Origin of the sequence: Microcoleus sp. B4-D4 (genome assembly GCF_036705185.1) — a bacterium.
Taxonomy (GTDB): Bacteria; Cyanobacteriota; Cyanobacteriia; order Cyanobacteriales; family Microcoleaceae; genus Microcoleus.
In genome coordinates this window covers 115344-230686 of the sequence record NZ_JAUBTX010000006.1, presented here as the reverse complement: position 1 = coordinate 230686, position 115343 = coordinate 115344, and the positions used below count along the sequence as shown (strand labels likewise).

Sequence of the window (115343 nt, the reverse complement as noted above, 5' to 3'; positions counted from 1 at the left end):
CATCATCAATAACAAGTATCCGAGGCATCATCATTTATCTCACCGCTAACCAGATGGCTGAGACTACAGCATTCTGGGGGTTCCAGCTAACTTTAACGAACAATGTTTTAATTTTAAGCTTCATTAAGAGCTTTGCGAATTCTGTAAATATTCTTGTACTAATTATAAGCCCTATGGAGCAACTATCAAAAAAATGTTCGCCAAAAATCTTTCTGAGGGCAGATTTTTAACTGGCCGAGAGGTTAAATTTTGGTCGGATGCGGGCGGGTTTTGCGGGGAGTTAGCTGCGATTTGATGTGAGATTTAAGATTTCAGAGGCGATTCTGGCTTGACTGGCCGATCGATGTAACTGTATTTACAACTACCTAAATGGGAAATGCCAATATTTTTGGTAGGAATTTGTCCTAAAGTTGAGCGGTTGAGGCTAGAAATTGATAGTGGCGGATATCTGGCGGTGCAATTCCTCAACCTTCTAATTGCTGCTGTGCGGCTTGAATGTGAGTTGAAGCGAGATGTATTGCGAATAAAACTTTGCTTTCCCACTTTTGGATGCGGGTAAAATCGATGTCGGTTTGCTGTCGCATTTGTCGATCGACCTGTTTCGCGATCGAGCTTATTTTGCCTCTATGATATCAAAAAATAGTCTGAGCCTTTGAGTTTAAGGTTTCCCACGATCGATCGCCCCAAAACTCTAAATTTTGTTAAATTGGTTAAATTGAGTTAAAAAAAATTTCTTTTTTTTTGATGCCTAGGGCTTGCTTTTGAGGACTATTGACGGTATAATCTAATAATGGAACTACGACTATTTGTACCCAAAAAACTCACTATTTCCATTATTAAATGGTATCATACAAAAGTCAAAAAATCAACCCCCAAACCTGAAAAAAATGGGCGTTTTTTTAATCTTCTGAATAAATAAAAATTTGTTGAAGCTGCGACACAACCGAGAAAAACTGCTAGCAAAGCTAGTGAGGCGGAGCGGGTTGAGTCTTGTTGGTGGGAAGAGTAGGCTTAGAGTCTAATTTTTGGAAGTAAAGACTGCCGATGGTGGCTAAAAATATTGTATAACCAACAGCTTGCAAAAGATAGATTCGATCTCTGTATCCAAAGAGTGCTTTGAGAATAACTCCGGGAAACTGCCGATCGGGCAAAACTCCTGCGGCATTCCACACCATCGGGCCTAAAATACAAGAGTGCAGTGCTGCGGTGCGATCGTAAAACACACAAATTGCTGCATACTTGCTATCCATCTGCGACAAAATAGCAGCAGCTTGGTCAAAATGCTTGAGTGCAGATACCGCCAAACCCGCGACAATTAACAGCAACAAAATCCCCATAAACTTGAAAAACAGGCGGATATCAATTTTGACTCCCCACTTGAACAACAGCGCCCCAAAGATTGTCGCCCCAGTCAAACCGCCCAAAGCGCCTAAAGCGGGACTCAAACCCTGTTGAAATTGAGCGCTGACAAACAAAACTGTTTCAAAACCTTCGCGCAGTACCGCAATAAAAATTAAACCAAATACGCCCCAGCCGGCCTGAGTATTTTCTCTTAAAGCTGCTGTAACTGCTCCTTCAACTTCAGTTTTGAGAAACCGCGCTTGCTGAGTCATCCAAATTAGCATCCAGCTTAGCATGGCGATCGCCACAACTCCCAAGACGCCTTCTAATAGCTGTTTGATTACCGGTGCGTAAGGCTGATTAGATGTTGATAGGGCCGCGAGTAACCCATTGAATAAAACACCGACAAAACCGCTAGCAGCAATGCCGGCTGCTACACCTGCATAAACCCAGGAATTGAGGTTACTTTGCTCGGCTTTTTTCAAACAAGCGAGAACAATTCCCACGACTAAGGCTGCTTCCACGCCTTCGCGCAGGGTAATTACAAAAGTCGGTACAGCTTCGCTAAAAATCAGTTCCATAAAGTTCGTAGTGAGGACTGAAGTCCTCCATAAAGTTTTTAGTGAGGACTTCATTCCTCTGTTGCGATACTTTTAGTTAATAAGGATTAAAGTCCTTACTACAAACTAATTAGATCCCTAACTAAGGACTGCGGGTTATTAATTGCCTTAACTAAAATCTCTAAGCATCTTTTTCAGTTCTACTTGATGCAGTTCTTCTTGACCGATCATGGTGCGGGCGTATTCTTCCAGATAAATGCTGCAATCTGTCACTACTTCAAGTAAAGATTTATACTTTTTGAGGGCTTTCTTTTCGTGATTTAAACTTTCTTCCAACAAATCTTTTACCGAATGTTTGTATGTTTCTTCGATATTCGCAATTTTTTGCGTTGGATGTCCTTCTAAACCAGTAAGAATTTCTCCGGCTTGTTGCGCGTGGAGCAGGGATTCAGTTGCTTGTGCTTGAAAAAATTGCACGATGGGGATGCGGTTTGGGCCTGTCACCATCAGTGCATAGTGGGTGTAGCGCACAACCCCTGCTAGTTCCCATTCCATGATGGTGGCTAGCAGTTCTTGGGTTTTTTTATCGTCAAGTTCTTTCATTTGTTGTGTTTGATTTAGAATGCAATGAATGACAATATTTAGGATATCATGTTTCTTGATTGAATGGATTTTTGGCAAAAAGTGTTTTTTTTAAAGGCCTAAAGCGGTAAGGTCCGATCGATCGCACCTTACCGGACAGTTTTTTGTCTGAGTTAGGGGTTGACTTCCAAGACTCCATTAGGAGCAAACACTACGGTAAATTTGGCGGCGGGTACTGCACCGCTGTTACTCTGAGTTTGGGAAGTCTGCTGCAAAGAAGGTAGGGGAGTTTCTTGGGTGAAATCTTTGGCTGGTTGATTGAGCGGCTCGAAATTTGCGATCGCCCCATCAAGACTCGCAGTCACCGAAAAACGAGACGGAAGCCCCTGGCTTTTAGACATGGGGAGGAACTCGGTAGCGGTTTCAACCGCCTTCAACATTTACGCAATTGATCCAAAGATTTGTTATAATTAGATTAGCAAGTAAAACAACCATCTACGTGTTGAAATACTCTAGTATCGGAGAAATCCCGGCGAGCGTGAGCCACCACACTCCTATGAGTAGTAAGCCTGTATAACTGACAAATAATGGCAGAGTGTGAAGCGTACCTATCTGGCGTTGTGATGGACTATGAAAGCAAACACAATTTAAAAGTAAGCGCAATTGCAATACCTTTTGTACTGGTAGTTGTTTTGAGCGTCTAGAGGTGACTTGATAACACCTTTGAGAGTTTTTGGATTCATTCAAGAATCCCCGTGGCTTCAGCCCTGGGGAGTATCAAGCGATACACTAGATTTTGCGTGAAGGTAGGCTTAGTTTGCCAATCTCGATCGATGCGATCGTACAGTTTCAGACTTAACTCCTGTAGCTGGGCGCGATCGGTAATTTCTACTGTCTGATTAGTCCCATTCACCGCCTGAGCTTCTGGCTGGCCTGCTGATACAGGTACAGCTTGCACAGTCTTATCTGTACCGCTCTGGTAATAGCTGTTTAAGTAGACTGATTAGTAAAAGGCACAACATCAGGAGACTTTTCAGGCAACTTTTTTTGGCTGTCAGCAACTACCGCCAGCAGCGCACCGCTACTGGTAATAGCTGGTTGGGCGGGCCGATCAAAACTCCGAACATCTGCCGCAGTACCATCAAGATTTTTCAACTCTGGTGTCCAAGATTTGACGTAAATACCGCGAAACTTTTCTTTTTGCGCTACGCGAAACATCGCTATGGGATAAGTCACACAAAAAAGAGTGAAAACTCCCACACAAGCCCAAACTATTTTGTGCATCTCCCTGGCTGGGAGCGGCTTATTTTTTGTTGGCGTTGCTGATTTACGGTATGAAAGGCTAAATATGCAAGTCATAGAAACCAGAATCCACAAAACTTCTGAATTTTCAACTTATTTTTTTCATACCCTGATTAAGCAACGCCTGTTGGGAAAATTACTTGACAATAATTGCATTAGTTTTTTGAATATCTTGAGAATGCCCGCAGTGTGGACTGAGCCGTGAAGCGTAGCTATCCCGTAGGGAATCGCACGTTGGCGCGATCGACTGCAGCCAAAATATTACTGACTATATTAAGTAGCAATAATTCGGGCTTTTTCATTTTTCCAACACCCACTAATTGCGATTTGACTAGCTTTCGGGCAATTTTACTGCGGCTTCGGTCAAAAAGTTAATGCAATTAATTCTCAAGAATTGAGAATAAAACCAATTGAGAATTTTCAGTTAATTCTTTATATTTTTTTAATCTTTTGCTTGACCAACCCAAAAACGGATGTTAAATCGGGCAAGAAATATTAATAATTTTTATCAAAAAGCTGGCAGGTGCGGGCTGTAGGTATAAAATTCGATTAATTGTTAAGAATTACTTAATCTCCGATCGCCCAGGAGTGAAAATTATGGCGGTTTGTTGCCTGCATCCTTGTAACAGAAGCCATCGCCCGCCACGAATTGCCCCCTAAAGAAGAGCATCACAGCCCCGCACCAATCCCCCCATAGGGCATAGTAAAGTTTTGTAAAAAATAGTTGACTAAAGGGTTGGGAGTTCTCTTGTTTGGGATACATCGATGCACATACCTGATGGTTTTCTTTCACCGCCCGTAGCCATTGTCACCGGCGTAGCAAGTGCAGCAGTAATTGCAGTTGCCCTAAGTCGAACCCGCACCAGTCTGGGATCGCGGCAAGCCCCAATCATGGGATTAACTACAGCTTTCGTGTTTGCAGCCCAGATGATCAACTTTCCCGTAGCCGGTGGCACCAGCGGGCACTTGTTGGGAGGGGCGCTGGCATCCGTGGTTTTGGGGAGTCCTTGGGCGGCAACTTTGGCGATGAGCACGGTTTTTATCATTCAAAGCGTCTTGTTTGCCGACGGGGGCATCACCGCCCTGGGTGCGAATATTTTTAACATGGGGCTAGTGGGCATTTGGGTTGGCTGGTGGCTGTTGCAGCCGTTGCAGCAACTCTTGGGAGGTTCCCGGAATCGTTTGCCCCTAGCCGCGGGCATCGCCGCCGCCCTCAGCGTCGTTGCTGCTTCTATTTGTGTGGCGATCGAACTAGCAATTTCTGGTACAGTACCGCTGAATATCGCATTACCCGCAATGGTAGGCGTACATATTTTAATTGGCATTGGCGAAGGGGTAATTACAGGCGGCGTTTTAACTTATCTCGTCAAAGTACGGCCGGATTTACTGCCGGGAGAACAGCCGCAATTGCAGAAATGGGTAGTGCCGGTAATCGGAGTGTTATTAATTTCGGGCGTGCTTTCGCTGTTCGCTTCAAGTTGGCCCGATGGGTTAGAGGCTGTAGCCGAAAAATATGGCTTTAAAGATAAAGAAGCTGTGGCGATCGAAAATCCTACTCCTTTAGCAGATTACACAGTTAAAGGATTAGAAGAACAGCCGATTGGTACCAGCATTGCTGGAGTTGTGGGATCTGCCATCTGCTTCGGTGCAGCCTTTGGTATTGCTCAATTAGTCAAACCGAAAGATGCTTAAACTCTCGATACCTTTTCGATTGCGGTTATCTCTGATAATTGTAGTCGGCATTGGTTTTATGAAGACTGGCGCTTGGCTGTGGCTGGGGATTTATGGGGCGATCGCACTTTTTTGGTCGTTGTGGCTGAGAGCACCGCTGCGAACCCTATTACAACTGTTAGGAGCAGAATTAATTTTTCTGTCATTGTTAGTATTGCCACAAGGTTGGGAACGTGCCAGTTTTCTGTTACTGCGTTCCCTAATTTGCCTGCTAATTATGAACAGTTTTCTGCTAACTTTGCCACCCCACAGTTTCGGAATCGCGCTCAAAGGATTGCCTCTACCAGCAGGTTTGCAAGAGATCGTTCTTTTAGCGGGACAATACTTAGAAATCTTGCTAGCCGAAGTCAACCGCATGAAAAGATCCGCGCAACTCCGAGGCTTATCCGGTACGGGAGGATGGTTGCGCTACGCCAGTGCTTCAATGATCGGAGCGCTTTATTTGCGAAGTCTCGATCGCGCTGAAAGAGTACACGCAGCCATGCTCATTCGCGGCTATCAAGGAAGTTTGCCCACCGACTCAAAATCAACACCAAAACAGAGACTGTGGCTGACAATCGCAATTTTAACCGCAGCGGGATTAACAATAGCTTCTTACGGTAATTGGGCATAGGGCATAGGGCATAGGGCATAGGAAATTGATTAATTCATGCCTCTATCTTTTTCCTTCTCCCCTCCCCTCTCTGCGTTCTCTGCGCCCTCTGCGGTTAAAAACTATTAATCCTAAAATCGAGGCAAATAGAAGTTGACTACTCTCAAATTACCGCCAACAATCGAAGTGCAAAACTTAGTATTCAGCTATCCCGAACAAAAGCCAGTATTGCGGGGAATCTCCTTTAGTTTGCAAGCCGGAGAAAGAGTTGGTTTAATGGGTCTGACAGGGGCGGGAAAAAGCACTTTGCTCGAAAATTTAATCGGCTTAAAAATGCCTCAATCCGGCGAAATTAGAGTGCAGGGAACAAAGCTCGAACAGGCGACTTTATCGCAAGCGCGGAAGCAAATAGGATTTTGTTTTCAAGATGCTAACGACCAGCTATTTATGCCGACTATTTTAGAGGATGTGATGTTCGGGCCGCGCAATTATGGAGTGTCGCTTGGGGAAGCGCGCGATCGAGCTTTAGATTTATTAGACGAATTCGGTTTAGTCGAATTTGCCAACCGTTCCGCCCACGAACTTTCCGGGGGTCAAAGAAGGTTAGCAGCCTTGGCAGCAATTTTAGCATTAAAGCCTGCAATTTTAATCTTAGACGAGCCGACTAACGGACTAGACCCCTCGTGGCGCAGGCGTTTAGCTAAAGTTTTGTCGCAATTGCCGGTCGAGGTAATTTTAATCGCGTCCCATGATTTGAATTGGATCGGAAAAACGACTCAAAGGGCGTTAATTTTGGCGGATGGTGAGATTAAAATTGACAGAAAAACTGAAGATTTGCTAAAAGACAAATCAACTCTTGAAAGTTATAATTTGCCGCCAGATTGGTAATCGGCCATTAGTTTGTAGGGTGCTACAACCTCAGACTGTAAATTGCGAGATCAAAGGAGGCATAGTCTCCGGCTTTGCATTACCAGGCTCTTCCTGGTAACGAGCAATTGCTTAAGTGATTAAATTTTCATTTTTAATGCCAAAAATTAGGTTGTTTTATAGAGGCTTTCGTTGGGAAACTACAAATTTCTCAGGGAAATTGTTTTTTGGGGCTAGGGAGTTTTGGTTAGGAAAGAGAGTTAATCTGGAAATAATTGCTAACTATTACTGAATTTGCAGGCAAAAATCATGAAGGTAGCTGTATTCAGCACGAAATCTTACGATCGCACTTTTTTGGAAGCAGCCAACAGCGGCCAACACGAGTTGGTGTTTTTTGAACCGCGCCTGAACCTAGAAACGAGCGTGTTAACTGCGGGATTTCCGGCCGTCTGCGCCTTCGTTAACGACTGTTTGGACGATCCAACGCTCCGGGCGATCGCCCAAAATGGTGTGCGCTTGCTGGCGCTGCGATCGGCCGGATTCAATCACGTCGATTTAGCAGCAGCCCGCGATTTAGACTTAACTCTGCTGCGAGTTCCCGCTTATTCTCCCTACGCCGTCGCCGAACACGCAGTCGCCATGATTTTGTCCCTCAACCGCAAAATCCACCGCGCCTACAACCGCGTCCGCGAAGGCAATTTCGCCCTAGACGGCTTGTTGGGTTTTGACCTCCACGGTAAAACGGTGGGAATTGTCGGTACTGGCAAAATTGGCGCGCTTACTGCCAAAATTCTGCACGGATTCGGCTGTCGCCTCCTGGGATACGATGTTTTTCACAACCCGGATTGTCTGGCCCTGGGGATGGAATATGTGGCGCTGGCCCAACTGTTCGCCAACTCGGATGTTGTCAGCCTCCACTGTCCGCTGATCCCGGAAACTTATCATTTGATCGATGCAGGGGCGATCGAGCAAATGAAGCCGGGGATAATGCTGATCAACACCAGCCGCGGTCAGTTGATTGACACTAAAGCTGTCACCAAAGGGCTGAAATCTGGTAAAATTGGCTACCTCGGCTTGGATGTGTACGAACAAGAGACGGATCTGTTTTTTGAGGATTTGTCCGATCGGGTGATTCAAGACGACGTATTTCAGCGCTTGCTGACTTTCCCCAACGTCCTAATTACCGGACATCAAGCTTTTTTCACTCAGGAGGCTTTGCAAAATATCGCCGAAACCACGATCGGCAATATCACCGATTTTGAACAAGGGCGTACTTCTCCCAATCAAATCGACCTCAGTGAATTAAAAAAATGAGTCAAAAGAGCGATTTTGCAGCGACGGCAATTGTTTAAAATCAATTGATATGTTTGTTTTGCTTGCAATTTGTGAAAGTCTGGCTTAATCTCATCAATTAGTCCCGGCTGCCAGAATGCTGTGCTAAATGCCGGATAATTACACTGGCGGCAACTCAAAGCCTGCAATTTTACTTGACACCGGAGGAAGTATCAAATGACACAAGCTAACTTTTCTGACGACACACAAACGATGACTGAAGTCGTCACAGTAGACCTGGTGGCTGACCAACCCGGGGTCATCACTACAGTGACAACTACAGAAACACCGACAAGCCAGTTCCAAGATATTAAAGACCAAGTTCTCACAATTTTGTCGGAACTTCCAGTTTATCTCTCCAATTTTTTTACTGAATACCAAAAGCCTCTGATCACAGTGGGTTTAATCCTGGCAGGCGGTGTTAGTCTTAAGGTAATGCTGGGAGTTTTAGCGGCTCTTAATGATGTCCCTTTGGTAGCTCCAGTTTTTGAGTTAATTGGCATGGGATATACGGGTTGGTTTGTTTACCGCTATCTCCTCAAGGCTTCTACTCGTCAAGAGTTATTAACGGAAGTTGATTCTTTTAAAGAACAAGTTGTAGGCAAAGATTCTTAATTGGTCAGTTGACAGTTGACAGTTGACAGTTGACAGTTATCAGTTATCAGTTGACAGTTGACAGAAGGAAGAGGGAATATTGGGAGCATCTCAGTTTTGCATTTTTTTAAAAGATGAGATGCTCTCGGCAATATTTGCCAAATCTCCCCCTCTCCCTCACTCTCCCGCTCTCAATTTCACTGGCAAATTTGTTGCAAAGTGGCGGTAAAATCGGGGTAGGAAATGGCAGCAGCTTCGGCCCGCTGAATGTTGGTAACACCTTTGGCATTCAGGGCTGCGATTGCCAAACTCATCGCTATTCTGTGGTCGGTGTAGCTGTCAACATCCGCGCCAGTTAAAGGAGTTTCGCCGGTAATTTCCAAGCCGTCGGGTAACTCGGTAATTTTGGCTCCCATGCGGTTGAGTTCCACAGCAGTCACGGCCAGCCGATCGCTCTCTTTGACTCGCAACTCTGCCGCATCTCGAATTATTGTAGTACCGGACGCAAAAGCTGCCGCAACTGCCAAAATGGGGATTTCGTCAATCAATCGGGGAATTAAGTCGCCAGCAATGGTGCATCCCCGTAACTTACTGGAATAGCGAACCAAAATATCCGCTACCGGTTCGCCAGCAGCCTCTCGCTGATTTTGCAGTTCAATGTCAGCGCCCATCATCTCCAAAGCTTCCAAAATACCCGTGCGAGTTGGGTTGACTCCGACATTTTCGACTACGAGTTCGGAACCAGGGACGATCGCCCCAGCCACCAGCCAAAATGCCGCCGAACTAATATCTCCCGGTACAATCACATTCTGCCCTTGTAGTTGCGCGGGCCCAGTGACTGTAACGCTGCAAGTTTCTGGATCGACGCTCAATTTTGCTCCGAAGGCCCGCAGCATCCGCTCGCTGTGATCCCGCGACAGAGCGGGTTCTGTGACTGTAGTTTCTCCCTCAGCCATCAAACCGGCCAGCAAAATGCAGGATTTAACTTGAGCTGAGGCGATCGGCGAATGGTAGTGAATCCCTTTTAACTGCTGTCCGAGTATCGCTAAGGGAGCTAAAGAACTGCTTTTTCTACCCCAAATTTGCGCTCCCATTTGTTGCAGCGGTTTAATGACGCGCGACATGGGGCGCGATCGCAAAGAACTGTCACCAGTTACCGCAAAAAAACGCCCTGGATGAGACGCTAAAATTCCCAACATCAACCGCATCGTCGTGCCGGAATTACCCGCGTCCAAGACTTCGAGAGGCTCCTTTAACTCGCCAATTCCGACACCACGGACGCTCACCCGTTTTGCGTTAAGTTCCGAAACCGAGGCTCCCAACAGCGAGAAACATTTAGCAGTGCTGCGGGGGTCTTCTCCTAGCAGCAGTCCCTCAATAGTCGTTTCACCGCTGGCGATCGCGCCCAACATCAAAGCTCTGTGAGAAATCGACTTATCGCCCGGAACTCGAATCCGACCTCGCAGCGACAAGCCCGAGGCAGGTTTTTGAATGCTTAAAGTTTGACTTTCGCCTAGAAGCGAAGTAGTTATAATATCAGCTTGCATTGAGATAAACTAGGATGGGACAGCGTTAGCTATCCTACCCTTTTCTCAGTCCTAAGTCATACCATTTTAGATTTTAGATTCTTCGACTTCGCGAAACAAGTTTTAGATTTTAGAATGGGGAATGATATACCGCATAGGGCTTTGGAACAGGGGCTACCCAATTTCATTATTTTGTGAAACTGGTATCAGTCACGGGGGACAGCAGATGCAACTGTACAGATTTTATCTTGATTTTACACAAACCATCCGTATATTTGCTCATATTTCACTTGTTGCACTCAGTTATTGAACAGATGATTGAATTTTGACTGAACAATTTTAGATTTTCGATTGCTAGTTGTAGATTTTTGATTGTTTTAAGCAAAATCTCCGGAATTTGGAATCCAACCAATCTAAACTCTAAAGTATAAAATTTCAAACTTGTACGCTCGCAACTTGTGAGCCAGCGTCTTAACCCCTCAAGTCGAAGGGAGCCGAAGCAAGCCGAAGTATCTCAAACCACCCGATCCACAATAACTCCTACACTTTTATTTATGCTGACGCATCACCGCAAGCCTGTAAGTTTATCGCTGGTATCCACAGATTTACCTTTGTGGTCATTCGTTGAAACCGCTGGTACGCTTTATCAAAAAGACAGCGATCGCTTTCACTTGTTGCTACACGAACCGGCAATAGTCGATCGCCAATTTTCCAACGAATCTGGCGAGGAAGTTGCTATCTTACCAACAAGCACAAAACCCCGGTTGCTGTGGCTAGAAGTTTCGCCCTATCGAGTCATTATGACCATGCAAGGAAACGGCAAATACAGTTACCGCCACTGCTGGGAACGGGGAATGTACGGGCTTAGCCGTTACTGGCTTCAGGGCGAATCGCTGGCGACTCCCGAACAGTTGCGCCTCCGCAACTTCACTCGCAACTTGACGCTGACAGGAAAGCCGGAACCGGGACACTTGCGGTTAGAATATGAGTTGTGGTCGGAAAAAGTACAACTCGGTCGCTATATTTTGAATCTAGAAATTCATCATTAAATTTGGTAATTAGTCATTAGTCATTAGTCATCAGTCATTAGTCATCAGTCATTAGTCATTAGTCATCAGTCATTAGTCATTAGTCATTAGTCATTAGTCATTAAGTAGGCGATCGCAAAAAACAATCACATCTTGCAGGGTATTATAATTGATGTTCTGATTTTTTTGCAATTACCTATTTAGCGATCGCTCTTACAATATTGAATCAGTTTGCCACTCAAAGCGTCTAGATTTTCCGCTGCTTGATTCGCCTGCTGTCCGTATCGGAGAATATTTGCGCTAGCTGTTTTGATTTGCTCTCGACCTTTTATACTGGTAGAAGCCTGATTTGCAGTCTCAAGAGCTTTGGCTATGTCGCCTAGTGCTTGACCCATTTCCCGGAAGGATTTAACCGATGGGCCTTGAATCTCTTTGAGGGTGGGATCTGTGACTTGCAAAGCCTCAAGTTGTTTCGCTGTCTGGTTCAAATCTTTAGCTAAGTTCTTGCTAGTTACAGCATCGTAGCTGCCTTTCTTAAGATCGATGAGAGTCTTGCCTTTGGTGACAATTTCTGTAAACTTAGTACACTGGACAGTTCGGTTCTCGCCGCAACTAATCGTCAGGGTACAGCAAGCAACAACTAGAGACAGGATGGCAATCTGTTTGCGAAAAAAGTACATGAATCCTCGGTTATAAAAAAAGTAGATTCTGGGATTTTATAGTATAGTGGAGAGTTTCGATTTTGGATACTTCGATTTTCTTCGACTTCGCCATAGGCTAAGTCGTCGTAGAAGTTTGAGATAGAAAAATTGACTCAGCTAGATTAATCAAAAAAGTTGGAAATTGGGTCTAAAATTAGGATTGTTCACTTAGAAGTGTGGGGGTTTTATCCGTTTTTAGGCAGATAGCGATTAGCGGATTTAGACAGCGATATATTTAGTGTCGAAAAACCAGACGGCTTTCAGACAAGCACGGCGTTAGCTAAAGTACATACCTGTTCAGGAACTATGGTCAAAAACAGCAATAACCTACAGAAGGGCAGCATTTGGGGATATCTTACCCTGCTTTTGCCTATTTGCTTGACGGCGGTTGCCAGTTTCGAGTCGGGAACGATGTTTTGGGCGATCGCCACCACAGCGGGCATTGCTTGGGCTTACAAGTTTTACCAGCAGCAGCAAAAACATAAACTTGCTCATTTAGACTCGATTTTCTACAAGTTGATCAAGGAAAATCAAGGGCGAGTTACGGCTTTGGATTTGGCGATGAATGCGAAACTCCCAGGATCAAAGGTTCAAGAATATCTTGACAAACGAGCCTATGAGTTTGCCGCCGATTTTGAAGTGACGGAACAAGGAGGAATTTTGTATTATTTTCAAATAGCTCCAACTGTCAATCAAAGCGCCACACCTAACGCGACAATAGCTGTTAAAGAGCATCCCACAAATGGGGAACAAGCACAAGAAAAAAAACCTAATTTATTTCCGATAGCTCAAACCAAGACTCCTCAAAAACCGAAAATCTCTTTTACCCAGACGGAACTTTCCCGTCGCTTCAAAGTTCACGCCACTACGATCGGCAAATGGAAAGTTAAACCGGAGTTTGCTGAGTGGAGCCGCGAAAAAGACCCGGAGAATCTCGCCTGGGAATATTCTACAGCCAACAAACGATTTTATCCCAAAGATTGAGAAGAAGTTGTTAGTTGTTAGTTATTGGTTATTGGTTATTGGTTATTGGTTATTGGTTATTGGTTATTGGTTGTTGGTTGTTAGTTGGTAGGGGCGGTGGATGGTGCGTGCCCGCCCTCAGTTGTTGGTTGTTGGTTGTTAGTTGTTAGTTGTTGGTTGTTAGTGCTGTCCCCCCCCCCGAACTTTCCGTCCAACGTCATCAGGAAGAAGGAAGAAGGAAGAATATACCAAGAAAGCTGGTTTATACGAGGTTCTGCGGTTGGTAACGAAGAATTTTGGAATCAACCGGGTTTCTGAGACTTGAGCGCGTCCTGGAAAGATTATGCTGGCTGTTGACCGATCGACCTCTTTGAGTTATTTTTAGTAAAATCGTGTTTTGTTGAGTTTGCCCGATCGACATCGGTAAATTCGATCGCCATAACAGCTTGTTTTTTTACCCTATGTCCAAACCAACCTTGCGAGTAGTCGCCCGTCTCACAGCCTTTCCCGACAAAGTAGCAGAACTTAAATCTCTGCTGCTGAGCATTATCGAGCCAACTCGCCAAGAACAAGGCTGCATCAAATACGAATTATTGCAAAATCAAGCCGATCCTACAGATTTCACCTTTGTTGAAGAGTGGGAAAGTGCAGCTTTGCTAGAACAACATCTCGCTTCAAATCACCTTCAAGCCGCCGTGCAGAAATTAGAAGGTTTGGCCGTTGCACCTCCCGATATTCGCCGCTATGAATTACTAGCTTAATCGGCTTTTTATAGCAATTTTATTAATGTTTTTGAATTAGCTTGTACCCCCTAGCACCCCTTAGTAATGGGGGGACAAGAATTCAGTTGAAATGGAAGCGCCGCTAAAAAAATATGACAGTAGCAACAATAAAACAGTTATTCATTTACCCCATTAAAGGGCTGACACCACAAGAAATGTCGGGGTTTGCTTTAACAGCAGGACATGGCATTAAGGGCGATCGCGCTTTTGCTCTAATGTTTGCCGACAATCCTGAATTGGCACAAATGCCCGCCGAAAACGCGCCTTGGAAGAGCAAAAAATCTTTTGCAGTTCAAAACGATTGGCCGTATTTAGCAGCTTTAGAATGCCATTATGAACCGGAAACGACCGTTTTAACAGTCAAAGGTCAAGGAGTTTCACTATTGTCAGCAGCGACGAACACAGCAGCGGGGCGCGATCGCATCAGCAGCTTTTTTAGCGAATATCTGGCGGAAATGCAGCCAACAAAAGAAGCGAGACACCCGCAGTTTGCACCTTTGCGCTTAGTCGGCGACAGCAGCGGCGAAACTCGCTATCCCGATCGAGAACCGGTACACATTTCTCTCCTCGCCCAAGCCACCCTAGACGAATTAACCGAAAAGGCCAACCAACAGATAGACGTGCGCCGATTTCGCCCGAACATTGTGCTAGAAGGTATGGAAGCGTGGTCGGAATTTGAGTTAATCGGAAAACAATTTCAATTAGGCACGGCGCGCATAGAAGTTACAGCACGAATCGGTCGCTGTGTCAACATAGAAGTAAATCCAGAAACGGGCGATCGGGATATTCCCCTACTGAGTTTACTAAAACAAGAATTCGGTCACGCACAAACCGGAGTTTTAGCCAAAATCATCAACAGCGGCACAGTTAAAATTGGCGATCGTTTAAATTTCTAATTCGTTCGTAGTGATGACTTTAGTCCTTCTTAAATGCGGACTAAAGTCCTCACTACAAACCTCATATTATCCTTCCTCCGAAATCCTCACCTTATTACCGATCAACTTGAGAAAACTCGCCCCAAAATGTTGAATTTCCAAAAAATTAGCATAAGTAGGAGTTGACTTATAAATCCTAAAAGTCCGCATAATTCCCAAAGTCGCCGCACTTTCCAGCGGGCCAATAAAGCTAGTATCCCTATCCAAAAAATGAGACTGCTTAGCCCAGTAAGCCATCTGTTCCGCATTCAAAAAATAGCAACCAGAATGAGGATTTAAAGCCCGTTCAAAAGAAATTGGCTGTTCCATAATTTTCCCCATTAACTGCGGCTGTTCCTCCACATTTTGAAACTTAGCAGTAACTCCTGCCGCTAAATCCCCATCAATATATGCTTTAAAAACAGCCCCTTGAGGCGATATTTCATAGCGATTAGGCTGCAGCAAATTTCCATTTCCGCCGTGATGTGTAAACCAATTTAATTTGCTAAAAAGCCAAGAATCGTGCAGAATCAAATCATCTTCTAAGTAACAGAAATAATCGTATTTGTCAAGACACGCTCGCAAAACTGCTTGACACTCAAACCCCAAAAGTAGCGGTTCGCATTTTGTAGCGTGGTGCATAAAAGACCTAGGCTGTACCGGCAGTTGAGCCAACAAATGATAGCCTTGAGTAGTGCAAACAACAATATCAATTTCGTGTTTTTGAGCTTGATTGGCTGGAATAGTTGCACATTCCCGAATATCAATCATCGACTGAGATTGACCGTACAAAGCTTGTAGCGATGTCACGCAAGCAGTTAAAGCATTCAGTCTCGGTTGCGGGTCGTTTCGCTGGGAAGCGTGTTTCCCGTCGCCGCTGGGATTGTAAAAGTGAGCAATAGTGAATAGGATTCGCATTGGCGTTGATTAACAATTAAAAATTAAACAATAAAACAGGATACCGGGCGGTTGAAACCGCGTCTATACAGACAAAACCTGCCGACTCCGGTTGAAGACGGGTAGTTAAAATTACGTTATTCTCGACCGTCCGCGGAGGCGGACATCGTTTGTATAGCAGCGGTTTCAACCGCCGTCTTATCCGATCCCAAGCGTATTGCACAATAAGCCCTATAAATTTTACCGCATTCAGTCGCTAAACAACTCCGGCAATCTTCCTCGCAACTCAGCATTCAAACGCGGCAACTCGTCCCGCATTTGCAAGTACCAGTCTCGCCGCTGCCGGTAGTGCCCGCACAGCAAGCGGTTGTCGCGAACCCATTCGTAAGCATTCGCGGCTATTTGTTGGCGCAGAATATTATCATTAATTAGCGAATTTAGCTTGATTTCAAACTCTTTTTCATGTTTGTAAATTAACCCAGTTTTACCTTCGATAATTGAATGTTCGTAGACTGTGGGACTTGCCAAAACCGCAACTCCCCGCGCCGCACATTCAATGAATTTTAAATCTGATTTCATTTCGTTAACTGGGTTGGCAACTAGCGGCAACAAAGCTATATCGCAACTGTACATAATTTCTTGATACCGTTCGTAACTGCAAAACGGTTCAAATTCCTTTTGCTGTATTTCCAGCGCTTCAAAAAATCGGCGGTCGTGGATGACTTTAACTCGAATCCGATGTTTGTGTGCGACCAAAACTCGATTGAGCGCTGCCATAATCGGCTGCCAATCTTGTTCGCGGTTGAGCGCACCAAAAAATAGAGTGACTGTATTTTCTGTTGGGTAAATTCGCGCCGGGGGCAGATAAGCTAATTGATTGGGAAATACGGCAACATTGGGATTGTAGTGCCGCAAAATTTTTGCTAGCGGTTCTGTCGTTGTTTGAACGCAGTGACAGCCGCGATAGCTGAGGTGATTGTTGTCTGCATATTCGCGGCGGCGGATTGGATTGTCGTCAATTTCAGCTACTATTAAGTAGTCTTGTTGCAGCAGTTCTTTGAGCTTGGGAATATAGGCGGGATATTGCATAATTGTCCGCTGCCAGATGAAGATTTTTTCTTCTCCAGCTAGCGGACTAATTGATTCTACTGTTTTCACGCTGGAGACGGTGCGGACTCCGGGAATTGTGGCGCTAAATTGGTCAGGTTCCAAAACTCGCACGCGATCGCACCCTGTAGGAGCCATAATGATAGTTTGGATCAGCAGTCTGCGGGGTGATATGGCCGATTTTGTCGATCGCGCGATATAATATTCAGCACCGGTTTGCGTAGCAAAATCGCTCGATGTCAGCTCTAAAGCCTTTACCATTGGATGCAGCAATTGCTGGAAGCGGGCAAAAGTTTCGGTTTTGTGTCCCTTTCCTTGCAGTTCGTAAACCTGCAATCCAGCATCAGCAAATAGTGATTTAATACTTTCTAGGGTAAACCAGTGCTGCATCTTGCCATCGGGATTTTCCCAATCTCCCCGCAACAGATTGACAATGCGCCGCCAGTATTGAGCGTTGGGGATTGTGGCGAGAATTTGCCCTTCAGGGTTGAGCAAAGCACTGTACTGCTTGAGGACATCCCAAGGATTTTTGAAATAGGGTAGCAAGTCGCCAAAAATCAAGCAATCGACGCTTCCGGGGGCGATGTCGAGACTTTCTACGGCAAGTTCTTCAATATCGGCTACCGTCACCCAGTTTAGCCGATCGACCGCAATCTTAGCTTTTTCGCGATCGCGCTCAATGCCAATATACTGACAGTGGGGATTTATCTGCCTGTATTCTTCACCACTCGAACCCGTACCGCAGCCAATTTCGACTACGACTTTAGCATCCGGCGGTAGCAGTTTCAAAAGGTCGTGGTTGACGCGATCGATCACTTTGTCTAAAATTCCTAATTAGTTTATTGTAAAATCAAACAGAGCAACCCATGCGACAGAAAACCAGCCGAAAGTTAGCATAGCGATGCCAGTATACAATGGCGATCGGCACATTTGTCAAGAACAAAATTTTCAGAGACCAACTCATTCTCTTGCTCTTCCCTCCCTTCTCTTCCTCAGCGTACTCTGCGCCCTCTGCGGTTCAATTAAATCCTGTTCCCCATCCAGCAAAGATTGCTACATCTTAGCAAACATTGAGAACACGATAATTTATTCTCAACTCCTACCCTCCTCAACCGCCATTGAGAATATCAATTAATTCAGCTTTTTAATCAAAAAAATAACACAACACTTAGCTCAATACATTAAAAACTATGAATCCAAATTTAGGAATCAACATCGCCGGCTACATCAACGGCGAATTTGGAGTCGGAGAAGGTGTCCGAGCAAACATCCGAGCAACAGAAGCAGCCAAAATCCCCTTTAAAATAAACAATTTTTCCCGCAGTCCCCACCGCCAACAAGACAACACCTATCAAAATTTTAGCTCTGACAATCCGCACCCAGTCAACTTAATTCAAGTCAACGCCGACGAAGTGGCAACCTTTATCAAACATAGAGGTTCCAGCTATTTTCAAAACAAATATAACATCGGATTTTGGGCATGGGAAATACCCGCATTCCCCCCCCAATGGCAGCCAGCATTTAATCACTTTCAGGAAATTTGGACTTACAGCAATTATTGTGCCGAAACAATTGCCCAAGTTTCACCAATTCCCGTCATCAAAATCATGCCCAGCATTGCTCTGCCCGCACCTTCAGTCAGCAGAAAAGAGCTAGGTTTGCCTAAAAATAAATTTATTTTCCTGTTTATATTCGACTTTTGCAGCCGCATCGAACGCAAAAATCCTTTAGCTACAATTCAAGCCTTCAAACAAGCTTTCGGCGAAGATGACCGCCTATTGTTAATTATCAAATCTTCCAATTCACATCAATTTCCCGAAGCCAAAACCGCCTTAAACTCGGCTATAGCCAACAATTCAAACATCAAACATCTAGACGGGTATTTGTCCAAAGATCAAATTAACGGTTTGCTCTACAATTGCGACTGCTACGTATCGCTGCACCGCTGCGAAGGATTCGGCTTAACAATGGCTGAAGCAATGTTTTATGGCAAACCTGTAATTGCTACCGACTATTCATCAAATACAGAATTTATGAATGTGGGTAACAGCTTTTTAGTCAAGTATAAATTAATCCCGATTGAGCAAGATTGCGGGCCTTACAAAAAAGGCAATATTTGGGCCCAACCGGATGTCGAACACGCGGCTGATTTAATGCGGAAAGTTTTCAATAATTACCAAAAAGCTCAAGAAATTGGAGCGGTAGCTGCTGAGGAAATTCAGACTTTACTCAACCCGCAAGTTACGGGTAGTAAAATTAGAAAACGTCTCGAATATATTGCCGAGATTACTGATAACTTTCAAAACTTGCCTCTGTCAGCAACAGCCAAAGCAGAGTCTGCAAAAATTAAGGCTGACTTGCAATCATCACACCCCAAAACTCAATCAAAAGCCCAACTGCAAAACTGGCAGCCTTTGGTAAGCATTTGCATTCCGACGTACAACGGAGAAGCGTTTATTGAGGAAACAATCAAAAGTGCTTTGGCTCAGACATATGCCAACATAGAACTGATTGTATCCGATGACGGTTCCACAGACCGCACAATTGCGATCGCCCAATCCTTCCAATCCCAGACATCCGCCGACTTCCGCATCATCCTGCACCGCAACTACGGCTTATCACAAAACTGGAACTTCTGCATATCCCAAGCCAAAGGCGAATACATTAAATTTCTGTTTCAAGACGACTTGCTAGCACCAGAATGTATCGAAAAAATGGTAGCCCTCGCCCAAACAAACCGAGAAATCGGTATGGTTTTCTCCCCGCGCGCTATCACCATCGCCGCCGATGAATCTCACCCGATTTTGCGTAAAGCTTCCCAATCAATTAACGATTTGCACAAAAGTTGGTCGAATTTAAAACCTATTCAGCCCGGAAAAGAATTGCTAGCAGATGCTAACTGCTTGAGCAACCCCATCAACAAAATTGGCGAACCGAGTACCGTATTAATTGCCGCCAGAGTTTTTGCCGAAATAGGATTGTTTGATTCAGGATTGTCTCAGTATGTAGACTTAGATATGTGGTGGCGCATTATGGGCAATTATCACATCGGATTTGTAGACGAAAAACTGTCGTCACTCAGGATTCATCCCAACCAACAAACCTGGAAAAACTTCGCGGCTGGGGAAAATCATAAAGATGTGGTCAGATTTTACAAAAAACTGCTAAATAGTCCTGAGTACAGTTTTATCAATCGCGAAGTCAAACATACAATCCGCCAAAAGTTAGCCTTAAGAACCCAGCCTAATATATCTAAATTGTCAGCGCTAGTAGAACAATACAAAAAATTGCCATCCAACCAGTTTATTCTGGAAAAAATGCGCCATTACCGCCAACAATTAGCGGAATATTGGCTGAATTTTCCAGTCGAAAATTTAGAAAGCGCTTACTCGCAAGCAGCGGGGAAAGCTCATAAATTGTTAATGGATAGCCACCTAAAAAATGAAATTTTAACGGAGTCAGAACAAAGTTTTGTGCAGCAGTTAGTCTCGCAACTTGCTGACGCAGGGGCAATTGCTGAGCAGATTCAATATCTCCTCGCAGCGATGCTGTACGGGGAGGCTTATCAGTTGCGGCTAGAGTATAAAAATGCAGCGATTCCCCAGTGGTTTTTTGACGATTTTCTGAAATTTCTATTTCAATCTCCGACTTGTTTTCAGCAGAAGGGAGATGTTGAAAAATACTCGGAATATTTCCAGAGGTTGATAGAGTACGTCGCTGCTAATATTGCCCGTTTTCCCGATGCGGAAGTTTGGCGTTATTTGGCTGCTTATATTGCTAAGAATGTTAGTTTTAAAGTTTTGTATTTGAGCGAAGCTAATCTGCTAGATGTCTTAATTCGACGAGCTGATATTTTGGAATTTTATTTAAAAAATATTGGTTGTCAAATAGACTGGATTTTTGCTGAAAGAGCAGTTGAACGAACTAAGATTAGAGTGGGATTTTTGCTGGATCAAATTAGTGGAAATTCAGAGACTTTTGCTGCTATTCCAACGTTTGAATATTTGGATAAAACCAAATTTGAAGTTATCGTGTATAATTTCCAGGTAGAAGATGAGCAATTGGGGAAATATTGCGAAAGTTGCGCTGACAAACTGGTGCAACTTTCGGGGGATTTGCCAGAGCAAGTACAGGAAATTCGATCGCACGATTTAGATATTCTGCTAATTTGCACTAATATCGCCGAAACTTCCCAAGCAACCGCGCTGCTGTGTTTGCACCGATTGGCGCGGGTGCAAATGGCTACCGCTTCATCAAATCCGGCCAGCACTGCAGCCCGAAATATCGATTATTTGATTGCTGGAGATTTGACATTGCCGACAGGTGCAGCAGCACAGTATCGGGAAAAATTAATTAGTTTAGAAGGTTCGGGAGTTTGTTTCAGCTATCCGGTAGCATCAGCGGCTGCCACAGTTGAACCGACTCGCAGCAGTTGGGGAGCCACTGATGAATCTGTAGTGTTCATCTCCGGCGCTCCGGTTTGGACAATTATCCCAGAATTGCGATCGACTTGGGCAAAAATTATTGCTGCTGTGCCGAATTCTATTTTAGTTTTGTATCCCTTTGGTTCGGGCCGAGAAAACTACGCGGCGGTGCCTTTTTACAACCAAATTCGATCGACATTCGGGGAATTTGGGCTTGACAAACAGCGGATAGTTGTGATAAGGGCGCTAAAAAATCGCGCAGATTGCATAAAATGTCTGAAATTAGCTGATATATATTTAGAAGCCTATCCATACAGCGATGCCGGCTCCGGTTCAGAAGCGCTGTTGGTAGGGTTGCCAGTAGTGGCAAGAAAAGGGCAAAAAATTCGATCGCGCCCATCAGCAGCAGTCCTCGAAGAGCTACAACTTCCGGAACTTGTAGTAAACAGCGAGAACTCTTATATAGAGCTAAGTACAGCACTGGGAACCAACCCAAAACTGCGCCGGCACTATCGGGATCGAGTCAAGCAAACAATGGCGACAAACCCCAAAATTCTTGATAGCCTCGCTTACTCCTCCCTGATAGGCAAACTATTTGAAAGGAACCCGTAGCCCGGTAAAGCGTCAAGAAATAGACAGCAATAGCGCTAGCTTTCTTAACGCTCTGCTATCATCGGGAGATTGAGAGGTTAGTGGTTGTCGCTCTTTTCCTGCCACAGCTAAATTAAAAGGGAAAGCGCAAGTCAGTTGGAGATAAAAAAATGACAGGACTTTTTCAAATAGGCGATAAATTGCTTCAAGCTCAGGATATGCCATCGCTCCTGAAGCGGTATCAGTTGATGCCTCAATTTTTGCGGGGTGTAATCATAGACCAAGCGATCGCATCCTTTAGTTGCAGCGACGAAGAACGACAGGGAGCCGTCGAAAACTTTCTGGCACAGCACCAACTGACAGCGCCGGAAGCCCGAGAAGCTTGGCTCCGCAGCCAAAACATGACTGCAGCAGAACTTCAAGACATGGCCGTCAGACCCTTGCTGATCGAAAAATTTAAGCAAGAGACTTGGAGACCTAAAGTTGATAATTATTTTTTAACCCGCAAAGCCAGCCTAGACCATGTAGTCTATTCCCTGGTACGCACCAAAAATCCAGCACTAGCAAACGAACTTTACTTTCGCATCCTCGAAGGCGAACAAACCTTTGCCGAAGTGGCCCGCAACTTTTCCGAAGGCCCAGAGTCCAAGTCCGACGGCGTGTTGGGCCCTGTACCCCTGAGCCAGCCACACCCGGCAATCAGCAAACTTTTGTCTGTCAGCAAGCCAAATCAACTCTGGACGCCGCGTCCTCTGGCAGAATGGATGGTAATTATTCGACTAGAACAGTTCATGCCGGCCCAGCTCGACGAATCGATGCGGCTGCGCTTGATTAACGAACTTTTTGAAAGCTGGGTCGCCGAACAGGTATCGAAGATTGGCCCGCTACAACCCCTGTCTTCGGTGTCTTCAATATCGTGACCGAAAGCAATTTTGTCTGGGGGCCCCGGATTTATCCGTGGAAACTTTAAAAGCGTAGCATCCTGACAAAAAGCCTCTGGATTCATCTGTGGATTCAATCTAAAATCTAAAATCTAAAATCTAAAATCTAAAATCGGATGACTTCTGCCGCTGTTTCCCTCTCCCAGATTCAAGATTTCTTAGCTAAAACACCTCCCTTTGACCGACTCTCAGAGACGGCTCTCTTAGCGTTGGTGGCTAAATGCCAGCTCCTAGGCTACAGCACGGGGCAACCCCTGTTTGAACGGGAAAAAATGCCTGCTCAGGTGGCAATTATTTATCAAGGCCAGGCTCGGCTGCTGGGGTTTGACCAGCGGTCGCAGCGCCACGTCAGTTTGCGTTTGGTGCAGTCACAGGAAATTATAGGCTGGGCTGGCTTGCTCAGGGGAATTCCCTGCGAAACGGCGATTGCTTCTACAGATGTAATCGCGATCGTCATACCTGCTGAAGATTTCCTGAGTGTAGTGGAAAAACAACCCACATTCGGAGAAGCTTTTCGCGCTCACTCTTCCTTGAGCGAAGTATTTGAACTCTTGAGCCTGGAATTGCAGCGCCAAGCCGACGGTACTTCCAATCTCAAGGAACTCACTCTGCAAGCTTGGGAAGATGCGACAGTTGTCAACGTGCCAAAGGGTAACAAAAAAACCCAAGATCTCGCCCAAGAGTTAGATGCCGATCGCATTTGGCTCGTCAGCAGCGGTGTCTTGGGCGATTTTCCCACCGGCAGCCGTTTTTCTGCGGAAAACGCAGCCAAATCCTTAAAAGTAGAAGGCCACGCCGGCGCGCGCTTGGTCGGCTTTCGCGAACCCCCAGAACCGCAACCAGAGTCACAAATCGAAACTTCGATACAAGACCCAGGCGTGAGGTCGCTTAGTGGTGAAAAATCGCTGGTGATTAAGCCCGCGCCACCTCCTGCAGACCCGCGATCCGAAGTACCAAAGGATACGAAATATCCGATTTTCCGCGCCAAGGGAACAATAGATGCTCCCCTAGCTTGCTTCCAAATGTTGAGCAAGTATTTCGGCATCAAATTTCGTCGGGATATCATCCGCAAAGTCCTAGAAAATCAGTTAAAAACCGCTGGTGCGATCAACTTGCAAGCCTGCGGGGCGATCGCCCAAAGCATCGGCCTCACGCCCCAATTGGCCCAAGTTCCAGCCGAAGCCATCAACCGCATCAAAGCTCCCGTAATGATTAAATGGGAAGATAGCTTTGCCATTATTTACAGCATCACCGAGCAAGAATTGGTGATGGCAACCCCAGAAAAGGGGCTGATGCGGAAGCGGATACCTCAGTTTAAAGAAATCTGGGGAGAACTAGGAGAAGTCCTGCTGCTGCAAGCTCCCCAAGTCGAGCAAAAAGAGCAGTTCAGCTTTTGGTGGTTTGTGCCGGCGCTGATGGAACACAAAACAGTGTTTTTTGAAGTGCTGTTAGCCTCGTTTTTTGTACAGTTATTCGGTCTTGCCAACCCATTAATCACTCAAGTAATTATTGATAAAGTATTAGGTCAGCGCAGCATTGACACCTTGGATATTTTGGGGGCGTTTCTGTTAGGTGTTGCCCTGTTTGAAGGACTGCTAAACGGTTTGCGTACCTTCTTATTTATAGATACTTCCAACCGCATCGACGTTAAATTGAGTGCGGAAGTAATCGACCACTTGCTGCGGCTGCCCCAGAATTACTTTGACAACCGGCGCGTCGGAGATTTGGTTTACAAATTTAGCATGATGGGCCAGATTCGGGAATTTATGACGAGTACAGCTTTGACAGTTGTTCTCGATGCAGTATTCTCGGTGGTCTACGTCGCCGTTATGCTTTCCTACAGCGTGAAGCTAACCTTCGTATCTTTGGCAGTGATACCGGTACTGGCCGTGATGATTATTCTGATCAATCCGCTGGTGCTGCGCCTGATCAAACAAAGAAATATGCGTTTTGCTGACTCTCAATCTTATCTAGTAGAAGTAGTCAGCGGAATTCAAACTGTTAAGGCTCAAAATATTGAATTGAAATCCCGCTGGGAGTGGTCTAGCCGCTACGCTAAATACATTACAGCTAGTTTTAAAACAATTATCACGGGGACTACAGCAGGTACGGTTAGCGGCTTTTTAAACCAGGTGGGTAACTTGGCTCAGTTGTGGGTGGGAACTTATTTGGTACTGGGAAATGACATGACTTTGGGTCAGTTGATTGCTTTCCGAATTTTTTCGGGGAACGTGACTGGTTCGCTGCTCAGATTTGTGAGTGTGTGGCAGAGTTTCCAAGAAGTCTCAATGTCGATCGATATGCTCAAGGATGTGGTCGATACGCCGACGGAAACCAGCGAGGAAGACAGGAGCAATATCCCGCTGCCGGCCATTCAAGGTCACGTTAAGTATGAGGAGGTTTCCTTCCGATTCCTCGAAAGCGGCTCATTGCAATTGGCGAATGTGAATTTGGAATTTCCCGCTGGCAGTTTTGTAGGAATTGTGGGGGGAAGTGGTTCCGGTAAAAGTACGGCTATGAAGATGTTGCAGCGTCTTTATCCGCCGCTGTCGGGCCGGATTTTTATTGACGGCTATGACATTGCTAAGGTGGAGTTATATTCGCTGCGCAGTCAACTTGGAGTCGTGCTACAAGATACTTTGCTGTTTAACTGCTCTGTACAAGAAAACATTGCTCTAAGTAATCCCGACGCGAGTACGGATGAGATTGTCCGAGCTGCAAGACTAGCGGTAGCTCACGATTTTATTATGGGCTTGCCTGCTGGCTACAATACAATAGTTGGAGAGCGAGGATCTTCGCTTTCTGGGGGTCAAAAGCAACGGATCGCGATCGCCCGCACGATTTTGCAAAACCCGAAATTGCTGATTTTAGACGAAGCTACAAGCGCCCTCGACTATCATTCCGAACGCCAAGTTTGCAATAACTTAGCAGAATCTTTCGCCGGCCGCACGGTGTTTTTTATCACTCACCGCCTGACTACCATCCAAAACGCCGACATAATTATTATGATGGATCAAGGCTCTGTAGTCGAACAGGGCTCTCACAAAGAATTAATGGCTCTAAAAGGACGTTACTATTGCCTGTTCCAACAACAAGAGTCATCGAATACTTGATATCTCACAACTCACAACTTACAACCGATAACGAACAATTAATAATTTGGGAAGTAACAAATGGCTATGAAATCGATCACGCTTTCTGAGCAACCAATCATTCTAGAAAAACCAGCGATTTGGTCCCACTTGTTTTTGTGGATGATCATGCTGATGACCACTTCGGGTGTAGTTTGGGCTTATTTTGCTAGCGTAGAACAAGCTGTCCCGGCTGTGGGTCAATTGGAACTAAAAGATGGTGCTAGAGACATCCAAGCACCCGCTACAGGGGCGGTGGTGAGACTTCACGTTGAAAATGGCGATCGCGTGGAAAAAAACCAGCCTCTGCTCACTTTCAACCCCCTAGCACCCGCAGCAGATTTAACGTCGGTCCAGAAAACTAAAGAGGCCCTGGAAAAAGAAAATAAATTTTACGAAGATGTTGTTAATGGCAAAGTTCAAGGCCCTATTCCTTCTAATTTAGAATCCACAATCAAGGACAGACAGAGCCTCGTGGCACAAAATCAAGTGCTGCAAGCTCTGATTGACGAGCTGTACCTCAACAGGGGATCGAGCGGAAATTTTGATGCCAGTCAGCAAGGACTGTATGTTAATTATCGATCGGAATTTCTCTCTCGCGTAGCCGCAGCCCAAGGTCAAGTTCAGGAGTTGGACAAACAACTCAAGCAAGCTGAGAATGCTGAAAAAGCTGCAGGCGCTCAAATGACCGTCGCACAGCAACAATTGGGTTTTGCTCAGAACCAATTAAATTATTCTCAACAGCAGTTAGCTTCTTCGCAAGAGCAAGTCAAATCAGCCCTAGCTCAAAAAGATTTGGCTGACGAACAGTTAGCAAAATCCCAACAAGTCTTGAAGTCTAATCAAGCCATTCTGGGCCGACTAGGCCCGCTGGTAGAGCAAGGAGCGATCGCCGAACTGCAAAAAGAAAAGCAAGAACAAGATGTTTTTAGAGGCCAAAGCGACGTTCTTAAACAGCAAGATCAAATCAAGCAGCGCGAAGGTGAAATCAACTCCCGCAAAGGCGAAATTAACACGCGCCGAGGCGAGCTCAATACCCGCCGGGGTGAAATTAACGCCCGTCAAGGTGACATCGAAAAAATTACGGCAGAAATAGAGCGCCAGCAAGGAGAACAAGCGCGCATTCAGGAGTCGATCGCCCGCGCCGAAGAACAGTTAAAAAACACTAAGGATGCTTGGGCCAGAGAACTGTACACCAAAATTGCTGAAAACGAAAAACAAATTGCCAGCAGCGATTCTCAGCTAAGCCGCTTCAAAGTGGAAAACCTCAAAAAGCTGTCCGAGGTAAATGCTCAGCTAGAAAAAGCGCAGCAAAACCGCGATACTCAAGTGCTGAAGTCTCCAGTATCGGGGGTAATCTTTGATTTGAAACCTTCTAAGAAGCAGGATGCGAAGTTGGATATAGCGAAAGATCCGATTTGCCAATCCATCATTAACTCAGTGGTAAAGCCTGGGGATCCCCGCCCGAAACGCTGCGAAGAAGCTTATTATGAAGCGCAGCAAACCGAGAAGCTGCTCAAGGTTTTGGATGACGAAAACGGTCTGGAAGCAGTTGTTTACCTGGAAAACAGCAACGTAGCTCTGGTATTGGATGCTTTGAGACAAAAGCGCGAGAAATTGGAGCCGTATCACGGCAAACAATTAGACGGAGAAAAGATTGACTGCGAAAAAGGTAAAATCTGCGTTTGTCCTGAGAAGGAAGTTAATAGAGAGAAAGTGGGTTTGACCAAATACCAATGCGTGCCTGTTGATGTCAATGTTGAAGCTTTCCCGGCGATGGAGTTTGGTACTGCTGAAGGTGAAGTGATTGAGATTAGCAAGGATGCTGAGCCTCCTACCGAATTGCGGAAATATTACGCTTTCAAAACTAAAATTAAGCTCAAGAATCAACAGTTTTTGTTGAACAAGGGCAAGCCAAATCAACAGGAAGTTAACTTGCAGTCGGGAATGGCCGTAAACTCTAATATCAATATCGGCAAGCGGACTGTTTTGCAGATGTTTATCAACCGATTTACTGGCAAACTGGATACGTTCAAGACTGTTAAGTAGCGAGCAGTTAACCGTCAACAGTTAACGGTTGACGGTTGACGGTTGACGGTTGACGGTTGACGGTTGACGGTTGACGGTTGACTGTTAATTGTCAGTCGAAAAGCTGATGACTGGATTTTACACTTCCGATGCTACCGGATTTGATGTTAATGAAAAAATATATTTTATTTAGTCTATACCTAATTCCTGTTGTTATATTAATCGGATTTGTAGCGCATTTTAGCATCAACGTTCCCATCGATGACGAGTGGAGATTAGCCCCCTTGTTTGAAAAAATCGCTCAGGGAAATATAACTTTTAATGATTTTTGGGCCTTGCACAGCAATCACCGCATAGTGTTCCCGAAAATAATTATTTCGCTGCTGGCTTTTGCTTCTAGATGGAATATTAATTATCCGTTGTGTCTCAGTATAGGTTTGGCGGGGCTAACTTTTATCGCCACCTACAAGTTAGGTTCTCTGCAAGCTAAAAATGGAGATAATTTGTGGCATTTAGCTAATATTTTAACTTGTATATTGGTGTTCTCCCTAGTTCAGCACGAAAACTGGCTTTGGGGATTTCAATTAGCCTGGTTTTTGGTAAATTTGTGTTTTGTATCAGCGGTTAATGTGCTGGTTTCAAATAACAATTTTTCGCCTAAAATTAGAATATCTCTTGCTGCTATATTCTGCTTTATTGCTAGTTTTTCCCTGGCTCAAGGTTTGCTTTCTTGGTTGGTGGCAATTCCGGCTGTGATGGCTTTAGAAGGAAAAATAGTACATAAAAAAATCAAATTAATTGTATGGATGTTGCTGTTTGTGGCAACTTGTGCTATTTACTCAATTGATTACCATCCGAGCCGGAAAACAAGTATTATTTCATTGTTGAATAAGCCGCTGGTGGTGATTGATTATTTTTTAAGTTTGTTGGGTTCGCCAATTGTGCGATCGCCCGGAGTTTCGGCATTGGTAGGATTGTTAATATTCGCAAGTTTTATATTTTTTGTAGGGCATTTTGGGAGAAAGATTACCGAGAATCGTGATGCTTTGCCTTGGCTGTTAATAGGTTTGTTTTCGGTGTTGTCGTCTTTGTTTATTACCGTTGGGAGGGCAGAATTTGGGGCGATTCAGGCGATCGAATCTTCGAGATATACGACTAATTCGATTTTGCTGTTGATTGCTTTGGTTCAGTTAGGGCAATTGTTTGTCCGAGGTAAGATTGCTATCATAAATCGCAACTATAAATTTATTTATCGGGGACTGGCAGGGCTGTTAATTGGGATAATTATTGTTAATTATCAACAGGCGATCGCCCAAACTAGCTCGGCACTTCTTTACAAGCAAGGCGCTCAAAATTGTTTGCAATTAATTAACTATTTGGAACCGTCGGACTTTTTCAAGAATTCGCCAGAAAGCTGTTTGAGGGTGCTGAGCAAAAAAACTTGGCTGGTGAGAGAAGGCGCTGCAATTCTTGATCGAATAGGTTGGAGAAAGTTCGCTAAAAATGTAGAGTTTATTGCTAATCCAGAGAAAGTTTACGGCTATTTAGACAAACCCCCAACGGGCGAAAAATCTTTCAAGGCTGCTGGTTGGGCAATTTTGCCAGAAAATTTGCAACAGCCGAACATTGTACTGCTATCTGTCGGTAACAAACAAGCTTTTTTTGCTAACGCTTATGTAAATTTGGACAGTCCCGATATTGCTAAGATTTTGCAATCGCAGTTGTACAATAATGCGAGGTGGGCGGTTGATGTGTCCGATCGCGATTTATCGATCGCCCAAACTGAAATTAAAGCTTGGGTGTATAATCCTGTGGACAACCAATTTGTCCAGTTGCGCGGAGGATGAGGAGTGAAAATTTCGGTGATTGTACCAGCCCACAACGAAGAGGGCTGTTTGGAAGGTACTGTGCGGGCGATCGCCCAGACGCTCGATTTAGAAGGCATTCCGCACGAAATTTTGATTGTGAATGACAACAGTGTCGATCGAACAATTGACATTTGCCAGGAATTATCGCGGGAATTTCCCACAGTTAGATACATCAACAATCAGCCTCCCAACGGTTTTGGATTTGCCGTGCGACGAGGTTTAGCGGAATTTGACGGCGATGCTGTCGCAATTGTGATGGCCGATGCTTCCGACGATCCGAAGGATTTAGTAGCAGGATACCGCAAATTGCAAGCAGGATATGACTGCGTTTTCGGTTCCCGATTTATCAAAGGCGGCTTTGTCGTTGACTATCCAATTCACAAGTTAGCAATTAACCGCTTAGCAAACTGGTTTGTCAAAACTATTTTTGGCTGGCGCTACAACGATGTTACCAATGCTTTTAAACTCTACCGCCGAGAAGTAATTGAAGGCGTGCAGCCGATTTTAAGCCATCATTTTAATTTGACCGTCGAACTGCCTTTAAAAGCCATTGTTCGTGGTTTTTCCTATGCGGTAATTCCTCTGAGGTGGTACAATCGGACTGCTGGTATTTCTAAACTTAAAATCAAAGAAATGGGCAGCCGATATTTATTTATTGTCTTGTATGTCTGGCTGGAAAAACATCTCTCTCGCGGCGACTACCACAGGACTAGAAAGATGAATGAGTTGAAATTAGATTTATTGGCCAAGTCAAGGACAGAAGCCCTTACTACGAACGAATAAAGACTGAAGTCCTTACTGCGAACCATATTTTAGCAATAATTTTAGTTAATGCCTGAAAGAATTTTAATTGTTGGCGGTGCGGGTTTTATCGGCAGTTGTTTGGCAATTGGCCTGAAGAAACTGCACCCAGAATGGCAAATAATTTGTTTGGATAACCTGCGCCGCCGGGGTTCGGAATTGAATATTCCGAGGCTTAAAAGTTGCGGGATTCAGTTTGTTTACGGGGATATTCGCACGGCGGCTGATTTAGATCCAGTTGCGCTCAATGCTGATTGTATTATCGATTGCGCTGCGGAGCCTTCTGTGCTGGCTGGTTTTAGTTCGCCTCAGTACGTTTTGCAGACGAATTTGCTGGGTACTGTGAATGTTTTGGAGTTGGCGAGACAGACTGGTGCGAGTTTGTTGTTTTTGTCTACGAGTCGGGTTTATCCGATCGCCAGCGTGAAATCTGTTAAGCTGTTGGAGTTGGATGAGAGATTTGCGATCGCCCCGGAGCAAACATTACCCGGTATATCCGAGTTAGGCATATCAGAAAACTTCCCATTAAAAGGACACCGTTCGCTTTACGGAGCAACTAAATTAGCATCGGAATTGCTGATTGAGGAATACAGGGAAGCATACAACCTGCAAGCAATTATTAACCGCTGCGGGTTAATTACCGGTGCTTGGCAAATGGGTAAAGTCGATCAAGGAGTTTGCGGTTTGTGGGTGGCTGCTCACTATTTCCAAAAGTCGCTGAATTATATCGGTTTTGGTGGCAGCGGGAAGCAAGTTAGAGATTTGCTGCACGTTGAAGATTTGTTGAGATTAGTTAATTATCAGTTAGAAAATTTTGCTAAATTTGACGGCGAAGTTTTTAATGTAGGCGGCGGTTTGAGCAACAGTCTTTCTTTGGTTGAGACAACTGATTTGTGCCAAAAAATTACCGGGAAATCGATTCCGATTCATCCTGTTTTGGAAGAACGGGCGGGGGATATTCCGATTTTTATTACCGATTCTTCTAAGGTGATGGAAAAAACAGGATGGCGGCCTAGGATTGGCCCCGAAGCCGCTTTGCAGGATATTTATGATTGGATTGCGGCTAATGAGGCGGTTTTAAGTTCGATTTTGTAGGGATTTTTTACACCGCAGATGTCTTGTGAAATTCGGTAATAAAACCATTTATTCTGCGCTAGGGAAACGGCTGTACCCTGTCCTGTTTCATCCCTTCGGGTGTAACGCCATTTTCGGCAGTATTAATTATTGCCGTTGAGGTCGAGGTTTTCGATGATGGGAATTTCTGAAGGTGAAGAGGCTATTATCCGCAGGTTAATATCAACTATTATTTGATTTTTTTCAAGAATTATATTGGCTTTTTTTATTGAAAATTTTATTGGTAAACAATCACCTGATTCAGATTCAGGTGACGACTGAGTTTCATATCCTGCGTCCTCCAGCCATTCACAAGTCTTTCTCAAGTTTTCTACCTTTTCAACGGTTTTTGTGTCGGTGAGTGCTTAAAAACTTTGATTGACATACCTTATGAGGGCATGAATATTGCGCGCGTTAGGGGGTTTTACGGATGCCGATCAAGCTACGCTAAAAGCCTGACGGGGCGGTGTGCGATCGCACTTTGTAGAAAATCCATATTTTCGTTTTCGGCAAGTGCGATTCAAATTAAGATGTTGCACCATTCTCAATAAGCTTAAATAAACCGGGTTTATGAATGAAAAATATACGTTTTGGCGTTGAATTTTTGCTTCTATTCCCGGTTTATGACTATGGAAGATATCAGATAGAAACGAAATTTTCTATCGCCTGGTCGAGCGCAATTTTTGCGTCAAATTCCAGCAGCCATTACGATGCTGAAAAATATAAGCCCCCGGTTCTCCATAGGTTTTGACTAAATCTTCTGACTCCGTACCAGTGGTATTTCCAGTGTACTTATATTGAGCCTTGATATAATCCACTCGAAACCTGTCTTTAGAGACGCGCCTCAAATCAATTTTTAGCCTCGTATAAGGACTATTATCGACACTAGAAGGGACAAGCATAACCCAACGGTAATCCCGCAAGCTAATGCTAAATTCATCGTCTTGACGGCGCATCATTTCCAGCAGTTGGCTGGGATTTTCATAATTTCGTACTTCAATACGATTTGCTGTGTAAGTCGATCGCATATCCGTCCCTTGACTGTCTTGGCCCCTCACGAAATTCTGAAAAAACTCTTTGTATTCATCAGGCGCACAGTATGCAGGTACGGCTGCTTGACGCGGTATATTGTCTGTGGTTTCCGATTGGGTGATGTTTTGTTTTTGCGTTGGGATACTTTGGGCGCCGGAGGGGGCATTTGCACTATAAATTGGGATGAGTGCTGTGAATATTAGCGGTATCAGCTTGCGATAATTCATTAATTTTTGAATTGATTATGGACTTACGAAGCTCAAAAAAATCTGGTTTTTAACAGAATTTAGAGAAAATTGAATTGGGTAGTGAGTCGAGAATTGCCTTAGCGAAGCCCTCGCAGAGAATCGTACTTTCTTCAGTCCGATCGGGCTGACTTCGTGTGTATAGACGCGGTTTCAAGCGCCGACTCTGATCAATATAAATTATAACTATGCTTCGATGCTTTGACAAACATTTGACCTCCCAAAAACCGCCACAAAAAAGGCAATTTTAAGTAAATTTTTAACAGCAGCGGTGAGGCAGGGCGCCCTTTCGTTGAAAACGGTAAAAATCTCGGTATCATTTCCTCAACTTTAAACCCCACAGTTTGTAAAAGCTCTTGCAACGATAAGTGCGTAATCGGTAGCTGATGATCGATAAAATCGTAGTATTCTTTGTAAGAGTATTTAAAATTAGGCTGAATTATCAAAAGAGAACCGCTAGGCTTCAGCGCCTCAAAGCAAAACGAGATAATTTCTACAAGTTCCTCTTTGTTGCGGAGATGTTCAAAAAAATTAGAGATAAATATCCGGTCAAATTGTTCGGCAAAAACGGATTTATCTCCATAGTTCAAAACATCGATATTCAGTATTTTTACATCGGAATTTGCAAATAACTTTGAATCGGGATTGAGATCAATCAAGCATTTTTTGTCAGCCAAAATTTGATTGATAAACTCGCAGTAGCCTCCGCCAATATCTAAAACGGCTGACTCTGGAGGAACATAATCTTGTAAAAACTCATCAATTAGAACTTTCCAGAGTGCCACCTTGGCTTGCATTTGGCGGGAATCAAATCGGTTAGCGTACAACTTTTTGAGATATGTGTCAGTTTTCATAGTAAGATACCATAGACTAAGTATGAGTTTATCACGCGATACAGGCCACTATGAACGTTATATCTACCGAAATACCTGAAGTTTTGATAATTGAGCCGAAAATTTTTGGAGACGATCGCGGTTTCTTTTTCGAGAGTTTCAATCACCAAGCTTTCGTAGAAAAAACAGGCGTAACGACAGAATTTGTTCAAGACAATCATTCCAAGTCTTCTAAAAATGTCCTGCGCGGTTTGCACTACCAAATGCAGCAGCCTCAAGGTAAATTGCTGCGGGTAATTGCGGGCGAAATATTTGACGTAGCGGTGGATATTAGAAAAAGTTCGCCGACTTTTGGGAAGTCCGTGGGCTGTTTATTGAGTGCAGAAAATAAACGGCAACTTTGGGTGCCTGCAGGTTTTGCTCACGGTTTTTTAGTAGTATCAGACATTGCTGAAGTTTTGTACAAAACTACAGATTACTATGCACCTGGACACGAACGGTGTATTGTATGGAATGACCCGGATTTGGCGATCGACTGGCCGCTAGATGGTGCCCAACCAATCTTATCAGCTAAAGACAAAGCCGGACAAACGTTGAAAAAAGCTCAAGTATTTTAATCGTGAAAATTTTACTCGCAGGCGGCAGCGGACAGCTAGCTCAAGAATTGCAGTCAATTTTATTATCTTCGGGAGAGGTTATTGCGGTCGATCGCACTCGCGTCGATTTGTCCCAACCCGAAACCATCCGCCAAGCAATGGCAGAAATTCAACCAAATTTAGTGATCAATTCCGGCGCTTATACTGCGGTAGACAAAGCCGAAAGCGAACCAGAATTAGCACAAACAGTCAACGGCATTGCACCGGGAATTTTCGCAGAAGAATGCGAAAAACTGGGAGCAACTTTGATTCACTTTTCCACCGATTACGTCTTTGATGGCAGCAGCGGTTCTGCTTATCTCGAAACAGATTCTACTAACCCGCTGGGAACTTACGGGAAGTCAAAATTAGCCGGTGAGGAAGCAATTCGGCAAGCGGGAAACCGACATATTATTATTAGAACCGCGTGGGTTTACGGCAACGGCGGCAAAGGTAATTTTGTCAAAACTATGCTGAGGTTGGGAAAGGAAAGAGAAGAGATTCGAGTAGTAGCAGATCAGATCGGCAGTCCAACTTGGACAGGCGATTTGGCTGCTGCGACTGCCCAAATTATCCCGAATCTAGGGCCAGAAACTTTTGGAACTTACCACTATACTAACAGCGGTGTTTGTAGTTGGTACGATTTTGCGATCGCCATTTTTGAAGAAGCAGAAAAACTGGGCTTTCCCCTCAAAATTAAGCGCGTAATTCCCATCACTACCGCCGAGTATCCGACACCCGCAAAACGTCCCGCTTTTTCGGTTCTTTCTACGGTGAAAATATCAGCACTTCTGGGCGTGCATCCTCCCCACTGGCGGCAAGGGCTCAGACAAATGCTGGCAAGAGAAATGAAGTAAGTAAGTAAAAAATTGAAAAAGCGAGGCGAGGGCGGGTTTTGTTCGGAAATTATCTGTTATATGCAAGGTTTCTCGGCTAAACCCGCCCCTACGAATAAAAATTATTTGTGTTTACTAATTCATGAAACTTCAAGAAAAATCTATTTTAATTGCCGCATCAGTCCTCGGCATTCTCATACCAGCATCCTATATTTTGTACCTGATATCGCAAGCGGGAGACTTGTCTAATTTTGATTATTGGTGGATGACATGGAATTTTTATTCAGTAGATGGTTTTTCGACAAATCCTTTTAATTGGATATTTCGGGCAAACGAGCATTTTGTCTTCATTCCGGCAATTATCTACGCCTTGAATATCGCTGTCACCAAAGGCTCAAATATTGGTTTGTGCTTAGTTGCCTGGTTTTTAGCTTTGATTCAGTGCCACGTACTAATTGCTTTGCTGCCATTAAATTTGAGGCGCTATCCTCTGCTATTTATATTAATTGTCCTTAGCATTTCTATTTTTAGTTTTACACCGGCGGCGGCTCACAATTGGATGCGGGGATTCAGCGGTGTTCACTGGATAATTGCTAATTTATTTGTAATTTGTTCTATATTTTGTTTGCAATTTTATGCGAAGTTTTTGTTAGAAAAAAAAGAGGCGCAACCCCTGAATATTCATTCCCATCCAGAGCCTGGAAACGAGGGATGGAAACCAAATAACTGGGTAATTGGTAGTATTGTGTTTGGAATTTTAGGCTGTGTTAGTTACAGCACTCCTTTGGGTTTGTGGCCGATATTGTGTGCTGCTGCGGTTGTGCTGCGGTTTCCTCGGCGAATAACTTATTGGTATTTCGGTGCTTCGATTGCAGTGGTTGGTCTTTATTTCTTAACTTATAAAACTCCAGCAAATCACCCTTCTTTAACTAAAGTTAACCCGCTCAAAGCTCTCGAATATATTCCGATTTATCTCGGTGGAATTTTTAGCGAAGATGTGATTGTCGCATCAATTTTTGGTATAATTGGTTTGATTGCTGTAACGGGTTTTATCAGTTATTGGCTATTTGTAAAAAAAGTAGAGCGCCTAAATTGGCTGCCTTGGCTGTCAATTCAATTGTACGCGCTACAAACGGCGTTAATGGCCGCTGTTAGCCGATCGGGATTTGGCATCGAACAGGCCACCGCTTCCCGCTACGCGACACTCCCCGCCTTGTTTTGGATGAGCACAATTGTTCTCGCAGTCTTGTGCGTGCGGGAGTTTCAAGCGGCACCGAGAATCCAAAAACGTTGGCTGACACTGCTGTTTGCAGTCACCACAGCCGCCGTTATTTTAATGTACGGGGTGGGAGGCGAAACTGCAATGGCGATCGCCCGCAGAGCAACCTATCAACCATTAGTAGCACTGTCACTGCAATTAGGCATCACCGACATAACATTAATTAAAGACAAAGTAGGCAACAAACCGGCGGCATTTGTCGGATTAATCGATGCTTTAAAAACTAACAACTTAGTACCATTCAATCGAAACATCAAAAAACACAATTTCTGTGCAGCATTAGACACACAAATCGATTCCAATTTACTTTCAGCACCCAAAGACGGAGTACCCGGATATTTTGATACAATAACTACCCTCGCACCGACTGCCGCCAGAGTAATTGGCTGGGTGGGAGACCCCGAAAATAATGTAAAATGTATTGCCATTCTCAACCAAGAAAATGTCGTTCGAGGTTTCGCAATGTCAGGATTTCCGCGTCCCGACTTAGTTAAATTGTTTGGCAAAGCCTATCAATTTGCAGCTTGGAGAGGATACGTTCAAACATCGCCAACAGATACATTATTGACAGCCTATGCCTCATTTAAAAACCGTCAAGGCTGGGTAGCTTTGCGAAACTCCCAAGTTCTCGATAAAAACTAAAACACCTCTCTTTCTCCTTCTCTGCGCCCTCTGCGCCCTCTGCGGTTAATAAAAAAATCTCATTTACAACACAAATGAAATAGAATAGCTTTATGCCAAAAGACCTCAGTTTCGTAATCCCCGTTCACAACGAAGAAGCCACCCTCAAATTGCTGTTTGAAAAAATAAAAATTGTCATGTCCCAAGCAGAGATTGACAGTTACGAAGTCATTTTCATAGACGACGGCAGTCGCGATGCTTCTTGGCAAGAAATTGCAGATTTAGCCAGCACATATCCTAAATTAATTAAGGCCATAAAAATGCGCCGCAACTTTGGCAAATCCGCCGCACTTTTAGCCGGATTTCGCAATGCAGCAGGGAGAATTATCTTTACTCTCGATGCCGATTTGCAGGACGACCCAGCCGAAATTCCCAAATTTTTAGAGAGTTTAGAATTGGGATTCGATTTAGTTTCCGGTTGGCGCAAACAGCGGAACGACCCGCTTTCTAAAACCTTACCTTCCAAGCTGTTTAATGCCGTTGCGTGTTTGATGACTGGGGTAAAAATGCACGACATGAATTGCGGTTTTAAAGCTTATCGCCGGGAAGTTTTGCAGTCGATTAAATTGTACGGGGAATTGCACCGCTACATTCCCGCTTTAGCAAACAATTTGGGTTTTAAAATTGGTGAAGTAGTCGTCGAACACCATCCGCGAAAACATGGAAAATCTAATTATGGTTGGGAACGTTATGCGCGGGGTTTTATTGATTTGTTGACGGTGTTAGCCACGACGCACTATTTGCACAAACCCGGTCATTTGTTTGGGGGATTGGGATTGTCTTTTGGCTTAGTCGGAAGTATTTCGCTTGGTTATTTGATTGTTATTTGGTTTCTGAATTTGGCGGGGATGGGTTTTGGGCCGATCGGGAATCGACCTTTGTTATTTTTTGGGATTTTGTGTACAATTCTGTCGGTGCAGTTGATTTCTTTAGGGATTTTGGCTGAGTTGATTGCGCGGAATGTGGCTGCTGATTATGTGGATAAGCAGATTTGTGAAATTATTGATGATTCGGGTTTTGATGTTTAACCGCAAATAAGATTTGGCGGTTGAAACTTACCAGAAACCGCCCAGCAAATAAGATTCGGCGGTTGAAACCGCATCTACACAAACAAAGTCGGCCTGCGCCGACTAGAAGATGATTCGGCGGTTTCAACCGCCGAATCATCTGATTTCAAATTTTAAGGAATAGTATTACCTAATTTTAAACAGTATCCATTTACCTTGTTTATCTACTATTTTTCCGTCAATATTTGGATGCCAATCGCTGCGAGTCAGAATATAATCGGCATGATAGTTTATGGCTACTTTGACTAAATCCGCACTGCTGCGGCGGATGAATAAGTCATTTCCTCCCCAAATCATTTGCGGGTTTAAGGGAACTCCTAAAATAGCTTCCATGCGATTTTTCCACTGTTTAATGCCTTTGTCGGTAAAAGGAAAGTTCTTGAAGTTGACGACAATCGCTCTTTGGGATAAAAATTGGAAACTGGTAACTGATGGTGGAATTAATACGAGTGCGTCTGGGCTGCTAATTTGCGAAAATCGCACAGCTAATTTGCTTAAATCGTCGGTGGGAACGGCATTGATATTAATTCTTGTTTGAAATACATTTAATATGGGTTTTGGTAGAATTCCGGCTACTCCCAGAACTAAAATGGCAGTGGCTAGCAAAGCTAAAATATGAGTTATAGTCTGTTTTATAGATGTAGCAAATGATGTTTTTTGGAGGATGAATGGAAAAGCGAGAATTGAAAAAAAGATTGGGAGGGTGATTATTCGATCGCCTATTATTTCCCATGAATTAGTCAGCGGATATGTTAAGCTAAAAACAAACGTTCCTGCTGCCAAAATCCACAACAATATATTGTATTTTTTGGGGAATATGTAGTTTTTATTTTGCCAAACTGCGAATCCTAAAAAAATGACACCTCGAAAAGGCAAAGTCATTACAGAGAGTACGAACAAGCTAACAGGTGCTTGTTTTTGCGAGTCAACTTCATCTAGCGTCAAAGCAACCGCAATAAATATAATTATTTGAGCAAAAGGTACAGTTCTAGCTAGTTGTAGTTTGGCAATAAAAGCCAGCGGGTAAACTTCGACAAATATGTAATTTAGGAACAGTGCAAAAATTGAGGTTCCGAGAATTACGTAAAACTTTATTTTGTCTTCTTGTGGTAGTAAATTTGTTTTTTTGATGCAAAGCAAGCCGCCAAGAATAAAACAGATAAAGTTGAACCAATTCCCGACAGCCCAACTTGACGGGAGGATGTGGTGGGGATTGCGGACTTGGGCGTGAATGAAGACAAACTCGGCGTTGTCGATAGTGTGAGTGCTCGTAGTACCTGTTAATAACATGGGTACGTATACTATACTTGCCATTGTGGCTAAAAGTGCGATCGACAAAATCAACGTTTTAATCTTCCGCCGCCTTACGGATTCAATCATTAAAACGGGAACCATCATCAATCCCGGTAGCAAACCCACTAAGAATTGCAGCAAACAAGCTAGTCCAAAAAAGAAATATCCTGTCAACCATTTTTGACGCAAACTAAAGTAAATTCCCCAGATTGCGAAGGCCATCGCGAAGGTACTCGGTACTGATTTAGTGGAAAATATCAGGGTGTTGCCAACATCTGTAAATGAAGCGGCTATACATAAAAAAGTCATCGCTGCTGCGGGCAGTTTGGAATCAGTATAAATCTTGATAATTGCGTAGCAGGCTAGGATAAATGAACCGAAGGCTAGGAATTGATAAATAAAATGCGCTAGGGGAATGCTTGTTCCGAAGTTGGCTAGCAAATAGATGATATAATAATAGTAATATCGTGGATTAAACTTAACCATTTCCTGAACGTAATAATCGTTTTTGTACAGTTCAGGATTTAGCATAAATTCAATTGGTGGCACTTCGGGAAAATTGCCGCCAATGGGAAAAATGTAGCCAGTTGCCATCAGGGAACCGATGATGACAAAAGTATAGAGAGATAGATTAAAATACCTGTGGGATTTTTGATTATTCTGCATTAATAGTTGATTTTTTTTAGCAGATATTAGGTTCGACCGTTCGGAGTTGGGTGCTCTGTTGACGAATTAAGCAGGAATTGTATTTCAATTGAAGGAAGATGATATTATTTAGGCTTGCTGCCTACAGATAAATTGTTAATTTCTAGCGGGCATTGGTTTGTTAATTCCTGTTTGTCGCTACTCAATACTTCAAGCAGCAAATAAATTGGATTTTTACCGCCAACAGATAGATTTAGATCGATCGCACTTTTGCCACCATACTCCATCCTCGCAGAGTCTATCAACTTACCTTGTTTGTCCCACAAAGTCAAGCGCAGGGCAACTCCCGGACATTGCTGGTTAAGTAAAGCGAGTTGGCCGGTAACTTGCGCCCTGTCTGAAATAGCACCTAAATACAGAAAAGATGTATCGAGTTTCGTGCTATTTTTAATGGGAGGAGTTACAATTTTATATAGGTTATCCGATTCTCTACTGACTGAATAATTGGCACTTGTGTAAATTGACTGACGCAAACTAATCCAATCTAACTGCCCGCCCGGTCGATCGACTATTTGTTGCTGCATCGCGTATAAAGTGCGAACTGCTGTGCCTGTATCCGTGGGACGAATTCTCCGATAAATGCTGACAGTCACGCCGTTTTCTAACTTAAACTGTTGTGGTAACAACTGGAAATCGCGGGAAATTTCCCAGTTTTGAGTAAAGACATCATAGATAACTTTAACAACATCTTGCTCGTGCGATCGCAAAACTTGTTCGTCTGTCGGTAACACCTGCTGAAAAGGCACAGCAACCGCCGCATATTGCGCCTGTAACAACTCCGGTAGCGGGTAACTATCGCGGGAGTCAATTTGCGGCCTCCCGATGGTGTTTAACTTCCACCAACCCTCCGGCGGGTTTAATTGCCGATTAGCTTGTCTGAGTATATTAGCATTAAAACTGTTAGAAGCACCTGCAATATAAATTGGTTCTTCATCCGGTGCTAATTTTCGTAGAAACTCTACTAATTTTACAACTTCGCCGTAGTCCGATCGCACTAACGGCCCAAAATTACTCACAAACAGTCTTGACAAATCAACCTTGACAGGAATCAACCCCACGGCTGCATTCACAATCAGGTAAAAACCCGCCGCGCCCAGTATCAAATAGCGGACTTTTCCCTTGAGTGTCAGCCAAGTTGTCCAGAAAAATGCCGATAATCCCAAAAGTGCGATCGGTGTCACATGAATTGTATAGTGCAAGTAGCCGTAACGCAACACCAAAAGCCATTCAACCAGCGACAAAACCCCAAACAAAGAAACAAAAATAGTCGCCCTAGGAACCAGAGTCCGCGTCACAATCCCCGCCGAAAAACCAATCAGTACCAACAGCCAAGTTCCCAAACCGTAAAAAGACGCATAACGAATTAAAATATCATCAACCGGCAAACTCCAAGCCACATATAAATTGCGATAGTTAACTGTCAGAGCACTGCGAGTAAAATCTCCCGCTACCAACATTAAAACACTAAAAGTAGTCGCAGCTATCAAACCCAATTTGATCCCCGATTCAACCAAATCTCGGTAGGGAGAGGGCAATGCCGAATCTCTACGGTATATTTGTACGATAAACTCTATCAAAGCCTGTAAACTAGCCGCACCCAAAAAGGCGATCGCACTATAAGCAAAATGTCTCCGCAACAGAATCGCCACCGCCAGACAAACCCCAATTAACGGAATTTTCCACCAAGATTTCAGCTTAACATCCTGCAAATAAACCCAAATCGCCAACCCTACAAATACGCAGCCCCCCGTATCCAAATATCCCCGCAAAGTCGGAATCCAACTCATTGGAATCAATAAACTCAGCAGCACAGTTGACCAAAAAACCCGCTGCGGATAAACTGGAATAAGCCTTGCAGAAATTCCCCCCAACAACAAGCGAAAAGGCAGCACATAAATCAGCGAAATGCTGAGAATGTAACTCAATCGAGAGTCACCAAATAACAGAATAAACGGCACTAACGGCAGAGAAATTAATAGATTTTTTTCCTTAGCCAGCGATTCTATAACTCCAGCCAATGCTTTCTGTGGCGAGTCTCGAAATAAATTAGCCGTATTGACTGTAGCGGTGTTGTATCCCGCGTAATCCCACCAATAAAAAGTACGTTCGCTAGATACATAAATTGACGTTACTCCAATTGTTAAAAGAACAACTAAAAACAGAAAAAGTCCATCAATCAGAAACTTGCGACTCAATTTTAAATCAAATAATCCCATCACTGTAACAACCCCAAATAACTCCTCAACTTCCTCTTTATTCCTATCCTTTGGCAACGGCTTCGCCGAACGCGCCCTCAGCGCCTTCGCGGTTCATTAACTCACTTCAAAACAGTACCTTGCAAAAAATTATCCAACTTATCTGCATATTGCCGGTTCGCCGTTGCACTCGGATGAATATCATGAGGTAAATTATTATTTCCCGGTATTTTCAAATCAACCGAAATATCTACTGTCGCAATTCCCTCATGACTTAACTCATCCAACATCTTAGCAGAACCCGCATTAATTCCCGCAACAACTAACTTAATATTATTAGCCTCAGCTACCCGGTTAAATTCTTCAATAATTGCCTTAGAAACATCGTGACTTTTGTACAATTGCTCCTCAAATTGATTGTAATTAACCTCTAGCAAATTTACTAAGGCGGAAACTCGCATTAGCGGCCACTCGCGATATTCAAGTTTTTTCATGCTGTAGGTAAAATTATTTTCTCCATTCAGCCTAGCATCGGGCTGCAACAGAATGCCGAGTTTATTCCAAGCAACCATTTGTTTGCTTCTCGCCCTCAATAAAGTATTGCGCCTATCGTGAAATCCGGCATAGGCAATTACGACAATTTTTGGTTTATTTGCTTGTTTTAGTGCTTCTTTAAATTGAATAAACGAGTGCAGCGTGCCGTAGCCGTTAACGCCAAAATTTACTATTTCATACTTAGGTAATCTTTCTTGTAACAACCACGCATAAGTTTCGCTGTCATTCAATGACCAACCGTAGGTAAAAGAACAGCCAAATATCCATATTTCCGGCTTGTTTGACGATTGATTGTAGGTGTTGAGCGGGTGTGTTATTCTTAAACTATTATTGAGATGAGTGGCGTTAAATGAGTAGTTGCCGTTAAGCGTGACTTTGAATTTTCCGGGTAAATGCCTGTAACCGAGTTGCGAATCTTTAGTGAAAAAGTTACCTTTCGGTTCCACCGCCACATCGACATTTTCTATTTGCCAGGGTTTGTATCCGGCAACTCGCAAGACAATTTCAGCGGTGGTTGCAGAGAGCAATATTGGAAAAATTAGATAGGTTATTAATCGGAATGTAAATTTTTTGAGTCTGCCTTTTTTCATATTTTATATTATGTCCGATCGATTAACTGCAGTAAGGTTCGTAGTGCGGACTAAAGTCCGCTTTCATGCTGCGGACTAAAGTCAACACTACGAACCCTTTTTGTTATGATAATCAACCGAACATGATATTAGATGGTGGCTACTCGTTACCAGGAAGAAATGGGGGTAGGCCCGCACCATCCACCACCCCTAGATATGTATAAATCCTGCAAGGATTGCTATATCTGTAGCCACCGGTTTTAACCGGTGTGTTACTACTTCTGTGGTGAGTTCTAATAACCAGGTTCTTCCTCGTACTCAGGAGTCTTAGTTTTCTCAGGGATATTCACCCGAGGAGCATTGTAAGGCTTCGGCGCTTCATCGTCAGCCCAAGCATCCGCCTCCACATCATCCTCATACTCGTACTCAACCACAGGCTGCTTCGCGCGAGAAACCTCCGGGCGAATGTACTGCTTTTCTTCGTACTCTTCTTCCTCGTAATCGTCTTCGCCGCCCCAATTATCTTCTTCGTAATCCTCATAATCGTCGATCGCCGATTGGGGTTGTGCTACTGCGCGCATCTGCTGCCGCACCGGCGGCCGGTTCCACTGCGAATCGTCGTCCCAAGGAACTTCCTCCAATACAGGCGCAGCTACCTTGCTACGCATTTCCGGTGCAGGTATCCGCACGCCCGGGCCTAATTGATATTCCGTAGCAACGGGTTTCGGATAATAGCCTTGCTCGTCCTCTTCGCGTTCCCAAGGTGCTTGGCCCAAACCTACGCGCTCTAGCAAACCTACGCTAAGCTGCCTGAGCCTTTCTTCGGAACCTTCAAACACAATCAAGCGGTTCGGGCCGCTGCTGACAATTTCTTCAATCCCTAACTCGTAAGTGCTGAGAACTTGGTCGGGGATTTGGGGGATTCCTAGGGAAGCGATGATGATAGAAACTAACTTACCGTCTTCGGGGTCGAACCTAAAGCCGCGCACTCTACCCAAAAGTTCACCGGTTTCGGTAATAACTTCGCTGTTAATCAAAATGCTGTAGATTTCAACATCAACATCATCTTCGATCGCGCTTTCATCTTCCACCAACAGCACGTCGCCGATTTCGCTAACATTGCTGAGGAACATAAACCTGGGCATTCCAGCAACTGCGAACATATTATCGCGCAGACCGATCGCCACAACCTCTCGCCGATCGATGTCCACCCACAATTGACTGACTACACCCAAGCGCTTACCTCTGTCGCGGGTGATGACTTGAGTGCCTAGAATATCGGAGCGTTGGCAGATTTGTTCGGATGTCATTATAACTTTAATCCTGATTTATCAAGTATATATATCACTGAACACGGTCATCAACAGATACTCCGGGACTACAACTTAAGTCCGATGACTTGAGTATAAGCTCCCCGCGCTTGAGTAACACCAATTGTACGCTCTGCTGATTGAATCATAGGTCGCCGCAAACTCACAACAATAAACTGGGCTTGTTCAGACTGTCGTTTTATCATTCTAGCTAATCGCTCAACATTTGCCCCATCCAGAAACATATCCACCTCATCAAAAGCGTAGAACGTAGACGGGCGGTAGCGTTGTAGCGCAAAAATAAAACTCAGCGCCGTCAGCGATTTTTCGCCTCCAGACATAGAAGCCAGCCGCTGTACGGGTTTCCCCTTCGGGTGAGCGACCAAATTCAAACCGCTGCTGAAGGGGTCTTCCTGGTCATCTAGCTGAAGATACCCGTCCCCTTCGGAAAGTTCCGCAAAGATAGTCTGGAAGTTTTCGTTAACAGCATCAAAAGCTTCTTTAAAAGCGCGCCGCCTCAGCGTGGTAAAGTTTTCAATTCTCAACAGCAGTTCAGTGCGTTCTCCGGCCAATGTCGTCAACTTTTGACTCAATTCTTGGAGGCGTTCTTGAGTGCGGTTGTACTCTGAGAGGGCTAGCATATTCACAGGTTCTAGGGCTTGAATGCGTTTGGCGATCGCCTTTACTTCCTGCTGCAATTCAGTCAAATTAGCTTTCTCGACATCTTCGGGAATCGACGGCACCGGATCGGGCATTTCCGCCCGCTGCGCGTCCAAGAGAGTGCGGGCGGCCGCTAATTGTTCCCGGCGTTCTTGCTGGGTTTCGTGGAGTTTTTGCAACTGCCATTGTAACTGTTGTTTGGCTAAATGCTGCTCTCGCAGTTGAGATTCTGCCCGATCGCGATCGCCCTTTTCCACCCCCAACTTTTCCTCAATTTGAGCCAAAGCAGCCTTAGATTCAGCAATTTGGCGATCGAGTTCCAACTGCTGCGAAACAATAGCAGCGATCGCATCCGCCCCCGCATTTTGCTGCACTTGCCATTCCTGCAATTTCTCGCTGCCTTCCTTAATTTTCTCTTCCAAACGCCCGAATTGATTTTTCAAGTCTCCTTGGCGCTGCTGGGCGGTTCTGAGAGCCAATTCTCGCTCTTGCAGTTGTGCTTCCAAAGCGCGCAAACCCGACTGCATTTGCTGCCATTCGCTGTGACTGTTGGACTCTTCCAACTGCGCCAAAGTTTGGCGGTACTGCTGCAATTGAGTTTCTTGGACGGGCAATTCCCTCTCCAACAACTGCAATCTCGACTGCGAATCAGTTAATTCCTGAGTATTTTTAGCAATTTGCGATCGCACTTGTTCCTGCTGCGCTTGCAACTTCTTAATTTCCGAATCCAACTGTTCCCACCGCAACTGATTTTCGCGTAAATTCTGTTTCGCCTCCATCAATTCTTGGCTGCGAGTTTTGACAGCAACAGCAGCGCGATCGATCGCAATTTTGCACCGTTCCAAAATCCGCTCAATTTCCTCTAGACGTTCTTGCAAAAAGGCGATCGTCCGGGCTTCATCCGCCGCCACACTAGCATCAACCGTGCCAAAATGCAAAGTTGACCTATTACTAGAACTTCCCCCAGTCATCGCCCCGCTAGTTTCCAGAATTTCCCCATCCAAAGTAACAATCCGGTACTGTCCCAAATAGCGGCGGGCATCAGTGAGATTGCTAAACACAACCGTACTGCCAAAAACATAAGCAAAAATTTCCTGATAGCGCGTATCGCAATCAATCAAATTCACCGCCGCATCCACAAACCCCGCCGCGCGCCGCAAATTTTCATTCACCGAAAACCGGCCGCCTCGAATCTTATTCAAAGGCAAAAACGTCATCCTTCCCGCCCGTTTTTGCTTCAACAATTCGATCGCCGCAGCCCCCACACTGTCATTTTCCACCACCATATTACCCATGCGGCCGCCCGCAGCAATTTCCAGCGCCAACTGAAAGCGCGGCTCCACCCTACCCAGTTGAGCCACCAAGCCGCAAACTCCGCCAATTCCGCTTTGCGCGACAATTTTTGCAGTAAACGTGCCTGTCGCTTCTTGCAGTGCTTGAAACTGCACTTCTAGCTTGTCTAACTTGCGCTGTCTTTCGCGCTGTTCTTCCAGCAAGCGAGTTTGAGTTTCCTGTTGCAGTTGCAATTCTTGTTCGGATTCAACTAAAATCTGATTCAGCGATTCTACTTGCAAAGCAGCAACTTTTTGGGTTTCCCCAAGGCTAGATTGCTGAACTTTTTTCGCTGCGATTTCCTGTTCCAATAGTTGCAGCGATTGGTTTTGTTCTTGAATTTGGTTTTGCAGGCGATCGGCTCTTTCGCCAATAGTAGCTTGTTCTGTACGCTGGGGTTCCAAAGTTTGTTGAATAGTTTCGATTTGGCGGTGCAGTTCCGTTTGCTGCTGCACCCAAGCTTCTGCAGTAGAGGCGATCGCATTTGCAACATCTCTATTCCGATCTAAATTTTCCCGCGCTGCGTCTCGCTGTTCCTCCAAAACTCCTATTTGAGACTGAATATAAGATATTTCAACCTCAATTTGCTCCAAACTTTGCCGAAATTGTCTAACTTCTTCCTCAGTTTGTGCTATATTAGCCGCCATTTGTCCGGCGGTTGCTTCCAAATCCTGTTGGCGATTTTGCAATTGTCGCCGCTGGGCTTCCTGAGTCGCAATACTTGCTTGCAAAGCCAACAATTCCGACTCACCCAAAGCTTTAACACGGGCATTCAGCGCGTCAAGTTCGGTAGTTGATTCTTGAATTTGGGTGCTAATTGTTTCCAGTTGTTCGGTGAGAGAAGCAATATTGCGATCGCCCGATTCGATTTGTTCCCGCAGTTTCCATTCTTGCTTTTGCAACTGGCGGAATCTCAGCACAATTTCCCACTGCGACTTTTCTTGAAATTCCGCCCGCAACCTTTGATATTTTTCCGCTTTTGTGCGATCGGAAGCCAGCCTGTCGCGCTGAGAAATCAGCTCTTTTTCCACAATTTGGCTGCGTTCTTCCACATCCTTAACTTCATCCAACTTTTGCCTAGCTAAGGATATTTTGCGATCGAACTGAGCCACTCCCGCCAATTCGTCAATAATTTCTCGGCGTTCCTTAGCATTCATCGAAATAATGCTAGTAACATCTCCTTGCAAAACGACATTATAACCTTCGGGATAAATTCGTAAACGGTTTAGTTGTTCGTGGAGTTGAGTCAGCGTGCAAGGTGCGCCATTAATATAATAAGTTGAAGTGTAAGTTCCTTGACGAGTTACTCGGAGTCGGCGCGTCACGCTCCACTCATCCGATTTTAAACTTGGTATTTTAGATTTTTGATTGGATGATTGTCCGTTGTTTTGAGTTGCCGCAATTTCAATTTCTGCGACTTCTTCAGCAGATAAATCATGGGGCAATTTTGGATTTTGAATTTGAGATTTTAAATTGGATGATTGTCCGTTGTTGTCTTCAGTTTCGGGAATTTCGATTGCTTCTACGTCTGTTGCTTCAACAGACTCAACAGACAAATCATCCGCTACATTTTCTTCCCCATCCTCATCTTCAGCTTGGGTGAACCATTCATCGCCCACATCTTCCAGCGCAAAAGTCGCAGTCACGCTAGTTTCGATGGTACCGCGCTTGTTTTGGCCGCTGTTGACCAAATCCGGCAAACGTTCAGCGCGCATTCCCTTAGAAGTGGAAAGTCCCAGACAAAACAGCAAAGCATCGAGGATATTGGACTTCCCAGAACCGTTGGGCCCGGAAACCACGGTAAAACCGGGCAGCACGGGAATGGACGTTGTGCCGCCAAAAGATTTAAAGTTAGTTAGTTCGATCCGTTTAATGTGAACCATATGCTAGGACTAGCTTTGGCTCTATCTAGGTTGTTGTCACAGAGTAACACAGGCATTGGGGCGATCGACAATATGTTAATTTTCCAGCATTGTCGATCGAACAGGTTGTTGAGACTTTTGTCAATAACCCCAGTCGCGCGGTACCCAAAAAACTGGTTGAGAACGGTGCCACATTTGCAACCACACCGAAAGCCACCTCAAGTCAATTTTGATACAAATAATTAAATTATGATATATCGAGATTATTTGTGCGATCGCACCTGAAATCCTTGTCCCGACGGAATGCTAGCAAAAAAAATACCTGAAATTTCTAACATCCCCCCTGGACATCTAAAAACTTTCCGGTAAAATCGAACCAAAATTAATAATGTATAAAGTAACAAACCACATATGGAGGGCAAACCCATTACACCAGCTCAGAACTCGTCTAACCTGTCAGCTTCACCCGAAAGCGACCAAGAACTATTACAAATTTGGGGTCGCCAGCCCTTGAAAGGACACGTCAAAATCAGCGGCGCGAAAAACTCAGCCTTAGTCGTGATGGCGGGAGCGATACTGTGCCCCGACGATTGCCGTCTCCGCAACGTTCCCGGTCTAGCCGACGTCGCCCGCATGAGGCAAATTCTCTCGGCTGTAGGAGTCAAATTAGAGCAAAATGGCGACGTTCTAGACATCAACGCCAGCCACCTCATAGACGCTCAAGCCCCCTACGAATTAGTCAGCCAACTGCGGGCGAGCTTTTTCATCATCGGGCCGCTGCTAGCCCGTTTGGGATTTGCTAAAGTGCCTTTACCCGGAGGTTGCGCCATCGGCGCGCGGCCTGTAGAACTCCACGTTCGCGGCCTGCAAGCCCTAGGCGCTGAAGTCCACATCGACCACGGTACAGTGCACGCTTACGTCAAAGGGCCCAACCGCCGCCTCAAAGGAGCCAAAATTTATTTGGACTACCCCAGCGTCGGCGCAACCGAAACTTTGATGATGGCGGCGACTCTGGCCGAAGGAGAAACCGTCCTTGAAAATGCGGCCCAAGAGCCGGAAGTCATCGATTTGGCAAATTTCTGCCGCGCGATGGGAGCCAAAATTCAAGGCGCAGGTACAAATACGATCGTCATTTCGGGAGTTCCGAGACTGCACGCGGTAGACTATTCAATTATTCCCGATCGCATCGAAGCCGGAACATTTTTAATCGCAGGAGCCATCACCCACTCAGAAATCAGTTTGTCGCCGGTTATTCCCGACCACCTGACTGCAGTGATTGCCAAATTGCAGACAATGGGGGCGAAAATTATTGCCGAATCCCCCGACATTCTGCGAATAATTCCCGGCAAAATTCACACTGCCACAGACATCGAAACTTTGCCTTATCCTGGTTTCCCCACAGATATGCAAGCTCAGTTTATGGCTTTGCTAACTCTGAGCGAAGGAGACAGCATCATCAAAGAAACAGTATTTGAGAACCGCTTGCGCCACGTAGCAGAACTCAACCGCATGGGCGCAGACATTCGCGTTAAAGGCAATGTCGCCGTAGTGCGCGGAGTCTCGATGCTCTCAGGAGCGCCGGTAGTAGCAACAGATTTGCGGGCTTCAGCGGCTTTGGTGGTGGCGGGACTTGCGGCCGACGGCGTAACCACAATCAGCAGCTTGCAGCATTTAGACCGCGGCTACGAGCAATTGGAGGTGAAGCTGCAAAAATTGGGAGCGAAAATGCGGCGTCTCAAGGAGGGAGAAGACCAAACTAAGGCTGAGGCTCCTGTCAATCCCGTGCGATCGAGCTTAAACTGTTAGTTAGTCAGCAGTCAGTTGGTAGTGGGCAGTTGTCAGCGGGCAGTTGTCAGTGGTAGTGTGTCAAACCCTTTTTGCGTCAGTCTTGTGGTTCTTCCTTAGCAATTCTTCGCTAATCATTAAGCAATGAATGACAACTACCAACTGCCAAATACCAACTGCCAACTGCCAACTGCCAACTGCCAACTGCCAACTGACTCACAACTAAAATGTCAAACATACCGCTCCGAGGTTTAAAAGCAGACCAGTTTCGCCACCCGCTAGACTTGGCAGCCACCAACTCTCTCAAACAACTCCCCGGATTAGATTTGATTGTGCGGCAGTTGCTGGGACAACTTGGCGAACAGTTTTTCAGGCTCGAAAATCTGGCTTCCAGCGTCCAAGTCGGCGAAAATCAATTGCCCCATCTGCATCAATTGCTGTTGGATGCCTGCAAAACTCTAGATTTGGAAGTGCCGCAGCTTTATGTCCGCCAGCATCCGATGCCGAATGCTTACACCTTTGCGATGCGGGGAAGGCAGCCGTTTGTGGTGATGCACACTTCGCTGATTGATTTGCTCACAGACGAAGAAGTTAAAGCAGTAATCGCTCACGAGTTGGGCCATTTGAAGTGCGAGCACGGAGTTTACCTGACTCTGGCTAATTTAATTGTATTGGCCGCCGGTCAAATTTCCCCTCTGGGAACCGTACTCGCCCAGGGTTTGCAGGCGCAAATGCTGGAATGGTTGCGTTGTGCAGAATTTACGTGCGATCGCGCCGCCTTGCTCGCCACCCAAGACCCAAGAGTGGTAGCATCGTTGTTGATGAAACTGGCAGGAGGTTCGCCGACTTTAGCTCCAAAACTGAATGTCGATGAGTTTTTGGCACAGGCGCGAGCCTACGATGACCTCAGCAGCACGGAACTGGGAGAAATGCTCAAACAAGCTCAAACGGCTCAGTTGTCGCATCCTGTACCAGTATTGCGCGCCAGAGAGATCGATCGCTGGGCAAGTTCAAAAGATTATGAATCTTTGCTTGACAAAAATCGATCGGCGCTTTATGATGGTGAAACCGATAAAAAGGGCGGGTGGCGAAATTGGTAGACGCATCAGACTCAAAATCTGACACCGAAAGGTATGAGAGTTCGATTCTCTCCCTGCCCACTAATAAAAAAGCTTAATAAATATAGGGTTTCAGATGATAAGTCTGGAGCCCTAATTTATGTTGGGAATTGGGAATTGGGAATTGGGAATTGGGCATTGGGAATTGGGAATTGGGAATTGGGCATTGGGAATTGGGCATTGGGCATTGGGCATGGGGCATTGGGCATGGGGCATGGGGCATCGGGCATTGGGCATTGGGCATTGGGAATTGGGCATTGGTAACTAATGACAACAGTCAACAGTTAACAATCAACAGTCAACAGTCAACAGTCAACAGTTAACAGTCAACAATCAAAAAATTTTATGGGTGAAATCGCCGCTTTAGGCGCTGCATTTGTCTGGGCTTTATCTTCCACAATTTGGCAGCGAGTAGGACAGCAAATCCCCGCAGTGGTGCTAAACTTGCTCAAAGGCGCGATCGCCCTTTTCATGCTTTTAGTCACTGTAATAATTTTAGGAAAACCCTTCCCCGCCGTCAACCCCAATATTTTAGCAATGCTGCTGATCAGCGGCGCATTAGGAATTGGCCTCGGAGACACTGCTTTCTTTATCGTATTAAAATATTTAGGTGCGAGGCGAACGCTGCTTTTAGAAACCCTATCTCCTCCTTTAACAGCTTTATTCGGCTTGATATTTTTGCAAGAAAACCTATCGCCCATTGCTTGTACGGGCATACTTTTAACAATCTGCGGCGTAGCTTGGGTAATTGCCGAACGAACAGCCGAAACCACCTTACCATCAAAACAGCTTTGGCTGGGATTAGGCATTAGTTTATTAGGACAAACATCCCACGCCGCCGGAGCTATTTTATCCCGCGCCGCCTTCGCTCAAACAGATATCGATCCCTTATGGACAGCGGCCTTGCGTTTGAGCGGGGGAATTGCAGTTATGTTATGCTTTTTAAACCCAAAAAACCTTGGGACTTGCAAACAATTAAAAGCGCCAAAAATATTAGGTGCAATAATTTTAGCAGCTTTTTTAGGAACCTATCTCGGAATTTTCCTGCAACAAACTTCGCTGAAATATGCGCCCGCAGCGATCGCCCAAGCACTCAGTTCTACCAGTCCCCTGTTTGTACTGCCTTTAGCCGTGGTAGCAGGCGAAAAAGTCAGCTTTCGGGCAGTTTTGGGGGTCGTTGGGGCGATCGCTGGAATTGCGTTATTATTAAGTTTGAAATGATTAAATGTGATAAGAGAGATTTAAGATTTTAGATTTGATACCACTTCCCAAAAAGAATGAAACTGTAGGTCGGCTCCCAACCATGATAGTCATCAGTGATTCCCCAATCTAAAATCTAAAATCTAAAATCTAAAATCGTATGAGTGATTATTTAGGCGATCGGCAAAATAGCAAATTAGCAGCTATTCGCCAACAAATCAATTGGCTGCAGCAACAACCAGACGGCACTTTATTTCAAAAAAATTACGGCGAAAACTGCATAGCAGTCAAAAAAATTAATTCATTTCTACTCCTACTTTTAGCAGACACAGAAACCTTAACTACCAAGGTAGCTCAATCAATTCTAGACCTCAACAATCCACTAAACTTAATCTTTCCCTATGCCAGAGCAATGATGCTAGCATTAGTCTGGAAAAATTCACCCCAAAAAATATATATAATCGGCTTTGGCGGTGGCAGCATTCCCAACTATTTTCACCACTACTTCCCTCACGCGATCGTCGAATGTACCGATATTGACCCCATAGTAGTCGAAGTTGCTCAAAAGTTTTTTGGAATTCAATTAGACGACAAACTAAAAGTAACCATTCAAGATGGTCGCGAATATCTTGCCGGACAAAACACCACAATAAAAAATGATATAATTATTGTGGATGCTGGTTTTGGTAGCGGCTATATGCCCTATAAATTGGTGACACAAGAATTTTACCAACTTTGCAAAACTCGCTTGTCAAGCGCGGGCGTTGTAGTTGTCAATTTGTTCCACAATCAAAAGTTTAATGCGGCGGCGGTGAAAACTATTCAAAGTGTGTTCGCACAAGTTTATTTATTCAATTTAGACCAGGGTAACACCATTGCGATCGCGACTAATGCTCCCGATTTAACTCAAAATGAAATCTTTTTGAAAGCAGAAATTATTCAAGATTTTTATAATTTAGAATTTTCCTTAATAGAATTGTCGCTTCAGCTCAAAAAAGTAGCGCAATTGCCAGAATGGGTGAAAATTTGGGAAACACTACCAATTTTTACAGATGCTCCAATTCCGGCGGAATATTTCGAGTAATAATTGCACGCAAACAACTTTAATTGTAGGTGTCCAACTCGCACTAAGCTGTTGTGCATTTAAATTGTATATTTGGACGCTCGATCCAAAATCTTCTCCCCTCTCCCCCTCAATCACCATACACAATTGCGATGCACAACAGCTTATAATATCGTTTCCGCTTGCATCGGAATGATTTAACCACAGAGTACGCAGAGTACACAGAGGGAGAGAATACATATCTGAATCATTCCGATGCTACCGGATTTGATATAACGCCTCCGGCTGCTTGTGTTTGTGCAGCATCGCTATAGCAAGTAGCAAGTCCAATCAGTCAACGATCGATACTAGCAAACATCTGTCTAAAAAATACTTGACACTGAAATTGTGGGGGTGTATTATAAAAGTAGTGTAACAAAATAACAACATGAGACTAAAAAGTTGGGAGTCTCCCCGCAGCGAGGGCAGAAACTCCAAAGGTAAAGGCGGATCAGCCAGGGCTCGACAGCTCAAAAAGCAACAGCAAACTCTGCGAAAACAGTTAAAAGCTCAAAGCGATCGCTCGAAACACCAAACAAACCACCCACCAAACAAGCAAGGGAAGGAAACCCATAATTCCTTCCCTTTTTTTGTATCTTTTTGCCGTTGCTCAATCCCGCTGAATGTTGGGACAAATCGTGCTACTAATCCGATCGCGCGAGGGTTGCTCTTCCCAGCAGTTGAGAATACCTTGCAACTCCCCTTTCAAAGTTTCTAAAGCTGCTATTTGCCCGGAAATTTCCTCTACCTTCAAAATTAGATACTGTTTTGCTTCAGAGCAAGGCAAGTCTCCCCGATCGCGAACTTGTAAAATATCCTTAATCTCCTGAAGGCTCAAACCCAGAGTTTTAGATCGTTTAATAAACGCCAATCTTTTGAATACTGCCTCGCCAAACAACCGATAACCAGCGGGCGATCGTTTTACCGCCGGAGACAACAAGCCCATTTGCTCGTAGTAGCGAACAGTTTTCACAGACAAACCGCTACAGGCAGCTACGGAGCCAATTTGGTATAATTTCTCGGCAACAGAAATATTCATTAACCAAGCCTCAAAAATCGAGCAGCGAAAGACTTTTCTGGTCAGATCTCGATACTGCCTCAGCCCTAGAAAGTCGATCGCCACATTCCAGAGTGCCATTGCGCGATCGACTTAATAAGGAGGATTTTTCTTAGACACGTTGTTGAGCGTGGGTAACTGAGATCGAGAAGACTGAGGAGGAAGATAGTATTCGGTAGCAGGGGCGGATTGTTCGGCTCCAGAGCGGTAAATTTGCCACCAGCGGAGGGCCATCGCCACCCCAGCAGTACCAAGCCCAAAAGCGAACAAAGAACCGCTAGCGCCGATGCTGCCGATCGCTGCATCGACAACGCCCACCGTCACAATAAAGCTGGTAATTGGCTCTTTACGGTAAGCAGACCTCAAAAGTCGCGTCCATGAAGCATTCATTTGGTTTTACTCTGTTCTATATTTATTTACAATCTCTAAAACTTAGAGTGGGCGGTGCGATCGGGATTTCTAGCTGAGACTAGCTTCACCTAAATTAATCTGCTCCCCTGTGGGGAATTGTACGGGAGCGAGGCTAAATTGCCAAGCCTGTCAAATCAAAATTTCATCCGAAATATCGCTCCCAAAGCTAGCTCTTGCATTCTCTAAACCGATGTTTCTCGATTGACAAGTCGCTGGGCTTGTTCTAATTAATATTCTAATCAATTCCCGAAGTGGTCGCGGTCAGTAGGGTGACACCCTTGCGAGTGACAGTCCAGACCAACTGTGAGGCTGAGGGGCCCAAAAACTGCTATCAGCCCCCGACGCTAGCTCAGGGTAAATCCCCAAATTTTAGACTTTTGTTCCTCCTCCCAGATGAATCTGTGGAGTCAAATCTAAAATCTAAAACTTGTGAGCCAGCGAAGCCGAAGTATCTAAAATCTCAAATCGACTGACCGCGCCATTGCTAAAATTAGGTGAGACCTAACCAGGCCAGCAACCCCTGCCCTGTGACATACTCGATAATTACAGTTAGGGAAAAACCGATCATCGCAGCTCGACCGTTAAGGCGTTCCGCGTAGCTGTTAAAGCCAAACTTTGGTTGTTCGAGTTTGGGAGTGACGGTGGGTTGTAGTTGTGCCATTGCTTTATATACCTTGCGATCGACGCTGTTCAAATGTGAAATCGAATGTCAGTTACAAATCTTAAACATTTCTGCTTCCATTATAAAGAGGGTTAACCGCCATCAACCGTCCGCGCTAAAAAAAACTGCTGCTAACTCAAGCCACTTAATTATATCCGCTTAAAATATGACCAATCAGTTAGATACCGATAAGCCTCCTGTAGCCGTACAGCGAGTTGCCTTTGCCCTTCGTACAGCAGGCTGGATTTGCTTCTGGATGCAGCTAGTGCTAGCGGTGGTAGCGGCGATCATTTTGCTCTTTGCCATCCCCTTCGCCATTCCTAGCGCCACCGCTGGTGCTCGTTCAACCAGTGCCGGCACCGGTGGCGGTGTATTTTTTGCAATTTGCGGGCTGGCAGTTCTTGGTTACAGCGTATTTCGCGCTTGGGGTTTCACTCGCTTGTCGAAACAACTGCGATCGCCCGCAGGCGCTGTCCGCCCCAAAAAAGCAGACACCATCAAACAGGTTCAGTTGACTCTGATCGGCAATTTGTCAGGACTGCTGCTGACGCTGATCGGTGCAGAAGCCATCAGCGGCACGCTTTTAGCCAAATCTCTAGCTCAGCCGCAAGCTTTGTTCGGTGCCGCCGTCGATTTCAGCAGATTTATTCAGCCTTTGGACATATTTGTGGTATTGGCAAATACTCACGCCACGGTAGCCCACTTTGTCGGAATTGTCGGGACTCTTTGGTTGCTCGATCGCATCCACAAAATCTAAAAAATTGTAATCGGTAATCGGTAATTGGGAATTCTTTCTCTCTCCCCCGATCGCCCTCCCAAATTGATGCGGACTCAAGTCCGAACGATCGAACTTCTCCCCCGATCCTCCTCCCGAATTGATGCGGACTCAAGTCCGAACGATCGAACCTCTCCCCCGATCCCCCTCCGGAATCAATGCCAAGCTGTCGAAGAACTTATTCAGATACCTTCTAGCAAGACAACACAAACATCATGGCACTGAAACCCGAGGCTTATTTTGGGGTGACAGATCACGCAACTATTGAAATTTCTCAAGAAAGTTTTCGTTCTGTCCTCGGTCAAATAGAAGCTGAACTCCTCTGTAGCGACACCTACAGCCACGCTCTAGCTAGCTTGCAAACCATGTTGGGTGAAGCAGCATCTGCAGCGGAAATTTTAATTAGAGCCGTTAGCAGAGAAGCTGTCAAGCTGGCATTTGACAGGTTTGGCAAACCAAACAACACGGAAATCCAAGTTGTAGAAGAGACTTTCGCTGCTGCAACTTCCGCCGCCCTATCGGTTAGAGAATTAGAGCCGTCAGTACCCGATCCTGTGTTCTATTGGCGCAGCGCTGCTGTGGAAGCGCCCCAAACCGAGGTCGAGACTGAAGATGACGAGACAGAAAATCACTCTTCACAAGAAGAGCAACCAGCGCCTCAAAACGAAATTAAATTTGAGTCGGCTGCACCAGCAACTGTCATCGCCCCTGCAAAATCCTTTCCGGGGTTCGGTTTTCTCAACAAGACCAAAAAACTCACCAAGGAAGAAGAAGCAGCAATCGCAGTTGAACAGCGAGAAGAGTCTCTGCGGGAGTTGGGTATAGAGTTACGGAAGGGGCGACAAGTTCGATCGCTATCCCTCCAACAACTCCACAGTCAAACTCTCGTCCCGCTGCACCATATTGAGTCGATCGAAAATGGGGAAATTGAGAAATTGCCCCAGGATATTTACGTTAGAGGTTTTATCCGCAGGTTGGGCGATGCCTTGGGACTAGACGGCACCGCGATGGCGAATGCTTTGCCCAAACCGGCTCCGAGTCTCGTAATTGCTAACACCTATTTGTCTGTTTCTGACTCGGATTCAGCCGACGGCTTTCAAATGCGTCCCGTGCATTTATACCTCGGTTACACCGCTTTGATGGCTGGGGCGATCGGGGGTGTGGGTTGGCTGTCGCAGCAACCTGTAGTACCGGGCGCCAATGCAGTACCTGAGCCGCAGGTGAAACCGCCCGCCTCTGTTGCGCCGGCTCCGAAGAGCCAAGAAAAAGCGCCTCAGCCGGGTTTGAAGAAGTCTCACAACGGGGCGATGATTGTGGGGGCTGACATGGCACCGCCGGAGGTGATTTTTGGTTAGAGTGTGTCAGGCGATCGATCGCCTGACAGCACTCGTGGCGCACGTAAACTGGGAAACCGGATTTGCGAGTTTACATCCATTCCTACATACAGCTTGAATATAGCGGTTCGATCGCGTGGTGAGGTATGCCCGGTTTGGCCGGTTTGGCCGGCTCCGGCCTAGTGAATTTTCCACTGCATCAGGAAACCCGATATCTGCGATAGACTATCTATTTGACCACTCATTTCGAGGTTTTCAATAAGATGAGCTCCCCAGCTACCGTTGCTTCCTCCGATACCGAGTCGCTATCGACTCAGACGCCAACAGTCACGAGTTTGGTTCCTTCAGACGGTGCTTTGGTAGCGGCTGCTGAACGGCCACAAAAATCTTGGACAATAGAAGATAGCGAGAAACTATACCGCATTCAAGGCTGGGGCGAACCCTATTTTTCGATCAATGCCGCCGGTCACGTTACAGTGTCTCCCAAGGGCGATCGCGGCGGTTCCCTCGACTTGTACGAACTGGTTGAATCGCTCAAACAGCGCAATTTAGCTTTGCCCCTGCTGATTCGATTTTCCGATATTTTGGAAGATCGGATCGATCGCTTAAATTCCTGTTTTGCCAGAGCAATCGCTCGCTACAGTTACAAAAATGTCTATCGCGGCGTCTTTCCAGTCAAATGCAACCAGCACCGACAGTTAGTTCAAGATTTGGTGCGTTTCGGTCAACCCCATCACTTCGGACTGGAAGCCGGCTCAAAACCAGAATTAATGATCGCTTTGGCGACTTTGAAAACCCCTGGCGCTTTGTTGATTTGCAACGGTTACAAAGACCGCGAATACATAGAAACCGCAATTTTGGCGCAGCGGCTAGGGCAAACTTCCGTGATTGTGCTGGAGCAAATTGAGGAAGTAGGACTCGCAATTGCCGCCAGCATTGCATTAAAAATTAAACCTGTTTTGGGAGTGCGAGCCAAACTCACTACCAAAGGCGTTGGCCGCTGGGGAGGTTCCACGGGCGATCGGGCAAAATTTGGCTTGACAATTCCAGAAATTATCCGCGCCGTCGGCGAACTAGAACAAGCAGGAATGCTCGACTGTTTGCAGTTGCTGCACTTCCACATCGGCTCTCAAATTTCCTCAATTAGCGTCATCAAAGATGCCATTAGAGAAGCCAGCCACATTTATGTAGAATTAGCTAAATTGGGAGCTAATATGAACTACTTGGACGTAGGCGGCGGGCTCGGCGTTGACTACGACGGCTCTAAAACAAATTTCCACACTTCCAAAAACTACAATATGCAAAACTACGCAAACGACGTAGTAGCGGGAGTGAAAGATGCCTGCGACGAGCGGAAAATTCCTGTACCAATTATCATCAGCGAAAGCGGGCGGGCGATCGCATCTCACCAATCAGTTTTAGTTTTTAACGTACTCGGTACTAGCGATGTCCCCAGAGAAGTACCAGAACCAGTAGACGAAAACGCGCATCTTATTCCGCGCAATCTCTACGAAATTTACCAATCAATCACACCCGAAAATTACCAAGAAGTCTATCACGATGCGATCCAATTTAAGGAAGAAGCAGTCAGTTTATTTAACTTAGGCTATTTGGGAATTGCGGAACGGGCAAAAACCGAACAGTTGTACTGGGCTTGCTGCGATAAAATACAGGCGATCGCGCGGCAAAAAGAATACGTCTCGGACGATTTGGAAGACCTAGAAAAGGTGATGGCGTCTATTTATTACATCAACCTATCTGTTTTCCAGTCAGTACCAGACAGTTGGGCAATCAATCAATTGTTCCCAATTATGCCCCTTAACCGACTCGACGAAGAACCTACTGCGCGCGGTATTTTAGCCGATATAACCTGCGATAGCGACGGCAAAATAGACCAATTTATCGATTTGCGAGATGTCAAGTCGGTTTTAGAACTGCATACTCCCAAGCCGGGAGAACCTTACTATTTAGCGCTATTTTTGGGAGGTGCTTATCAAGAAATTATGGGCAACCTTCACAACTTATTCGGCGATGTAAATACAGTTCACATTCAGCTAACACCTTCTGGCTATCATATCGAACACGTGGTGAAAGGAGACACTATGAAAGAAGTCCTCAGCTACGTACAGTACGATTCAGAAAGCTTGGTTGAAAGCATCCGCCGTCAGACAGAAGAGGCTTTGCAGCAAAATAAAATTACTCTTTCTGAAGCCCAACTTTTGCTGCAAAATTACGAACGAAGTCTGGGCCAGTACACCTATCTTCAGTCGTAATTAATCATATCGCGTCCGATCGATAGGTTTGTAGTGCGGACTTTAGTTGGCGTTTTACGGACTAAAGTCCTCACTACAAACGATTTTTACTCGTTACCAGCACCTTACCTTTAGAAAATACCCACTATGGCGGTTCTCAAGCGTGGTGAGGTATGCCCACGGAGGCCACGGAGGCCTATGCCCGGTTTGGCCGCGAGAGTACCTCATATTTCTGAGAAAAGCTATACCAATTATTAAAGATTACCGAGAATTGCTGCGATCGCCCGCCGATCTTCTCCGTGTTGAGTAGGCAAAACTTGGCGAGCATCAGTAATCAGCCAATCGAGCGCCGCTTCTTGCAAATCGATCGCAGCTCCGGTTTTGTCAACGCAATAGCGCCCGAACACCAGTTTGTCAATCAACCGCACCTCTGGGCCCAAACGGGAATACTCAAAAATCACACTGTTTTGCACAGTCGCCCCGCTGCACACCCAACAATTTGGGCCGATCATTGTCGGGCCCACAATTTTTGCTCCATCCTCAATAATGGTCATCCCGCCAATGTAAACAGGCCCGGTAATATCAACCTTATCCCAGTTCACAGCCACATTCAAACCAGCGTAAACGCCGGGGCGCACTTCAATTCCCGGAATTGAAACATTTTTAATTTCTCCCAACAGCACGCTCTGAATTGCCCGCCAATAGTCAGGAACTTTGCCAATATCCACCCACTCAAAGTCCATGCTAATTCCGTAAAACGGAGCCCCTGCTTCTACTAACGCGGGGAATAACTCGGAACCGATATCGTACTCCTTACCCGAAGGGATGTAATTGAATATTTCCGGTTCAAAAATATAAATCCCAGTATTGATGTCGGTACTCAGAGCTTCTTCTACAGAAGGTTTTTCTTGGAAAGCTTTAATTCGGCCAGAATCGTCTGTTACCACCACTCCGTAACTGGGAACCTGATCGCGGGGAACAGATTTCATCACAATAGTGGCGATCGCCCCTTTTTCCCGGTGCCACTTCACAGCAGCAGTCAAGTCCAAGTCAATCAAAGCGTCCCCGCACAGCACCACAAAAGTATCATCAAAAAACGGTGAAAAATCCTGAATCCGTTTCATGCCGCCAGCCGAACCGATGGCTTCTCCAATCATTTTTCCGTCTTCAATCCGGCCTTCAAAAGAATAGCCAATTTGTACCCCAAACTTTTGACCGTCTCGGAAATAGTTCTCAATCACGTCGGCCAAGTGAGAAACATTGACCATAATCTGATCGAACCCGTGCTGCCGGAGCAATTCAACCAAAAATTCCATCACTGGCTTTTGCAGGATCGGAATCATCGGTTTGGGTATTGTCTGAGTAATGGGACGGACGCGAGTGCCTTTACCGGCCGCCAGAATCATCGCTTTCATTATTAACTTCCTCAACCCTCTATTAATTGATATCAACTCAACACTTAGATGCTAGCGGTTGCGATCGGTGCGATCGCAGCACAGTCCCGACTTGTTTATAGGCGACATCGTACCAGGCTATTAATGATTTATTCCCTATTTACTAGATTTAAAAAATCAGGAATCGAGAATTAACCAGAACTTCGCAATCGGGCTGTCCGCATTTCATACTCAGCCTTAGAATGTCGGCGAGCAAGGTTCTGCCTAAAGTCTTAACCGACGCAGGGGGAGAGTTATTGGTTTCCCAGGTTGACTACCATGCCGTTTCAGTTCACAGCGGCCGGATTTTGAGGTCTTGGTAAAACTCCTCTTGAAGCAACTCTACTTTAGACTGAGCCGACAGCAACAATAACGCCCAAAAAACACCCACACGGTCATGATTTGGCAAGTGAACTTCCCCAGTCGATAGCGGGGACTCGGCGTCAACAGGAGAGTGCAAATCGTGATGGCGCCAAAGTTCCAGAAGTTCTTCCAAGTCGAGCCAACCCTCATCAATTTCAGACCCGCGCCCTGTCAGAAGCCGTTCTAGTTCGCTAGCAGTTTCCACAAGATTTTCTTGGTGAGCTAGCTCAAAAATAGCCTGGGCTGCTTGCGATCGCATTTTTGAGGTCGGGCGGCGGCGAGGAGCAACTGTCTGCTCCATTGCTGCTTTCATAAGCTGCAACTGCTCGATTAGTTCCGGGAGAGTCACCGGGCGTTTTTGTGGGAGTTGAGCGACACCGCGACGGCGCAATTGTCGCTCCAAATGCTGCGGCAAATGTCGCCCTCCCGAATGCTCTGAGTCTTCTAGCGCGGCCTCGTCGAATTCAGGATTTGCGGGGGGTTCAGAGAGAACGATACTTTCTGCTTTGAGCAGCACCAGCATTGAAGCGTACAAAAACGCTTGACCCGAGTGGGACAAATCGGAGAAATCCGTACCCCTATCGGCATCGCAGGCGTTTGTCAGTTTGCTCAAACATCGATCGAACACTTCAATGACTTGCACGTCCCAAGGATTGATTTCTCCCCGTTCTGCCAAATCAATTAAAATTGCGATCCCCTCAGAAATCGTTTCTAAACCATTTTGGTCTCTGGAAACAACCATTCAATTTTAGATTTTAGATTTTAGATTTTAGATTTTATACTGATACGCTGACCCAGAAAAAAGCCAATTTTTTTCTCTTAAATTTGCTCGTTACCAGGATCTGCCTGGTAATGCAGATGCTTTGGCTCTGCCTCCTTACGATCTCGCAACTTACAGGAAAGCAAACTGTAGGAGGTGCTTAAGTTATTAAATTTTCGCTCCTAAGTAAAGTTCGCAGTACATCAGTCAGCGTCCGTAACTTAAGAGCGGACGGTCGTCCGCACTACGAACCGTTTTTGTTATGGTAATCAACCGGACACGATATGACTCGCCCCGATCAAATATATCCTCTTTAGGCTTGGCCGAGGTTTTGCGGTTTCTTGCCGATTCCGAGTCCTGGCAATATTTGATATTTCAAAGCAACGCCCGCCGCTACAAATAAGGCAATAATTAACGCCCCAATTCCTACGGGACTCGGAATCCAGAATGTCGCCTCCAAATAGTTAATTTCCCCTGGTTTCAGCTTCCAAACTAACTGCTTTCCTTCGCGGTAAATTTCGGGTACTATCGCACCGGCGACAGTTTCCATACTTTCTGCGCCCCAAGGCGTGTTCAAGCTAAATTCTAGCTCCAAAAGCCCCCCCGGACTCAGTAGCAAACTGCCGTTTGAGGAAAGCAGGGAAAGAGAGCGCAAATCCAATTCCAAACTCAACCGATTTCGCAGCACCAATAACAAATTATTCTGCTTGACATCCATGTGAGATTCAAACTTCGGTAAATCGGTTTCTAGCTTACTTGCGACGGGATGATTTTTGGTGGTTTGTGCGATCGGATTGTAGAATTTGTTGAACTTGTTTTGTAACTCGGCTCCATTATTAAAAGGAATAGTGACCATAACTTCTGTCTCGGAAAGCCGTTTAGTTTTTCCGTTTAGCAACCTCACCCGCTGTTCTACGCTGTTCAACCAATCTCCAACAGTTTCGCTGCTGAAGCTGGTCAACTTTTCCCCCAGTTTAATGTGCTGCACTATTTCGCCGCGAGTTTGACTTTGAAAGTTGACTCCGACATCGTACTGAACACATCCAGTCACTAGAGTTAAAAGGCAAAGAACAAAAGGTAAAAGAAAGAAAAAGTGCTTTTTCTTCTTCCCAGTTCCATCCTTGACATTTTGCTCTTTCATTGTACCTTTTTCCTGTTTTTTCCTATTTGCATGACTTAGCAAAGCGATAATTTGCCGACACAGTTTCTGTTTTTTTCTGACAACTCTCGACTTATATCAAATCCTCTCTTGATCGGAATAGTAAATTCACTGTTGACTGTTGACTGTTGACTGTTAACTGTTAACTGTTAACTGTTAACTGTTAACTGTTAACATCATTCCGATGCAACGGGAAACGATATTACGCACTGCGGAATAAAAACCCGGTTTCTTAACAGTATTGGCAATTTCACCGATGGTTTTTGGCAGAAACCGGGTTTTTGGGGTCAAGCGTCATAACATTTTTATGGCAAAAGTTTTTCTAGGAGCACTCAACTTATTGCCTTGAAGCGACGCCCAACTGTTGAAACAGCATACTTGGCAAATATGCCGCACCGCCTACCCATTCGGCTTCGCTGCTCAAATCTGCCAAATTTTTAAAGGCTTCAAAAATGCTGCCTGCGACCATTGTATTCTTGACGCGACCGACTATTTTGCCTTTTTCTACTTTATAGCCTAAGTCTAAATTGACTGAAAATTCTCCTGCTAATTGATTGGATTGACCGGCACCTAAAACTTGCTCTACTATTAGACCTTCGTCCATGCTAGCAATCAAGTCTTGGATGCTGGTGTTTCCTGGGGAAATGCAGAAGTTAGTCAAATCTGGGCCTGGGCGCGACAATCCACCGCGAAAACCGTTGCCGGTTGATTGTACGCCGGCGCGGGCGGCCCACCTGCGATCCCAATAAAATCCGGTGACGGTGCCTTTGTCAATTAAGGTTTTGCGGGTGGTGGGCGTACCTTCGTCGTCGAAGGGACAGGCGGAAGGGCCTAAAGTGGGGTCTTCAAAAAAGGTGAAGCGTTCGTCAAATAAGGTTTCGCCGATTTTGTCGGCTAGGGGAGAGGCTTTTTGGACGACTGCTTGACCTGAAAGGATGGTATCAAACAAACTTCCTAATGTGCTGGCGGCGGCTCTGGGGGTGAACAATACTGGATAGGAACCGCTGGCGATGGTGGCTGGATGTTCGGCGAGGCGGTATTTTTCGAGGAGTGATTGGAGGATGCTGTTGGTGTCGATCGCCCGATCGCGCGCGACATCGTAACTGTATGCTTGCATAAAGTCTTCTCCTTTGACCAAATTTCCGGCGATCGTCCCGCTGACTATTTGGCTGCTTCTTTCGGCATACACATCTCGCGTCGTGGCAATTTTGACGCGGCCGCTGCGGACGTGAAAGCCTACATCTACCATAATATCGGGATTGTAGGCGTGAACTTGCTCGATGAGGTTTTTGCCGTTTTCGACTAATTCGGCAGTTGTGGGCGGAGTGTAGGTGGTTTCCGGGCCTTTTAGGTGGAAGTTGGAGGCGAGTTCAAATTCTGCGGGATCGCCGATTTCGGCAGTTTGAATGGCTGCATCGACTAAATCGTCTATCCGGGTTAAGTCTGTGGAACTAGCAAAGCCGATTTTGCCTTTGTGAATCAGCCGGAGTGCTACGCCTTGCAGTGCTTTGGTTTGCAGGGATTTGAGGCGATTGTTTTCAAATTCGATCGGCGTGTCTTGACTCGACAGGTAGTATACTTCAGCGGCATCGGCTCGCTGACTTGCCAATTTCAATATCTGTTCTATGGTGGAATCGCTCACAATAATCGCCTTTCTGGTTGGTCTTTGTTTTATTTTAGCGATTTTGGGTGTGGCCAGAAACCGGCTTTTTTCCCAAAACATCGATACACCACCGAAAAACTGCGAAAAACCCGGTTTCTTTGATTTTGGGTGCGGCCAGAACTCGCAAAGACTTAGAAACCTGGTTTTTACTGAGAAGACGCGCTGTAGCCGACAGATTCGCAAAAAAACCCGGTTTCTCGACACCCGCGCGTAAAACCATCCATCGCTTGATAGAATTCATCTTCCGAAGCATTTTATAGCGCCAAAACTTTTCCCTGGCTGGAAGAACAAGTTAACAGTTATTCACCTATCGAGTGCTAGTGGCTAATATTCATCCCCCCCGACCCAAAAGCCAATAGGTCATCATTTCTCCTCTTCCCTTGACCTGGATCGTACCCCTTGGCTCTAGTAAGTATTTATGCTGTAATTTGAGATAAGTCGCATCGGAGACTTGAATGTATCCCGGTTTACCGTGGGATTCCATCCTTGAGGCGATATTCACCGCATCACCCCAGAGGTCATAGATAAATTTCTTAATCCCAATTACTCCCGCAATTACAGGCCCGGTATTAATCCCGATCCGAATTTGTAGAGATTCCCCAAAAATATTCTCCACCTCTTGCATATAGGCGTGCATATCCAACGCCATGTTGGCGATCGCTTCGGCATGATCCGTTCGAGAAACGGGTAAACCACCAACTACCATGTAGGCATCCCCAATGGTTTTAATTTTCTCTAAACCATACTTTTCAGTGAGTTGATCGAAGGCAGAGAAAATTTGGTTCAAACCTGCTACCAATTGCATCGGCTCTATCCGAGCCGAGATCCCAGTAAAACCTACGATATCCGCAAACAAAATCGTGGCTTCTTCAAAATGTTCAGCAGGGGATTCATTAGTTCGCATGAGGCGATCGGCAATTTCCGCAGGTAAGATATTCAAAAGTAATTGTTCTGACCTTTCTTTTTCTTGGCGCAGTTCTCCAGTTCTTTGCTCCACTCTATCTTCCAACTCTTCATTTGCCAAATGGAGGGCATCTAGAGAATCCTTCAGTTGTTGGGTCATGCCGTTAAAAACGTTGGCTAATTCTCCAAGTTCAACGATGGAACTAACCTCGACTTGTTGGTTGAGATTGCCCTTGGCGATCGCTTCCGAAGCAGTGGTGATCCGCTCCACAGGACGGATAATCCGGCGAGCAGTCAGGATACCTAACAAAATTGCCAAAATCAAAGTTGCTAAACAGAGCAGGATTGTAGTCTGAGTATTAGCATGAATCTGATTCATAAAATCTGCTTCTGGAATAGTCACCACCACCAACCAGTCAATACCTTTACCATCTCGAAAAGGATCGACTTGGACGAAATAATTTTTACCAGCGACGGTAAATTTCAGTTGATGAGATGCTTGGATATTTTTAAAATCATGAAACTGCTCTAGCAAAGCTTGACTCGCTTTTTGGGTGATGGCATTGCTACTATTGACAACCTTGAGTCGTTCAATTCGTTGTTCTGGCAGTTGGACAACCTTGTCTGGGTAATATTGAAAGGGCTTTTCCCCTGTAGAGGTGGCAATCATTTCTCCAGAACGTTCCAGAATAAAACTTTGCCCAGTTTTACCGATTTTGAGTTTACTTAAAAAGTCCCCAAACATTACCAGATTTAAGCTTGCCATCCACACTCCTTGGAGAGTTCCAGTCTGGGTATATATGGGTTTGCTCGCCGCAATGTATAGGTATTTACCTGTAATGTGAGGATACAGTTTTGCCCAAACAGCTTGCTTTTGCTGCACTGGAATTTTATAGTAGGGGCGGTTGCGGGGGTCAAAGTTAGGTTTCCCGGCGTTGATAATTTCTCGGCGTTCCCCTGAAGGACTGGTGGTATAGGTTGTCAAAGTGTGGTTATTTTCTACCTCCGAAGTACGGATGACGATCTCGCCATCATCCTGCCGCTCACCAGCAAAAAACTCTTGATTTGGGGTAACAAAAGCTGCGGCAGCAATAAGGGGAAAGGCAGGGAGTTGTCCCCATAGAAACTTCTCTACGTCTCTCCCATTATTAAGATTGATACGGTTTTGGAGCAGGGCTGCATCATAGGTTTCAAAGGATTGAAAGGGAATAGCAACCAGATAAGTTAGATTTTGCTTGATGCGATCGCTAGTATCATTCCGCAACTGAGTAGCTACATCATTTACTGCTTTTTGACCGTTTCTATAGGAAAGATAACCAACAACAGCCACTGCTCCAACTGTTTGGACAACAAATGGAACAATTAGTAGTATTTGTAGGGGAATTTTTCTAAAAAGTCCAGGTGATAATGGCATCCTTAAGAAGCTTTGGCAAGTAATGTTGCCATTACGGGACAAAAAATAACCCTGAGCGATAGATCGAACTGTTGCTGCCTATTTTGTCATGGACGATCGGAAATGCTGAATTTTGATACAATTTTTTACACTCAGTAAGAGCAACCCCTTGCTAAGGGTTGGAAATTAATATTTTTTCACCGTATAAGTAGATAGGCCCTGTAAAAAGGAACTATGTAAACGATTGTCAAGTATTGAAATGCGCTAAGCGCGGCTGGCTTAGGGTTGTTTGCATTAAGTAGAAGTTAGCCTAACTTAGCCATACTAAAGAGCAAAAAATTATAATTGTTGCAATTAATGCCACCCAAATAAACTGATTATCTTTCGTGTTAACCTGGCTCAAATCAACAGGTTCCGGTGCAACTAATTTGGGTTTGGCGTACTTGATATCAGCCTTGGGATTGGCTTGAAAACTGATTGATTGATTTTCATCTAAAGCTGCTAAATCTGGGATTTTCACCATCCATTCGGGAGGGATGGTGAGTTTGGGGGCTTCGAGTATGAACAGCAAGCGCTTGGCTTGCTGGCGGGTTTCTTGGCGGGGATGGCGGGTGAGTTTGCGGCAAAGCTCGATCGCCCTTTCTGTATCGCCAGAGGCTTCGTAGGCCGTCACCAGCCACATTTGCACCTCGCCGCCCAACGGGGAATTGCGATCGACCAAACCCACCGCTGTTTCTAAACTCTCCACGGATCGAGCGTAGCGGCCGCTCTCAAAAGCTACTCGGCCCGCTTGATACTCTGTTTGAACAATTTCTAACTTTTCGGAAGTCACCAGCCGCTACCCAATTCACAAATATTAGTTGCCAAATTCCTCAAACACTAGAATTCGCTGTTTTGTTGCGACATACCCGACTCGTTGTCGCGTTTGGAACCCAGCAAGTCTAAATGGTCTACCTTAATTACTGGCTTCGAGCGATTAGAACCCGTATTGCGGTCTTGCCAGCGATCGAACTTCAAAGAGCCTGTTACGCCAATGAGAGAACCTTTGCGAACGTAGTCAGCAGCAATCTGAGCTGTTTTACCCCAGATTTCCAGATTGAACCAGTCTGGCTGATCGCTGTTCTTGGTTCGGCGATTGACTGCCAGCGTCAAATTACACTTAACTGTACCCGACTCAAAATATTTTACGTCCGGGTCGCCGCCGACGCGGCCTACTAAAGTCACAACATTAAGACTCATAAACTTTTTCGGGAATGTGCTCGATTGGTGGTGTAGTTAAACTCTCCTGGACTCGCGATCGTCTGCCAGCTTAACTTGTAACAGCGCGAATCAGGGCTTCATCCTGATTTTACACCCACTTACCAGAACATATTGATTGTGGATGATTGGCGAGTCTTCACTCAACTCGCGATCGAGAATGTACGTTTCTGACTAGACTCAGAATGAAAAACGTAATAGAATCCACCTCGGTTACACTTTTGTAACAACATTATTGCACACATTAGTATTTTAGTTTGGGGGGGGGTACAAATCAGTGGGTCTTCTCAATCGATTTTCCTTATCTAGAGATATGGGTATCGACCTCGGTACTGCTAACACGCTCGTTTATGTATCCGGCAAAGGTATTGTTCTGCAAGAACCGTCTGTAGTGGCGATCGACCAAGACTTAAAAATACCGCTGGCTGTCGGAGAAGATGCTAAAAAAATGCTCGGGCGCACGCCAGGGAATGTCATAGCACTGCGCCCGCTGCGCGACGGGGTAATCGCAGACTTCGATACTGCCGAACTCATGCTCAAGACTTTTATCCGCAGGGTTCACGAAGGCAGAAGCTTGGTTTCGCCCCGGATAATTATTGGCATCCCCAGCGGTGTCACCGGAGTGGAAAGGCGGGCGGTCATTGAAGCGGCTACTCAGGCTGGCGCTAGAGAAGTACGTTTAATTGATGAACCTATCGCTGCGGCGATCGGGGCCGGACTGCCTGTTGCTGAGGCGACTGGCAATATGATTATAGATATCGGCGGGGGTACGACGGAAGTTGCCGTTTTGAGCTTGCAAGGTACAGTGATCAGCGAGTCTGTGCGGGTAGCGGGTGACGAACTCAATGAGTCGATCGTCCAATACATGAAAAAAGTTCACAATTTGGTCATCGGCGAACGCACTGCTGAAGAAATTAAAATTCAAGTGGGCTCTGCATATCCGACGACTGAGGATGACGACGTAATTATGGAAGTGCGGGGCTTGCACTTGCTCTCCGGTCTGCCGCGAACTGTGACGATCAAAGGCCCAGAAATTCGCGAAAGTATGTCGGAACCGCTTTCAGTAATTGTGGAAGCTGTCAAGCGTACTTTGGAACGCACTCCCCCAGAATTAGCAGCAGATATTATTGACAGGGGAATTATGCTGGCCGGCGGCGGGGCGCTGATGAAAGGTTTAGATACTCTGATCAGTCACGAAACAGGAATTGTCACTCATGTGGCAGCCGATCCTCTGTGCTGCGTGGTTTTGGGCACGGGTAGGGTCTTGGAAAACAAACAATTGGAACGGGTTTTCAGCGGGCAGTCGTCGCGCAATATGTAGTTAACAAATTTGGGATTTTGGATTTAGAAATAGGGCTGCCATCTCAAATCTAAAATCCTGACATAACAATTTTACATTACTGAGATTATGCTAAAAAACACAATCCGCAGGTGGTGGGATCTGCGTCTACCAATAGCTCTTTTAGGTTTAGCTGTAACTGCTGCTTGGGGAGTTAGACAAACACAAGGTGCTCCACTGTTTGAAGTTTACAATTGGGTGTCTCGTCCTTTTCAAGCCAACGGCTCAGGACAAGAGCAACTCATCTCGGCGCGGACTCAAGAATTGCAAGCGCGACTATTAGAATCGGAAGCTCAAAATCAAAAACTAAAAGAGCTTTTAGGTTATGTTTCTGCTAAAAAAACTAAAGGGATTGTCGCTCCTATTGTCGGCCGCAGCGCTGACCACTGGTGGCAGCAAATTACTTTGGGACGCGGCAGTAATGATGGCATAAAAACAGATTTTACTGTGATGGGCCCTGGCGGTTTGGTAGGTCGGGTTGTCAGTGTTACTCCTAATACTAGCTTGGTGCTTTTAGTCAGCGATCCCACGAGTCAATTGGGTGTGGGAATTACTCGCAGTCGCAACATGGGTTTTATGCGCGGTAAAGGCGGAAATCAGGCTGTGATGGAGTTTTTTGATAATGTTCCCAATGTCAAACCTGGGGATGTGGTTTCAACTTCTTCTTTCAGTCAGTTGTTCCCTGCTGGTTTGCCGGTAGGAAAAATCGTTTCCGTGGATATGAATAAAACTCCGGCTCCTGAAGCTGTTGTTGAGTTTTCTGCACCGATGAATTCTCTGGAATGGGCGGTGATTTACCCTCACTCTAAGGAAGTTGAACAAAAGAATGCTGCTGGTGAATCTTCTACGCCGGATGGGGGAGAAAAGCAGTAATGAAGGCTTTATCTAGAATGTTTGGGCGATCGCGCAAATTTCTCAACTTTGGCGTTACATTTGTTTCTGTGCTGCTGTGCTTACTAATATTGCCTGCTCGGATGCCGGGAATGGAATTGCTGGGAATTAGCCCTAACTGGCTGTTAATTTGGTTGGTAGCTTGGAGCATTAAGCGGAAACGTACAGTTTGGGGAGCCGCTAGCATGGGCGTGGTTTTGGGGTTTCTTCAAGATGCGATGACTGCTCCTCATCCTAGCCACGCTGTGAGTCTAGTTATTGTAGGAGTCTTAACGGTTGTTTTGCTCAAAACCTGGTCGATTCCGGCGGATATTGTTGAGAGAGATCCGATTCCGATCGCCCTAATTGTGTTTGCGATGGCGGTGGTGGCGGAAACGGTAATGGGGCTACAATTTTTGGCTATGGGCGATCGGGGTTTAGTAGAAATTTGGAGCGATCACCAGCGAGTGGCTTTGTGTTCAGCTATTCTCAGCAGTCTTTGGGCTCCGGTGATTTATTTTCCCCTCAATCACTTGTGGGAAATGACTAGGAGTTTAGAAAAATCTTAGTTAGTCAGTAGTCAGTAGTCAGTAGTCAGTAGTCAGTAGTCAGTAGTCAGTAGTCATTAGTCAACAGTTAACGGTTAACAGTTAACAGTCAACAGTCAACAGTCAACAGTTAACAGTCAACAGTCAACAGTCAACAGTCAACAGTCAACAGTCAACAGTCAACTGTTGTCACTCAACGATCGCCTTTGGGGCCGCTCCTAATAAGTGATGAACGGCAATAATCAAGTCGCTGAGAATGAAATTAGGCTGGTGTTTTTGCAGTTGATGGCGGCTGCGAATGCCGCAGGTAACGGCAATTGTAGGTATTCCCAATGCTTGTCCTGCGAGGATATCTGCTTCGGTATCTCCGATCATCCAAGCCGAACCGAGAGATGACTCAAATTCTTCGGCAACTTCAGCTAACAATTCGGTTTTTAAGGCTGTATAGTTGTGGTAGGCAGCATCCGGCATTTGAGTGCCGCGAATGCTGGTAAACAGTCTGGCTAAACCGTAATTTTGCAACAGTTGAACGGCTTGATGTCTCGGCCGCAGGGTGACTAAAATCAGTCGCACGCCGCGGGAGTGCAAAAGCGCGATCGCCCATTGCACTCCCGGCTGGATGCGATCTAGGTGCAATAAGTCTGGCTGATTGACAATCCGACTCACGCATCCGAGAAAAACGTGAATTTCTTCTCCCGACAAGCCGGAAGATTTGGCTATTTCAGCATCGGGGACTCGATTTTGTTTCATTTGCCAAAACTGCTGTTTGCTGAGGATTTGCAGGTTGAGGCTGATTCCTCGCTCGCTACAGGCTGCTTGAGTGTCGGCTAATCCCTGTTTGTAAGTGCTGTAGTAGCGATCGGACACATCGACAATCGGCCCGTCTAAATCGCAAAATACCGTTATTCGGGGGGACGAGTCAGCCTCTGATGGTAGCGTGTACTGAGGGTTTTCGGAATTGGGGGCGACAGCAGTTAACATATAAGGTTCAGTAAATCAAGGATAACGATACATTTCTTGACTTTACCAAGAATTTTATAAGTTATAAGACAAAATTTCAAGCTATATCATTAAAAAAACCTATGATAATTATGAGGATAGCTCTCAAAAAGGGCGATCGGGCAAATCGTCGATAAATTCCAGGGAAAAAGTGATTTTTGTAGCTGTTGATATTTGCTTTAGCCATTAAAGTTTAGAATTAAGTTTTTAGTCTTTTGTAAATTACCCATGCTCAAACAAAGCGATTTTGTTAGGAATCCAGACACTAATCGAGTAGAGGTGCTTTCCGAAGCACTGCCTTACATTCAAAACTTTGCCGGCCGCACAATTGTAGTCAAATATGGCGGTGCGGCGATGAAAGATAGCACTCTCAAAGACAAAGTAGTTCGGGATATTGTACTCCTAGCTTGCGTGGGGATGCGTCCGGTTGTCGTTCACGGCGGCGGCCCAGAAATTAATATTTGGCTGGAAAAATTGGGAATTGAGCCGCAATTTAAGGATGGTTTGCGAGTAACTGATGCAGCGACAATGGAAGTCGTAGAAATGGTTTTGGTGGGAAAAGTAAATAAGGAAATTGTTTCGTTAATCAACCAAGCTGGCGGCAAAGCAGTGGGATTGTGCGGCAAGGATGCGAATCTGATTCAAGCTCGTCCAGATGGCCGCGAGGGAATTGGATTTGTTGGTGAAGTTAGCGGCGTGGACACCAACATTTTGGAGTCCTTGGTGAACAGCGGTTATATTCCCGTGGTATCGAGCGTGGCGGCGGATGAACGCGGTCAATCTTACAACATTAATGCTGACACAGTGGCTGGGGAAATTGCGGCTGGTTTGGATGCAGAAAAGTTGATTTTGATGACTGATACTGCGGGAATTTTGGAGGATTATCACAAGCCCGAGAGTCTGATTGCTAAGCTAGATATTCAAGAAGCGAGACAGTTGGTTGAGTCGGGAGTTGTGTCTGGAGGGATGATTCCGAAGGTTAATTGTTGTGTGCGAAGTTTGGCTCAGGGTGTGAAGGGCGCTCACATTATTGACGGGCGAATTCCTCATGCTTTGCTGCAAGAAATATTCACGGATGCGGGGATTGGCTCGATGATTGTTGCTTCTGAGTTTAGCGGGGGGAAGTTAAGGAATAAGTAAGGCGTGAATTTTAGTTTGGGGCGGGTAAGTGAAGCGATAAATCATTGCTTTACCCGTCCATAGAATTGCTTTCTAGTTTGCCAGTAGGACTTGTGGGAACTATTGTCGAAGTCTATGATACGGGAAAAAATGTCAGTATTTAGTGGAATTTGCTGATAATCAAGGGATTGAATATGCTATGGCTATTTTGAAGGTATATGAAATTTTAGTTCCGCAATATGAACTTGCAGTTGCTTAGGAATGTGAGGGGAATGAAAGTTCGATAAGATCTCGCACTTTCGGACAGTAAGGGCGATTACCTACGGGATAGCTTCGCTTCACCCCCTTTGGGATTCGACATGGGAAAGGCGAGATCCCTTTTAGTTGTTTCGGGAAAAAAGGGATATCGCACTTTCGGACAATAAGCGCGATCGTACAGCGATAAAGCATCTACCTTACAATAAAAACTGTAACTAATTAGGGGTGAGCAGGAGTTATAATGAAACTACCCAATGGCGATCGGGCTGAAGTTTCTCTGCAAAAGCTGGTTGGCTACTGCTTAAATCCAGAGCATTCTCGCGGAAAACACAAAGCCAGAGTCTTTGCATCGGTTTTGGGAATCACGGCTAATAATGCAGAAGTTTTGCAAGAGCTTATTCAAAAAGCAGCCATTGAAGGTAAAGTTGTCCAAGAAAATACTACTGATTTTGGGCAACAGTTTAAAGTTGATTGGACTGTACCCGATACAGCGGGGATTGAGCTTCGGACAATCTGGGAAATTACTTTGACTAATTCTAACCCTCGTTTGATTTCAGCTTTCTTAAACTATGATAAAAAACTTTAGAATTTTGGATTCTGTGGCGATTCTCAAGCCGGTTTTAAATACGCGATTGACGCTAGTGGAACCGGAATACAAATCTGTTTCTAGTTTGCCAGTAGGACTTGTGGGAACTATTGTCGAAGTCTATGATACGGGAAGAGAATGTCAGTATTTAGTGGAGTTTGCTGACAGTCAAGGGATTGAATATGCTATGGCTATTTTGAAAGCAGATGAAATTTTAGTTCTGCAATATGAACTTGCAGTTGCTTAGGAATGTGAGGGGAATAAAAGTTAGATAAGGGCGATCGCACTTTCGGAAAATAAGGGCGATTCCCTACGGGATAGCTTCGCTTCACCCCCTTTGGGATTCGACATGGAAAAGGCGAGATCCCTTTTGGTTGTTTGGGGGAAAAAGGGATCTTGCACTTTCTCTAACTTTACTTAACTGGCTTCCAACTATCGAGAGATTGACGAATGGAATTCAATTCACTGAGATATTCATTGAGTTTAATTTTGTTGGCCTCAAGCTTTGCCAGAATTTTTGGTGCTTCAGATTCTTTCGTTTTCCGTTCCTTCAAGACGCGATCGAAGTCATTTTGAAACCTGTTGATATAATCATTGATTTGCCGTTCAGCACTTTTAAAATCAGTAGAAACTTGTTGCTCAATCACCCGAACTAAAAGTAACTGGCTTCCTGATACATTGTCATCAATTTTTTGTTTGATTTGTTCTACAGTTTGGCGCAAGTCAACTTGATAAACTGTTCGCCGATCTTGAACTTCTATTGTTTTTTCAATAGGAACGTCTACCGTGTAACTTTTATCGCCCTTACATAAACTATTTGATTTTTTTTTCCTGCTTTTCTTTTTAACCTCAGTTATCTTTTCAGTTCTGGTAAACACCTCTACTTGATGTTGAATCCCTGCATCGATGCCTGAAAAATCAAAACTCGGAAACTGAATCGGGTTAATATTCAGTCTAACCTGTAAAGTATCACCCAAATAATTAGACAACTCATCAGATATTTTTTGAATATCTTCTTGAATCTTTTCGGCTAACTGCTCTCGGATGCTAGTACCCTCTCGAACTAACCCATCTTGAGTATCTATCCACCAACTTTCAATACTTGGCGCACAAACATCATTAATAGTTTTTAGGATTTTTTGAGCTTCAGTCTGAGTCTTACAACGGATAATGTATGGATCGAACTTTTCAGGCTTATCATCTTGTTCGGATACAGAACCATTAAAAGTGTCAGGAACAGTTTCACTCAGTTTATCCCATAGAGATGTGGTCAATTTGAATGCTTTGCCTAATCCCTGACCAAAAACAGGGATAACTCCTAATAGTGCTTCTCCAATTTCTCCCACTATTTGTCCGAAGCCGATTTTTTCAACTTTTGGCAGTTGTTGGGCAAGAAATTGATTTTTTTTTGGCTTTGGAGAGTTAGCGGAACGTGACTTTGCAATTTTATCTATCTCACTGGTTATCTGAGCTTTAGCTTCATCAGCAAATGTGTTAATGCCTTGACTAAATCCTTGAATTAGTATTTGCTTCTGTTGCTCGACAGCTTTTTCTACCGATTTAACTTTGTACCTCGCATTCTCTGAACGTATTCTGTAGTCTTCTACTTTTTGTTTGAGGGATTCAATCCCCATTTCCCAACCTTTAATTTCTGTATTCAGAGTATCCTCAATAGCTTTAGCAGCTTTATCGATTTCTGCCACAACCTCACTCAATAAATTCCAACCTGAATTTTGAGTAATCCTTTGAATTACTGTTTCTTGAATGGTTAAGATACCGCTATCTGCTAGTGCTTGGGGTGCTATTTTTCGGGGTGCAGGAATAATCTGGTTTCCTTCCTCATCTTCCGTGGCATACCTAGCACTAAAGAATTTTTTAAAGTCTTTGATTTCGCTTTCAGTGGCTTTTTCTTGCTGAATCAGTTTCGCTAAAAGTCCTTGTCGAGAACTAGCAGGGTAAATAACTGGATTGCAAAAGCCAAAGCCAACTAACTCTCGCTCTAAATCCTTGATGACATCAGCAATTTCTTTGTCTCTCTCTGTTTTTTGGTCAACTTTATTTAAAATAAAGTAAATTTTTCCCGTGTTCTCAGCTATAAAATCCTTACGATTTTCAACAACATCCTTAAACAAATCGGCAATTGCATTATCTTTGTAGGAAGCGTAGTTTAAAACAAACAGAATGGCATTGCAGGTTCGCAGTGCTTCTAGTGCTGTCTGCTTCAGTGCATTAATGTTGAAGTTTGCAGACTCCCACTCATTAGGGCCGGGAGTATCAACTAGAGTAAAGCCTGTGAGAGAAGATAACTCACTAATTGCTTCAATCGGATGCTCTATCTCAAAGCGTGTAGTGTTATCGGGATTGCCTTTTTCTCGAATTTCACGGGTACGCAGCAGGAATTTTTGCTGAATTTCGCCTGCGTCACCCTCAACAAGAATTACTGGCTTTCTTTCTCCTTCTCGATACTCTAAAAGTTTAGGAGTTTCGCCTGGTTTAATGTGTCGGACATCTGTACGGCAGATGGTACAGGCGGCCGTTTCACTCGCCAGCACATCAGCACCGATGATAGAATTTAAAAATGTGCTTTTGCCAGCTTTCATTGCTGCTATGACGGCTACTTGATACTTCTGATCTTGCAAAGCCTTTAAAGCTTTGTTAATTTCATCTTCAATGCTTTGTAGCCCTTGACTTTCCTCTCCCTGAATGCGGAGTCCGTCACGGAATTCTTTGAGATATTTTAAGAGGAAAGTGCCTGTACTGTCAATGCTGGTGTATGCTGCTTGAAACTCTTGAGAAGACATAAATTAAAATTTTTTAGTTGAGGGAATGGCTAAATTAGAGCTAGAAATTCGCGGTTAAAATTGATAGATATTTAGCGCTTACCCACCTATCCACCAGGGGTTTTTAACCCCCGGCGGACTCGTGCAACAAGCGCTCAACATCAACAACAGACTTTAGTTATTAGCCAGAAACTTAAGTCTCTGGCGCGAGTCAATGTTTAGTCGTCAGAAAGAGCCTTGCTAATCCCGTAAAATGCCAAACCTGCCAATGCACCTACAGCTATACCAACGGGGCCAGCAGCAGCACCCATACCAGCACCTCCACCAATAGCACCAATTGCCGTAAAACCAGAAGCAGCTACCACACCAGCACCCGCAGCAGCACCCGCAGCAGCGGAACCTGCTGCTTTCGCTATTTCATCACCTTTAGCCATTGGAATACCTCAGTTTAAGGAACAAAAACTAACTGTCTGACTAACGAAAGTTAACTAAACAGGCAAAATTTGAACGATCGCGATCGCCCCTCCCCGTTTATCTAAGTATTTACACTTATATATTTAGTATTAGTAAAATAATACACTAGCTACCGCTACCAAGCAACTAACAAACGCTAGCAATTTCGGTTATCCTATCGTTAGTCACATCTCAACACACCCGAAAATGGTACCAAAGGAAGACTTATTTGCCGAAGCCGCCAAACACTGGGACTTAGAAAGGCTGTACCAAGCTTTTGCAGAAGCTAAACGGCAAATCTCTCCCCGATCGCGCCGGGGACTCACAGAAACCGAAAAACTCTACCTCCGAGGCTTGCTTTCCGGTTGCAGCCCCGCCGAAATCGCCCGCCAACTGTTTCAGACTTCCAAAAGTGCAGAGGTTTATTTATGTAAAACTTTATACCAATATGTGAAAAAACTCGCTGATGTACCTAACGAACCTGTAGGAAATTGGCGCAATATTTGCGATCGGCTACAGGAAGCCGGATATAAAACTCTGTCTTCTTCTGAATTTAAAATGAATAATTCTTTACCAACAGAAGCATTGGTAAAAATAGTTGGTATAGCTTTTAAAGAAAGTACAATATCAATGGATATCAACATCCAATTAACATTCCCCTCAACTTCAGAAACTCCAAAAACCGAAGACTTGGATCGAGACGGTTAGATGGGCGATCGCCCATCCACAGAGAGGCCAAAATGTTAATAATCTTATAGCTGATTGTTTGAAAAGAAATTTTTTGTTAAAATATCAAAATTAAAACAGTCTTACCCGCTTCGATTTTACCAAAAACCATCAAACTTTTAGTCAAATTTATGTCTCGATTAAATATACGCTCGAAAAATAAAGCTCTGGGCTTTATCCTTGGTTTATTAATTTTTGTCATTTTCATTCCCGGATGTTGGGCCTTAACAACTAATATTGCTCCCAAAATTCAGCCAACAGATAACAAAGTAGCTGTACGTGCAGATATCAAAAATGCCTCAAATTCTAACTCTTCTTTAGGAATTGGGCTTAGTGGAATTGCTGACTACTCAACACAATTACCCTTTTTAGATGCTTTCAAATCTTCTAGACAATGGATAACTCAATGCGTCAGCGGAGAACCCAACTGTAAGGGTGAATGGGATACAGAAGAATACAATCTTTTAAATCTTGATGAAAATGGGTGGGTGAAATCTCTCCCATCCCCCGAAGATGCTCCTAAATATACGAGGGTAAGTACCCTATTACTCAGGGAAATCCCCAATCTCTATCCTTCAGGGCAATATATTGTTACTTATGAGGGTGAGGGTGCGATCGAATATAACTTTGATGCCAAAAAAGATGAGGCTGCGTCGAAACCGGGGAGGGATATCATTAATGTCGATGCCACACAAGGCGGAGGCATCATGATTATAATTACTGCTACCGATCCCAATAAAACAGGGAATTATATCCGCAATATTAAAGTTGTTCACTCCCAAGATGAACAGCTTTATCAAAGCGGTGAAATATTTAATCCGCTGTTTATAGACAAGATTAAAAGATTTAGAGTTTTGCGTTTTATGGACTGGATGGGGACAAACGGTTCGGAACAAAAAGACTGGTCAAAGCGACCTAAACCAGAGAGTGTATCCTATGCTTATAGAGGAAATGTTCCCATAGAAGTTATGGTGAATTTAGCTAACAAACTCAAAGCAGAACCCTGGTTTAATATGCCGCATCAGGCTACGGATGAATATATGACTAACTTTGCTAAAATCGTAAAAGATAGTTTAGATCCAAAGCTGAAAGTTTATGTAGAGTATTCTAATGAGGTTTGGAATTGGTCATTTCCCCAATCCAATTATGCTTTGGAACAAGGTAAAGCGAAGTGGGGAGATAAAGGCGATGCTTTTATGCAATGGCACGGGATGCGTAATGCTCAAATGTGTGATATCTGGAAAGGTGTTTTTGGGGATAAAAAGAATCGAGTTGTCTGCGTTTTGGGAACTCAAAGAGCCTGGAGAGAGTTAGAAACCTATGCTTTAGATTGTCCCTATTGGGTAGCTGAGGGCAATAAACCTTGTTATGAACACGGCATTGATGCCCTAGCCATAGCTGGATATTTTAGCGGCAACTTGGGCGGGAAAGAAAGTGTCAGCACAGTAGAGTCTTGGTTGAATGACGCAGATGGTGGCTTTGGCAAAGCTTTTAAGCAATTAAAAGAGGGTGGGTTGCTGCCTGGATTTAAAGATAGTTTGCCAGATGTTGATAATGACTTTAGGTATTTTTTAGATGTGGCTAAAAAGAAAGGTCTCAAGTTATTTGTTTACGAGGGCGGTCAACATATTGTAGGTATTGAAGGAGTTGAGAATAACGAAAAACTGACCAAGTTTTTTATGGAATTAAATAGGCGTCCAGAAATGTATGATATGTACACGCAATTACTCAATATTTGGAAGGAAGCTGGAGGCAGTCTTTTCATGCACTTCGTGGACGTGGGTGGATTTAGTAAGTGGGGAAGTTGGGGGGCTTTGGAGTATGTGGAACAAAAGGGTTCGCCTAAGTATGATGCTTTGATGGATTTTATGGATAAGAATTCTTGCTGGTGGGAGGGCTGTGCTCTTGAGGGAAGTTGAGGAATTTGGTGGAATCAAGAATCCTTCGATACTTCCTCAAAATCTTCCGCATCTTCCGACAAACCAGAACCCTCGCCATTCCTCAACCTCGGCGATTCCCGATTGCTCCCAGAATACCTGTCATCCAAACCCGAATCCCTCAGCGAAATCGCACTTCTTTGACTCGCCGACAACCGATCGGTCGATCGGCGATTTGTCCCCGAAATCGGCCGCTTCCGAGTTAAAGTTTTCCAAGCAGTCTTAATTCCTGTAACCACGCTGCGAGTTGTCACCTGCACGTTGTGCGCCTGCTTCTTCGCACTACCAATACTGCGATCGACCTGTTTGACAACCTCCCCCGCACTTTGCACCCCATCGCTAACATCATCCGTCAACTCGCTAATTTCCAGCCCCGTCAACCGAATCGCCTCCAAAGTCGGCGGAAACTCGCGAGAAAGCGTGTCAGCCAGCTTTTCCACGCTGCGCGCTGCCCGTGTCAATGCTTGCACCGCAGGTATTAAAGTCACTAATACAGCAGTCAGGCTAACTGCCACTAGCAAAATCGAAAGTCCTAACCAAAAGATGGGATCGCTCACTTGTATCTGGGATGGAGGGTTTGGGATTTCATCAGGAAATGTGGATCTAATTTTACCGTCAATTTTGATGAAATTCTTGTGGGACGGGTATCCTGCCCGTCCCCAACAGCTAAGTCAATTAGCGGATGGGAGGGCGCGACACAGGACTGACTTCGGCTTCAGTTTCCGACAGTGTTTGGCGTTCCCGCTGAGTTGCTTCCAAACCGGCCGCGATCGCCTCTTTGAGTCTAACCAAAGTTTCGTCCCAATTACGCAGTGCAGTTTCCGACAGTCGATCGGCCTGCAACTGCACGCTACTCGATAAATCCTCCGCCAACTCCGGCAAAGCATCGGCCGATTTTTTCAATATCTGCCGCGTCTCCTTGCCAGGTCGCGGTGCCACCAGCAACCCAGTCACGGCCCCGATCGCAGAACCCACCAACAGACCGCCAATAAATAATCCTGAACGTTTAGATGACATTTTTATAACTACTCTCTCTCCATACGTTTTAGGATAGCTTACCTCAAAGCTCGATCGCGCTTGGACCAGAGCATTCGCCCCAAACCCACCAATCCCAAAAGTTGCCGAACCTGTTGCAGTTGCAATTCCAGTTGTTGATAATTCCGTCGCAGTTGATGAGCACCTTGTTGCCTTTTAGCAAAAAAATCCGGTGATTTACCGAGGACATTACTGCTACAGCGATCGATTGCTGCAATCCGAAACTCCAAAAGTGCGATCGTCCGCCTAATTTTCCACACTCTCGCAGCTATATAAAAACACACTATAGATATTAGTAGATTGATAATTACAACACCCGTCAGCATTTTTCACCTATTTTCAACTACTAATCTACCCGGATATTTATGGCGGGGTAGCAGCAACATCCCGCCAAATATTTTGTAGAGATACCACAATGTTGTGTCATAAAATATGTTGTAGAGACGCAACATTGTGGTGTCCCAATCTATTTGTCCCTATCCATAAGGCGCGTAAAATTTTAAGCCTGAGACATAGCAGGCAAACAAACCTTAGTACCGCCCAAACCGCAATAACCGTTCGGGTTTTTAGCAAGATATTGCTGGTGATAGCTTTCTGCGTAATAAAACTCAGGAGCCTCCAGAATTTCTGTGGTAATCTTGCCGTAACCTTCCGCCGTCAGAGCTTGCTGGTAAGCATCGCGCGAAGCTTCAGCTAGCTGTTTTTGCTTGGCTGAATAGGTGTAAATGCCCGATCGATATTGAGTACCCGAATCATTACCCTGCTTCATTCCTTGAGTCGGATTGTGACTTTCCCAAAAAACTTTGAGCAGCGTTTCGTAACTCACTACTTTCGGATCGAACACAACCAAAACAACTTCATTGTGTCCCGTCATCCCGCTGCAAACTTCGTTATAAGTAGGATTCGGAGTAATCCCCGCCGCGTAACCCGCAGCAGTCGAAAAAACTCCATTTTGCTGCCAAAATTTCCGTTCCGCGCCCCAAAAACAGCCCAAACCAAACACGGCAATCTCCATGCCGTTTGGAAAGGGAGGTTTGAGCGGATTGCCGTTAACAAAATGAGTTGCCGGTACCGCTATCTGCTCTGCCCGTCCCGGCAATGCCTCTTGAGCAGAGGGCAGGCTCGACTTTTTGCCAAATCCAAATAGCACCATAAATTTGTGAGGGCGATCTCTGATAAACGTCTTTACCTTACTTAATAATATCAGATATTCACTGAAAATAGTGGCACTTTTGAAGGTAAAGGCTAAAGAGCATAAGGCTGAGTTGTTTTTCCGAGTGTTGGTGATACTGCTCACATCCAATGCAGCTTTCAATCACATTAAGCCGTGTTATGTATCACCCAAAATCACCTAAAATATCACTTATTGTTGAGGAATAAATCACGCAGATTTTAGGCAAAATAGCCGATTATTAAATTATGGGGTTGTAGTAGAAGTTATTGAGGACAATTTCTAAGGAGTGTGGACAAATGGCAATTAAATCTTGCAGTGAACCTTTAAAATCTAATCCGTTTATTACTTACCGCGATCCGATTACAGGTAAGTGGATTGTGGTTCAGGAATTGTCGAAAGTAGCGGAAAATTCACAGCTAGCAGCAGCTTGATATTTCTTTGTGATTCGAGCTAAAAATCAACAATGTTTGGCAACTCCTTGGGTACATAAGCTTAGAGGTTTTCGATGATTAAGCAAATCCTATCATATCGAGCAATTGTTCCGAGTAAAATTGGGAGCATTTCATTTTTACAAAACTGAGATGCTCTCCTTTATTATTTTGGGTTTTATGCGGACTAAAGTCCTCGCTACGAACCTATTTATAGCGGTTATCAAAAAAGTGAGATATGCCCAATCCCTCCGCTTCGCTCCGCCCAATCCCTCCGCTTCGCTCCGCCCAATGCCCTATGCCCAATGCCCGACATCACCTCATCTTTCTGAGAAAGGCTATAATTGTTTTTATGCCAGAGCTAATGAATTCTAATTTTCAGCATTGCTCATCTCTTTTCGCAGTTCCAAGTACCGATAGAGATATTCCGAAATTATCCCGTGCAAAAACAAGTCGCGCGCTGCATTAAACGGACTGTTTGGCGCTAGCGGATGGCGGTTCACAATGACATGATTCCAATCGCAATTTTCCGTAATTTCGCTGACGTACACTCCGAAGTTTTCATCTAACTGAAGCGACATCACTGCTCGCGCAAATTCGTCGCTAGTCAAACACAGAGAATAAAATACTTTAAACAATTCGATCGCAGATTCTAAATCCAGAATCCTCAGCCACCTAAGCCTTTCAAAATCAATTTCAACTTCCACAGGTTGAATGCTATCATAATTAATTCCCCGTTTTTTGACAATCTGCAACCAGTTGGGATTTGTCAGCATGGCCTGGTTGTAATCCCAGACAAAGTTATACAGAATTAAGTCGTGTTCGAGAAAGGCATTGTCAGCTAAATCGCTAACTGTGCGCGGATAAAGTTTTGATTTTTCAATCTGGGTGTCCGGGCCGTTATCAATCAAGAAGTTGATAATGTTTGAACCCGCGTTTATGTGCCGCACAATTAAATAACAAGCTTCTGGCGAGACAAAGTTATTTAGGAAAAATGCTGCGGATTTGTGCATTAAAGTGTAAGCGCGAAATTGAAATGGCAACAGGCGCTTTGTTGTCATAATCACCGCCAGCAACAAGTTAGCAATTATTTTAATCGGGATGAGCAAATAACTGCGAGTCCAGTTTTGCAAATCCCGCATCATATATGCTTTTGCAACTAAATCGACGGGAATTGACCGATCGCAAAACAGGACATCCCAAACATTCGGATCGCGGCGGTTGTAGGGTTTCGTAACATAAGGGATTTTTCGCTCATCCTGGAGATTTTCCGTATCTTGTTTTTGCAGCTTTTGCATTAGCGGATTTCCTCCAATTGCAGCAAATATAAACGAGCAGTAACGCGGGCAGTTTTGACAATGCGGTGGGCGATATCATCCGTCATCCATTCGGCATTAATTAAATTTTCCAGTTTGGCTAAATGCGACTCGTCATTAACTCCGTGATAAGCTAAAAACGATACTTGTTCGTCTTGCAAACCGAGAGTTTCCTTAATTTCTTTTGCCCACTTTAGGGCTAACCTGTTTCCCAATCCTTCGATTATAAACATACTACCAATTAAATCGACCGGATTTTCCCGCGATGCTTGGTGGAAGATAAAAGCTGACAGGGCTTCGCTGCCAATATTCTTATCATATTCGACAATTTTTGACAACTCGCCGCCGACAGAAACATAATTTTTTTCTAGCATTTGATAGTCGCGGTGTTCGTCTTGGGCGTGGCCGATAAAAGTCGATCGCAGGCGAAAGTCAGTCATGTTAGAAGCAGCACGCGCAATCCAGCGAGCACCCTCGACAACTTGCGGGCGGAGATTGCACAGCAATGCTTGATAGTCTTCTATTGTAAACTCTCCCCGGTACAATTTGCGGACAATGGGAACAGAACGAATTTCGCGATCGAACTTCAGCCAAATCCAGGCTAACTCCCGCAACAAATAAGCTTGCGGAGAGTGGGGATTTTCCGCTTTAACACTTTCGAGAGGAGAAGCTTCCGCAACAGCCAGCAAGTTAGAACTTTGACTCGTAGATTTCTTGGTATTTTCCACAACAGTTAACATCATGTAAGCTGTTGTAAAGCGGCCGCTTTCCGGGACAAAACAAAAGATTTTTTGTCCCGGCTGCAATTTGCCAGAATTGAACAATTCTTCTAACATTAAATAAATCGAGGCGCATCCTGTGTTTCCCCTGGTGTACAAGTTGGTAAACCATTTTTCTTCAGGAATCATGCAGCCTGCTTGTTCGAGAAGTTCCACAATTTGTCCCCTAAAAAAGTGAGAGGAATAGTGGCACAGCAGCCAGTCGATTTCCTGCGGAAAAACTCTCCCTGCTTTTATCAATCCCAGCCAACCTTCAACTCCTAATTTCATTACATTATCGAGCAAGCGAATATTTTGCCGCAAGTCAAAAGCTCCTGCTGCGGCTGCATCGAGGTAGGAAGAATAATCTAACCAGCTTTTGGTTGATGTTTCGCTTGCTAATCCTGAATACATACAAACTGGATAGGCGTTGGCGTGGGAAATTAATTCAATCCATTCTATTTTTAAGCTAATTCCTGTCGCATTGGGATGGTTTTGCAGCAAAAATGCTCCGGCACCGTCTGATAGCATCCAGCGCAAAAATTCTGTATCGAAAGGTAGGGGTTTTCCGGCTTGGACTGATGTTTCTGCTTCAAATTTGGTGTTTTTGAACAGGCGCGAGGGAAATTCGGAGGCGACGGCGATTGCTGTTTGTTTTTTGCCAAGTTCGAGTTGAGATGCGGCGTAGTTTAAGGCGGTAATTCCGGCACAGCAAACTCCTTGAGTGGAAACTATTTCTAGGGGAGATAATTCGGAAAGTTCGCCGTGTACTGTGCTGGCAAATCCCGGTACTAATAAGTCTGGTAAAGTGGTGGCGCAGGCTAGTAAGTCGATCGCCCCTGGTTCCAAATTTGTCTGGGCGATCGCATCCCGGACGGCAAAAGCTGCCATTTGGCTGTTAGAATACAGTGTTTGCTGCTGTTTGTCGATCGCGTAATAGCGCTGTTTAATCCCGTTGCTGTTGAGAATGCGCTGTCTGACTCGCGAAGGGCGATCGGCAATTTTGCCCAAATACTCCTCCATCTCGTCATTATTAATTGGTTTTCCCGGCAAAAACTTTCCAATCCGATTGATATAAGCACTGTACATCGCGTCAACCTCTAAAATTGCTAATTTACTTTGTTAAATCAAGCCCGAAAATATCTAAAATTAATTGTGCTTTGGGAAGCAGCGAACTTGCAATGAGCAACCAGTTATATTGTAGAATTGGGCGAAATCAGACAAGTTGACCAACAATAGCAAGAAGTAATGTGAAGCGGGGTGAAGTTTTTTGTAAAATTGAGCCAATATGTAACTAAAGTTCCTTCGCTGCTTCCCGACTCAAATGGATATTGCTTCACTAGATGCTTGGTATTCTCAATCACAGCGCCGCGCGGCTGTTTCGCTGTTGATGAAACGAGTAGGCGTAACTCGCACTAGGGCTGAATGTTTTATACGGCTTTGGATTTACCTATCAGTCAAACAGCTTCAGGAAAGCCAGCCCAGCCTCAAACCGCCGCTGGTTAAACTGGAATTGCTAGCAACAGAAGTGCAGTGCACTCATCGGGAAGCAGCAGAACTATTTTACTCCGATTCCGATCGCGGGAGCGATCGCGCCGCCGGCATGATGTTAGACAAATTAGCAGCACTAGGATTGATCGCAAAACACTTTGACGGTAACGCTACAGCAATTCAAATTCAACCAGTTTCCGAAATTTTAGATCCCGCGCCGCCGGAAAATTCAGTCAAACTCAAATTAGATAATTTTAATCCTCGGTGCGATGCAATTCCCGTTGCAAATTTACTAGCAACCAATTACAACTGGATGAATCGCAGCACTAACGCAGTTCCCTACCAAATTGCTAAAATTCTCCGAATTTTGGCAGGCAAATATTCAAAAGGAATGCGAGTTTTGCGCCGCTGCGACAATCTGAATCCTGTAGGTTTTTACTTATTGTATCCCACCGCAGCCGAATCGGAAGTTAATTTTTTTAACGCACCCAGTAAAAGCCTGCATTTAAGTTCGGTTGCTGCTGAGATCGATCCTTTTATCATGGCACTTCCGGGAGATGAAAATTGCCAGTCAGTATTTGTTCGCAGTTGGATGATAGATCCGCAATATTTAGAAGAATACCGCGTTATTTTTCTCGAACACATCCAGAAAGTTTTAGTAGAAATGAAACAAGATTTTCCCAATCTTTGCGATTTGCACACGCTAATCATTCACCCGATGTACGAAAAAATGAGTTTTGCTTTGGGGTTTCAAAAGACTAACAGTGATGCTCAACTATCTCTTTATTGGATGTATTTAGCGTTGGATAGATTTTTAGCGCTGGATATTAAGGAAGCGCTAAAAAATTTGTAAGTCGGCGGTTTTAACCGCCCCGTCTTCGTAGTTTACAAAACCTCGCGATTGAGATAAGGTTGCAGCACTTCCGGCACTTTTACCGTCCCGTCCGGCTGCTGGTAATTCTCCAAAATTGCCGCCATTGTCCGGCCCACGGCTAAACCGGAACCGTTGAGGGCGTGCACGAATTGAGTGCCTTTTTTCCCCGCTTCTTTAAAGCGAATATTAGCCCGCCGTGCCTGAAAATCTGCGACGTTGGAACAACTGGAAATCTCGCGGTATTTGCCGGCATTCGGCAGCCACACCTCTAAATCGTAGGTTTTTGCTGCTGCGAAACCCAAGTCGCCGGTACAAAGCTCGATCGTCCGATAAGGCAATTTTAGCGCCTGCAAAACTCCCTCAGCATCCTGCACGAGCTTTTCGTGTTCTGCCTCGGAGGTACTCGGATGCACGAGTTTCACCAATTCTACTTTATTAAATTGGTGCAACCGAATTAATCCCCGCGTATCTTTGCCGTAACTGCCAGCTTCTCGGCGAAAGCAAGGAGTGAAAGAACAGTGATAAATTGGCAACTGTTCCGCTGTCAATACTTCACCTCTGTACAAATTCACCACCGGAACTTCGGAAGTAGGAATTAACCACAAATCGTCTCGATCGCACTTGAAACTTTCTTCGGCAAATTTTGGCAATTGACCCGTAGCAGTCAGAGATTCTGAGTTGACTAAAAATGGGGGAATTACTTCTATATAACCCGCTTTAGTGTGGCGATCGAGCATGAATTGAATAATCGCTCTTTCCAGGGCTGCACCAGCTCCAATTAAGGTAATAAATCGAGGGGCTGCGATTTTTACTGCCCGTTCAAAGTTAATAATTCCTAGTTTTTCGCCAATTTCCCAGTGCGGCAAAATATCGGGATTTTGGGGAATGTATTCGTCTCCCCAGCGCCGAATTTCGATGTTTTCTTCTTCGTTTTTGCCCAAGGGGGTTGATTTACCCGGCAAGTTGGGCAAGGGCAGCAATAGAACTTCTATTTGAGCTTTGAGGTCTTTTTCCTGTGCTTGCAATTCGTTCGACTGCGCGCCGACTTCGTTGCCTTCTGCTTGCAAAGTCTGAATTTCGGGGGATTCGAGGGGTAAACCCGATTTTCTTTTTTGGCCGATGAGTTTGGCTATTTCGTTGCTGCGGGCTTGCAGTTGCGATCGCTTGTTTTCCAACTCCCGCTGCTGTTTGTCTAACTGCACGATCGGCTCGATTTCATAGTTGCCTCCTCTAGTGTTGAGGCTTTCTTGCACGGCTTGCGGGTTTTCTCGGATTAATTTGAGGTCTAGCACAGATTTTTTCTAAATTTTCAATTTTATGAGGATTTGCGACCGGAAACCCGATTTCGTGGAAAATATTGGCTTTGGCAAGCATAAATCTACGAATTCACAGGGTTTTTGAGGATTCTTGCGTCTGTCTTATCTTAGGTTAACAGGGACTATATCCTCAGACATACAAGCTTTGGCAATCATTTAGCACCTCAACGATAACTTATTCTCATTGAAAAATTTGCTTGGTGTCACCCATGATGGGTGACACCCCACAAAATGATGCTATAGTAAGCACATTAGTAGATGCACCCTGATAATTTTCTCCCCTAACCAGCGATGGTGAGGGGCTTTTTGTTTTGGGGATCGCAGGAAAGTTAAGATAGGAAGGCGGTTGAAACCGCCCAGTCTTCTTATCGGGAGAAAAATGCGATCGACAAATCACCTATTCTGTTTCCTAGAAATATTTTCCAGCGAAGGCGGCATTCAATCCTACGCCCGAGACATCCTGAAAGCTTACCTGTCACTAACCGCAGCAAACAACTTTCCGCCACAAGCAGAAGTTTTGCTATTGCGAGATTCTCCTGATTGCCAAAATCCCTTCGAGTCAAAAAATCTCAAATTCTCTTACCTAAAAACTGATCCCGTTTGGCTTGGTCGTCTTAAGTTTGCCGCAAAATTGCTAACTTGTTTGCTGCAAAAACGACCGGAACGGGTTTTTTGCGGTCACATCAAACTCGCACCGCTAATTAAAACCTTGTGCCAGCCGCTGGGAATTCCCTACACAATTTTAACTTACGGCAAGGAAGTTTGGGAACGGCTGCCACCAAAATATCAAATAGCAATGAGAGACGCTGACAGCATTTGGACGATTAGCAGGTACACGCGCGATCACACTTGCGAACTTAACAATTTAAATCCTGACAAATTCCAAATAGTGCCTTGTACTGTAGATGAAAATATATTTACTACGGGGCCCAAACCTGTGCATTTATTAGAAAAATACGATCTGGTTGGTGCTAAAATATTAATAACTGTAGCTAGATTGCGATCGCACGATAGTTACAAAGGAGTCGATGTCACAATTCAAGCTTTGCCGGAAATTGCCAAAAGTTTTCCCAATGTGAAATACTTAGTTATTGGACGCGGGGACGATCGCCCGAGATTAGCAAAACTCGCCGCCGATTTGGGAGTAGCCCAAAGAGTAATATTTGCGGGTTTTGTACCGACACAAAATTTAGCAGAACATTACCAGTTGGCGGATGCTTATGTAATGCCCTCCCAGGAAGGCTTCGGTATAGCTTATTTGGAAGCTTTAGCTTGCGGAGTACCGGTGCTGGCGGGGGACGCGGACGGTTCGGCAGATCCGCTGCAAGATGGTAAACTGGGATGGCGAGTTCCTCACCGAGATTCGGCAGCAGTAGCGGTTGCTTGTGTAGAAATTTTGCGAGGAGAGGATCGAAGGTGCGATCGCCCTTGGTTGAGGGAACAAACCCTGGCAAAATTTAGTTTTCAATCGCTTTGTCAATCTTTACAAGGGATTTTTCAACCCTCTGACTCCGATCGACTTATGCTGTAGAGAGCGGTTTTGGCCTGTACAATAGCCAAATTAACTCGATCGACCGCGTGAATTTCTCAGTAGGATAGAGTTATGCCTACCCGCAAAGACACCAAAGGAGACCACCGTGAACCAAGGCACCCCCAAAATATCTTTAAATCTACCCCGTATTAGCAATTGGCTGATACTGCTGGGCATCGCCTGCGTGTTGGGATCAATTGGTTTGGGTTGGATAGTTAAATCAGTATTGATTGTAGTAGGTTTGTTGCTGCTGACACCTGTAGTCGCATTTTTCGCACTTCAGTGGTGGCTGAAACGCAATTTAATTGAAGACAATTGTCCAGTTTGTCAATACGAATTTACAGCTTTAAATCAAACTCAGTTTCAGTGTGCCAATTGTGGCGAACCTCTGAAAATAGAGGAAGGTCATTTTAGCCGTTTGACGCCGCCCGGTACGATCGATGTTACCGCCGTGGAAGTATCATCAGTACAACAGTTAGAAGATTAGTCAGTAGTCAGTAGTCAGTAGTCAGTAGTCATTGGTTATTGGTTATTAGTTATTAGTTATTGGTTATTGGTTATTGGTTACTTGCTACGAATTCCCAATTTCCAATTCTCAATTCCCAATAACAACTAACAACTAACAACTAACAACTAACAACTAACAACTAACAACTAACAGTCAACAGTGAATTTACTATCCCGATGAAGAGAGGATTTGATATTAGTAGCACGGCGCACCCTACAAATTACCAACTAATTTAATTAAGGTTATTTAAGATAATATTATTTTTCTAAACGCACTGCGTACCACTGCAAAAACTTTCCGGGGCCGACATCTAATTCACAATAAGTATCAATTAAATGCTTAGCTTTAGCTTCCACAGTAGAAAGATTGTGGACATCACGCGGCAAATCTTCGTGTTCCCCGGCTAAAACCTCTTTCAGCTTTTCTAATAATTCCGCCGCCGTCAAAAACTGCTCCGGCTGGTTTGTTTCTAACACCACAAAAGTGTCTTCGTCATACAGTGACATAATTTCAAAGGTTCAGGTTAATTATTTCTAAAGTTTCGTCAAGTTAAGCGATCGAAAGTATACACTCTGAATTACCATTTTTCAGCCCCGGTTCGATCGTGTTACAATTGAACAACATCAGAATTCCTACCGGATTACCGTTGTTAACTTAGTTATTAACCGAGTTATCAACAGATCCGACACAGCATTTCTGAGGAGATTTGTCAAGTAAAAACTTGTCAAGTGTCAAATTGTCAAGAAATATTCGATCGGCTGTATCTAATTATAACTGGCACTATACATTCCCATGATCACATCTTCGACTTCAACGCCCGTGGCGCGCAAGCCCTCAAAATCAGAAGGTCTCAAAGAACGCAGCCACTATTTGCGAGAACCGATTGCGACTGAAATTTTACAAGAAACAACCCACTTCAGCGAAGAAGGGCTTCAAATTCTCAAATTTCACGGTTCGTACCAGCAAGACAACCGCGACAATCGAGTTAAAGGACAAGAAAAAGACTATCAGTTCATGCTCCGCACCCGCAACCCCGGCGGTTTCGTGCCACCGCAGCTATATCTTACCTTAGACAAGCTATCCGAAGAATACGGCAACCACACCCTCCGCGTCACAACGCGCCAAGGTTTCCAACTGCACGGCGTGTTGAAGAAAAATCTTAAAGCAGTGTTTTCCTCAATTATACAAAATATGGGGTCAACCTTGGGAGCTTGCGGCGACTTGAACCGCAACGTCATGGCACCGCCAGCACCGTACAAAAATCGCCCAGAATACGAGTATGCCCTGCAATACGCCAACAATGTCGCCGATTTGCTGACACCGCAAACCGGTGCTTATTACGAAATTTGGCTGGATGGGGAAAAAGCTATTAGTGCTGAAGAAGACCCTGCGGTGAAAGCTGCCAGACAGTCAAACGGCAATGGCACAACATTTCACGACAAAGAAGAACCGATTTACGGCAGCCATTATATGCCGCGCAAGTTCAAGTGTTCTGTTACTGTACCGGGAGACAATTCGGTTGATTTGTACTCTCAAGATTTGAGCTTGGTAGTAATTACCAATGAAGCTGGCGAATTGCAAGGTTTTGATGTGTATGCCGGCGGCGGTTTGGGACGCACTCACAATAAAGAAGAAACTTTTGCGCGGCTTGCGGATGAGATTTGCTATGTTGCCAAGGATGATGTTTACGATTTGGTCAAGGCAATTGTAGCAACACAAAGAGATTTTGGCGATCGCACAGACAGACGACACGCGCGACTGAAATATCTGATTAACGACAAAGGCGTGCAGTGGTTCCGGGAAAAAGTAGCCGAATATTTTGGCAAGCCGCTAGAAGCGTTTAAACCGCTGCCTGATTGGAAGTATTTGGATTTCTTGGGCTGGCACGAACAAGGCGACGGCAAGCTGTTTGTCGGTATTTCCGTAGACAATGGCCGAATTAAGGACGAAGGTTCATTTCAGCTAAAAACGGCTTTGCGGGAAATCGTGCAGAAGTACAATTTGCCGATGCTGGTAACACCGCACCAAAACGTTTTGATTTACGATATTTCGCCGGATATCAAACAGGAAATTCAGGGAATACTCGATCGCTGCGGCATTCAGCGGGAAACGGCCATCGACCCCTTAGTACGCTATGCGATGGCCTGTCCGGCAATGCCGACGTGCGGGCTGGCGATTACCGAGTCCGAGCGCGTGATGCCGAGCATTTTAGAACGAATTCGGGCGCTTTTGACCAAAGTTGGTTTAGAAGACGACCATTTTGTGGTGCGGATGACCGGTTGCCCCAACGGATGCGCCCGCCCTTATCTGGCAGAATTGGCGTTTGTCGGGAGTGCGCCGGAATCCTACCAGATTTGGCTGGGCGGTTCTCCCGAACAAACGCGGCTGGCACAACCAATTGAGCAAAAGCTGCACGTAAATGATTTTGAAGCTTTTCTGGAGCCGATTTTTGTTTATTTTAAGCAAAAACGGCAATTGAGCGAGAGTTTTGGCAATTTTTGCGATCGTGTTGGGTTAGAATCTATCCGTCAATTTGTAACCAATCACCAATCTGCTGACTCGATGACAACTGAGATAAATGATTTAGATGTTACGTCTAGTAACGGCGAAGAGAATGAGACTGCTACTGCTGGCGGCAAAGTCCGTCGTCGAATTAGCGTCCGCGATGAAATCTACAACGAACTCAAGGAAGAAGCCGCCCGTCAGAGCAAGCCGATTACACAGCTAGCGACAGAGGCGATTTCCACTTATCTGAAGAAGATTAAGGAGGAAGGATAAGCCGATTTACGATTGTCAATTTTCCATCGCATCAAATAGAGTTTAGGCAAAAGTAACATAAGGGCAGAGCATTTGCAGAAAAAAAACTTGAATTTGTCAAATAATTCCGGTTGTAAATGCTTTGCCTTTAATATTTATGAGGTGCTTTGTTTTTAGATGAAAACGGCGATTGAAATCGCTTCTATACAAACGATGTCCGCCTGCGCGGACTAAGAAATACATCAGGTAAACAATCCATCTCCTCTCTTCCTCAGCGTTCTCTGCGCTCTCTGCGGTTAAATAAAAAAATCTAATAGAAAACGAGCAATCTAAAATTCAATGGCTCAATTACAAAGATTAGCAGTTACCGCCGCCCAAATTTGTGCTAACCAAATCGATTTAACTAAGGAACAACAGCATTATTTAAATCGGGTGCTGCGGCTGCAAGCAGGCGATCGATTTATTGCGATGGACGGCCGCGGACATTGGTGGTCAGCAATTTTAGCAGCCAGCGAAACCGGGTTATTTGCCTCGATAACAGAGGAGATTGCCGCGAACGGGGAGCTTCCGGTGACAGTAACTTTGATGGCGGCATTGCCCAAGGGAAATGGCTTTGATGAGGTTGTCAGGCAGGCGACGGAGTTGGGTGTGGCTAGTATTGTGCCGGTGACGAGCGATCGCACTTTACTCAAACCTAGTTCTCAAAAGGTCGATCGTTGGAGAAGGATTGCAGCAGAGGCCGCAGAACAGTCGGAACGTCAAATTGTCCCAGAAATTTTAGAGCCTGTTTCCTTTGATTTGGCTGTGAAAAATTGCGGTCAAAAACATCGATTTATTTGTGTGGCTCGCGGGGGAAATCGCCATTTGTGGGACTGCGTGAGCGGTTTAGAACCCCCCCAGCCCCCCTTGTTAAGGGGGGAGCAAGAACCGGAGGAATTCCCCCAGCCCCGCTTGCTAAGGGGGGAGCAAGAACCGGAGGAATTATCGATCGCGATTGCGGTTGGCCCGGAGGGTGGGTGGACTGATGGTGAAGTGGAAAGGGCGATCGAATTTGGTTTTGAGCCTGTCTCTTTGGGTAGTAGAATTTTGAGGGCGGTAACAGCGCCGATGGTGGCTTTATCTTTGGTGGGAGCCGCTTTTGAAAAGTGCCAATCCCCAAAAATATTTCCCTGAGCTGCTAGATATCCTAAACAAAGTTAAACTGTCAATAAGTCGTTGGGTATAAAAGTAAAATGTTAAAATCAGTAAAGGGTATATATCGAGACGGCAAAGTTGTGTTATTAGAAACTCCTGGCGACTTAACAGAAGGGAAAGTTATTGTTACTTTTCTCGCCGAATCAGGATTAGTCGAACTACAATCTCGCGGTATAGATCGCGAACAAGCAGGAGATTTACGCATCAGGTTGAGCAGATTTGCCGAGGATTGGGAACAGCCGGAAATGGATGCTTACGATGATTTATAAACGCGGTGATGTAGCGCTGGTTCTGTTTCCCAATGCTGATTTGCGTACTGCGAAGCGCCGCCCAGTTTTGATAGTTCAAGCTAATAATTTGGGGACTGGTTTAGGACAAACCATTACAGCAATGATTACTAGCAATTTAGCTCGTGTAGGACATCCAAGCCGGGTTTTTGTTTCCCTCGCCACAAGGGAGGGCCAGCAAACACGATTGTTGGCTGACTCGGTAATCATGACAGACAATCTGGTGACACTTCTAGAAGTTGAAATCGATCGCAAAATTGGTATTTGGTCAAATATGGCCGCAGTAGATGCAGCTATCAAGCATACTTTGGGAATCCAACCGACAGAGCGAACCCTCGCCCAATCTAAAAATAATCTTTAAATTTATTGAATAAAATCTGTCTTGTGTTATAAAAAATCGTAAAATACGTGGGTTTTATGGTAATGAAAATAAATTTACCGAAAAACCGATCGCCCTTGTGGTCGATCGCACTTGTGACAATCTTAGCTACAGCATCAATTTTCGCACGATCGGGGCAATCTGTCATTGCTCAACAGATTAATTGCGATCGGCCGCAGGGAGATGTGTAAGCCAGAACTTGTATTAGGTTTAGGTATGAAGCCTCAGACAAACGGCTGAATGAGGTTTACAAGCAACTGGTTGCTAGTTTGAGTGCCGAAGAGCGATCGATCCTTGCAGAAGCACAATTAGGGTGGATTAAAGTGCGAGATAATACCTGCGAATTTGAAGTTTATAAAAATCGCGGCGGTACTGGTTATGGAGGTTTTCTCAATGAATGTTTGGATCGGATGACAAAAGCCCGCACAGCGGAATTAGAACAGTATTTAAAAGAAAGATAAAATACCAAGTACACCGTACAACACTTGATACAAATAAATAGAGGCAAGTATTTATGAATAGCCGATCGTCCTTCACCCTCACCCTCAGCCTCATCTCAGCAATTGTTACCGCGATTGCACCAGGAGTTTTCGCCCAACAATTGCAACTACCAGCCAACGCAACCTACATCGATAAAAATTGCAACCTCAACCAACAATTAGCCCCACTTGAAAGATACACTATATTTAGCAGAAAGGAATTTACAACTAACCGTAAAAAATATTGGTTCTACGCAGCCCGCTATCAAGACGGAGCCGCACTTTTCTGTATTTCCGAAAGAATTTTCATCAGGCCTCAAGTTTTAAATGTCGAAAAAATACAAAGACAATTTATTGACAAAGTAGTCCGAGACCCCAAAAACCCAACTGGCTTTATTATCACAGTCCGAGGAGGCAACGGGCCTGGTGCAACAACAACAAATTATCGCTTAGATTTGAGCAATGTCGATCGACCAAAACTCACCCCTCTGTCCGTCCCAAAATAGCGGACGACTCTATCCCCAAATCTTCTATCCATCCTTCAACCGCAGATATAGCAATCCTAAATCATTTGTGAATTTCTTACTCCCTCCCCTTACCAAGGGGAGGGTTGGGGTGGGGTGAAAATTTTACGACTCATTTAGGATTGCTATATAAGGCAGATAAACACACCCCATAGCAGGTAATTTCAGGAATTGAAAGCCAATGAAGGCAAGAAATCCAATCAACCTTAGCAAAAACCCGCCCAAATATTAGACCAATTTAATAAATACTTCCTATATAGCAATCCTAAATCATTTGTGAATTTCTTACTCCCTCCCCTTGGTAAGGGGAGGGTTGGGGTGGGGTGAAAATTTTACGACTCATTTAGGATTGCTATATATGAAGTTATAGCCCCTTAATAAGGGGGCGGTTGGGGCGTTCTATGTAGCACTTATTTTGCTCGCATGGTATTACATATTTGCTCGTTACCAGGCTTTGCCTGGTAATGCAGATCCGCAGGCTATACCTTCTTTGATCTCACAACTTACACGAGAGAAGACTGTAAAAGATGCTTAAGTTATTAAGTTTTCTATCCTAACATAAAAGCCAAACCTATTAACCACTAGCCAAAGCAACAAAACATCAGCCAAGATAGAAACAACCCCATTCCCGCAACCGCCATGACAGACATCCAGGAAATAGTCGCCTCCCTAGAAAGCCAAAACTACAAACAAGCCGCCCAACTCATCAAACAACTGCAAAAAAAATCCCCCGAAAACCCCTGGGTGCAATACTACATCGGCCGCTACTACGAACTCACCAACAACCCCGACAAAGCGCAAACCACCTACAAACTAATACTCCGCGACATCACCAACCCCAAAATCGTCACCCAAGCCCGCCAAGGCATTCAACGCATTGAAACCGCACAACAAAACCTCCGCCAACAAGCCATCGAAACCGCCAAAAACGACCCCAGCAGCCTCGAACCCGGACTCCTGATCCTCGAACCCGTGAGTCCCGAAGACAAACCCGCAGCCGTCCAAAATATCAGCAGAATCTTCAAAATCGACGCCTACACCACCCGGATGCAAATCCAAAGCCGTGGCTGGAGACTCTACAAAACCGGCCCCATCGCCGAACTCCGAATTTACGGCCAAGAACTTCTCAACGCCGGGATTCCCGTATTTTGGACAACTTTAGCCGACATTCAAAAAATCCAAATTTTCCGCGTTCAACATTTCCAGTCTCTCTCTTCCCCAGCCGTTGTTTGCAAAGATCATCTAAATCGACTCGGTTCTATAGAATTCAATTGGTCAGAAGTCAGCCAAAGAGTAGAAGGTTTGTTACCGATGTTCATGGAAATCATGGACTACTCGCCCAACCGCAGAACCGATCAATTTCGCCACAAAGAAATTACCCAAGATTACGCTCAAATCTGCGACTTGCACATTCCCAGCCGCAACTGCATCCTGCGAATTTGCGACCAAAGTTACGAGTTTAAAGCAGGGGTTGACTTCACCCAAATTTCAGCAGCTATCCCAGCTTCACCTAACCTGAAAACCCCAACTTCCAGAGTCAAAAAATCCCCACAAATTCCTCAAAGTACCACCCGAATTAACTGGAATCGCTTACTGGAAATATTCGATCGCCAGCTTGACGTTACAGTGTGGTCAGAATTTACGCCCTTTGCTGAGACAGTCCTCGATTACACGCATATGTTGAGCAAAATTAAATCTCACGTAGAGGTCGATCGCAAATCCGAAACTCCTTGGGATCCCGCTTTCCAGCTATACAGCACCCTAGCCTTTCTCAGAAACCAAGGAAATAGGGAATAGAACAAAAAAAGAGTTAAAATTTAAAAATGCCATTGCTCATTTTTAAATTTTTAACCCCAGCATTTGCAATTGTCAAATGCCAAATTCCCTATTACCAAATCCCTAACTTCTACTTCATTTTCACCTGACGAGCCATTTCCCGGAAATTGTTCATGCTAGGGCCAGGGCTGCGACGAGTGGTAGTTGGTATCGGCATTAAATTATTAGGAGCAAAAGTGCGATCGGATTCAGCTTGACTCGGCACTTTCCCGTTAGTTACAGCAGCAGGAACCTTCGCGGGTTCCGAAGTCTTTGCAGGAACGCTAGCGACTGCTTCCTTTTCTTTCTTCTTAGACTTTTTCTCTACCTTAGCCTTCTTAGCCGGTTCAGACTTGCCTGACATAGCAGCCTCAACTTTTGCAGGTGCGGCCGCAACAGCATCCTCTACCTTCGCAACAGCATCACCTACCTTCGCAGGTGCAGCCTCTACCTTCTTCGCAACAGCAGCCTCTACCTTCGCCGGTGCAACCTTAGCGGGTTCCTTCGCGGAAGATTCGCCTAAATCCATGAAATATTCAGACTTTTTCAAGCCCAACAGTCTGCCGAAAAAGCCGAAAATACCGCCGAAGAAATTTTTGATAAAACCAAACATTAGACTTACTCCTTTTGTTCTTTTAGAGAAATTTGTACAAGCTTGTCAACAAGGTTAGCCTACGAGGTTGGGCAACTTTTGTCTATATTTCTTAATCAAAATTTACAATTATTTGATTAAAAACAGGGACATTCTAGTAATTTTTACTCAATAATCCTAATCTTACTTTGCACTTGTTTACTATTATCTCAGAATTTTTGAGATATTGCCTACTAGCCTGGGATACATCGAGCCGATTCGCTAGCTGTCCCAGTATGGGTAAAATTACCTAGGCGATCGATTTATGCTTTAATCTGTAAGCAATTTTTTAGTAAAATGAACAGTACGCTCGATCGCAATCCCGTCATCCTGATCCACGGAATCTGGGACACAAAGGCTATTTTCAGCAAAATGTCCGCCCGCCTCACCCAACTCGGATGGTGTGTCCACAGCCTCAACCTCACCCCCAACGACGGTAGCCTCAGCCTCGACTCGCTAGCGAAACAACTAGCAGACTACATCTCTCAAAACTTCGAGCCACAACAGACTTTAGACATAGTAGGCTACAGCATGGGAGGCATCGTCAGCCGCTACTACGTGCAGCGACTCGGAGGAATTAACCGAGTACAGCGTTTCATCACCATATCTGCCCCTCACAGCGGCACCCTCACCGCCTATTGCCTATCCCTACCAGGATACCTGGATATGCGGCTCAATAGCGACTTGCTGCGCGATTTAAATCAAGATGTGATGGATCTCAGACGCATAAATTTTACATCAATTTGGACACCGTTTGACATCATGATTGTACCGTCGAAAAGCTCCAAAATGCCAGTAGGTAAAGAAGTTAAACTCAATGTAATGCTGCACCGACAAATGGTGACAGACGACCAAAGTATTAACACATTAATTGAAGAACTAAAAGCACCAATTAAAAATAAAATTTCCCTTAAAAATGAATAGCAATTTCAGCCGCAACCCAGTCTTGCTAATTCACGGCATATTCAGAAAATCGGGAATCTTTCACAAAATGTCTGCCTACCTCAGAGATTTAGGTTGGTCAGTCTACAGCCTAGATCTTTCGCCCCACTGGGGCAATGCCAGCATCGACGAATTAGCCCAACAAATGGCAGATTATATAGACAAAAACTTCGAGCCACAACAGCCTTTAGATATAGTAGGATTGAGCATGGGCGGTTTAGTAACTCGCTATTACTTGCAAAGGTTAGGCGGAATTAACCGAGTCCAGCGCTTTATTGCGATATCTTCCCCTCACAACGGTACTTGGACGGCCTACACTCTCTGGGGAAAAGGCTGCGTTCAAATGCGTCCCGGCAGTGCTTTTCTGGAAGATTTAAATCGAGATGCTGACTTGTTGGCAAAGCTCAATTTTACTTCGATTTGGACAGATTGGGATTTTATCATCGTCCCGGCTTCTAGTTCCCAAATATCCGCAGCCAAAGAAGTAAAAGTTTCTGTATTCGCCCATGCTATGATGGTGAGACATGACCGCAGTTTAAAAGCGGTTGCCGAAGCACTTTCAGAACCTTTACAAAATCCTAATTAAATTCTGTTCTCAACGCAAATATTCTATTTGTAATGTGTGCAATCTGCACTTTATCTATTTAAGTATGGTGTCAAATTAAATTAATAAAATGCCTCAGAATAAAAGTTTTAATTGTAAAATAAATAACTCTATTCTGATGGCACTTACGAGGCTGAACTTGTAGGGTGCATCAGCAGAAATACACTCAATTACAGAAAAAATAACACTATGCTGACGCACCCTACGAGGTGGCTAAGCTGCATCGCCGACTTCAGCGTATTCGCTGAGGCCAAAAATTGCTTCTGCTTCGCAGTAATACTTGAACTCTAGTATATTGTGGAAAGGGTCTTCTAAGAAGAAGGTGCGGTGCTCTGTAGGCAAACCGACAAATCGCCTTCTGGCTTCTTGATAGAAATTTAAGTTGTTTTGCTGTGCTTTTTCTAGCAATCCTTCCCAGTCAGCTTCTGAAGTGAAAATTAACCCAAAATGCCGGGGATAGATGCCTCGCTGAGGTGTCAAGGGTTCGCGGCTGACGTGGGCGACAATTTGATGGCCGCACAAACCCAAAATCGCAGAATTGGGGGATTCGCGACCTAATTTGCAGCCGAGCCCGTCTACGTAGAAGGCTTTTGTTTGGGCAAGATCCGTTACGGGGAAGGCAAGATGAAATAAGATTTGGCTCATGGAGGTTTAAAGGTGACTGTGCAGAATTCAGAATTGTTCTTTAATTATTTATCTTGGTCTAATCCTTGGTTGGTGGCGATCGCCCTTAATACATTTTTACTCACGATCGCCACAGTTGCTCCCAAAAAATTGCTGACTAGGGCCGGACAATTTCACGGCTGGCTGCTAGGTGTGATTATCTGGGCGAGTTTGGGATGGCGAGGCTATGCGGTGGTGATGTTTTACTTTCTTGTCGGATCGGGAGTTACCCGCATCGGTAAAGCCCAGAAAGAAGCAGAAGGGATTGCTGAAAAGCGATCGGGCGCACGAGGCCCGGAAAATGTCTGGGGCTCGGCTTTAACAGCTACTTTTTGTGCTGTGGGAGTTTTGGCATTATCTATTTTCGGAGATACGGGCAATATACCTGTGCCACAAGAGGTGATTTCCTTGTTGTTGCTGGGTTATGCCGCGAGTTTTTGTACCAAACTTTCCGATACCTGCGCTAGCGAAATCGGCAAAGCTTACGGCAAACATACGTTTTTGATTACTACGTTGCAGCCTGTACCTAGGGGTACGGAAGGGGCGGTAAGTCTGGAAGGAACGATCGCGGGCATTGTCGGATCGATCCTGATTGCGCTTTTGAGTTGGGCTGTGGGTTTAATTGACTTGACAGGAGTTGTTTTTTGTATTATTGCAGCTTTTATTGCTACAAACATCGAGAGCGTGATTGGCGCGACGGTGCAATCAAAGTTTGAATGGCTGACGAATGAGGTAGTTAATTTTTTTAATACGCTGATCGGAGCGATTTGTGCGATCGTCTTGGCCTATGTCTGGAAAGCTTTTTTAGTTTAGTGATTTTTGGATGTCGCAAACTCAAGAAACCGGGTTTTTTACCAGCATTCAAGGCATTAACGCAGTATTTGCGGAAAACAACCCGGTTTCTGCCTGCACTATTAGTTATTAATCATTAATCATTAGTTTCGAGCGATCGACTAATAACTAATGACTAATGACTGAATTGTTAGCTGTTGACTGTTGACTGTTGACTGTTGACTGTTAACTGCTAACTGTTGACTGTTGACTGTTAATTACTAACAACTGCCAACTGCCAACTACCAACTGCCAACTACCAACTACCAACTGCTTTCCTGACATTAAGCGTCGTCGTCTTGCGGCCCAAAAACCATTTGTACAACCATCGTTGGTTCGCCTCGCTTGTGATAGCGATCGGCCCAATTGCGAATAATTTCATCTAATTCTTCAACAGCTTGATCCAGCCGTTCCGGTGGGATATCCAAAGTCTCCATAACTCGCATCACGTTCGGTTGCTTTTCCGCCCAATCTTTCATCAGCCGGAAATATCTAGCCGTATCCTCCACCATCGTAAACGTGCGTTCTTCCTGCTCTGCAGGAGAGTAGGTAGCACGGGTGAGAGCATAAAACGGCATTCCCCAAGGAGAATCTATGCGAGTAACTGTTCCCGAATAGATCAAGCGGCGCTTGATGTGTTCTGCTAGAGCTTCGCTCAAAGGCATTCGCCTTTCTGGGTGCATCTCTTCTTGCGATCGCCTGTGCAGAAACTCGATCAACTCCATAAACTGAAAAGAATTGATCAGTTGAGCATCAGGCGGATTAGCAGGAACCTTGCCTTCGAGATATTTTTTTTCATCAGCATTCAAACTATTTCCCGGAATGCGGGGGCGGCCCGGCAACCAAGCATACTGTTCCAGCCAGACATAGGGAAACTGAATCAAATATCTAGGTTCTTGGGAACCCAACATTTTCAGCAATTTTCCCTTAGTCAGAGCTTCCTGAACTTCTTCGACAATCACCTTCACCCGTTTAGGCTCAATGTGATGCAAGTGTCCGGTCATCCGCAGGTTATCCTGCTCCATATAAGTCATATAAATGGCACACTTAGCCGCCGTTGCGGCCGCGTCTAGAAACGCCCCGTGCCTGTGCCCGCTGGTTCTCATGGCGCTAAACGCCAGATATAGCATGATCTGATCCATTGCACTAGGGCTGAGGCTTTTGACCAGATCTAAAGAGTCATTTTTCATCACAATCCCCGAAATAGCCAAACTAGGAGGCATCTTGCGATCCTCCATTAAATTATTGCGAGAGCGCCGAATCTAGCATAGCCGACTGTCGCCGGAAAGCTTGGCAGCTATCCTAATATTCAGGCCTATTAATTTCCCTGAGTTCACTGGGGCATTGGCTTAAATGCGACCGACACCAAATAAGTGGTTCTTATTGGCGAATTTAAGTAGATTGCTCTACCCTCTGCACTCAGGGTTTACCTATATTTAAGTTAGTTATCGCACGTTAATTATAATACAGCCGTTGAAAATTCAACCGCACCTGGGGGCGGCAAAAGTAAATAAGTATTGCGATCGCAGGAATTTGAAGTGGCTCCGACAACGGGCGAGGGTCTGATGGGGCAGAGGAAAGCGTTTTCAAAACAAAACCGCCAAATACTAGAATCTATCTCTAGCTAGATGGCGGTTGCAGATTTATATGCTAACATCGATCGCACACAAAGAATCTCCTAAAAAGTGTCAACAAAAAGTGCAGTTACCGTTTAACCTGAAAAATTAGAATTTCAGAAAATCAGATCGATCGAACCAACGGCCCGAACCAACTCAGTTGTGGCACTCGCTGAGATACATTAATATTAGAAATCTTGTAGCGCATGAGTAACATTAGGCTCGATAAAGCTTCTGCGTCCGCTGCCTCTCTCTGGGCCGCGCTCGCCCTTTTGTTGAGTTTGCGCTGACAACATATAATATTGGGCGGTAGCAGTTTCGAGCATTGGGGCTGGAGATTCAAAAGCTCGAGCGGCGCTGGCACTCAAGGTAATGCCCAACAGGCTCAGTAAAGCAATTGCAGTGTAGGTTTGCATGGGTAGTATCCGTGTCAGTGTCTATTACCTGATACGGACTTGGCCCGATCGATCAGGATAGATTTCTGCCAATTTCGGAACTTTGCAAAAAACCTTACTTTTTGAATGCTACAGATGTCAGCCGCAGCCAACCACCGGCTTTATTGGGCCAGCCCCACACTACGATCGGCTGTTCGGTTTCGCAATTGTCTAAAAAGCTGTCAGTTTCCCAGTCCAAAGTCACGAGTTGCCAAGTTTGACAGGCTAAGGATGGGGGACTTGTCAGGGTTAGCGTCCAGTCTTGCGGGCCATTTCGGCGGAAAATGCCCGAAAATTCGCTGTGGGTATTTGCTGTCTGACTGCTGGGGTTTGGGCAGAAACTAAGTTCAGATGTCAAGGTTCTGGGTTCAAATACAGAAGTTTCGTTGAGAAACCGGGTTTGTCGCGATATTCGATCTGAGGAAGGACATTCGCCGCTGGCGGGATATGCTTGAGGTCGATCGAGATAATAGCGCTGCCGATCGAGCCAATTCGATCGATCCGGTGTCAAATTAAATAAAGGAACAACCGCCGCCCTCGCCTGGGAATCTTGCAGCAAAGCTTCCTGCAAAACCCTCACCGACAAATCGCGCGGCCCACATCCAGCTTCCACGCACAAAGCCGCCGCCATCCCCGCCGCCTGTCCGATATTCATCACCACCGGCTGCAAGCGAGTTGCACCGTTGGCGATGTGAGAGACGGAAATATTTTTTTCGCAAACCAGCAATCCGTCTGCACTCGCAGGAATTAGGGCGCTGTAAGGAATTGTAAACGGAGTGCCACTCCAGCGGCCGCCCCAGCGGATGGATTTGGGCTGCAAGGGAATGTCGCCGCAGGGATAGTGATGATCGTTGGCATAGTTGCCGATCGCAATTGTTTCACAAATTCCCTGAGAATTTATCGGCAATTTCGCGACTCTTCCACCGACAATGGGCAAAATATCTTGTTCTCGAATTGTTTGTACTCCCCGCAAACGGCGGCTTTCTCGGTAGTAAGGATGCAGCGCGAAGGCAGAGGAAAGCAGGGGAGAATTGGGTGAATTTTCGATCGTTGAAATAGGGAAAATATTCTGTGCTAACCCGTAGCGGCGGCCGAGTTGAGTTTGAATGAAGCGCGCGAAACTTTGACTGTGCCAAAAACTTTCTTGGAGGAATTCTTGTCGAGATGCTGTTGATTCAATTAGTCGATCGACCTTTTCACCATAATCATTACCGCGAATCGGCCAATTAATCATCAACAATCCCCCCGGTAGCCTGCCGTAGTTGAGAAATTTTTCGGGAGTGTAATCTTTCCAAGCGCCGATAAATCGATCGGGATTGTCCACCGGAGGCGCGGGAATTTCTGGTGCCGCAGCACCTTCCCCAAAATCCTGCATGACAACCACCCGAGTCGGAGCTTGCACCGAATACCGTTGTGTGAGATCGTTAGGGGCGATCGGCGCGCTGGGTTCTCCCCACTCGGCTTGAAATTCCCAACCCCAGCGGTGCCAGACTTCCGCTAAAGCCAATAAATCTCCCAATTCCGTTGCATCCAAAGTGACTTTGGCCAACACAGTAACATCTGCAAACCGAACGCCAGAAATTCTGTTACCTTCGCAAATCACATCGCGAGCTATTTGTCCAGAAATCCAGTGCAAGTTCGGCAAACACTTAACCCAATCAGCAAAAATTTCCGCACCGACGCGGGGATCGTAAGTAAAAAAACTGACCCAGCCCCAATCCAAACCTCCCGGCTGTCGCTGCTGAAGTTCCCGGAGAAATGCACCCCACAAACCAGTTTGAAAAGCTGCTAATTCGTTACCATCCGGCGCACAAACGCCAGCGGAAGTCAGCATTCCTCCCAGCCAAGGGAATTCGCTGACTAAAATAGTTTTGGCACCGCGGCGGGCTGCTTGCACGGCTGCTGCAGTGCCGCCGGTGCCGCCACCGACGACTAAAACATCTGCTTTTAAGAGAGAAGACATGAAGATTTTAGATTTTAGTTACGCATGGGGCCAGAAACCGGGTTTTTTGCGAAAAGACGGCTCGCAGCCGACAGGCGATCGTAAAAATTGTACAACGGATTTTAAGACCACCTATTTTTCCTCCCTTTCCTTCCCCCTTCCTCTGCGTCCTCTGCGTCCTCTGCGGTTAATAAAAATCTGAAAATCAGAGCGCATCTCAAATCAAAAACAATCAGAAAATGGGAACCAAAAGATTAAAATAATAAATCGCACAATTTCCCTACTATTCACTACTAACCAAGCAATTAAAAATGAAAAAAGGTTTTATTTTGTGGTTCACCGGCCTGAGCGGTTCCGGTAAGACAACTATCAGCGAAGCTCTCGAACCAGAATTGAAGCGTCGAGGCTGCAAAGTGGAAATCTTGGATGGAGATGTCGTGCGTACCAACTTGTCAAAAGGTTTGGGATTTAGCCAAGAAGACCGGGATACTAATATTCGGCGGATTGGATTTGTCGCTCACCTGCTGAGCCGCAATGGAGTTGCCGCAATGACCGCAGCTATTAGCCCCTACAGAGCAATTCGCGACGAAATTAGAGCGATGGAGCCAAATTTTGTTGAGGTGTATGTCAAAGCGCCCTTAGCAGTGTGCGAAGGTCGCGATGTCAAGGGGCTTTACGCTAAGGCGAGAGCCGGAGAAATTAAGGGTTTTACCGGCATTGACGATCCCTATGAAGAACCGCTCAATCCTGAGATTATTTGCTACACAGAGCAAGAAAGTGTAGAAGAGAGTGTTAAAAAAGTTCTGAACAAGTTAGAACAGTTAGGTTACATTTGATGTTGGCGGGGTAGGAAGAGGATAGGGGCAAAAAGCGATGGTGGTGAAAAGTTCTTCGCGCGGCGTGCAACTTGATAAAAAACCTGACCCTCGGGCTTTCTTGGCTTTGACGGAAATGGTTCGATTGTTCGCTTCTGTTTCGAGGAAAGGAACCCGGAGAGATGTTTCCAGCAAAAGCTGCAAGCTGGGTTATTTGACAAGTAATGCCGTCAAAAATTTGATTGTCCAAAGTTTAACAGTTTCAGTGCTGGGGGCTGTGGGTTCGTCTCCGGCGGCTGCTCAGTTTTTGCCTCCTCCTCCTCCTCCTGCTTCGGGCGAGCCGATATCCGTACCCGCAGCGCCGGGATTTCCGGGACTTCCGGCAAGTGCGCCTACAAGTGTACGATCGGAAGTTTACACTTTGGGCGCGGGCGATCGCGTTCAAATGGACATTTTCAACGTCCCGGAATACAGCGGCCCCAACGGTCAACACCAAGTACAGGCCGATGGTTCCCTGAGTTTGCCCTTAATTGGCAGCCTGGAAGTGGCCGGAATGACCTTAGAACAAGCTTCTAATGCTGTCAAGGAGCTATACGGCAAATATCTCAAACGTCCTTGGATTACGCTGAAACTGCTGGCGGCGCGTCCTTTGCAAATTGCGATCGCCGGTGAAATCAACCGCCCCGGAGCCTATACAATATCCTCAGCAGCAGGCCCCGGAGGCACCTCAGAACAAATTGGCACTCAAATGCCTACGATATCGCGGGCTCTGCGAATGGCGGGAGGAATTACCCAATCAGCAGACGTGCGGCAAATCAAAATCCGCCGCCCCCAGCGCAACGCACCGGAACAAATTATTAGTGTGGATTTGTGGGAATTATTGCAAAACGGCGATTTGCGCGCCGATTTGACTTTGCGCGACGGCGACACGATATTTATTCCCACTGTAACTAGCCTCAACCGTCAAGAAGCACCGACTTTAGCAGTAGCTAACATTACCGGACAAAGCACTCAACCAATCAATATTGCTGTGGTGGGCGAAGTAACTCGCCCCGGTACTTATACTCTGGCAAAAGAGGTTCAAAGTAGACTACAAGAGAATGAAATAGGTGCAAATTCTGGTTTGTTTGCTGGCGCCAGCGAAACTCCCGCAGGCGCAGACAATCTCGTACCGCAAACTGTAACTAAGGCGATTAAAATGGCCGGCGGCATTACACCGGTAGCCGATATCAGACAAATACAAGTTCGCCGCCTGACTCGCGCGGGTACGGAACAAATTATTAATGTGAATTTGTGGCAACTTTTAGAAGGGGGAGATGTATCTCAAGACTTAGCGCTGCAACAGGGAGATACGGTAATTGTTCCCAAAGCCGATAATCTTGATGCAGCCGAAGGTGAACAAGTGGCTAGTTCTACTTTTTCACCGGATACAATTAAGGTGAGCATTGTGGGAGAAGTCGTGAAAGCCGGATCGTTTGCGATGATGCCCAACACTTCTTTAAATCAAGCGCTGGTAGCAGCCGGAGGTTTTAATAAATCGCGCGCCGAAATGGATTCTGTAGATTTAATTCGCCTGAATCCTAACGGTACTGTTTCCCGGCTAAGTGTTAAGGTGAATTTTTCCGCAACAGCCAATGAGGAAACTAATCCCAAACTACAAAATAATGATGTAATTATGGTAAGGCGATCGGGCCGTGCTACCTTCTCGGATAATGTAGGCGGAACTCTCGCTCCTTTGAGCCCGCTGTTGGGAATATTTCGGTTGTTCAATATTTTTCGGTGATTTGAATACACTAGCACTAGGGTTTCAAAAACCAGGTTTCTATAAAAATTTTCGGTTTGGTAACTAGATATCTAGTCAGAAACCCGCTTCATGAAACGACCCCAGCCTTGCAAACGTTTAAACTAATAAGTTGTAGAATAAAATGAAACCAGGTAAAAATTCTCAGATAACACAGTTTAATAACAATAGAAAACTTTTGGATTGGCAAAATATATCAACAGCCGTTTATCAAGAAAATCAATTTCTAGATAGGGAAAACAGAGAGGAAAAAGAGTTAAGTTTTTGGGAAGTTTGCCGCAGCCGCTCCCTCTTAGTTATCGGCGTAGCATTGGCAGTGACAACGGGAGTTTTTGCCTGGACGCTGACTCAAAAAAGCGAGTATGAAGGGCGCTTTCAATTATTAGTAGAAGCCCCTATTACGCAAAAAACTTTAGCAAAAATCTATTCCGGCGAACTGAAAGTGCAACCAGCGAGTCCCGGAAGTGCGGAAAATCCTGGTTTTGACTACGAATCGCAAATTCAAGTTTTGCAAAGCCCGCAAGTGATGTCGCCAATTATTAAACAATTGCAGGCTAAATATCCCGAAATAAATTACAGCTACCTTTTGAACCAAAAAGCAGATAATTTACCGTTTTCGGGACAAACCAGGCTGTCAGTCAATCGGTTCAAAAATACCAAAATCATTGAAGTTAGATATCGAGATTACGACCCGAAAAAAATTAATTTTGTTTTGGAAAAAGTGGCCGTTGGTTTCCGCAACTACAGCGTGCAAGATACCAAATCACAAATTAACCAGAGTCTAGATTTTGTGAAATCGCAACTTCCAAACCAAAAAAAGCGCCAACAACTTCTGCAAACCGAAATTCAAAAATTGCGGCAGCAGTACAATTTCATCGATCCGCAAATTCAGAGCCAACAATTAGCGCAACAAATTAGTCAAATTCAAGCGCAACGATTGGACGCGCAAACACAGTTCAACCAGCAGAGATTGCTCTATGCTAACCTGCAAAATCAGCTTGGATTGAACCAGAAACAAGCGCTGATGGCTTCGGCTTTGAGTCAAGCTCCCCGCTATCAAGCAATGCTGACTCAATTACAGCAATTGGAAGGGCAAATTGCAATTAACTCGGCTACATATACAGACCAAACTCCGCAAATTCAATTGTTGCGAGAACAGCGCAATAATTTGATTCCTTTGTTGAAGAAAGAAGCCCAACAAGTTTTGGGAACTGATTTGGCTAAGGTGAATTCGCAGGTGCTGGCTTTTCAAGATCCGGTGCGGATTAAGTTGATCGAGCAGTTTATCGGTACTGCTAATTTGATTCAGGTGCTGGGGGTGCGAAATGTGGTTTTGGAACAAGCTGCTAAGGAGTTGAATCAATATTCTCAAGGATTTCCGGTGATTTTGCGCCGCTATTCGGATTTGCAGCGGGAGGCGGAGTTGACTAATAATACGCTGAATAGTTTGCTGGCGAAACAGCAAGCTTTGCAGCTAGAAGCTGTGGGTCAAAAAGAGGTGGCTTGGGAGGTGATTGCGAAGCCGGAAATTCCGCGCTATAGAAATGGCGAGTTGATGGCTGTTGCTCCGATTATGCCTTTGAATTTGGCTTTGGGGGGATTGGCTGGTTTGGTGTTCGGTATGCTGATGGCGCAGTTGGCGGAACGGTTTAATAATAAAACGGTGTTCGAGACTCCCGAGGATGTCAAACATTCGATTCACCTACCTTTGTTGGGGATAATTCCTGCTAGCGATAAAATTTTGAGACTGCCGCCTGCTGAGAAGACTTCGGTGGATGTGGAAATTTCGCCGATGCCGACGGATGCTTTTCAAGAGGCTTTTCGATCGCTCAATGCTAATATTCGGTTGCTAAACGTTGATACTCCGATCAATTCTTGTGTAATTTCGTCTTGTCAAGTAGCTGATGGCAAGTCTACTGTGGCAGTAAATCTGGCGCGGGCGGCGGCTGCAATGGGTCAGCAAGTGCTGTTGGTGGATGCGGATTTACGGCGGCCGCAGGTGCACGAAATGCTCGGTTTGCCGAACTGGCAAGGCTTGCACAACGTGATTGCTGAGGATTTGGATGTGGAAGATGCGATCGTGCGATCGCCCAGGGATGAAAACCTATTTGTGTTAACATCCGGGCCAGTGCCTCCAGACCCCACCAAGGTGCTTTCTTCGCGAAAAATGCAGCATTTAATGGCAGCTTTGGCAAGTCATTTTGACTTAGTTATTTACGATACTGCGCCGCTTTTGGGTTTGGCAGATGCAAATTTGTTGGCCGGTCAAACTAACGGATTGATGCTGGTAGTTGGGCTGCATCAAACTGAGCGGGAGGCACTGTTGTTAGCTTTTGAGGATTTGAAAATGGCAGGAATTCCGCTGTTGGGAATGGTGGCTAATAACGATAAGGGCAGCAGGTATTACTATCAGTCTTACGTGCAGAATTACATTGAGGAGAAGTCTGTTTAACCCAGATGTTGTACCATTCTCAACAAGCCTTTTATGGACGGGATCTCCTGCCCATCCCACAAGAGATGAATTTTCTTGTGGAACGGCTCTGGGGCCCGTTCTTGACAATGGTGCAAGATGTCTGTTTGACAGGTGCAGTCGGTTTCAAACAGGTTGACGGCGAACATAAACTTTAATAACAAAATTTCTTAAGATTTGCGATCGCTCCCCTGCCGTATAATTGAAAATTGAGACATTTAAACAAATATCGGGAGTTGCAAGTTAGGAAGACCTAAAAGTATGGCTGGCCAATTCCAATTTTGTAATACATCTATACAACAACTCCCAGTTAGCTTGCAAACTATAAGGGAGTTTTGTGTTTTTTGAAAAGGAGATGAAACCATGACTATTGCTACTATCAATCCCGCAACGGGAGAAACGCTCTCAACTTTTGAGGAGATAACGGATGAGGTAATTGAAGCTAAGCTGGAATTAGCACAGCAAGCTTTTAACAATTACCGCGACTTGCAGTTTGAGCAGCGAGCAATTTGGCTGCAAAAAGCTGCGGATATCTTGGAGCGCGATCGCGAAATTTACGCCGAAATGATGACGCTGGAAATGGGCAAAACGTTCAAATCGGCGATCGGCGAAATAGAAAAATGCGCCTTAGTTTGTCGCTACTACGCCAAAAATGCCGCTCAATTTATGGCAGACGTACCGGCAACCACCGATGCTAGCAGTAGCTTTGTCCGCTACCAACCGCTGGGCGTTATTTTAGCCGTCATGCCCTGGAATTTCCCATTTTGGCAAGTGTTTCGGTTTGCCGCACCGGCGCTGATGGCGGGCAATGTCGGCTTGCTCAAACACGCTTCCAACGTGCCGCAGTGCGCTTTAAAAATCGAGGAAATTTTCGCGGAAGCTGGCTTTCCCGAAGGAGTTTTTCAAACTTTGTTAGTGGGAGCCGACAAAGTAGCTAAGATAGTTGCGGACGATCGCATCAAAGCAGCAACTCTCACCGGTAGCGAACCCGCTGGGGAAAGTTTGGCAGCAAATGCCGGCAAAAATCTCAAAAAAGTAGTGTTGGAATTGGGAGGAAGCGACCCATTTATTGTAATGTCCAGCGCCGATTTAGAATTAGCTTTATCAACAGCAGTCACATCGCGGATGCTGAATAATGGCCAATCTTGCATCGCCGCCAAACGCTTTATTTTAGCAGAAGAAATCGCCGACGAATTCATCAAAGGATTTATCGAAAAATTCGAGCAATTAAAAGTAGGCGATCCGATGTTGCCCGAAACCGATATCGGCCCTTTAGCTACCCCAGCAATCCTCAAAGAATTGGACAATCAAGTGCAAACCTGCATCCAATCGGGGGCAAAACTTCTCACAGGTGGCCGCCCCCTGTCAGAGAAGGCGGGCAATTTCTACTTACCAACTATCCTGTCAGATATTCCTGCGGATGCTGCGGCGCGTCAAGAAGAGTTTTTCGGCCCGGTAGCCTTAGTATTCCGGGTTGCAGGCATCGATGAGGCGATCGCCCTAGCTAACAGCACATCCTTTGGCTTGGGTGCCGCAGCTTGGACTACAGTAAGAACAGAGAGCGATCGGTTTATTTCCGAACTAGAAGCCGGCGCAGTATTCATTAACGGCTTAGTCAAATCCGACCCCAGACTGCCCTTTGGGGGGATCAAACGCTCCGGTTACGGACGCGAATTGAGCATCCAAGGAATTCACGAATTTGTCAACATCAAAACAGTGTGGGTAAAATAAACAAAATTTGACAAATTTTTCGTCAAAACATCAATTAATCTGCGTCAATCCGCGTTCATCAGCGGTTAAAATTAATTTAGTATTTTGACGAAAAGTTTGTTAAAAAACACCAACACACTTAAACAGGAAAAAAACCGAAATGAACACAGCTCAACTACTCGTCAAATGTTTAGAAAACGAAGGCGTAGAATACGTCTTCGGACTTCCCGGAGAAGAAAATTTAGAAGTTTTAGAAGCCCTAAGAAACTCTTCAATTAAATTTATTACTACTCGCCACGAACAAGGCGCAGCCTTCATGGCCGACGTTTACGGCCGCCTTACAGGCAAAGCCGGCGTTTGCTTGTCCACCTTGGGCCCCGGCGCAACTAACTTAATGACAGGAGTTGCTGATGCCAACTTAGACGGCGCTCCTCTAATAGCAATTACCGGACAAGTCGGTACAGACAGAATGCACATAGAATCGCACCAATATTTAGATTTGGTGGCTATGTTTGCGCCTGTTACTAAGTGGAACGCTCAGATTGTCCGTCCCAGCACTACCTCAGAAATCGTCCGCAAAGCTTTTAAAGTTGCTCAAAGCGAAAAGCCCGGAGCCGTTCATATTGACTTGCCAGAAAACATCGCCGCAATGCCTGTGGAAGGAAAGCCGCTCACCAAAGACAACCGCGAAAAAACTTTTGGCGCTTATAAAAGCCTGAATAAAGCAGCCATAGCAATTTCTAAGGCAAAAAGTCCTTTGCTGTTAGTAGGAAACGGCGCAGTCCGCGCTAACGCCAGCGATACTTTGACAGAATTTGCTACTCGATTAAATATTCCAGTAGCTAATACTTTTATGGGCAAAGGCGTAATTCCTTACACTCATCCTTTGGCACTTTGGACGACGGGATTGCAAAAGCGAGATTACATTAGCTGTGCTTTTGAAGAAACGGATTTAGTGATTGCTGTTGGCTACGATTTAATTGAATATTCCCCGAAAAAGTGGAATCCTGACGGGAAAATTCCGATTATTCACATTGGAGCTTTGCCTGCAGAAGTTGATAGCAGTTATATTCCTATTGTAGAAGTTGTGGGGGATATTTCTGATTCCCTCAATGAAATTTTGCAGCGCGCGGATCGCATGGAAAAAGTAGACCCTTTTGCGAAGCAATTGCGGGCGGATATTCGCGCTGGGTACGAACAATATGCAGCGGATGATGGTTTCCCGATCAAGCCGCAAAAAATCATTTACGATTTGCGGCAAGTTATGGGCCCGGAAGATATTGTCATATCTGATGTGGGAGCTCATAAAATGTGGATCGCGCGGCACTATCATTGCGATCGCCCTAATACCTGTTTAATTTCCAACGGATTTGCGGCGATGGGAATTGCGATTCCCGGCGCGGTGGCGGCAAAACTCGTTTATCCCGATCGCAAAGTAGTAGCAGCCACCGGCGACGGCGGTTTTATGATGAACTGTCAAGAGTTAGAAACTGCGTTGCGCGTCGGTACTAATTTTGTGACTCTCATCTTTAATGACGGCGGCTACGGGTTAATTGAATGGAAGCAAGAAGATCAGTTTGGCCATTCAGATTTCATCAAATTTGGCAATCCCGACTTTGTAAAATTTGCCGAAAGTATGGGTTTAAAAGGTTATCGCGTGGAAGCTGCTAGCGATTTGATTCCTATCCTGAAGGAAGCGCTTGCTCAAGATGTTCCCTGCGTGATTGACTGTCCGGTAGACTACCGAGAAAATGCCCGTTTCAGTCAATTATCTGGGGATATGAGTTGCAATATAACATAAATTAGATCGGGCGGGTTCGCGATTATTCATACTTTAGATAGGTGAGTATTCGTCAACCCCTCTCAAAAAGCTGAGATACAGGTTCAATAGGGTTTACTGAAGTTATAAGTTGTAGGGTGCGTCGCTGGTTTAATCCGGCGTTGTGGGGCGAGAGTTGTGATTGGCGATGCA

Annotated in this window: 100 protein-coding genes, 1 tRNA gene and 1 pseudogene (1 of these 102 only partly in view); 59 read left to right on the top strand and 43 right to left on the bottom strand. The window is 45.1% G+C overall.

Annotated features, from left to right (window positions below):
• Positions 1 to 28, bottom strand: the beginning of a protein-coding gene (locus QUB13_RS08155) for a response regulator transcription factor (protein WP_333380006.1). Its footprint begins 710 nt before the window's first position; only the first 28 of its 738 coding nucleotides appear in the window; the start codon lies at positions 26 to 28; its stop codon lies off the left edge, out of view.
• 348 nt (positions 29 to 376) lie between these two features.
• Here QUB13_RS08155 and QUB13_RS08150 point away from each other — a divergent pair, with 348 nt between their 5' ends.
• Positions 377 to 559 carry a hypothetical protein gene (locus tag QUB13_RS08150; protein WP_333379992.1) on the top strand — a complete coding sequence of 61 codons (183 nt, stop codon included), beginning with the start codon at positions 377 to 379 and terminating at the stop codon, positions 557 to 559.
• A gap of 406 nt (positions 560 to 965) precedes the next feature.
• On the opposite strand, the gene QUB13_RS08145 is transcribed toward QUB13_RS08150, so the two are convergent.
• From QUB13_RS08145 to QUB13_RS08125, 5 genes are all read right to left on the bottom strand, one after another.
• On the bottom strand, positions 966 to 1916 hold the full coding sequence (locus QUB13_RS08145; protein WP_333380005.1) for an FTR1 family iron permease: 951 nt from the start codon (positions 1914 to 1916) through the stop codon (positions 966 to 968).
• A gap of 153 nt (positions 1917 to 2069) precedes the next feature.
• A complete protein-coding gene (locus QUB13_RS08140; protein WP_194011394.1) occupies positions 2070 to 2504 on the bottom strand; it encodes a ferritin-like domain-containing protein in 435 nt (144 codons plus the stop codon).
• Positions 2505 to 2656: 152 nt separating this feature from the next.
• Positions 2657 to 2884, bottom strand: a complete 228-nt coding sequence (locus QUB13_RS08135) for a hypothetical protein (RefSeq protein WP_333379991.1) — start codon at positions 2882 to 2884, stop codon at positions 2657 to 2659.
• 338 nt (positions 2885 to 3222) lie between these two features.
• Positions 3223 to 3441: a hypothetical protein gene (locus tag QUB13_RS08130; RefSeq protein WP_333379990.1), complete on the bottom strand. Its 219-nt coding sequence runs from the start codon at positions 3439 to 3441 to the stop codon at positions 3223 to 3225.
• 32 nt (positions 3442 to 3473) lie between these two features.
• Positions 3474 to 3767, bottom strand: coding sequence for a hypothetical protein (locus QUB13_RS08125; RefSeq protein ID WP_333379989.1), 294 nt, complete (start codon positions 3765 to 3767; stop codon positions 3474 to 3476).
• Between the two features lie 783 nt (positions 3768 to 4550).
• Here QUB13_RS08125 and QUB13_RS08120 point away from each other — a divergent pair.
• The 5 genes from QUB13_RS08120 (at position 4551) to QUB13_RS08100 (ending at position 8922) form a co-directional block, all read left to right on the top strand.
• A complete protein-coding gene (locus QUB13_RS08120) occupies positions 4551 to 5477 on the top strand; it encodes an energy-coupling factor ABC transporter permease (RefSeq protein WP_333379988.1) in 927 nt (308 codons plus the stop codon).
• Entirely contained in the window at positions 5470 to 6129 is a 660-nt protein-coding gene (locus QUB13_RS08115; RefSeq protein ID WP_333379987.1) for an energy-coupling factor transporter transmembrane component T family protein, read from the top strand. Before QUB13_RS08120 ends, QUB13_RS08115 begins: the two co-directional genes overlap by 8 nt.
• A gap of 132 nt (positions 6130 to 6261) precedes the next feature.
• On the top strand, positions 6262 to 6996 hold the full coding sequence (locus QUB13_RS08110) for an energy-coupling factor ABC transporter ATP-binding protein (protein ID WP_333379986.1): 735 nt from the start codon (positions 6262 to 6264) through the stop codon (positions 6994 to 6996).
• Between the two features lie 288 nt (positions 6997 to 7284).
• Entirely contained in the window at positions 7285 to 8289 is a 1005-nt protein-coding gene (locus QUB13_RS08105; protein WP_333379985.1) for a 2-hydroxyacid dehydrogenase, read from the top strand.
• A 195-nt stretch (positions 8290 to 8484) separates the two neighbouring features.
• Positions 8485 to 8922 carry a CAAD domain-containing protein gene (locus QUB13_RS08100; protein WP_194009737.1) on the top strand — a complete coding sequence of 146 codons (438 nt, stop codon included), beginning with the start codon at positions 8485 to 8487 and terminating at the stop codon, positions 8920 to 8922.
• A 176-nt stretch (positions 8923 to 9098) separates the two neighbouring features.
• Here QUB13_RS08100 and aroA read toward each other — a convergent pair whose 3' ends face one another.
• Positions 9099 to 10448 (bottom strand): 3-phosphoshikimate 1-carboxyvinyltransferase, encoded by a 1350-nt coding sequence (aroA, locus tag QUB13_RS08095; RefSeq protein ID WP_333379984.1) that lies wholly within the window; start codon positions 10446 to 10448, stop codon positions 9099 to 9101.
• A 533-nt stretch (positions 10449 to 10981) separates the two neighbouring features.
• Between aroA and QUB13_RS08090 the strand changes: the two genes are divergently transcribed.
• Positions 10982 to 11476 carry a hypothetical protein gene (locus QUB13_RS08090; RefSeq protein ID WP_194067839.1) on the top strand — a complete coding sequence of 165 codons (495 nt, stop codon included), beginning with the start codon at positions 10982 to 10984 and terminating at the stop codon, positions 11474 to 11476.
• A gap of 179 nt (positions 11477 to 11655) precedes the next feature.
• Here QUB13_RS08090 and QUB13_RS08085 read toward each other — a convergent pair whose 3' ends face one another.
• Positions 11656 to 12135, bottom strand: a complete 480-nt coding sequence (locus QUB13_RS08085; RefSeq protein WP_333379983.1) for a hypothetical protein — start codon at positions 12133 to 12135, stop codon at positions 11656 to 11658.
• Positions 12136 to 12462: 327 nt separating this feature from the next.
• Between QUB13_RS08085 and QUB13_RS08080 the strand changes: the two genes are divergently transcribed.
• The 4 genes and pseudogenes from QUB13_RS08080 to QUB13_RS08070 all read left to right on the top strand — a co-directional run bounded on the left by QUB13_RS08080 (position 12463) and on the right by QUB13_RS08070 (position 14797).
• Positions 12463 to 13140 (top strand): hypothetical protein, encoded by a 678-nt coding sequence (locus QUB13_RS08080; protein ID WP_333379982.1) that lies wholly within the window; start codon positions 12463 to 12465, stop codon positions 13138 to 13140.
• Positions 13141 to 13154: 14 nt separating this feature from the next.
• Positions 13155 to 13437: pseudogene (locus tag QUB13_RS30405) on the top strand (hypothetical protein).
• A gap of 143 nt (positions 13438 to 13580) precedes the next feature.
• Entirely contained in the window at positions 13581 to 13880 is a 300-nt protein-coding gene (locus tag QUB13_RS08075) for a putative quinol monooxygenase (RefSeq protein WP_194067824.1), read from the top strand.
• A 113-nt stretch (positions 13881 to 13993) separates the two neighbouring features.
• Positions 13994 to 14797, top strand: coding sequence for an MOSC domain-containing protein (locus QUB13_RS08070; RefSeq protein ID WP_333379981.1), 804 nt, complete (start codon positions 13994 to 13996; stop codon positions 14795 to 14797).
• 66 nt (positions 14798 to 14863) lie between these two features.
• On the opposite strand, the gene QUB13_RS08065 is transcribed toward QUB13_RS08070, so the two are convergent.
• Entirely contained in the window at positions 14864 to 15733 is an 870-nt protein-coding gene (locus QUB13_RS08065) for a calcium-binding protein (RefSeq protein WP_194067822.1), read from the bottom strand.
• A 228-nt stretch (positions 15734 to 15961) separates the two neighbouring features.
• Entirely contained in the window at positions 15962 to 17635 is a 1674-nt protein-coding gene (locus tag QUB13_RS08060; RefSeq protein WP_333379980.1) for a methyltransferase domain-containing protein, read from the bottom strand.
• Positions 17636 to 18009: 374 nt separating this feature from the next.
• Between QUB13_RS08060 and QUB13_RS08055 the strand changes: the two genes are divergently transcribed.
• From QUB13_RS08055 to QUB13_RS08025, 7 genes are all read left to right on the top strand, one after another.
• Entirely contained in the window at positions 18010 to 21855 is a 3846-nt protein-coding gene (locus QUB13_RS08055) for a glycosyltransferase (RefSeq protein ID WP_333379979.1), read from the top strand.
• A 149-nt stretch (positions 21856 to 22004) separates the two neighbouring features.
• Positions 22005 to 22754 carry a peptidylprolyl isomerase gene (locus QUB13_RS08050; RefSeq protein WP_194009725.1) on the top strand — a complete coding sequence of 250 codons (750 nt, stop codon included), beginning with the start codon at positions 22005 to 22007 and terminating at the stop codon, positions 22752 to 22754.
• A 137-nt stretch (positions 22755 to 22891) separates the two neighbouring features.
• Positions 22892 to 25888, top strand: coding sequence for a peptidase domain-containing ABC transporter (locus tag QUB13_RS08045; protein ID WP_333379978.1), 2997 nt, complete (start codon positions 22892 to 22894; stop codon positions 25886 to 25888).
• A 60-nt stretch (positions 25889 to 25948) separates the two neighbouring features.
• On the top strand, positions 25949 to 27955 hold the full coding sequence (locus tag QUB13_RS08040; protein WP_333379977.1) for a chromosome partitioning protein ParA: 2007 nt from the start codon (positions 25949 to 25951) through the stop codon (positions 27953 to 27955).
• A 149-nt stretch (positions 27956 to 28104) separates the two neighbouring features.
• Complete coding sequence (locus QUB13_RS08035) at positions 28105 to 29781, top strand: hypothetical protein (protein WP_333379976.1); 1677 nt, start codon at positions 28105 to 28107, stop codon at positions 29779 to 29781.
• Positions 29782 to 29784: 3 nt separating this feature from the next.
• On the top strand, positions 29785 to 30585 hold the full coding sequence (locus tag QUB13_RS08030) for a glycosyltransferase family 2 protein (RefSeq protein ID WP_194009721.1): 801 nt from the start codon (positions 29785 to 29787) through the stop codon (positions 30583 to 30585).
• A 48-nt stretch (positions 30586 to 30633) separates the two neighbouring features.
• Positions 30634 to 31698, top strand: coding sequence for an NAD-dependent epimerase/dehydratase family protein (locus QUB13_RS08025; protein ID WP_333379975.1), 1065 nt, complete (start codon positions 30634 to 30636; stop codon positions 31696 to 31698).
• Between the two features lie 677 nt (positions 31699 to 32375).
• Here QUB13_RS08025 and QUB13_RS08020 read toward each other — a convergent pair.
• Complete coding sequence (locus QUB13_RS08020; RefSeq protein ID WP_333379974.1) at positions 32376 to 32975, bottom strand: hypothetical protein; 600 nt, start codon at positions 32973 to 32975, stop codon at positions 32376 to 32378.
• Between the two features lie 188 nt (positions 32976 to 33163).
• On the bottom strand, positions 33164 to 33847 hold the full coding sequence (locus QUB13_RS08015; RefSeq protein WP_333379973.1) for a class I SAM-dependent methyltransferase: 684 nt from the start codon (positions 33845 to 33847) through the stop codon (positions 33164 to 33166).
• Between the two features lie 50 nt (positions 33848 to 33897).
• On the opposite strand from QUB13_RS08015, the gene rfbC reads away from it, so the two are divergent.
• The 4 genes from rfbC (at position 33898) to QUB13_RS07995 (ending at position 38285) form a co-directional block, all read left to right on the top strand.
• A complete protein-coding gene (gene rfbC, locus QUB13_RS08010) occupies positions 33898 to 34443 on the top strand; it encodes a dTDP-4-dehydrorhamnose 3,5-epimerase (RefSeq protein ID WP_194009709.1) in 546 nt (181 codons plus the stop codon).
• A 2-nt stretch (positions 34444 to 34445) separates the two neighbouring features.
• On the top strand, positions 34446 to 35318 hold the full coding sequence (rfbD, locus tag QUB13_RS08005) for a dTDP-4-dehydrorhamnose reductase (RefSeq protein ID WP_333379972.1): 873 nt from the start codon (positions 34446 to 34448) through the stop codon (positions 35316 to 35318).
• Between the two features lie 121 nt (positions 35319 to 35439).
• Entirely contained in the window at positions 35440 to 37218 is a 1779-nt protein-coding gene (locus QUB13_RS08000; RefSeq protein ID WP_333379971.1) for a hypothetical protein, read from the top strand.
• 92 nt (positions 37219 to 37310) lie between these two features.
• Positions 37311 to 38285 carry a glycosyltransferase family 2 protein gene (locus QUB13_RS07995; RefSeq protein ID WP_333379970.1) on the top strand — a complete coding sequence of 325 codons (975 nt, stop codon included), beginning with the start codon at positions 37311 to 37313 and terminating at the stop codon, positions 38283 to 38285.
• A 165-nt stretch (positions 38286 to 38450) separates the two neighbouring features.
• Here the strand turns inward: QUB13_RS07995 and QUB13_RS07990 are convergent, their stop codons facing one another.
• The 5 genes from QUB13_RS07990 to smc form a co-directional block, all read right to left on the bottom strand.
• Positions 38451 to 40283, bottom strand: coding sequence for a DUF6798 domain-containing protein (locus tag QUB13_RS07990; protein ID WP_333379969.1), 1833 nt, complete (start codon positions 40281 to 40283; stop codon positions 38451 to 38453).
• A 104-nt stretch (positions 40284 to 40387) separates the two neighbouring features.
• A complete protein-coding gene (locus QUB13_RS07985; protein WP_333379968.1) occupies positions 40388 to 42595 on the bottom strand; it encodes a hypothetical protein in 2208 nt (735 codons plus the stop codon).
• Between the two features lie 44 nt (positions 42596 to 42639).
• Positions 42640 to 43662, bottom strand: coding sequence for an SGNH/GDSL hydrolase family protein (locus QUB13_RS07980; RefSeq protein WP_333379967.1), 1023 nt, complete (start codon positions 43660 to 43662; stop codon positions 42640 to 42642).
• Between the two features lie 272 nt (positions 43663 to 43934).
• On the bottom strand, positions 43935 to 44951 hold the full coding sequence (locus QUB13_RS07975; protein ID WP_333379966.1) for a PRC-barrel domain-containing protein: 1017 nt from the start codon (positions 44949 to 44951) through the stop codon (positions 43935 to 43937).
• 68 nt (positions 44952 to 45019) lie between these two features.
• On the bottom strand, positions 45020 to 48826 hold the full coding sequence (smc, locus tag QUB13_RS07970; RefSeq protein ID WP_333379965.1) for a chromosome segregation protein SMC: 3807 nt from the start codon (positions 48824 to 48826) through the stop codon (positions 45020 to 45022).
• 390 nt (positions 48827 to 49216) lie between these two features.
• Between smc and murA the strand changes: the two genes are divergently transcribed.
• From murA to QUB13_RS07940, 6 genes are all read left to right on the top strand, one after another.
• The gene (gene murA / locus QUB13_RS07965; RefSeq protein ID WP_194009068.1) at positions 49217 to 50611 is read left to right on the top strand and encodes a UDP-N-acetylglucosamine 1-carboxyvinyltransferase; all 1395 of its coding nucleotides are present in this window, start codon (positions 49217 to 49219) and stop codon (positions 50609 to 50611) included.
• Positions 50612 to 50817: 206 nt separating this feature from the next.
• Positions 50818 to 51690 (top strand): M48 family metallopeptidase, encoded by an 873-nt coding sequence (locus QUB13_RS07960; RefSeq protein ID WP_333379964.1) that lies wholly within the window; start codon positions 50818 to 50820, stop codon positions 51688 to 51690.
• Positions 51669 to 51750: transfer RNA gene (locus tag QUB13_RS07955), tRNA-Leu, on the top strand. Before QUB13_RS07960 ends, QUB13_RS07955 begins: the two co-directional genes overlap by 22 nt.
• A 58-nt stretch (positions 51751 to 51808) precedes the next feature.
• Positions 51809 to 51976 (top strand): hypothetical protein, encoded by a 168-nt coding sequence (locus tag QUB13_RS07950; RefSeq protein WP_333379963.1) that lies wholly within the window; start codon positions 51809 to 51811, stop codon positions 51974 to 51976.
• A 77-nt stretch (positions 51977 to 52053) separates the two neighbouring features.
• Positions 52054 to 52929, top strand: coding sequence for a DMT family transporter (locus QUB13_RS07945; protein ID WP_333379962.1), 876 nt, complete (start codon positions 52054 to 52056; stop codon positions 52927 to 52929).
• Between the two features lie 139 nt (positions 52930 to 53068).
• A complete protein-coding gene (locus QUB13_RS07940; protein WP_333379961.1) occupies positions 53069 to 53992 on the top strand; it encodes a spermidine synthase in 924 nt (307 codons plus the stop codon).
• Between the two features lie 628 nt (positions 53993 to 54620).
• Here the strand turns inward: QUB13_RS07940 and QUB13_RS07935 are convergent.
• The 3 genes from QUB13_RS07935 to QUB13_RS07925 form a co-directional block, all read right to left on the bottom strand.
• Positions 54621 to 55148 carry a heavy metal-responsive transcriptional regulator gene (locus QUB13_RS07935; RefSeq protein WP_442922141.1) on the bottom strand — a complete coding sequence of 176 codons (528 nt, stop codon included), beginning with the start codon at positions 55146 to 55148 and terminating at the stop codon, positions 54621 to 54623.
• Between the two features lie 12 nt (positions 55149 to 55160).
• Positions 55161 to 55457: a hypothetical protein gene (locus QUB13_RS07930; protein WP_333379960.1), complete on the bottom strand. Its 297-nt coding sequence runs from the start codon at positions 55455 to 55457 to the stop codon at positions 55161 to 55163.
• Between the two features lie 511 nt (positions 55458 to 55968).
• Positions 55969 to 56139 carry a hypothetical protein gene (locus QUB13_RS07925; RefSeq protein ID WP_194009063.1) on the bottom strand — a complete coding sequence of 57 codons (171 nt, stop codon included), beginning with the start codon at positions 56137 to 56139 and terminating at the stop codon, positions 55969 to 55971.
• A 166-nt stretch (positions 56140 to 56305) separates the two neighbouring features.
• On the opposite strand from QUB13_RS07925, the gene QUB13_RS07920 reads away from it, so the two are divergent.
• From QUB13_RS07920 to speA, 3 genes are all read left to right on the top strand, one after another.
• On the top strand, positions 56306 to 56896 hold the full coding sequence (locus QUB13_RS07920) for a DUF3611 family protein (protein WP_333379959.1): 591 nt from the start codon (positions 56306 to 56308) through the stop codon (positions 56894 to 56896).
• 233 nt (positions 56897 to 57129) lie between these two features.
• Positions 57130 to 58269: a helix-turn-helix domain-containing protein gene (locus QUB13_RS07915; RefSeq protein WP_333379958.1), complete on the top strand. Its 1140-nt coding sequence runs from the start codon at positions 57130 to 57132 to the stop codon at positions 58267 to 58269.
• 242 nt (positions 58270 to 58511) lie between these two features.
• Entirely contained in the window at positions 58512 to 60521 is a 2010-nt protein-coding gene (gene speA / locus QUB13_RS07910) for a biosynthetic arginine decarboxylase (RefSeq protein WP_333379957.1), read from the top strand.
• Positions 60522 to 60754: 233 nt separating this feature from the next.
• On the opposite strand, the gene QUB13_RS07905 is transcribed toward speA, so the two are convergent.
• The 7 genes from QUB13_RS07905 to QUB13_RS07875 form a co-directional block, all read right to left on the bottom strand.
• Entirely contained in the window at positions 60755 to 61915 is a 1161-nt protein-coding gene (locus QUB13_RS07905; RefSeq protein ID WP_333379956.1) for an NDP-sugar synthase, read from the bottom strand.
• A gap of 310 nt (positions 61916 to 62225) precedes the next feature.
• Positions 62226 to 63038: a segregation/condensation protein A gene (locus QUB13_RS07900; protein WP_194070366.1), complete on the bottom strand. Its 813-nt coding sequence runs from the start codon at positions 63036 to 63038 to the stop codon at positions 62226 to 62228.
• Between the two features lie 331 nt (positions 63039 to 63369).
• Positions 63370 to 64197 carry a DUF3153 domain-containing protein gene (locus QUB13_RS07895; RefSeq protein WP_333379955.1) on the bottom strand — a complete coding sequence of 276 codons (828 nt, stop codon included), beginning with the start codon at positions 64195 to 64197 and terminating at the stop codon, positions 63370 to 63372.
• Between the two features lie 355 nt (positions 64198 to 64552).
• Positions 64553 to 65857 (bottom strand): TldD/PmbA family protein, encoded by a 1305-nt coding sequence (locus QUB13_RS07890; protein WP_333379954.1) that lies wholly within the window; start codon positions 65855 to 65857, stop codon positions 64553 to 64555.
• A gap of 352 nt (positions 65858 to 66209) precedes the next feature.
• On the bottom strand, positions 66210 to 68195 hold the full coding sequence (locus QUB13_RS07885; RefSeq protein WP_333379953.1) for an adenylate/guanylate cyclase domain-containing protein: 1986 nt from the start codon (positions 68193 to 68195) through the stop codon (positions 66210 to 66212).
• 289 nt (positions 68196 to 68484) lie between these two features.
• Entirely contained in the window at positions 68485 to 69006 is a 522-nt protein-coding gene (locus QUB13_RS07880; RefSeq protein WP_333379952.1) for a tetratricopeptide repeat protein, read from the bottom strand.
• A 47-nt stretch (positions 69007 to 69053) separates the two neighbouring features.
• Positions 69054 to 69413 (bottom strand): single-stranded DNA-binding protein, encoded by a 360-nt coding sequence (locus tag QUB13_RS07875; protein WP_006632286.1) that lies wholly within the window; start codon positions 69411 to 69413, stop codon positions 69054 to 69056.
• Positions 69414 to 69744: 331 nt separating this feature from the next.
• On the opposite strand from QUB13_RS07875, the gene QUB13_RS07870 reads away from it, so the two are divergent.
• The 3 genes from QUB13_RS07870 to mreD all read left to right on the top strand — a co-directional run bounded on the left by QUB13_RS07870 (position 69745) and on the right by mreD (position 72209).
• Entirely contained in the window at positions 69745 to 70752 is a 1008-nt protein-coding gene (locus QUB13_RS07870; protein ID WP_194009048.1) for a rod shape-determining protein, read from the top strand.
• A gap of 87 nt (positions 70753 to 70839) precedes the next feature.
• The gene (mreC, locus tag QUB13_RS07865) at positions 70840 to 71643 is read left to right on the top strand and encodes a rod shape-determining protein MreC (RefSeq protein WP_333379951.1); all 804 of its coding nucleotides are present in this window, start codon (positions 70840 to 70842) and stop codon (positions 71641 to 71643) included.
• On the top strand, positions 71643 to 72209 hold the full coding sequence (gene mreD, locus QUB13_RS07860; protein WP_333379950.1) for a rod shape-determining protein MreD: 567 nt from the start codon (positions 71643 to 71645) through the stop codon (positions 72207 to 72209). Before mreC ends, mreD begins: the two co-directional genes overlap by 1 nt.
• Before the next feature lie 168 nt (positions 72210 to 72377).
• Here the strand turns inward: mreD and QUB13_RS07855 are convergent, their stop codons facing one another.
• Positions 72378 to 73169, bottom strand: coding sequence for an HAD family hydrolase (locus QUB13_RS07855; protein ID WP_333089611.1), 792 nt, complete (start codon positions 73167 to 73169; stop codon positions 72378 to 72380).
• 246 nt (positions 73170 to 73415) lie between these two features.
• Here QUB13_RS07855 and argB point away from each other — a divergent pair, with 246 nt between their 5' ends.
• The 3 genes from argB (at position 73416) to QUB13_RS07840 (ending at position 75397) form a co-directional block, all read left to right on the top strand.
• Positions 73416 to 74327 carry an acetylglutamate kinase gene (gene argB, locus QUB13_RS07850; RefSeq protein ID WP_333379949.1) on the top strand — a complete coding sequence of 304 codons (912 nt, stop codon included), beginning with the start codon at positions 73416 to 73418 and terminating at the stop codon, positions 74325 to 74327.
• Between the two features lie 478 nt (positions 74328 to 74805).
• The gene (locus QUB13_RS07845) at positions 74806 to 75150 is read left to right on the top strand and encodes a DUF6883 domain-containing protein (RefSeq protein WP_333379948.1); all 345 of its coding nucleotides are present in this window, start codon (positions 74806 to 74808) and stop codon (positions 75148 to 75150) included.
• On the top strand, positions 75134 to 75397 hold the full coding sequence (locus QUB13_RS07840) for a DUF4926 domain-containing protein (protein ID WP_333379947.1): 264 nt from the start codon (positions 75134 to 75136) through the stop codon (positions 75395 to 75397). The genes QUB13_RS07845 and QUB13_RS07840 overlap by 17 nt, the downstream gene beginning before the upstream one ends.
• A gap of 166 nt (positions 75398 to 75563) precedes the next feature.
• Here QUB13_RS07840 and QUB13_RS07835 read toward each other — a convergent pair whose 3' ends face one another.
• Both QUB13_RS07835 and QUB13_RS07830 read right to left on the bottom strand, forming a co-directional pair.
• Positions 75564 to 77951 (bottom strand): dynamin family protein, encoded by a 2388-nt coding sequence (locus QUB13_RS07835; RefSeq protein WP_333379946.1) that lies wholly within the window; start codon positions 77949 to 77951, stop codon positions 75564 to 75566.
• Between the two features lie 197 nt (positions 77952 to 78148).
• Entirely contained in the window at positions 78149 to 78364 is a 216-nt protein-coding gene (locus QUB13_RS07830) for a hypothetical protein (protein WP_293269880.1), read from the bottom strand.
• 226 nt (positions 78365 to 78590) lie between these two features.
• On the opposite strand from QUB13_RS07830, the gene QUB13_RS07825 reads away from it, so the two are divergent.
• Both QUB13_RS07825 and QUB13_RS07820 read left to right on the top strand, forming a co-directional pair.
• On the top strand, positions 78591 to 79091 hold the full coding sequence (locus tag QUB13_RS07825; protein ID WP_333379945.1) for a helix-turn-helix transcriptional regulator: 501 nt from the start codon (positions 78591 to 78593) through the stop codon (positions 79089 to 79091).
• Between the two features lie 149 nt (positions 79092 to 79240).
• On the top strand, positions 79241 to 81028 hold the full coding sequence (locus tag QUB13_RS07820; RefSeq protein WP_333379943.1) for a cellulose-binding protein: 1788 nt from the start codon (positions 79241 to 79243) through the stop codon (positions 81026 to 81028).
• A gap of 14 nt (positions 81029 to 81042) precedes the next feature.
• Here the strand turns inward: QUB13_RS07820 and QUB13_RS07815 are convergent, their stop codons facing one another.
• From QUB13_RS07815 to msrA, 4 genes are all read right to left on the bottom strand, one after another.
• Complete coding sequence (locus QUB13_RS07815) at positions 81043 to 81603, bottom strand: DUF948 domain-containing protein (RefSeq protein WP_333379942.1); 561 nt, start codon at positions 81601 to 81603, stop codon at positions 81043 to 81045.
• Between the two features lie 118 nt (positions 81604 to 81721).
• Positions 81722 to 82063 carry a YtxH domain-containing protein gene (locus tag QUB13_RS07810; RefSeq protein WP_333379941.1) on the bottom strand — a complete coding sequence of 114 codons (342 nt, stop codon included), beginning with the start codon at positions 82061 to 82063 and terminating at the stop codon, positions 81722 to 81724.
• A 38-nt stretch (positions 82064 to 82101) separates the two neighbouring features.
• Positions 82102 to 82407 carry a hypothetical protein gene (locus QUB13_RS07805; protein ID WP_333089586.1) on the bottom strand — a complete coding sequence of 102 codons (306 nt, stop codon included), beginning with the start codon at positions 82405 to 82407 and terminating at the stop codon, positions 82102 to 82104.
• A gap of 173 nt (positions 82408 to 82580) precedes the next feature.
• Positions 82581 to 83234 carry a peptide-methionine (S)-S-oxide reductase MsrA gene (gene msrA, locus QUB13_RS07800; protein WP_333089583.1) on the bottom strand — a complete coding sequence of 218 codons (654 nt, stop codon included), beginning with the start codon at positions 83232 to 83234 and terminating at the stop codon, positions 82581 to 82583.
• Between the two features lie 317 nt (positions 83235 to 83551).
• Here msrA and QUB13_RS07795 point away from each other — a divergent pair, with 317 nt between their 5' ends.
• Positions 83552 to 83686, top strand: coding sequence for a hypothetical protein (locus tag QUB13_RS07795; protein ID WP_255515882.1), 135 nt, complete (start codon positions 83552 to 83554; stop codon positions 83684 to 83686).
• 368 nt (positions 83687 to 84054) lie between these two features.
• On the opposite strand, the gene QUB13_RS07790 is transcribed toward QUB13_RS07795, so the two are convergent.
• Entirely contained in the window at positions 84055 to 84981 is a 927-nt protein-coding gene (locus QUB13_RS07790) for a DUF6999 family protein (protein ID WP_333379940.1), read from the bottom strand.
• Positions 84981 to 86846 (bottom strand): 3-oxoacyl-[acyl-carrier-protein] synthase III C-terminal domain-containing protein, encoded by a 1866-nt coding sequence (locus tag QUB13_RS07785; RefSeq protein WP_333379939.1) that lies wholly within the window; start codon positions 86844 to 86846, stop codon positions 84981 to 84983. Before QUB13_RS07785 ends, QUB13_RS07790 begins: the two co-directional genes overlap by 1 nt.
• A 235-nt stretch (positions 86847 to 87081) precedes the next feature.
• Here QUB13_RS07785 and QUB13_RS07780 point away from each other — a divergent pair, with 235 nt between their 5' ends.
• Positions 87082 to 88101: a hypothetical protein gene (locus QUB13_RS07780; protein ID WP_194009031.1), complete on the top strand. Its 1020-nt coding sequence runs from the start codon at positions 87082 to 87084 to the stop codon at positions 88099 to 88101.
• A gap of 32 nt (positions 88102 to 88133) precedes the next feature.
• On the opposite strand, the gene serS is transcribed toward QUB13_RS07780, so the two are convergent.
• A complete protein-coding gene (serS, locus tag QUB13_RS07775; RefSeq protein WP_333379938.1) occupies positions 88134 to 89414 on the bottom strand; it encodes a serine--tRNA ligase in 1281 nt (426 codons plus the stop codon).
• A 403-nt stretch (positions 89415 to 89817) separates the two neighbouring features.
• On the opposite strand from serS, the gene QUB13_RS07770 reads away from it, so the two are divergent.
• Together QUB13_RS07770 and QUB13_RS07765 are read left to right on the top strand one after the other, a co-directional pair.
• Positions 89818 to 90969 carry a glycosyltransferase family 4 protein gene (locus QUB13_RS07770; protein WP_333379937.1) on the top strand — a complete coding sequence of 384 codons (1152 nt, stop codon included), beginning with the start codon at positions 89818 to 89820 and terminating at the stop codon, positions 90967 to 90969.
• Between the two features lie 106 nt (positions 90970 to 91075).
• The gene (locus QUB13_RS07765) at positions 91076 to 91456 is read left to right on the top strand and encodes a hypothetical protein (RefSeq protein WP_333379936.1); all 381 of its coding nucleotides are present in this window, start codon (positions 91076 to 91078) and stop codon (positions 91454 to 91456) included.
• A 278-nt stretch (positions 91457 to 91734) separates the two neighbouring features.
• Here the strand turns inward: QUB13_RS07765 and QUB13_RS07760 are convergent, their stop codons facing one another.
• A complete protein-coding gene (locus QUB13_RS07760; protein ID WP_333379935.1) occupies positions 91735 to 91983 on the bottom strand; it encodes a chlororespiratory reduction protein 7 in 249 nt (82 codons plus the stop codon).
• A gap of 286 nt (positions 91984 to 92269) precedes the next feature.
• On the opposite strand from QUB13_RS07760, the gene sir reads away from it, so the two are divergent.
• The 8 genes from sir to QUB13_RS07720 all read left to right on the top strand — a co-directional run bounded on the left by sir (position 92270) and on the right by QUB13_RS07720 (position 98894).
• The gene (gene sir / locus QUB13_RS07755; RefSeq protein WP_333379934.1) at positions 92270 to 94255 is read left to right on the top strand and encodes a sulfite reductase, ferredoxin dependent; all 1986 of its coding nucleotides are present in this window, start codon (positions 92270 to 92272) and stop codon (positions 94253 to 94255) included.
• Between the two features lie 318 nt (positions 94256 to 94573).
• The gene (locus tag QUB13_RS07750; RefSeq protein ID WP_333379933.1) at positions 94574 to 95407 is read left to right on the top strand and encodes an RsmE family RNA methyltransferase; all 834 of its coding nucleotides are present in this window, start codon (positions 94574 to 94576) and stop codon (positions 95405 to 95407) included.
• 59 nt (positions 95408 to 95466) lie between these two features.
• On the top strand, positions 95467 to 95697 hold the full coding sequence (locus QUB13_RS07745) for a hypothetical protein (protein WP_333089568.1): 231 nt from the start codon (positions 95467 to 95469) through the stop codon (positions 95695 to 95697).
• Positions 95687 to 96076 (top strand): type II toxin-antitoxin system PemK/MazF family toxin, encoded by a 390-nt coding sequence (locus QUB13_RS07740; protein WP_333379932.1) that lies wholly within the window; start codon positions 95687 to 95689, stop codon positions 96074 to 96076. Before QUB13_RS07745 ends, QUB13_RS07740 begins: the two co-directional genes overlap by 11 nt.
• 62 nt (positions 96077 to 96138) lie before the next feature.
• Positions 96139 to 96285 (top strand): hypothetical protein, encoded by a 147-nt coding sequence (locus QUB13_RS07735; RefSeq protein ID WP_333379931.1) that lies wholly within the window; start codon positions 96139 to 96141, stop codon positions 96283 to 96285.
• 12 nt (positions 96286 to 96297) lie between these two features.
• On the top strand, positions 96298 to 96555 hold the full coding sequence (locus QUB13_RS07730) for a lysozyme inhibitor LprI family protein (RefSeq protein ID WP_333380003.1): 258 nt from the start codon (positions 96298 to 96300) through the stop codon (positions 96553 to 96555).
• A gap of 53 nt (positions 96556 to 96608) precedes the next feature.
• The gene (locus QUB13_RS07725; RefSeq protein WP_333379930.1) at positions 96609 to 97079 is read left to right on the top strand and encodes a hypothetical protein; all 471 of its coding nucleotides are present in this window, start codon (positions 96609 to 96611) and stop codon (positions 97077 to 97079) included.
• Positions 97080 to 97736: 657 nt separating this feature from the next.
• Positions 97737 to 98894, top strand: a complete 1158-nt coding sequence (locus tag QUB13_RS07720) for a tetratricopeptide repeat protein (protein ID WP_333379929.1) — start codon at positions 97737 to 97739, stop codon at positions 98892 to 98894.
• Positions 98895 to 99003: 109 nt separating this feature from the next.
• Here the strand turns inward: QUB13_RS07720 and QUB13_RS07715 are convergent, their stop codons facing one another.
• The gene (locus QUB13_RS07715; RefSeq protein ID WP_333379928.1) at positions 99004 to 99525 is read right to left on the bottom strand and encodes a hypothetical protein; all 522 of its coding nucleotides are present in this window, start codon (positions 99523 to 99525) and stop codon (positions 99004 to 99006) included.
• A 315-nt stretch (positions 99526 to 99840) separates the two neighbouring features.
• Here QUB13_RS07715 and QUB13_RS07710 point away from each other — a divergent pair, with 315 nt between their 5' ends.
• Positions 99841 to 100467 (top strand): esterase/lipase family protein, encoded by a 627-nt coding sequence (locus QUB13_RS07710; protein WP_333379927.1) that lies wholly within the window; start codon positions 99841 to 99843, stop codon positions 100465 to 100467.
• Positions 100460 to 101071, top strand: a complete 612-nt coding sequence (locus tag QUB13_RS07705) for an esterase/lipase family protein (protein WP_333379926.1) — start codon at positions 100460 to 100462, stop codon at positions 101069 to 101071. Before QUB13_RS07710 ends, QUB13_RS07705 begins: the two co-directional genes overlap by 8 nt.
• A gap of 231 nt (positions 101072 to 101302) precedes the next feature.
• Here QUB13_RS07705 and QUB13_RS07700 read toward each other — a convergent pair whose 3' ends face one another.
• On the bottom strand, positions 101303 to 101734 hold the full coding sequence (locus QUB13_RS07700) for a VOC family protein (RefSeq protein WP_333379925.1): 432 nt from the start codon (positions 101732 to 101734) through the stop codon (positions 101303 to 101305).
• Positions 101735 to 101752: 18 nt separating this feature from the next.
• Between QUB13_RS07700 and QUB13_RS07695 the strand changes: the two genes are divergently transcribed.
• Complete coding sequence (locus tag QUB13_RS07695; RefSeq protein WP_333380002.1) at positions 101753 to 102565, top strand: TIGR00297 family protein; 813 nt, start codon at positions 101753 to 101755, stop codon at positions 102563 to 102565.
• Positions 102566 to 102867: 302 nt separating this feature from the next.
• Here the strand turns inward: QUB13_RS07695 and hetR are convergent, their stop codons facing one another.
• The 3 genes from hetR to QUB13_RS07680 all read right to left on the bottom strand — a co-directional run bounded on the left by hetR (position 102868) and on the right by QUB13_RS07680 (position 106596).
• A complete protein-coding gene (gene hetR / locus QUB13_RS07690; protein ID WP_333089819.1) occupies positions 102868 to 103773 on the bottom strand; it encodes a heterocyst differentiation master regulator HetR in 906 nt (301 codons plus the stop codon).
• 614 nt (positions 103774 to 104387) lie between these two features.
• Entirely contained in the window at positions 104388 to 104615 is a 228-nt protein-coding gene (gene patX / locus QUB13_RS07685) for a heterocyst-inhibiting protein PatX (RefSeq protein ID WP_194011834.1), read from the bottom strand.
• Positions 104616 to 104709: 94 nt separating this feature from the next.
• Positions 104710 to 106596 carry an FAD-dependent oxidoreductase gene (locus QUB13_RS07680; RefSeq protein WP_333379924.1) on the bottom strand — a complete coding sequence of 629 codons (1887 nt, stop codon included), beginning with the start codon at positions 106594 to 106596 and terminating at the stop codon, positions 104710 to 104712.
• 290 nt (positions 106597 to 106886) lie between these two features.
• Between QUB13_RS07680 and cysC the strand changes: the two genes are divergently transcribed.
• The 5 genes from cysC to QUB13_RS07655 all read left to right on the top strand — a co-directional run bounded on the left by cysC (position 106887) and on the right by QUB13_RS07655 (position 115172).
• Positions 106887 to 107411, top strand: a complete 525-nt coding sequence (gene cysC, locus QUB13_RS07675) for an adenylyl-sulfate kinase (protein WP_333379923.1) — start codon at positions 106887 to 106889, stop codon at positions 107409 to 107411.
• Positions 107412 to 107526: 115 nt separating this feature from the next.
• Positions 107527 to 109173 (top strand): SLBB domain-containing protein, encoded by a 1647-nt coding sequence (locus QUB13_RS07670; RefSeq protein WP_442922145.1) that lies wholly within the window; start codon positions 107527 to 107529, stop codon positions 109171 to 109173.
• A gap of 142 nt (positions 109174 to 109315) precedes the next feature.
• Entirely contained in the window at positions 109316 to 111643 is a 2328-nt protein-coding gene (locus QUB13_RS07665) for a GumC family protein (RefSeq protein ID WP_333379921.1), read from the top strand.
• 381 nt (positions 111644 to 112024) lie between these two features.
• A complete protein-coding gene (locus QUB13_RS07660; RefSeq protein ID WP_333379920.1) occupies positions 112025 to 113392 on the top strand; it encodes an NAD-dependent succinate-semialdehyde dehydrogenase in 1368 nt (455 codons plus the stop codon).
• Positions 113393 to 113531: 139 nt separating this feature from the next.
• On the top strand, positions 113532 to 115172 hold the full coding sequence (locus QUB13_RS07655; protein ID WP_333379919.1) for an acetolactate synthase large subunit: 1641 nt from the start codon (positions 113532 to 113534) through the stop codon (positions 115170 to 115172).
• Positions 115173 to 115343: the final 171 nt, after the last annotated feature.

Excerpts from the sequence above, each read along its gene's own strand:
- QUB13_RS08115 (WP_333379987.1), top strand. The coding sequence starts at position 5,470 with ATGCTTAAACTCTCGATACCTTTTCGATTGCGGTTATCTCTGATAATT.
- QUB13_RS08055 (WP_333379979.1), top strand. The coding sequence starts at position 18,010 with ATGAATCCAAATTTAGGAATCAACATCGCCGGCTACATCAACGGCGAA.
- QUB13_RS07770 (WP_333379937.1), top strand. The coding sequence starts at position 89,818 with ATGCGATCGACAAATCACCTATTCTGTTTCCTAGAAATATTTTCCAGC.
- QUB13_RS07875 (WP_006632286.1), bottom strand. The coding sequence starts at position 69,413 with ATGAGTCTTAATGTTGTGACTTTAGTAGGCCGCGTCGGCGGCGACCCG.
- QUB13_RS07780 (WP_194009031.1), top strand. The coding sequence starts at position 87,082 with ATGGATATTGCTTCACTAGATGCTTGGTATTCTCAATCACAGCGCCGC.
- QUB13_RS07960 (WP_333379964.1), top strand. The coding sequence starts at position 50,818 with ATGTCAAACATACCGCTCCGAGGTTTAAAAGCAGACCAGTTTCGCCAC.
- QUB13_RS07710 (WP_333379927.1), top strand. The coding sequence starts at position 99,841 with ATGAACAGTACGCTCGATCGCAATCCCGTCATCCTGATCCACGGAATC.
- QUB13_RS07785 (WP_333379939.1), bottom strand. The coding sequence starts at position 86,846 with ATGTACAGTGCTTATATCAATCGGATTGGAAAGTTTTTGCCGGGAAAA.
- QUB13_RS07810 (WP_333379941.1), bottom strand. The coding sequence starts at position 82,063 with ATGTCATCTAAACGTTCAGGATTATTTATTGGCGGTCTGTTGGTGGGT.
- msrA (WP_333089583.1), bottom strand. The coding sequence starts at position 83,234 with ATGGTGCTATTTGGATTTGGCAAAAAGTCGAGCCTGCCCTCTGCTCAA.
- QUB13_RS07840 (WP_333379947.1), top strand. The coding sequence starts at position 75,134 with ATGATAAAAAACTTTAGAATTTTGGATTCTGTGGCGATTCTCAAGCCG.
- QUB13_RS07845 (WP_333379948.1), top strand. The coding sequence starts at position 74,806 with ATGAAACTACCCAATGGCGATCGGGCTGAAGTTTCTCTGCAAAAGCTG.
- QUB13_RS07680 (WP_333379924.1), bottom strand. The coding sequence starts at position 106,596 with ATGTCTTCTCTCTTAAAAGCAGATGTTTTAGTCGTCGGTGGCGGCACC.
- QUB13_RS08140 (WP_194011394.1), bottom strand. The coding sequence starts at position 2,504 with ATGAAAGAACTTGACGATAAAAAAACCCAAGAACTGCTAGCCACCATC.
- QUB13_RS07935 (WP_442922141.1), bottom strand. The coding sequence starts at position 55,148 with ATGGCACTCTGGAATGTGGCGATCGACTTTCTAGGGCTGAGGCAGTAT.
- QUB13_RS07700 (WP_333379925.1), bottom strand. The coding sequence starts at position 101,734 with ATGAGCCAAATCTTATTTCATCTTGCCTTCCCCGTAACGGATCTTGCC.
- QUB13_RS08085 (WP_333379983.1), bottom strand. The coding sequence starts at position 12,135 with ATGTACTTTTTTCGCAAACAGATTGCCATCCTGTCTCTAGTTGTTGCT.
- QUB13_RS08000 (WP_333379971.1), top strand. The coding sequence starts at position 35,440 with ATGAAACTTCAAGAAAAATCTATTTTAATTGCCGCATCAGTCCTCGGC.
- QUB13_RS08135 (WP_333379991.1), bottom strand. The coding sequence starts at position 2,884 with ATGTCTAAAAGCCAGGGGCTTCCGTCTCGTTTTTCGGTGACTGCGAGT.
- QUB13_RS07950 (WP_333379963.1), top strand. The coding sequence starts at position 51,809 with ATGTTGGGAATTGGGAATTGGGAATTGGGAATTGGGCATTGGGAATTG.
- QUB13_RS08120 (WP_333379988.1), top strand. The coding sequence starts at position 4,551 with ATGCACATACCTGATGGTTTTCTTTCACCGCCCGTAGCCATTGTCACC.
- cysC (WP_333379923.1), top strand. The coding sequence starts at position 106,887 with ATGAAAAAAGGTTTTATTTTGTGGTTCACCGGCCTGAGCGGTTCCGGT.
- QUB13_RS07735 (WP_333379931.1), top strand. The coding sequence starts at position 96,139 with ATGAAAATAAATTTACCGAAAAACCGATCGCCCTTGTGGTCGATCGCA.
- speA (WP_333379957.1), top strand. The coding sequence starts at position 58,512 with ATGAGCTCCCCAGCTACCGTTGCTTCCTCCGATACCGAGTCGCTATCG.
- QUB13_RS08040 (WP_333379977.1), top strand. The coding sequence starts at position 25,949 with ATGGCTATGAAATCGATCACGCTTTCTGAGCAACCAATCATTCTAGAA.
- QUB13_RS07725 (WP_333379930.1), top strand. The coding sequence starts at position 96,609 with ATGAATAGCCGATCGTCCTTCACCCTCACCCTCAGCCTCATCTCAGCA.
- QUB13_RS07820 (WP_333379943.1), top strand. The coding sequence starts at position 79,241 with ATGTCTCGATTAAATATACGCTCGAAAAATAAAGCTCTGGGCTTTATC.
- QUB13_RS07790 (WP_333379940.1), bottom strand. The coding sequence starts at position 84,981 with ATGCAAAAGCTGCAAAAACAAGATACGGAAAATCTCCAGGATGAGCGA.
- QUB13_RS08020 (WP_333379974.1), bottom strand. The coding sequence starts at position 32,975 with ATGAATTATCGCAAGCTGATACCGCTAATATTCACAGCACTCATCCCA.
- QUB13_RS07705 (WP_333379926.1), top strand. The coding sequence starts at position 100,460 with ATGAATAGCAATTTCAGCCGCAACCCAGTCTTGCTAATTCACGGCATA.
- QUB13_RS07900 (WP_194070366.1), bottom strand. The coding sequence starts at position 63,038 with ATGGTTGTTTCCAGAGACCAAAATGGTTTAGAAACGATTTCTGAGGGG.
- QUB13_RS07915 (WP_333379958.1), top strand. The coding sequence starts at position 57,130 with ATGGCACTGAAACCCGAGGCTTATTTTGGGGTGACAGATCACGCAACT.
- QUB13_RS07990 (WP_333379969.1), bottom strand. The coding sequence starts at position 40,283 with ATGCAGAATAATCAAAAATCCCACAGGTATTTTAATCTATCTCTCTAT.
- mreC (WP_333379951.1), top strand. The coding sequence starts at position 70,840 with ATGCTAAAAAACACAATCCGCAGGTGGTGGGATCTGCGTCTACCAATA.
- mreD (WP_333379950.1), top strand. The coding sequence starts at position 71,643 with ATGAAGGCTTTATCTAGAATGTTTGGGCGATCGCGCAAATTTCTCAAC.
- QUB13_RS08070 (WP_333379981.1), top strand. The coding sequence starts at position 13,994 with ATGACAGTAGCAACAATAAAACAGTTATTCATTTACCCCATTAAAGGG.
- QUB13_RS07750 (WP_333379933.1), top strand. The coding sequence starts at position 94,574 with ATGGCTCAATTACAAAGATTAGCAGTTACCGCCGCCCAAATTTGTGCT.
- QUB13_RS08065 (WP_194067822.1), bottom strand. The coding sequence starts at position 15,733 with ATGCGAATCCTATTCACTATTGCTCACTTTTACAATCCCAGCGGCGAC.
- QUB13_RS07760 (WP_333379935.1), bottom strand. The coding sequence starts at position 91,983 with ATGTCACTGTATGACGAAGACACTTTTGTGGTGTTAGAAACAAACCAG.
- QUB13_RS07975 (WP_333379966.1), bottom strand. The coding sequence starts at position 44,951 with ATGACATCCGAACAAATCTGCCAACGCTCCGATATTCTAGGCACTCAA.
- QUB13_RS08080 (WP_333379982.1), top strand. The coding sequence starts at position 12,463 with ATGGTCAAAAACAGCAATAACCTACAGAAGGGCAGCATTTGGGGATAT.
- QUB13_RS07870 (WP_194009048.1), top strand. The coding sequence starts at position 69,745 with ATGGGTATCGACCTCGGTACTGCTAACACGCTCGTTTATGTATCCGGC.
- hetR (WP_333089819.1), bottom strand. The coding sequence starts at position 103,773 with ATGAAAAATGACTCTTTAGATCTGGTCAAAAGCCTCAGCCCTAGTGCA.
- QUB13_RS07980 (WP_333379967.1), bottom strand. The coding sequence starts at position 43,662 with ATGAAAAAAGGCAGACTCAAAAAATTTACATTCCGATTAATAACCTAT.
- QUB13_RS07940 (WP_333379961.1), top strand. The coding sequence starts at position 53,069 with ATGAGTGATTATTTAGGCGATCGGCAAAATAGCAAATTAGCAGCTATT.
- QUB13_RS07655 (WP_333379919.1), top strand. The coding sequence starts at position 113,532 with ATGAACACAGCTCAACTACTCGTCAAATGTTTAGAAAACGAAGGCGTA.
- QUB13_RS07805 (WP_333089586.1), bottom strand. The coding sequence starts at position 82,407 with ATGCTGACGGGTGTTGTAATTATCAATCTACTAATATCTATAGTGTGT.
- rfbC (WP_194009709.1), top strand. The coding sequence starts at position 33,898 with ATGAACGTTATATCTACCGAAATACCTGAAGTTTTGATAATTGAGCCG.
- murA (WP_194009068.1), top strand. The coding sequence starts at position 49,217 with ATGGAGGGCAAACCCATTACACCAGCTCAGAACTCGTCTAACCTGTCA.
- QUB13_RS07930 (WP_333379960.1), bottom strand. The coding sequence starts at position 55,457 with ATGAATGCTTCATGGACGCGACTTTTGAGGTCTGCTTACCGTAAAGAG.
- QUB13_RS08015 (WP_333379973.1), bottom strand. The coding sequence starts at position 33,847 with ATGAAAACTGACACATATCTCAAAAAGTTGTACGCTAACCGATTTGAT.
- smc (WP_333379965.1), bottom strand. The coding sequence starts at position 48,826 with ATGGTTCACATTAAACGGATCGAACTAACTAACTTTAAATCTTTTGGC.
- QUB13_RS07720 (WP_333379929.1), top strand. The coding sequence starts at position 97,737 with ATGACAGACATCCAGGAAATAGTCGCCTCCCTAGAAAGCCAAAACTAC.
- QUB13_RS07895 (WP_333379955.1), bottom strand. The coding sequence starts at position 64,197 with ATGAAAGAGCAAAATGTCAAGGATGGAACTGGGAAGAAGAAAAAGCAC.
- QUB13_RS07795 (WP_255515882.1), top strand. The coding sequence starts at position 83,552 with ATGGCAATTAAATCTTGCAGTGAACCTTTAAAATCTAATCCGTTTATT.
- argB (WP_333379949.1), top strand. The coding sequence starts at position 73,416 with ATGCTCAAACAAAGCGATTTTGTTAGGAATCCAGACACTAATCGAGTA.
- QUB13_RS08050 (WP_194009725.1), top strand. The coding sequence starts at position 22,005 with ATGACAGGACTTTTTCAAATAGGCGATAAATTGCTTCAAGCTCAGGAT.
- QUB13_RS08075 (WP_194067824.1), top strand. The coding sequence starts at position 13,581 with ATGTCCAAACCAACCTTGCGAGTAGTCGCCCGTCTCACAGCCTTTCCC.
- QUB13_RS07905 (WP_333379956.1), bottom strand. The coding sequence starts at position 61,915 with ATGAAAGCGATGATTCTGGCGGCCGGTAAAGGCACTCGCGTCCGTCCC.
- QUB13_RS07885 (WP_333379953.1), bottom strand. The coding sequence starts at position 68,195 with ATGCCATTATCACCTGGACTTTTTAGAAAAATTCCCCTACAAATACTA.
- QUB13_RS07665 (WP_333379921.1), top strand. The coding sequence starts at position 109,316 with ATGAAACCAGGTAAAAATTCTCAGATAACACAGTTTAATAACAATAGA.
- QUB13_RS07740 (WP_333379932.1), top strand. The coding sequence starts at position 95,687 with ATGATTTATAAACGCGGTGATGTAGCGCTGGTTCTGTTTCCCAATGCT.
- patX (WP_194011834.1), bottom strand. The coding sequence starts at position 104,615 with ATGCAAACCTACACTGCAATTGCTTTACTGAGCCTGTTGGGCATTACC.
- QUB13_RS07920 (WP_333379959.1), top strand. The coding sequence starts at position 56,306 with ATGACCAATCAGTTAGATACCGATAAGCCTCCTGTAGCCGTACAGCGA.
- QUB13_RS07925 (WP_194009063.1), bottom strand. The coding sequence starts at position 56,139 with ATGGCACAACTACAACCCACCGTCACTCCCAAACTCGAACAACCAAAG.
- QUB13_RS08045 (WP_333379978.1), top strand. The coding sequence starts at position 22,892 with ATGACTTCTGCCGCTGTTTCCCTCTCCCAGATTCAAGATTTCTTAGCT.
- QUB13_RS08125 (WP_333379989.1), bottom strand. The coding sequence starts at position 3,767 with ATGCACAAAATAGTTTGGGCTTGTGTGGGAGTTTTCACTCTTTTTTGT.
- QUB13_RS07835 (WP_333379946.1), bottom strand. The coding sequence starts at position 77,951 with ATGTCTTCTCAAGAGTTTCAAGCAGCATACACCAGCATTGACAGTACA.
- QUB13_RS08150 (WP_333379992.1), top strand. The coding sequence starts at position 377 with ATGCCAATATTTTTGGTAGGAATTTGTCCTAAAGTTGAGCGGTTGAGG.
- QUB13_RS07715 (WP_333379928.1), bottom strand. The coding sequence starts at position 99,525 with ATGTTTGGTTTTATCAAAAATTTCTTCGGCGGTATTTTCGGCTTTTTC.
- sir (WP_333379934.1), top strand. The coding sequence starts at position 92,270 with ATGATCACATCTTCGACTTCAACGCCCGTGGCGCGCAAGCCCTCAAAA.
- QUB13_RS08100 (WP_194009737.1), top strand. The coding sequence starts at position 8,485 with ATGACACAAGCTAACTTTTCTGACGACACACAAACGATGACTGAAGTC.
- QUB13_RS08025 (WP_333379975.1), top strand. The coding sequence starts at position 30,634 with ATGCCTGAAAGAATTTTAATTGTTGGCGGTGCGGGTTTTATCGGCAGT.
- QUB13_RS07830 (WP_293269880.1), bottom strand. The coding sequence starts at position 78,364 with ATGGCTAAAGGTGATGAAATAGCGAAAGCAGCAGGTTCCGCTGCTGCG.
- QUB13_RS07745 (WP_333089568.1), top strand. The coding sequence starts at position 95,467 with ATGTTAAAATCAGTAAAGGGTATATATCGAGACGGCAAAGTTGTGTTA.
- QUB13_RS08035 (WP_333379976.1), top strand. The coding sequence starts at position 28,105 with ATGAAAAAATATATTTTATTTAGTCTATACCTAATTCCTGTTGTTATA.
- QUB13_RS07670 (WP_442922145.1), top strand. The coding sequence starts at position 107,527 with ATGGTTCGATTGTTCGCTTCTGTTTCGAGGAAAGGAACCCGGAGAGAT.
- QUB13_RS07945 (WP_333379962.1), top strand. The coding sequence starts at position 52,054 with ATGGGTGAAATCGCCGCTTTAGGCGCTGCATTTGTCTGGGCTTTATCT.
- QUB13_RS08090 (WP_194067839.1), top strand. The coding sequence starts at position 10,982 with ATGCTGACGCATCACCGCAAGCCTGTAAGTTTATCGCTGGTATCCACA.
- aroA (WP_333379984.1), bottom strand. The coding sequence starts at position 10,448 with ATGCAAGCTGATATTATAACTACTTCGCTTCTAGGCGAAAGTCAAACT.
- QUB13_RS07660 (WP_333379920.1), top strand. The coding sequence starts at position 112,025 with ATGACTATTGCTACTATCAATCCCGCAACGGGAGAAACGCTCTCAACT.
- QUB13_RS07995 (WP_333379970.1), top strand. The coding sequence starts at position 37,311 with ATGCCAAAAGACCTCAGTTTCGTAATCCCCGTTCACAACGAAGAAGCC.
- QUB13_RS07825 (WP_333379945.1), top strand. The coding sequence starts at position 78,591 with ATGGTACCAAAGGAAGACTTATTTGCCGAAGCCGCCAAACACTGGGAC.
- QUB13_RS07855 (WP_333089611.1), bottom strand. The coding sequence starts at position 73,169 with ATGTTAACTGCTGTCGCCCCCAATTCCGAAAACCCTCAGTACACGCTA.
- QUB13_RS08105 (WP_333379985.1), top strand. The coding sequence starts at position 7,285 with ATGAAGGTAGCTGTATTCAGCACGAAATCTTACGATCGCACTTTTTTG.